Source organism: Microcoleus harperi Pol14_C6, from assembly GCF_036701295.1.
Lineage (GTDB): Bacteria > Cyanobacteriota > Cyanobacteriia > Cyanobacteriales > Microcoleaceae > Microcoleus.
Genome location: NZ_JAUBQN010000008.1, coordinates 1 through 115,343, shown reverse-complemented (window position 1 = coordinate 115,343; position 115,343 = coordinate 1). Strand labels below are relative to the sequence as shown.

The window sequence follows — 115,343 nt, the reverse complement described above, 5'->3', positions numbered from 1 at the left end:
GCTAGCAATGCAGCTAATAAGTTGGCAACAACTGTCAGCAATGTAAAAGATATTGTAGCTAGGGCGATCGCAAATATCAAAGCATCGCGCTTCTTGACACGCCCCGAAGGAATCGGCCGCCACCGGGTGCGCTCCATAATATAATCGATGTCGCTGTCGTAGACACAATTAATCGTATTCGCCGACGCAGAAGCTAAAGCACCTCCAGTAATAGTTGATACCAGTAATAGCGGATCTACCTCTCCTTTGGCGGCCATCCACATTCCTGCTGAGGTAGTGATTAGTAGCAGTAAAATAATTCTGGGTTTTGTTAGTTGATAGTAACTTTTCACAACTTGCGAAAAGTTTTCGTGGAGGCGGGGCCTGTCGTTGGTAAGGATTTCTTGCATCGGTTGTAAGCTGTTAGTAATTATTTGTGAATTCGTCATTAGTCATTAGGTTGTAGGGGCGAGTTTTACGAGAAATATTTGGTGTAGCTACAAGGATTAATAAACCCGCCGCTTCTTACTCTCAAGCTGATAAAACTCGATCGCGCCAAGCTAAAACACTAAAAGCTATCAGGGTTCCCAGCAAAGCAGCACCGACTGCTTGGTGGGCGACTGTCAGCGGTTCTACCTGAAGGTGCAGCCGGAAAGTTGCTAATCCTAAAACTAATTGAGCAATTAGGCAAACACTCGCCCAATGAGCCAGTTTTCGCAAGTTTGGACTCAGTGCAGGCTGCCGCCAAGCCATGACTGCTACGGCTAAAGTCGCTGCGGTAGCGGGTACGATACCGGCGATGTGGCTGTTCATTACCGAGCACAATTCTGAGGAATCCAAACATTGGTGCAGTGCCCATCTAGAGCCTACTAATGCTCCTAGCAAACTTTGCAGGTAAACTAATAATGCTGCGATCGAACTTACCCAAGCTAATTTGCCGACATTTCCTGTAGCTTCGTAGGGAGTCAGCATGAAACCGATGACTAGCAGGGCGCCAAAAAATAGTAAAGCTGTTCCCAAGTGAGCAGTAACGATGTCAAATCTCAGCAGTTGTGTTACTGTCAAGCCGCCCAATACGCCCTGAAAAACGATTAAAAATAGTGCTCCGGCGCTCGCCCAAGGCAGCCATTTTGGCAGGCGGCTGCGGTAAAACAAAGATAGTCCTAAAAGTGCGATCGCGCTTAAGCCAATTGCCGCTGCGTCCAACCGGTGGAACCACTCCAGAAATACCTGCAAATTCATTTGCGCTGCAGGTATTAATTGACCGTAGCACAGTGGCCAGTCGGGGCAAGCGAGCCCCGCATTCATGACTCGCGTGGCGCTGCCTACAGCCATTAACAGCCAGGTTGCGATCGCAATTTTCCACACTAGGCCGCGGATAATATCTTTTGGCTGCCACTGCACTCCTGCTGCTGCGTTTGGCTGATTTAAAACTGAGTTTGCCATGGAATTTACCTTAGCCTTTGTTATCGATCGAACTTAATTAAATATCGAGGTTTTGCTTTGACTGAGCTTAGCCTAGCTTAACACTCTTTTTCTCTGACCAACCGTCATTTTTACTACCTTAGCGACACTTTTATCCAATTAGTTTGTCTTTATAATTTTTTCAACTTTCTTCTTTATATTACAAAAGATGTCCTTTATTTTGTCAAACTTAAAAAAACTTTAATCTTTCCCCGCCCCTGGATAATTAAAAACTCCCCCGCTGTCGAGACTCCCCGGGAAAATAAAGATATAATTAAGAAAAATAATTTAGGTGATGATTGTGATAAGAGGGACTCAAAAATGTTTACAAAAAGCTAAACAACATAAAAAAACCTATAAAGTAGGATTCTCAGCAAACTATATTGAGCTGATTGTTCTACCCTAGTAGTGAAGTATGACTGCAGATAAAACTGCTGTCAACAAGTTAAGCAAGTTATAAGCCAGCGACTCTTTACTCCAGGCTTCGTAGCGGCGAGCAAGCTGTTCAAGGATGGAAAAAAACAAGAGAAATGCCAGATTCCCTGTTGGCCCTAGTTGGCTGCAAGCGATCGCATTCCACCGATCGCAGACTTAGGAGACGCGGTGCCTGAAACAGCACCAGAAATCACACCAGAAATGGCTCCCACCCCCAGCAGCGCCAAATACGGTAAAGGAGCCAAACCCTCAGAGACGGGACAATCCCCAGGTATCACAGTCAACCTCAGCGGGATCTAAGCTGCTACACAGCTAGATTCTATAATATCCAGATCAAATAAATTAACAACTGCTAAAATATAGGTATATGTCAGCCCACAATCATCTATCTCAAGTATGAGAATTAGCATAATTGCTACATAAATTATTAAATGAAAGAGAACTTGTTATTAAATGCTTTACATCCCATACATTGCTCGTTGCCGAACTTCCTAAGTCGTTGAATCTAAAACCTAAAATCTAAAATTCTGCAGCCATGTCCCAAAAAAATGAAACCGCTGTTCTGGTATTATCGCTCCTAATTACGATCGGGCTAGCCGGTGCAGGTATTTGGTGGCTGACAAGCCGAGGCAGCATCAATGTCGGGGGTTTATCACCCCAAAATCCGACTTTTCCCAACTCTGCGACGGGGAATTCGCCGCAATCAGAGCAGGCAATTGGGCAGCGTCTGAGTGCTGGCGAAAAACTGTTACTTCCAGAGCAAGCCACAACAACCAAACAAGCAGCAGTACAGGCGATCGCATCTGGCAACTATAACGCAGCTATTTCCAACTTACAAGCTTCGCTGAAAACCAATCGCAACGATCCCGAAGCACTAATTTACCTCAACAACGCCCGCATCGGATCTCAAAAATCCTACACAATTGCAGCAGCAGTTCCCATTGGCGGCGATATCAATGCTGCTCTAGAAATTCTGCGGGGGGTAGCTCAAGCTCAAAATGAAATCAACCAAAGTGGTGGCATTAGCGGTACTCCATTAAAAGTGCTAATTGCTAACGATGACAACAAGCCAGAAATGGCGGCACAAATTGCCAGTGCTTTAGCAAATAACTCGGAAATTTTAGGAGTAATCGGGCATTTTGGTTCAGATACGACCCTAGCAGCGAGCAAGATTTACCAGCAAAAACGATTAGTAGCAATTTCTCCCACAAGTACGTCTGTGCAGCTCTCAGGAGTTGGCAACAATATATTTCGGACTGTGCCGAGCGATCGGTTTGCGGCTAATGCTCTTTCCCGCTATATGGTGAGAAAATTGCAAAAGCAAAAAGCTGCCGTATTTTTCAATTCTGCCAGCAGTTACAGCAAATCTTTAAAAGATGAATTCACTACTGCTCTTTACGGAGATGAAGGACAAATCGTATCAGAATTTGACTTTGCTAAGGGCAATTTTAATGCTGCCGAGAGCGTTAAAAGTGCGATCGCCCAAGGAGCAGAAGTGATTATGTTAGCATCCAATTCAGCCACGCTCGACCAAGCTTTGCAAGTAGTGCAAGTAAACGCCAAACGGCTGCCGTTACTAGCAGGAGACGATGCTTATACTGCTAAAACACTGCAAATCGGTGGCGCAGCAGCAACAGATATGGTGCTAGCTGTTCCTTGGCACATTCTCGCAGATCCGCAGTCAAACTTTCCGCAAACATCCAAACAACTTTGGAATGCTGAAGTAAGTTGGCGCACAGCTTTAGCCTACGATGCGGCGATCGCGTTAATTGCCGGTTTGGGGCGCAATCCGACTCGTACAGGCATTCAACAAGCTTTATCAGCGTCAGATTTTTCCGCAAATGGAGCATCCGGCCCGATTCGGTTTTTACCTTCGGGTGATCGCAATCGAGCAGTTCAATTAGTAACTGTTAAACCGGGAAATCGTACCAGTTACGGTTACGATTTTGTGCCGATATCCGGTTTGTAAACTATTGGCGATCGCCCAACTTAGGTTATACTATTCATTGGTAAGTTCTAGGGCTGGTCAAGCAAAAATGCTTACAATATGAGTAGTTATATCAAATCCGCTTGCATCGGAATTAATATTACCCCCAATCAGGACACGGCAATGCCATTTGCCTACAATTAATCGGGTGAGAATTACATCTCTCATTAAGTGTTCTTGATTATTTGACCGTAGAGACACCGGGAGTGCCAATTGGTGTCAACTTAACGTTAAACAGGTAGCCCGACAGTCCGACAGGGAATGAATTCCCGGCCTCCAAGCTAATATTCCTGTCAAGAGGACTGAGAAGAAAATTTTTTAAACTCATGAGTCCTCTTCAGAGGACTTTAGCTATTAGACAGGGGTTTCAACCCCTGGCGGACTGCCGGGTAGGCGGGAGGACTGATAAACTAAAAGCTTAAGTTGACACGACGAAAGGCAGTGCCGTGTCCTCGGTATCATTCCCCAACTAAATTTTCCCATACTTACTTCTGTTTGATTACTACCAAAGTAATGTCATCAAATACTTTTTGCTCCCCAATGTATCGCCGCACGTCGTCAATAACAGCTTGCTTGATTTCTGCTGCTGACTGTCCCCTGTTAAGGGCAACAACTTCAATCAATGGCTCGATACCGTATTGAGCTTGATTCATATCAAAAGCTTCGGTAATTCCATCAGTATAGAGTACGACCACATCCCCCGAATTTAACTGTATTTCCGTAGTAGTAATGAAATCGGCAATATCTGGTTCCAAGGCGATGGGAAAGCCTAACTCCATGGTATCAATTCGCTCTACTTCGCCACAGTCACGCACGACAATCACCTCTTCGTGCTGTCCGCTCAAACGCAGGATGTTTTCCCCCCGATATTCCAACAAAGAAAGGCTCATACTTTTACCGCAATTGATGCGCTCTACGTTGTCAAAAAGCGTTTGGTTGACTGTCTGCAATAATTTAACTGGGTCGGTTTCATTGTGAACCAACAAAGTGCGAATTGCTGTTTGTGCCATAATCATTAACACACCGCTTTCTAAACCGTGTCCTGTCACGTCACCGATGCCAATTGTGGCTTTACCGCCGTAATTTAGTACGTCGTAGTAGTCGCCGCCAACTTCATCAGCCGGCTCCATAAATGCAGCAATTTCTAGTCCTTCAATTGACTCTAATTCCTGCTGTTGAGGCAAAATCATTTGTTGCAGGCGGCGGGTTACGTCTAGTTCGGCACTCATGCGAAGGTTTTCTACTTTTAGCCGATCGTTCAAAACCAATATTTCTGCATTAGCTTGGGCTAATTGTGCGGTTCTATCTTCTACTTTTTGCTCTAAAGTTCGGTTGTAATCTTCTAATTTTTCATAGAGACTTGCATTTTCAATCGAGATCGCAGCTTGAGCCGCAATGATTTTTAAAGTTTCCACTCTTTCCGAGGTAAATGCGCCGATCGCCAGATTATTTTCTAGATAGAGAATTCCACCTAGTTTGCCTTGATTGAGTAGGGGGGTGCAGAGGATCGATTTGGGCCCAGTAGCGGTAATGTAAGAATCCCCAGTAAATAGTCCTTCATCGGTGGCGTTATTTAATACTACATTTTCGTGGCTGCGAGCGACGTAGTTAACTATGGCGGTTGATAGCAGGGGAATTCCAGTTGCAGGATCTACAGAATCTACGGGAATGGATTGCATAATGGTAATGAGCTCGCATTCTACGGCTGCTTCGGCTTCAATTGCCCAATTCCCGCCTTTATCCAGAATCAGAAAACCTTTTTGAGCGCCTGCGTTTTCAATTACAGTTTTCATCACCTGGTTTAACAATTGTTCTAGAACGATTTCACCGGAAATAGCTTGGGATGCTTTCATTACTGCGGCAAAATCTAGCGCTTCGCCGGAATTGCTACCAGTTGTGGTAATCGGATTCTTGGTATTTTGAGTATCTGTTTTGGTTGAACCAAGCCACTGGAGATATTTTTCATCTAAATCTTCTACTTTGCGTTTTGCTCCCCAAATTTGATAACCTTGGTATGCTTTTTTTAAATAAATTTGGGCGAAGTCAGATTTTTCTTGGGCAAACCAAAACTTGGCGGCTAGTTCGTTGGCGAGTGCTTCATCCTGAATAAACTCATTTTCTTTAGCCAATTTAATTGCTCGATCGTATAAATCGATCGCTTCATACCACTTACCCGATATTCTGGTCATTTCTGCGGCGACTAAAAGATACTTATGCAGAAAATTTTCCGGGCAATTATTTGCCCAGTTTTTCATTTGCGCTTGATTAGCTTCGATTTGAGTACAATATTCTTGTTGCTCTTCTGGAGAGACAGAAGGATGGAGGGCAGCTAAAATCAGGGAATTGTAAAAGTTGTAAGTAGAAGCTTGGATAGTGCCGGAAATAAACCCTAACAGTTCCTGCGCCTTGGCTATGGATGCTAACGCTAGTTGCCACTCGCCATATAAATATAGAACTTGAGCCTTGAAAATGTAATAATAGCAGATTGCGTTTGGTGATCGGCTAACTTCCTCTTGATTTAGATACTCGGATTCCTGAATCTCATCGCAGCTAAAATCAAGCCGATCTTGCGTTTCTCCGAGCAGGTTTTGTAAGATTATTTTCTGTCCCAAGGTGGAATCAACAGACCATTGGTTTTGGGTCTTTTGACAGAAAGGGAGAATATCAGATGCCTCTTGAGGAAGTAAAGATAGATTTTTGCCTTGGTAAATTCCATTTAATAAAGTATGAGTCATGCTAAAGCCAGCATATTGAAGCATACCCGACTGTAAACCAGCTTCAATTGATTCTGCGTTAATATTTTCAGTTTGGTTGATATGCTTAACCCATGACAAAGAAAAATTGGCAAGTACGTTAGCTGTTTGGCTTATCGAGTATAAATCATCAAATTTCTTACTTAACTGATATCCTAGCAGGGTGAGTTCGTAACTTAACTGAGAGTTTCCTAATATTGTCTGCAATGCACCAAATATACTGTAGCTAATTGCCGATTTGGATGTATGGCCGTATTCAACGCTCAGATTGGCAGATTTACTCATTACGACACCGGAAAGTTCTGGAGCGCCTAAGTAGGCTGGGGGTTGCATTTTTATCAGTAGCTCTAAGGCCATCTGCTGGATGGGGTCTTCCATTTGTGGATTGTCAATCAGCGAAGCAACTTCTCGTTTTCCTAAAATTTCGCTAAACTTACCTAATTCAGCTTCAACAGCTTTGTTAAAGTCGCGATCGGGAAAGTCGATCCCCAATTGCCCTAAAGCTGTTCGACCAACCTCAATCGCTTCCAAGTATTTACCCTGCATGGTATATAATTCGATTAGCAAATAATAGAACTCTGCTCGCTCGATTGCTGAATTTGCTTTATCAATAGCGAATTCTATTAGCAATTCTGACTCTTGGAAGTTGCTGTTGAGATATTCAACTTGGGCTAGGTTTTTATATAAATCGATAGCATTTTTATAATTATTTTTCCGTTTCCACATATTTCCTGGGAAAATTTCATTAGCCGATCTGAAATATTCTCTAGCAGCCGTATATGCAGTAGATTCTTTGGCTTTTTTACCTGCCTTGAGATTCAATTGACTCAACTGCACTTTTTCTGCCTTGCTTTTGAGCAAGTTTTTTCCTTTATTCAGATTATCGACTATAGCAAAAATATTACCTTCTAATTTATCTGATAGCGTGTTTGCAAGTAACAGCCTGCCAATTTTAAGATGAACGCTTTGCTTGCGATCTTCATCGATCGAGGCATAGGCTGCTTGCTGGACGCGATCGTGTTGAAACTTATAATTCAGGATAATCAAAGAGGAATCGATGGGATTATTTGAGGTTGTTTCTAGCGATGAATTCGGTTGAATCAGCCCGGACTGGATAGCAGGTAGTAAATCTACAAATATATCTGTCAGGGATTTTTCCCAGACTATAGAGAGCGTTTTCAGATCGAACCTATTCCCGATACAAGCAGCCAGAAGCAACGCTTGCTGAGACGCATTCGGTAGTTTTTTTAATTTGTCTATCAGCAAATCCACCACATTTTCTGTGATACCTAAAGCATCGATTTGCGGGATATCCCAGATCCAACAACGCTGTTGCCAATCGAACTTTAATAAATTTTGTTGATATATAGTTTTGAGAAATTCATTGACGAAGAAAGGATTACCTGATGTTTTGCGATAAATTAACTCAGCTAGCGGCTCGACCAATTCTAGATTGCTGTGGAGAGTATCGGCAATCAATTGAGCGATGTGAGGAGCAGCTAAGGGGGCTAATGTTATCCTATTGAGAATTACTCCCTCTTTTTCTAAACGATTGAGGGTTAAGATTGAAGGGTGGGTGGGGCTAACTTCATTGTCTCGATAAGCACCAATCAGGAGCAAATATTTCATCTGCTCGTCAGTCAACATTAATTCGATAGACTTTAAACTAGCTGCGTCTGCCCACTGTAAGTCATCCAAAAAAATTACCAGTGGATGTGAGCTTTGGCAAAACACCCGAACAAATTTTTGAAACACCAAGTTAAACCGATTTTGCGCCTCCATCGGCTCCAGTTGTTGAATGGGAGGTTGAGGCCCAACTATTAGTTCTACTTCAGGAATCACGTCAACGATGGCTTTACCGTTAGAGCCAAATGCTGCCAGTAGTTTTTCACGCCATTCTAATAGCTGTGCTTCATCTTCCGCTAAAATTTGCTGTATGAGAGAGCGAAAAGCAGCAGCAATTGCCGAATAGGGTATATTGCGCTGGAACTGCTCGAACTTACCAGAAATAAAATAGCCTCGCCGAGCTGTAATGGGCTTGTAGAGCTCCTGTACCAGCACAGACTTACCGATGCCAGAATAGCCGGAAACGAGAAGCATCTCAACGCACTTTCGTGTCGGTTCTTCTGAGTTATTTTCTGAGGCAATCCGCGCAAAAAGTGATAATAATGTCTCAATTTCTAGATCTCTACCGTAAAGTTTCTGCGGTATAATTAACCTGTCAGAAAAATCTTGTTGTGCTAGCGGAAAATCTGCAATTTCTCCGCAACTCTGAAAGTGTCTGAGGCATTCTTCCAGATCAGCAGCGATGCCAAAGGCACTCTGGTAACGTTCCTCCGCTGTTTTGGCTAACAATTTCACAATCAGGTTAGAAACAACTTTGGGTATATTGGGATCGAGTTCGTGAGGCGGTAGAGGCTGTTTGGCAATGTGGCAGTGTACTAATTCCAAAGGATCGCTTGTATCAAAAGGTAAATAACCAGTTAGTATTCGATAAAATGTCGCGCCCAGAGAGTAAAAGTCTGTAGTGTAGTCGAGGGCGCGATTCATCCTGCCTGTTTGTTCGGGTGAGATATAAGCCAGTGTGCCTTCGAGAATATTTGGGTTTTTAATTATCGGATTTTCCCGTGTAAATAGTGTAGAAATGCCAAAATCAATAATTTTCAGGATATCTGTTTTAAAATTCCAAACAATATTGGCAGGATTGATATCTTTGTGGATAACATTAACAGCATGGATTTCACCTAAAGTCTTGGTTATTTTAATACCAATAGAAAGAAATTCAGGCAAGCTAAGTTTTCTATCTCTGAGGATAATGTCTAAAGATTCACCTCCAAAGTCTTCTAAAACTATTGCTAGTGTATTCTGATATTTTTGCAAATCATAAGCTCTAATCACTCCATCTATATTCAGATAACCAGTAATTTCATACTCTTGCTTATATCTGGTTAGCTCCGCAGGGGTAGGATAATCTTCCTTGAGAACCTTGAGAATAACAGGTTGATTGTCAGAGCGGCGGTTTGCTCGATAAACTAGCGAATTCGAGCTTTCAAAAATTTGGGCGGTAATTTCGTAATTAGAAAAAACTTTCATATTTTTTATGTCATAAAATGAATAAAGAACCCGAAGTTATGGTTTACTAGCACTAACTAGATGATAATAAGTATGAGTTGGTATTGACTGAAAATCAATAAACCCTACTGACAATAAGATTTCTTCTATTTCCTTTAAAGTATACTGCTTGCCTTTCTCATACATCAGTAATATGGCTGACAAACAGGCGACTGTGAGCGGCCCATCTTTTGTGTCATTTAAAGGCATTTCATGCAACAATACTTTGCCGCCAGATTGAAGTACATCGAATGCTCGTCGAGCTAACAAATAGCAATGTTCTAAATCCCAATCATGAAAAACATTGCCAAATAGAATACCATCAGGTTCTCCAGGCCACGCATCTTCAAACATATCTCGCCCAACGGTAGTAATCTGTTTTTCTAAGCCATATTTGGCAATGTTTTTTTGGGCAATCTCGCATACAGGCTCAAGATCCATAACCGTGCATTGAATCTGCGGATTAAATGCTGCGATCGCGATCGCCGGCGCTCCCGAACCACCTCCCACATCAAGAAGATGCGATATTTGACCGAAAACAGGTTGTTTGGCTAAGTTTCCTGCGGTTGGCAGTATCATCATGTGCATCCGCTCAATGAAGCTGTGCACCGTCTCAATTTTGTGCTGATTCATCGCCACCGCCATCGGCATTGGTGGTTGAGCGCCACCGATTAATTTCATGCGAAGCAGATCCAGATACCATTCATGGGGAGGGCAAAACCCCGTATAGTAAAATGGGCTATCTGGAATCATGTAGGTTTTTGCCACTTGTGTCAGGCAAAACCGTCCATCTTTCTGTCTTTCTAGTAATCCAAATGCAGCCAGAACTGCCATGAAAGCTTCAGAGATTATAGGTGTAATTTTGAGGTGTTTGGCAGCATCTTCAATTGTTTGTGGTGCTTCGTCTATCAGCTTGAATAGATTGATTTCTTGCGCTAATGTTATTACTGGCCCGATGATTCTAGAGCAACTTACATCGAACAGTAAACGCTCATCGACTTCTGGAACGGGAAACGGTTCGTTGAACATATTATAGCTAGGGGCTAGGGGAAGAATTGGGTCGAATCAAGGCTTTCAGGAATTAAGCAAAATTGTAGATGGGGTTTCGCTCAACCTAACCTACAATTGTGAGATCGAACAGTAAACGCTGATGTTTATCTCGGTGCCATTCAACTGACGCCGTAGAAACGAGCCGGATTTTCCCACAAAATTTTTTCTACAGTTCCCTGGGGCAGTTGCCCCTCAAGAGCAACTACTTGCTCGACAATATCCGATTCGTATTCTCCATGAGGATAATCAGAACCAAAGAGGATGTTATCGCAGCCGATATACTCAATAACTTGAGATAAGTGTGGCTCCGAAGGCTCCATAGAAACAAAACACTGACGGCGAAAATACTCCGAGGGCTTCATCTTCACATTATCGGCCACTTCCCAGCGCGAACTCTCGTATTCTCGATCGAGCCGCCACAACCAGTAGGGCAACCACCCGCACCCTGACTCCAAAAAGCCAACTTTGAGTTGGGGATGGCGTTCGAGTACGCCACCTTCAATCAATGTTAGCAGAGCCATCATTTGTTCCATCGGATGGGAACAGGCACGTAAGGCAAAGCGAGTATTAAAGCGATCGGCCCCGGCAGTAGGCAGACGGCTGGGAGTTCCCTCGTGAATGCCTACGGCGATCGCCAATTCCTCACACTTCGTCCAAAATGGCTCGTAGGCGCGATCGCTCAAAATTCGTCCCTTGACAGGGTTGGGACGCAAAAAGACTGCTTTCCAGCCAAAATTAACGATGCGGAGCAATTCTGGCACCATTTCTTCTGGATCGTGAAGATTAATGCTGCCGACACCTTTGAGTATTTGGGGATTAAAGCTACAAAAATCTCGCAGCCAATTATTATAAGCCCTCACAAAAGCACCCACCAATTGAGGTGCCATCGTATTCACCGCAGTGATAAATAAAAGAGATGTGGGATAAATAAATGCCACATCAACCCCCATCTCCATCATCGCTTGCACCTGAATTTGCGGGTCAGCACCAGCTAGGGGTTCGACTTCCAAAAACGGTTTTGCCCATTGACGTAGATATTGCTCGGAGAACTTATTAATAATCGGTTCTCCTTGAATTTTCAAGTCTGGCGAAGGAGCAAAGTGCTTGAAAGCTGGTTCGAGATATTCTTCCCAAATGCTATGGGGTTCGTAAACGTGAGCGTCGGCATCGATAATTTTATAGCCTTTGAACATTTTTTAAGGGGAAAAAAAGAGGGAAAATTATAACCACATAGGGATTGGATTGAAATTATCTTCTGACATCGACTCTTTTAACCACCCCATTTGTACGGGTACATCATAGAGTCGTCCTGCTCCTAAACGCTTCCAAAAGTGCCGCATTCCAGGCACAATAACCTTCACGACCTTCAAACCAATATCAGGACGAGTTTGGTCCAGGACTAACATTTCCATTCCCTTTTGTTCTACGATTTGTTGGCAGCGCTTGATGTCTTCTAGTAGGTCGTCACTCCAGTTTTGAGCGTAATCGGAATAAACTTTAGCGCTACTACTTTTGTCGGAAACTAAATAGGGCTGATTCTGTAGCGTTGCAGTTTGCCACCAGTTTAATACTGAGGGTTCCGCTGAGGAGGCGTACTGGGTTTTACCATCGGCGTTAGTGGGTAACACAACACCCAAAATTTGATTGATTTCTGTCAGGGCTCTACTAACAGCAAGTTTGGGATCGAAATGAGAACCAAATCCTAACAGAATATCTTCCGAGTCGCGATCGCCACATCGACTAACGGCAACAAAGGTGGGAATATTTAGATCGCTGGTAAGATCCAAAACCCACAGTTCCCGATGGATGGACTGGTAAGACTTTTGCAGAGAGCAAAAATAAGGTTCATCAAAACTCTCCAAATCCACCTCTGGCCTTTGAATTCGGTTGTACCACCACAGCGCCACGCTATCTCGTTCGACCAATTCCATAAAACCTTGTAATATCGCCTCTTCCAAGGTATTACCCGCTGCACACCCGTTAGTATCTGCCCAACAGTCAGGTTTTTCTGGTTTGGGATAGCCAAAGTAACAGTAAGCAGTGGGGAGATACTTGAATTCCTGCTGAGTCAAAGACCAAACAGGCGTCCACTCGATCGCGTTGGTTTCATCAAAAGGTTCTGGGACTTTTTGAGAAAGGCTTTGACAGCTAGCATTCCACTTTTGGCGCTCGCTATATTGGGATTGGCTGAAATTCATACAAGCGTTAGGATGAATTGCGCGATCGCCGAGTTGCTGATAAGTTTCTTTAATTCTGATTTCATCTCCCTGGAAGACGCCAGAATATCTCTCTATAGCTTCCCCAAAACCGCTAACTCGCGCCTGAATATCCGTTCTTCCCTTTCCTCCACTTCTACCGCCAATGTTTTGAGCCAATGCTCTCAAGTCCTCAAACATGGAGATAAAATGATGTTTGGCTACATAATTATGGAAACCATCTAGGCGATCGGGTAACTTTTGTAATTCTCGAATAACCCCCGTGATGGGACTAATGTGATGCTGGTATTTACTGAGGGTGGCTTCAGGGGAACTGCAACGGTGTCCGCCTTCAGCAGTAAATGTTTTCTTACGACTACCGAGAATTAATGGCAGTGGTTTTGCACTATTCTGGCTTTTGCTCAATCCACAAATTGGGCATTGAGGACGCTTGGTGAGAATATGGCTTTGAGTTTCTACAGTCAAAGTATCGTGAGTAATTAATACGCCTTCCAATCGTTTATTTTCCCGATTCTGAACGATCCATTTTAAGACTTCAATAGCTGTCATCCCCAAAGCCGTTTGCAAGACACCAGGTATTTTCGCTAGGGGTGGCGTCAGTGGTGCTGTATCGTTCGTGCGTCTCTTCAGATACCCTTCAATGGGTCGATTGCATCGCAAGCGTTGCGCCAAACACTCCCAACAGCCTGTTTTTCTGGGAGAGAACAGCGGGCCCAGCCAGATAATTGTGCCAATCGGTTTGACAAGTAACCAGGGACGCGATTTTTGTAAGGCAAGCTGATTGAGCGCGGGTAGATCGAGTTGCAGGTAATCATCGCACAGAACGACCTCCAAATCGGCATCCTCGCTGACCTGGATTTGGTGCGATTCTAGAGTTTCAATCAATTGAGCAGCAGAAATAGAACCGATCGCCCTCACTGCGACTTTGGTTGTCTGTAGGCGATCGCGTGTGGCTTCCACGCTAATATTCAGTTGGTCGCAAAAAATCTGTAACCATGGTGGCAGTAGCTCATCACCGTTGCTCAGATAACCCTGATTCTTTAGCTGACTTAGCCCATAGTAAATATAAGCTGCTGGAAGGCGCTCTTGCAATTGATTGACAATTTCATCAATGCTATGATTGCCATCCAACAGCGGAGCTAATTGGGCGTAGATAGGGTCGCTCTGTACAGCCCCATTCCTTTCAGACAAAAGGAAAACTCCTTCTGTTCTTTCAGTTTCGATGCGAAAGCAATCCTTAAATTTTGGCTTGTAATCGCGATACATTCTGTCAGCAAATTTATTGTATTAATTTAAGTATTTCTTTGTAGGTTGTTGCGCTTTAGCGCTAAAGCGCAACAACCTACCTAACCATTTACTCATCAACTGCTGCTGAGATTACGACCTTAGCACATACAGGTGGGAATATAGGGATTGCGAGGAGTGTAATCTGCATCACCCTTGTTCTGAATCCAGTTGTGTAGATCGGATGCTGACAAAACTGATGGACTGAGTGCGGGGCGCGGTGGATAAGCTATTACCATGACAAACTTATCCTTATCTTCATTGTAACCAGCCAACCAGCCATGATATCGATCAATACTTACTACCCACAAAAAAAGTTTAGTGAACTCTTCCGTAAAAGCATAGTCATCTCGATGGGTGAGATCCTTGTAAAGATTGGGTAAAGTTAGACCGTTCTTCGATAATTTTCCAGTCAGATAGTCAGATAGGCGATCGCTCTGTTCGACTATGTGTTGTTGATCTTCAAACATATTCGGACAGTAATGCTCCGCAATACATACACGAGCTAGCTCTTTGACTACACGGATAAACTCTTGCCGCAGGCTTTCCTGAGCATCATCGTCGCTGGTTTTTTTTCCCTCATAATCGCTAGGTTCAAGCCAAGACCAAGCTACCAATTGCGACCATTGAGCGGCGAATCGTTGCACTTTATCAGTGGCAGTTGTACCACCTCCTAATTTTTCTATCAGTTTCTTTTCAACCTCTGTTTGCTGGTAGGTACCCAGTAAGAGACGGATTGTATTTAACTCAGACATGGCTATTTTCTCCTTAAGATGGTTTAAGATTGTGGACTGTTCTACGATCCTCTTAAACCGAATAAAAAACTTAGCTTTGTATCGGATTAACGAGGGCTGGTACTTCTACCGACTTCTTCTAGCAGAAAACTAAAATCTGATAAAACCTCTTGAGAATTACCTCTAGAGTTTGGCAGTTTTGCATGGACATGGCAGCCAATACAGGAATCGCCGTGAATCTGGTTTTGCGAATAAGCCTCTAGAGATACATTAACGAGCGCTCCCGGTCTAATTTGCTCTTTTTGAATCAGTGATATCAACCTGTCTGAAAGAGATTGGCCTGGATTCTTTGAAGGTGGATTCTCCTGGAAAATACCAGGACTCTGCATCCATTGAGTCCCCACCAATTGATAATACTGCCATACAGAATTATCTGCAACATTTTTAAATTCTGTCTGCCACTTTTCATTCTGCTGTTTGAGCTGTTTTTTGATGTCATCAGCAAGGTAACTATTCCTGCACTTGGGCTGTTCGGCCAGTCGCACAACCTGGGTAGGAATTTGTGCTTTCGGTACGATCTTTCCATCTGGGGAGATCGTCTGTGTCACCGCATGGGGAGATTCATCGCGCCAAAGAAACGGCCATTCTACATAGGGATAGTTCGGTTTGCAATTTCCCGTCTTTGCATCGCAATCTGGATCGGATAGAGTTGGCTTCAACTCAACTCCTTTAGGTGGATTAATGACTTCCAAATTATCCACTTGTTCAAAAGTTGCCCAAACCCATCCGGGAGTTGAACCTTGCTGCTTAGGCATTTTATAGGCTATATGGAAGCCAATCAGACCCACTTCAATTTCTTGAAGCACGGTCTCGTCAGGAGAAGAAATATTTGGATTTCTAGCATCAGGACAACTCCCCTTAGAACAGAATCGTTGCTTAGGAATTTCTAATACCCGCTTCGTGGTATAGTACCGAGCTTTTTCTTCAGGTTTAGAGTCTTTGTCAAAAACCCGCCAAGCTGCCTTAATTTCTATAGGTGCATCTACACTGACAGCCGTCGAGTTAAATGCAAATCTCTTTTCGTCCTTGTACTCAGCCAATTTATTAGCCTTGTACCATTCGTTATCAACAATTTGCTTGAACTCATTGTGATTCAGATGAGTCTCGACGATCGCATAATTTCCTCGTCTATCCACAAGTGGGATATTATTGAAAAAGGCATCCTCACTTCCTTCCGGCGCAGAATCAACTTCTTCTCTAGGACACTTGCCACTAGCATTAACTCTTTCTACCCAAGCACGGCTCTTTCGTAGATTTTCTTCCATTTGGGAAGTTTCTAATAAACCCGATCCTTTGGCTTCGTTCAAATCTAGTTTTAAAGTTCTTGTTGCGAAAGGATTGAGCGTAGTTAGCTCCGGGTTTTCAGCATTAGGAAGAAACACCTCCGCAGGAGTTCGATAAAACTCCCATACTCGGGGAGCGAGCGGTGCTTCACCAAATTTCAACTCTAAGGGTTTGCCGTCGTAGTTAGCTGGCCAGTTTAAGGTTACAAATGTTTTCCAAGCAACATCGGCAAAACTAATTGCGTTAGGAGGATAAGGAGGTTTTGCAGGTAGCTCTTTGAAGTTTCCTAGGGTGAGAGGTAGCGGATAATACCTGCTATCTAATGCTTCCTGAGCGCGATAGGAAAGTACGAACCCCGAACCCAGAGAAATAATCGTTACTAGGAATGCTACACTCAGGAATCGAATAATTTTCATAGCTCTCTTTTGATTACCCTGACAACTTTTGAATCCGATCAACTGCTACTAAAGCGATCGCCAAAATACTGCCTAAACAAATCGCAACTTACCGTCGCCAGATTGCCTGGTAAATTTACCAACCCCATACTTTCCAACTTAAATGCCTCCAGTAAATACAACTCCACAGGTGTGCTGCTTTTGACAACTCCCACGAAGGCTGCCAGCAAATCTGGCTGCTGTTGTAAGTTCCACAGTTGTCGTTTTAGGCGATCGCCATAAATTCCGGCGCAGATGGGAGAGTTTTGCAATACTTGCTCTGGAGTGACATCCCCACGCCCGATACGATCAAGAGCTACCCGTACTAAATAGGTATTCCTGTTTACAAAACCCGTCAGTTGCTGGGCATCTTCCCCTGACCAATCCAGTCCTTGCCGTTTCGCCCAATCCTACACTTTGTCGCTGTTAAAGGGCCCTAGCCCCAGATTAAACGGCGACTTATTTACACTCAGCGGGATATACAGCTTAGGGGAGTCTACCACGACTAACCGGAGTTTTCGCCAAATTCCCCGATTTTTTGCTTCAGGAGTGCCAAGTTCGCAAAAGTCCGCAAAAGTCGATCGTCAAATTGGGATAGGCAAAACAAGCGATCGGTATCGCCTCAAGCTAACACTAAAAGTTTGGTTGTTGAGGGTAGCAAATACTGCTGGAAGTACATCTTGCTGCTAACCTGACTGCCAAATAGCTACTCCCAATATTCTGCTATTTGATTGCCCAGTTGCAAACCCAAATCGACCTTGGCGCAGAACCACCGCAAGAATCTATCCCAATCTGGAAAATTTTCTTTATTTGCTAACTGAAAATGTATAAATATTTTTGCACGATTACTTAAAAGATATGAGGTAAGGTAATCTAAAAATCTATCAACCTTCATCTGCTGATATCTGCGGTGAAAAATTCCCAACTAGGAGAAATTCCCTCTAAAGTTGCGAAACTCTGATCGGCCTAACGGCCCTATTCCTCTCAAAAACAGCCCTCGGTTTCAAAGCAATTCTCAACAACAGCCACAGCGATCGCCATTCTCCGGGAGTTTCCTGCCGCTGCCACTGGCCCGGCCGACAGTACAGCATTTCGATCAAACAGCGGTGCTGGCTAATACTCAGGCGATCGAACGCAATTCGCACAGTGGGAAATTCCACAAAACTGCACTCTGTTGCATCCCGAAAACTCGACTCCAACTGAGATTTATCGCTCACCAACTCAATCTTAGCCACAGGAATAAAACAGTTCTCTTCCATAATTTCCAGAGTCGCCGAATCGCAATCAATCAAACCTTTTGCCAAACGACGCTCAGTGCCGAACTCAACAACAGACGGCGCTACCGATATCCTCGCTTTGACTGCCACCCTGCGAGGGATCGCTTTTATTTTAGCCTGCGATACACTTGTTTCAACGGCATATTTTGGCAAAATCTCTGGTGCAGTAAAACTCTCTTTACTACCTTTACCTTGCACGGCAAAACTTGGCCACTGCGTCAGAGCAACTTCAGCGCCACTTTCCGAAATTACAGTTGTTATACCCCAAAAACGTTTACCGCCAATATTCAATTGTACAACCCTGCGTAAATTGAACCATTCGTAAATGTCCGGCTTAGGAATATCCACCAAAATCAGTAATGCAATCCCCAGCATCAGCAGGTTGTAAGCGCTCCAAATCCATCCCAAACTCATTCCTTTGGACAAATGTGCACTTGCTGATATTGACTGTACGCTGGCAACATTTTTAACTAAATTAATGTTTAAATTGTGCCACAAACTGAATGCTGTAGCTGCGAATAAGACAATCAAAGGCCATCCCAAATTCCAGTTAAAACTAAAGCGATCGCTCGCAATTCCTTTCGGTGTCACCTGAAACCCTTTCCCAAAGGGATTCAGCATGGAACTCACCACCGTCACCGCTAAAGGAATACACTGGACGAACGAATAAACATCGGAAAGCAAAGCCGAGCCCGATCTGCGGTTCAGCCAAGAAAACACAGTAAGTTGCACAAAATAGTAAGGCAGGAAAAAGTACAGCAATTCCCGCGCACTTGCCCGCAAAGGAATTATGGCTAGAAACGAATAAGCTAAAGGTATCAACAGATATAAAACCCTGGTTAAACTGGTAAACCAGTGCAGCAATCCTTCCAAATGAGACAGCCTTTGTACGAATCTGAGACCGCGAATTGTTAAAGGATTGGAATCAATAAAAAATGCCTGAAGCGTGCCTCGCGCCCAGCGTAGCCTTTGATTTAGATGAGCCTCTATATTTTCAGCAGCCAAACCAGCACTCAATTTTTCATCTAAATAAACTAAGCGATATCCGGTTGCTGACAGCCGAATTCCGGTAAAATAATCTTCGCAGATTGAATCTGTGACCAAGCCTCCCGCTGCTTCTAAAGCACTCCGCCTCACTACAAAAGATGTACCGCAACAAACCACGCTGTCGGCGCTGTCTTTGATGATTTCAATTTGCCTGTAAAATATTTCTTCTTCCGGCGCGAGCACATTTTCTAAACCTAAATTACGGGAGATGGGGTCGTGGTTGTAAAAGCTTTGCGGTGTTTGAACGAGGGCGATTTCGGGATTTTGAAAAAATCCAACTGTGCGAGTTAAAAAGTTTTTAGTGGGAATAAAATCTGCATCGAAAACTACAATTAGTTCTCCATTGGTTAGGGCTGTGGCATGATTAATGTTTCCAGCTTTGGCGTGAATATTATCGGGTCTGGTTATATACTCGCATCCCAGTTCTTTTGCCAGCAACTTGAGTTCATGGCGCTTGGTATCGTCAAGCAAATATACTTTTTTGTTGGCATAATCTAAAGCTTGACAGCCAATTACAGTGCGCCGTAAAATAAAAGTCGGTTCGTTGTAAGTTGGGATAAAAATATCTACTGCCGGGGTGAAGTTTCCAGCTTCAACTGCAACTGCCATGCGATCTGCTTCTCGACGCCGGTCTTTCATTCTCAGCATTAAATACAGTTGAATACTGGTGTTGAAAACCAGTAGCATTTCTAGGAAAAACAGTCCCAAACTAAAGATACCGTTGAGGGGATCGGTTAAATTTAGAGTAGCGAGCGATCGCCACAAAACGTAGCGAATGGTTAAAGCCAGAACTATTGCGACTACTACTGCGCGCGACCATTTCTGCGGTTGAGGCGAAATTTTAATTGCAGCTAAAGCAACGGAGACAAGCGCCACAGTCGGCACTAACAAATACATCTTGCTCGTAGCAGGCACTTGCAGCCACACAGGCGGGTTTTGCTGCCAAGTGTTGATTGTGGCAAAAATATCGCTGACAGTACCTTCACCTGAAAACCAGGCCCCGGCGATCGCACCTGCGAAAGCAACCGCCCCCAACACGACTAGCGTTGCCGCGGGCATCCGCGAAATCCGCCAAAAGCGGCGTTTCAAGTCTTGAAAATCAAATCTTGAAGTTGTCATAAAATAATTTTAAAGTCCCGATCGTGCCTGCAACAGTCAGAGTTTCCTGCTGTCCACTTTTTACTTCAGTTGAAAATTCTCACACACCCCAATTATTATATTTACATTTTTTAACATTCTGACCATTGTATGATACTTCATCTTGCTTGCTGTTGCCAAACTGCTTAGCGAGTCAAAACCTGGCAAAATATAGCACAAGGAAGAAGGAAAAAGACTTTAGTTACCTAGGAGAGAAGTCAATCGATTTTAGATTTTAGATTTTAGACTTCGGCGTGAGCGCTCAGTCGAACGGTTTTAGATTGAAGCATTGACCCCACGGATAAATTCGGGGACTTGTATCCTGGATGCTTTCGGTCAGAAGCAATCTTCGGCAAGGATTTCAGCAATTAAGAACCTCCTAACTTACATCTTGTAGCAATGTCTGCAACAGGCTTTCGGGCCTGTTCCACAATAAAAAATATTTCTTGTGGGCCGTTTCTGCGACGGCACCCATAAAAAGCTTATTGAAAATCCTGCCACATCTCAGTCCTAACTGTAGGGCGCGCTTGCTAGAGTTCAAAAAAAATTATCTTGTCTACAAATCAAATAGGATTGCTACATCAAACTATAGCAATCCATAGGATTTAACAATTAGACGAATTCGACATCTAACTAAAGGTAGATTAATTTTATATTAATTTAAAAAATTACCGCTATCGCAGCACAAAAACCCAGCCACTACATAACTAATCAGCAATTTCTAATTGCGAGATTGCATAGCGGGCGACAGCCAAACTAACTCTGGCTTGTTCTATTTCCGACAATTGGGCCCAAGGTCTTTTAGTAGCCATGACTAACTCCGCCCCTTCCGAATCAACATCTCGCATCGCATAAGCTAAAGGACGTGCCAACACCTGCAAATCTTCCTCAGCCCACTGAGGCAAAATATCTAAGACGCACTCTACCATTTGGTCAGCTAAAGATTGATATTTAACAGTTGCGTTTTGCACGCTTTGAGCGATGCGGGCCAGAAAATCTTGAGGAACGCGAGCAAATTTTTCGCGCAAAGACTTTTGCAGAGCAGTCGTCAGCCAAACTTGTTCTAATTGCGAGAATAAAACTTGCGATTTCAGGGCAATATCGCTGTCGCTGAAGGAATCAGATAGCGCAAATTCCTGCTCTAGGGCAGCCAAATAAGATTCTGATTCAAGCTGTGCAGGATTCCAGGGATAAGCAACATCAGTCTGAACTATTGTGGCGAGAAGTTCCATCTGGGCCTGAGTTTGTGAGTCGCGAAAATATTCAGAATCAGGAGATTGGGTAGCCATGATGTAATACCTCAGGGGGAAAAGGAAAATATAGAAGGGGGACTGTGCCAAGAGCTAGTTGGGAGCTATCAGTGGTAAGTAACTCTTTTAAATTCAGATTGGAGACTCAACGCCCAGAACTTTGCTGTGCCGATCGCCCATTGCCTTCATTAGCTACACCCGCACCTTAATTCGTTCCGCAATCAGTCTCACTGTACCCCGAAGTTTTAGGAACCTCAATAGTGAACTCAAAAATCTGACCTTGAGAACTGCCAAATTTTAGCTGAGTCCCGCTGCGTAGCAGCAATTCTTGGTGGTGAACTCTCTGCCATCCCTCAGATCCCAAAACTAGAGTCCCGTAGCGAGAAAAATCGCGCAGGAAGTAGCTAGGTTCTTCCCGGCTATCTCCGATACTGTTTCTGCAGAAAATCTCGGCGTGTTTTTGAGAAACCCACTGTTCTCGAATCACTACGTCGTTTTCTTCCCAGCGTCCGACTCGAACCATACCTGCGGGAATCGGCCAAACCTGATTGGTCGAGTCGGTGGATTTGGCATTTGGTCGATCGCGCCCCCGCAAATAAGCACAAGAGGGCAACCGTCCCAGCCAAGTAGAAGAATTTAAAGGCAACTCTGTTTTGAGGTCATCTACCGGCTCAGTTAGCTGACCGTCAAACTCTGGGTGCATATACAGCACAGGCAGCGTCCAAGCCGGTTGATTGAACTTGTAAAGCGTCAGTAGCTGCTGTCTGGCGACGGCGACGGCCCGATCGATCGACATCCGTCCGGCCAAAGCTTGGGCAAAAGTTTGGATAAAACTCAGGGCCTCGCGATCGGCGATCGAGTCCCGCATTCCCAACACCGCCGGCACCCCGTGATGGATCAGTACCTCAGCCAAACTGCTGCGGGCGATCGCCTGTTGCTGGCCGTTAGTTGAGTGCACCATCTCCACCGCCGGCTGAGCTCCCCAGCAGGCATTAAACACCGCCAGAGTCACGCGGCACCGAACTAATACCTGAGCCAATTCAGTACCGTTAATCGCCGTTTCCGGCCCCAAAAACAGCAAACCGCCGTCGGGGCCCGGTATCCCGTGGCCGGCGTAAAACAGAATGTTGTAAGCTTGCGTTTCCAGCCGAGAAATTAGTTCTGCCGGAGTAGGTTCGATCAGAGTATCGACGCGAGTCGGAACGCTGATGTCAAAATATTTGCCGCTGTCGTCGGTTTGAAAAGCACTTTCCAGAACGCCCGCTAAGGCGAGTGCTTCTTCTCCCAACTGCAAATGACCGTTATTACTGTTGGAAAATTGAGAATTAGCACCGCCGCCTGGTTCTGCTTGTCCCAACACTAGCAAAATGTTGAGCGACTCCGCAGGCTGCAGGGGTGGCAAAGGTTCAACATTGCTGGTAGTGCGGCTGAACAGCAGTTGCTGCGACAGAGAAATCGCCGGTTGACCGGCTTGAGGCTGCATAATTTCCCAAGGCAAAGCAATTAAATACGGTTCGCGCAAATCTATGCGTACTCGCAGGGGTAGATTTTGCCCGATCGCAATACCTTTACTTTCCTGGAGACTACCCTGAATCGGGCCTTCAAACAGCCACTGCCAAAGATTAATCCCCAAATGCTGCATCAGGCGGCTACTGTAGCTTGCCGGTGGCCGAGGCGGATGCTGATCCCCCTTGTCGCCCCACCCTTGCTGGCCTAGGTGGAGCGGCACAGAGGGCGTCGCTGGAGCGAGATCTAGCGACTGAGGACTTCGTTGTTCAGTTTCTGGCAGTATATTCTGGTTGTTTTCCGGCGAGACGAAACTGCCATCAGGATTTAGGGGCAATTCGTGAATTGTCCCGGAGGGCGAAAACATTTCCTGCCAAGCTTTCCAAGATTGGGAGAGGGTATCGGGCCACATACAGTCGTGGTGAACGTACCCGCTGGGATAGGGAGCTTGTAGAACCCAAGTGGCAAAATGGTTTGCCCCAGCGGTTCTCAGGCGAGCGATCGCTATACTGAGGCAAGGACTTTCAGGGCGCGCCATTCACAACTATCGACTCTGGATATAGGGTTGGATTGAGTTTATCTATTCGTAGTTTATCGGGTTTGGGGTGCGATCGAGTGCGTGAGATTGCTTTGGCAGTTTTTACTTTTACTTAGTGTCCAAAAATTTATCTATACTCGGTAAATCTACCCAAGTTCCCGTAACATTCGACTCTTGGGTCAAATCCATCAACAACTGCGAGTAAACCCCTTCTCTGAGGGACGGTATCAACGATTTACCTGCATCAATTGCTTCTACCCACCTATCTACTACTCGAATAAACGGTGCAATTCTCCCGTCTGGATAAACTTGAGGAAACTCCAATCTTTGAGGAATTTTGATTTCCGCTAAAGGTTCTCCACCTTGGGAACCCCACAAGCGAAATCCGTGGACGTAATCTTGCTGGTTGTCGCTTCCCAACACCAACGTACCCTTACTCCCGTATATTTCCACCCAGTGTCCCCGCCCTTGATAAGTAACAGAACTCAAACAAACTTGACAAGGAGTTCCCCCGGCTAATTCCAACATCAACGTGCACGAATCATCGGCATCAACTAATTTTAAATTTCCCCAATCATTCGGATCTGGCCGCCGCGAAATTCCTGTAATCAATTGCCCCGAAAGCCTCTGGGGCGGGCCGAACAGCCAGCTAACATAATCAAAAACGTGAGAACCTGTCGCGCCCAAAACTCCGCCGCCTCGCTCTTTTTGCGCGTACCAATTCCAAGGGCGATTAGCATCAGCGCGGCTCGACACCAGCCAATCAATCTTAATTAAACGCTTTTCTCCCACATATTCGGCTGCCAATAATTCTGCTAGCATTTGCCATGCGGGGATGAAGCGAAACTCAAAGTCCATTGTGGCAATTGCTCTCGAACCACCATTTTTAAAATCGGTTTGAGATTCGTTGTTTGCCAATCGGTAAAGTTCCCTAGCTTCATTTGCTGTCAGGGCTGTGGGTTTTTCTAATAATAAATGCTTGCCTGCTTCCAAGACGGTTTTTGCCATTTCATAATGCAAAAATGGCGGTGTGGAAATGCTGACGCCCGCTACTTCTGGGATGGCTACTATATCGGCGATCGAGTCGCAAGCGTAGGGGGTATTGTGGGTAGAGGCGAGATCCTTTGCTTTGTCTATATTCCGGTGGTAAACAGCCACAACCTCTGTCCGGTGATGGGCCTGGAATCCGGGAAGGTGTACTTTTTGACCGAAACCTGTACCGACTACTGCAACGCCAATTTTTGACATAATTTAATAATTGGGAATTGGGAATTGGGAATTGGGAATTGGGAACAACTAACAAATAACTAACGACTGTAAATCTGCTTGACGATCGATAATTAATCCGTGTATCCGTGTCCTAATCTGTCTCGTGCTTGGCTTTTTCCCTCATCCTTCTTCCTTCTTCCTTTTTCCTTCTTCCTTCTCCACCCATTCAATTACTTGTTTGCCCAAACTAACGCCGTCAAATAAGTCAATTTCTCTGATCCCTGTAGGGCTAGTGACATTAACTTCTGTGAGATAACCGCCAATAATATCAATGCCGACAAAGTACAGTCCGTCCCGTTGCAGCACTGGTTCTAACTGAGCACAAATTTGCAGTTCGCGATCGGTAATTTCTGTTTTTGCGACTCGGCCGCCGACGGCCATGTTGCCGCGAAATTCATTGCCCGTGGGAATGCGGTTGATAGCACCGATGGGCTTGCCGTCTAACAATATAATCCGTTTATCTCCCTCTTTGGCTTCCGGCAGATAAGTCTGAACCATCACTGGAATTTGCCCTTGTTGAGTGCTAATTTCGACCAGGGAGTTGAGATTGCGATCGTCCGCTTCCAAGAACAAAATCCCCTCGCCCGCTTTGCCACCCAAAGGTTTAAGAACTGCTGCTCCTTTTTTCTCAACAAATTGCCGAATTACCTGCTTGTTTTGAGAAACAATTGTCTCGGGGATCGCTCCCTCAAATTGCAAAGCATACATCTTTTCATTCGCCGCCCGCAATCCTTTGGGACTGTTAACTACCAAAGTTTTAGTGGGATCGATGCCATCTAAAAGGTAAGTAGCATAGAGGTAAGGAATGTTGACTGGGGGGTCTGTCCGCATAAATACTGCGTCCATTGCTTCCAGAGGCTGCAAAGTAGGCTGTCCCACCTCATACCAAGCCTCAGCAGCCTCCCAGCGTCCATCTACGACTTTTACTGGGGTGAGGGCTACCCGACTCAGCATTGCCCAGGTTTTGCCACCGATGACGCTTAGTTCGTTGGCTTGAGTTGCCCACACTTCGTGACCCAACTCTTGAGCGGCTTCCATCAGCGCTACGCTGGTATCGTGTCCTGGAATTAGTCGCGCGAGGGGATCGATGATGAATGCAAATTTCATTGTCAATTAAAATTAAGAATTGGTCGCAGGAAAATTAGGGCTAACTGAAAATTAGACAGGGAATGCCTCATTTTGCTGCTAGCAGCGGGTCTAGCTGGCCTAGAGCATCGAGTTTGTGAATTTCGTCGCAGCCACCTATGTGTTGGTCGTTAATGAATATTTGTGGCAAGGTGCGGCCTCCGTTGGCTCGATCGCTCATTTGAGCCCGTGCTGCTTCATCTCCGTCGATCGCGTACTCTGTAAAATCAATCCCTTTTCGCTTTAGCAGTGCTTTGGCACGAACGCAAAACGGGCAGGTTCTCCAAGTGTAAATTTCTACTTTAGGGGTCATGGACGCTCAAGCAATAACAATATTTTTTAATTGTAATCTTAACCTTAGTGCGGACTGTTTTTAGTTCCTAGGCTAAAACCCTTGATTTTTCTGTGGTAGCGAACTTGCCTTGGAGCCTTGAAACCCTTATTTTACGGTTCCTCTCAAAAACTATCGGAAGGATTGATATTAACCAATCTTATTTTAATTTTTATATTTTAATTTTTATTACATATAGCAACCTTCTCTGTTGCACCGGAGGTTATTCATTGCTGAAACCCTTGCCGGGAAGTGCATTTGCCTTCTTCCTTGTTTTTACCCTGACTGAAGTCGCTATAGTTTTCTTCCTTCAACATCCGGCTCTATTTGCAGCGCACAAGCTCGGTGTGAAGTTATTTTTTATACAACTTTTTATTATTTTATATATTAAGTAAACAAATACCCATGCTTAAATAAACGGAGACATTGGGAAGGCAAACAGGTTGGTACTCAGCCTGTCTAGCGCTGCGGACCAACCTGCTTGTTTCGCTTTCTGCACGACGAACAGATCATTCCTGCACCTGTCAGTAGGACTGCGATCGCAGTACCCGGTTCAGGAATAGAAGTTGAGCTTCTCGAAGGTGTGGTTGTGTATATTTGGGACAAACTCGACTGCGTGGCCAATTGCGGGCCGGGTCCCGTTGCTGTGGATGTCTGGCTGGAGGAACAGGCACTAGAATAATTTCCGGGACCGCAAACATCTACTGCTGAAGCCGGAGGGGCGGCAGCTAGATAGTAAAACGCTGTTGCCAGCGTGGCAGAGAGTCCAATTGCTAGTTTTGCCAGTGGCGTACACATAACTATTTAGTTAAACAGTGGTAAAATCGAAAAATAGAAATAGTCCTAGAGATTAGCGCTGTACGACGGGCAAGGATTTTAGAGTTCTTACAATAAATGGATGTATTCTCTCACGGACGTCTGTAAAGATAGTATAGCGCTTGAGGTGAGTGCCCAAACACTTTAATAATATTATTCTCTTTTACCGTGACATCCCGTACTGTGGTTTGCACAGGTAGTTTGCACAGAGTTAAGCAACATCATTATTTTTGCCACCTCTGAACCAACAGCCCTTACAGCCATTAACAAAGAGTCTTTTTACCTTGACCGCGACCTCCGGAAATTAATTATTTAACCGATCGCAAAATAGAGATGCTGTATTGTACTTTGCAATGCACAATCTGACTACTCTTTTATAATCTCATAGTTCGACTAGATCTGTCCTCAGTATATGTACGTATATTCCCCCATGTCAACTATTCAAAAGGAATATTTAAGTATTTACCGAGGGTAGAGGGCGTATTGAATGAGCTGAGCTAGTCTGTCGCGGAGAGTTTCCATCCCGAGACCTTTGGCAGCAGAAATAAATACTGCTTGAGGAAATTCTTCTCGGGCGAGGGCGAGAGTATCTCCATCTACGGCATCGATTTTGTTGAAAACTACAAGGGCGGGGCCGGGAGTTACGGGCATATCTGTCAAAATATTCATGACCGATCGAATTTGGCTCTGCCACGCGGGATGGGAGAGATCGACCAGATGCAGCAAAGCATCGGCGTCAGTGACTTCTTCGAGGGTAGCCCGGAAAGCGTCGATCAAGGCGGGGGGAAGTTCCCGAATAAAGCCCACTGTATCTGTGAGGACGATCGACAGGGGTTCCCTGGTGACAGTGCCGGGAATGGTCAACCGTCGAGTTGTGGGGTCGAGGGTGGCAAATAACTGGTCGGCGGCGTAGACCTCGGAATTTGTGAGCAGGTTAAGCAGAGTCGATTTACCGGCGTTGGTGTAGCCAACGATCGCCACTGAGGGTACATCGTGATGATGGCGGTTCTGCCGCAGCCGGAAGCGGTGCGCCAGCAGTTGATTTACTTCTTGCTGCAATCGAGAAATGCGTTTGGCGATCGTCCGCCGTTCGGTTTCTAGCTTGGTTTCCCCAGGGCCTCTGGTACCGATGCCGCCACCCTGTCTCGACATTGCCTGACCGCGACCTCTGAGCCGGGGCAGGGCGTACTCTAGCTGAGCGAGTTCGACTTGCAATTTACCCTCGCTCGTTCGAGCTCTTTGGGCAAAGATGTCGAGAATTACCTCTGTTCGATCGACCACACGAATACCTATCTGAGTTTCCAAGTTCCGTATTTGTGCGGGGGCCAGGTCGCGATCGAATACAACCAGGTTAGCGCTAATCGTCTGAGCGGTGAGGGAAATTTCCTGAACTTTGCCTTCGCCGACGACGGTTTGCGGATGGGGGCGCGATCGTTTTTGGCGCACTGTTTGCAGAACCTGACCCCCAGCGCTTTCAACCAGCCGCGTGATTTCTGCGAGCCCGTCCTCAAACTCCAACTGAGTCATGTGCTGAGTCATCACACCTACCAACAGCACTTTGTCTTGGTCTGCATCGACCTGCTTAGCGACAAACTCTGCTTGAAACTCTGCTTCGAGTCCTTCCACTAAATCCAGAAAGTCTTGGTCGGCGAGTTCGTCCAAATTCAGCGGTTCTGATATTTTCCACGGAAAGTGTGGAGTTTGAATTAGTGACTTTGGAATTGAAGGTTCTTCTATTTCATCAGTTGCATCTGGTTCTAACTGAGCGCTCAAAACAGAGAACTCAAAATTTGGCTGATCTCCTTGGGGTATCAGGTGAGCGAGATAAGTTTCTTGGATGTAACCAGTCGCACCGCCGCCGCGACGCTGAAATCCTCCGCCGGTCAGTGTCAGCCAAACGAGGGCGTCCAGGCGCTGAATTGCCATTGCTGTGAGGGCTGCTTCGCTTGGGGTTTCTGGCTTCAGGTGGGTGGCGATGCAGCGAATGCCGCTGAGGCGACCTCCCCCGTAGCGGGGCAATTCTAGGGGCGCAATCTGCGTTTGCCGGGGTGAACCCACGCCGACGCGAATGACTTGTCCGCGGCGGTTGATGTAGGTGCAGATTGGTTTGTCTATTTCCGTGCTGATGGCCGCGACGCGCTGGGCGAATTCTGCAGTTGTGATGCGATCGCCCGGTAGTCGCTGGTGGTACAACTTTTCGAGTTGCTTGAGCTGGCTGGACTTTAAACCTTGAAGATTGCCGTAGATGGTTTCGATAACTGTTTCTCCCGATCGCTCTGTTTATCTCTTATTTTAATTAACTTCCGCGCGATGTGTTCGGCTTTTGATTTGAAATTTACTAAATTTTTTTGCGTCTAGGAGTTCGCGGATTCAGTATTGTCGAGTCACCAGCGCAGTTGTTTGTCGCGAGGCTGCGATCGAGCCTTTCACAGCGGCCACCTCAACTTGCAGTTGTATTTAGTATTTACAGATACAGGCGATCGCTGAAAAATCGCGCGCAACAAAAGTTAACACTTTATTTTTTGTTTCAAAATCCTCCTTTAGACTTGTGTGTATCTTGAGCCTAGAGACAGATAGCAAAGCAGAAATTAGGTCGCTACCATGAGAAGCGAAACATTGTTAAGGAATGTAAAACCATGGAAACTCGTCCTACTAACTTGCCTCCTACAGCTAATGCTTACAACGGCAAAGATCGGAATGCCTTTCTGTTTGGCTTCAACCCGCAAGCAGAACTTTGGAACGGTCGCTTAGCGATGATCGGTTTCTTAGCTTATTTGCTCTGGGATGCTGCTGGATATAGCGTTCTGCGCGACATTCTCCACTTTCTGCCTACCTACATTGCTCAGTAATGAGTAGCTGTCTTTCCTGTCTGGCAGCGTGAGTAAATGCCGCCACTGCCAGACAGGCTAAAAGTTACAAATGGCAGCGAGTATGGTTGGGTCCCTTTGTATCTTTCGTTACTTTTGAATGGCATTAAAAGACTTCTTGCTGTAATTCGATGATTAGGGGTAGGGGCGCTGTCGCTGGCGCGGTGAAGATTGACAGCAACAGATATTTATTGCGTAAAGGCGATCGCCCCTGCTGTATTTTTGGCAAGAAATCTCATCGAGCATTTCTGATAATTTATGAAAAATAGGAGAATCAACGATGATTAACTCAAATTTACTGGCAGTAGTAGAATCGACTCTGGCTGACACAGCATCAGGAAATTGGCAAAAACCAATAGTGATGTTTGTTTGCAATATCTTAGCATTGCTAGTTCTCAGCCGCCGAATTTGGTATCCCCACGTCGGGCCGAAAATGCCTTTACCCTTCCCCTCTTTGTTCAACAATGTAAGCGTACCAGCATTTCTGGCTTGCATGAGCGCAGGTCATTTGCTCGGAACATTCATGATTTTGACCCTCAACCTCGACAAGTATTTTTAGGATAAATAGCCTTGTTTTTGTGGCGATTTAGTGCTACAAATTGTATTAAGCAGGTTCAAAACCACCCAAAAAATGAATGGCAGGGGTAAGTGAAAAGCACTCACCCCTAATTTTATTTGTATGTATGGAGTCGCGCAGAAATCGGTTTTTTTACCATTCACATTAGATCAGCTTACTATGCTTAAACCCTTCAAATTCGACTGCAAAGCCTTCACCTTGGGGAGCCGCACACATTAACCCAACTTGAACGATTGGTGACTCAGTTAGATATGCCAATCGCATCATTGAATAGTCTGACCCATTCAAAGAGTATTGCACTTCCACCGTTTCAGCTCGGCGCTTTACCCGCAGCCACAGGGAAACTGGTGGCACTTCAAGTGGAATAACAGACCAATCGGAATAGTCTCGCGTCACAACCGCACTCAGGTTTTGCACTCCCTCAACAAACTCAATGCCACACTTGAGCCAGATATTTTCGCTTTCTCGAATCATCAATCCTGCTTGATCGTAGAGTGATTGATAGCAACCAGTAATTTTGACTTCTGCTGTAAAGTCGCCTGAAACTTGACGGTAGTAAAAGTTGCCGTTATCACGAATGAATCCGTAATGAGTTTGCCGCCAAAAGTCAGTCTTTGCGCCGGCGGTAATATGAATAACATCGTTATCCTCATGCCATTGTAAAGGTTCGTTGTACCATTGCATTGTTTGCATATCCTGCTAACTTCCTCCAATTCCATGCAGTACCAAATCGGCCACAAAATGAGATAACATAGCGTATTCTAATCCCCAACGCCAGTAAAGAAAACCAAAGGGAATCCCTAAGAGGGCATTGAGCAAAATCGTTCGGAAAATGACGATTGGGGTTAGTCCCCAGAGATTGGCAGCGGCAGGCAAATGACCCACACCAAACAGAATCGCCGCCGCCACAATTGCCAGCCAAAAAATAAATGTAGAGGGTTGCGGTTTGTCTCGCTCAAAAATCTTCCAAAGTAGCCACGCAATCAATGTCATACCGAACAGTCGCAACAAGAGTTCTTCGGTGATGCCTCCGTAGAAGGAAGCTAATATGCGTTTCCAGAGGTCAATTTCGAGCGTTGTTGGAGTTACCGTGGGCGGCATCCAAGGTTGGAAAGCTAAACTCAATCCAATCAGGACGATTCCACCGATGCAGCCTACAATTAGCGCCGTGTTAAGAGCAGATTGAGATATTGGCCCGAAAGGCTGTCGATATACCAGCGCACGAATGAGGGGGGTATCGAGTCCGATCGACTTACCGAGGCGGAGCCCAATCCAACAAAAGAGAATTAGAAAAATTCCGGTTTGCAGGACGGAGGCGATCGCCAAAACAGGTAGTGGTGCAGGCAATTGACTTAGTGCCGGATTCAGAGACAGCGCATAAGGGAATACCGCCAAGCTTCCCAAACTACCCAGAAACGCCCAGAACAATGCCAATCGGAAGTAATGATTTTTTGCAGTGTTAGCAGACATATTTTTTGAGAAAAAAAACGCATCAATTACACTAAATCAGTCTTGAATATTTGAAAGATTAAAGCTCGATCGCATTTATGCAACTTGTCTCTGGCGGAATATAGCCTCGGCTAAGGTGCTACAAAAGCTGGGAATGACGCAGGAAGGTAGGCAAAAACAGCGTGTTTTTCACCGAGGGCAGTTTGAAGAGATCGAACTTTACGGTTTACTCAAGAAGCACAAATGTTGAGTTTTGTTATAACACTTTACTTCAGTGGAGATATTGATCCTACACCCGCTCAATTTACCCGGTAAAAATCAGTTTCTCTTTCCCAGTTTGAGGATAGTGCTTATCTAGAAGATTTTTCTGTTGGCGATGTATTATTTATTATTTTAGCATTTCATATTTACCAAAGTTGCTGTGCCAAGCTTCAAGACGCTTAACTTCTGCTGCTTGATGGAGCAAAGAAGTTTCAAGTTCTTGGGTGTTGGCATGATAGTAGGTGAGTGCGGGGTAAACTTCGGCGAGGGTGAGATCTCGGATGCGATCGCAAATCTCTTCAGCATTCAATCCTTGCTTGTATCAGGTTACGATCCGGGGAACGGTAACGCCTTTACCGACGATGTGAGGACATCCACCATGCAGTCCGGGAGTGCGTGTAATGAGCGTACCAATGTCAATAGATACTGCAGCGGTCATAAACTATCGAAGTTTGAATGAACTGATCTCTATTACAGCATAGCGCTCGCAGAATTATATCGCGGTGTGAGTTTGGGGCGATAAATGAAGTAAGCTATAGACAAAGATTTTAAACAATTTTAACCAATGCCAGCATCCGTTGCTTATCTGTTTGACAGAATCACAGTGAACCCAAGACAATGTGGCGGCCGTCCCTGCATCCGGGGAATGCGGATTCGAGTCATCGATATCCTAGAGTTGCTAGCTGCTGGTTTGAGTTTTGAACAAATTATCGAAGAATTGCCAGACTTGGAAGTTGACGATATTAAAGCTGCGATTCTGTATGCAGTCCGCAAACTCGATCGTCCTGTTTTGGCCGCATGACTATTTGGTTGAATGCTCATTTATCGCCGCCAGCCATTGCTGTGTGGATTACTGCTACTTTTGGTGAAATACATTAGCGATCGGCGGTATTTTTCTATTGTATTGGGTATTGTACCGCAACTGCGATACAATTATAAGTTGGGCCGTCGCGCGCAGCGTTTGAGTGTTCAAGAATGGCTCTTTGTGTAAAACTTATTTCAACATGGGCCTTGCAACAGATTTAATTCGATTTTTCCACGTTTCAAATGCCCCACTGAGAGACAATACCGTTCGTCCTTGGGCAATATCTGACTTTCTCCAGGAGCATCCGCAGTATCGTGGGGGTATTCTTCGATTGAGTATTGCCTGCAATCGTTTGAGTGCCGAAGGTCTTCTAAACCACGCTGGTAATACAGGCACTGCACCACCTTATGGGGATTGTTATTACTCGATGACGGCTAACCTCAACGAGGAAATAGCAGCGTATGGTATCTTCGAGTTTCTTGTATTCGGTTTTCCGCTCATTCGCAATCACTTCGAGAAATCAGTTCTACCTCTGATTGTGACTCTACAGGATAGAACAGACTCGATAGGGTCAGGTTTTCTGATTGATAGCAACCGCTTTGTAACAGCGGCCCACTGTGTAAAGGGAAAGGATATAAAAAAAATAAAAACCATTCAGATACCGGGATGGAATCCTGTCACGCATGGGCTGAACAGCATCTATATTCCTACAGATGAGAGAATTGATTTAGCAGTTCTGACTTTCGATGCTGACCCATTTCCCGACGCACCAAAATTCAAAATGCAATCGTTCAACGTATTAGATGAAGTTCTATCAATGGGCTACCCTCCCATTCCAGGCTTTCAAAACTTCCTCGTATCAGAAACAGGTCGTGTTGCTGCATACTTGAAATCCACTGTTGGGCAAGTCGTGACCCGAGCAGAATCTTACTTAGACCGCCAAGACTACATTTTGATTAGCGCACGAGTGAAAGGCGGAAATAGTGGTGGCCCCGTTGTCAGTAAAACTGGTGAAGTTATTGGAGTTGTAACTGCTGTTCCTGGAGACAATGCGGTGACAGATACTCTTGGTTACGGTATAGCGATTCCTCATCAAACTGTCATGTATTTTTTGGAGCAGGTGCAAAGTCAAACCAATGAAGTCCAACCCTTATTCTACGAAGTGATTGGAGATAAAATTACGATGCTAGAACGATAAGGACAACGGCCCAACAAGGCGCTGCACCCGACCGCCTACAATCTGCGCTCGTTCCCCGCTTCGGCTTCCGGCGGCGGGTGAGCTTAATCGTTAGACCGCTAAATCTGAGTTGGGTAGTGGCTTGAATGTATCTATCAAATTCCAACCCAAAGGTGAATGCCATGCAAGCCCAACTTCAAGAATAACTTTCTCCTGCTGATGCCGAAGTCATTTTGAGACGCTTTCCAGAACGAATTAAAGCGGCTCTAATTGCGCGTGCTGCGGAAATTGAATATCCGATCGCAACTGCGATCGAAATGGCGATTGCCAGTTTTATCGACACAGAAGCGTTAGGTTTTGTAGATTGCAAACCAGGACGCGGGCAGTAAAACCGAGAACAGGTGTCAAAGTTTACGGTATACTTCCTTAACGCACCCTACAAGAGCAGCCATCTATCTCTCTACCTCACGTTAAGCTAGAAACAGACAACAGAGAGCCAACCTACGCAAAAGGTTAATATCAATGGTTGCGATCGCCCAAAAAACCCTTTCCTTCGAGGAATTTCTCAACTGGGATGACGAGTCCGGCAGATCATTTGAGCTAGTCAATGGAGTTGCCATGCCCCTGAGTGAACCCACAGCCAAACATGAGGATGTCGTCGATGGTTTATGTCGTCTCTTGGTAGATCATTGCCAATCCTTGAACCTTCCCTACGTTCCTCGACAAAGTAAACAAGTCAGATTGAACGCTGCCCCGGGCGAAAGTGAATCGAGTCGTAAAGCGGACATTGTGGTATTTGCCAAGGAAGAATGGGTCAGAATGCGTCAAAATTCTGCCTCTGCTGCTGCCTATATTCCACCTCCGTTGGCGATCGAAGTTGTCAGTACGAATTGGCGCGATGATTACCGCATCAAATTGAATGAGTATGAAACTTTAGGAATCCTGGAGTATTGGATCGTTGATTATGCAGGGTTGGGAGGCGTTCAGTATATTGGTTCTCCAAAACAGCCTACAGTGACCATCAACCGCTTAATCGATGGTGAATATCAGGCACAGCGATATCAAGGAGAAGCCATTATTGTTTCTCCAACGTTTCCTCAGTTGGTATTAACCACCGCTCAAATCGTTGCGATGACACAAGTTTAGTGTTGGCAAATTATTAGACTTACAATCGTTAGTTGACGAACTGTACGAGCAATTGGCATACAATTATTTCATCGATTACGATAGCAATCCACCATCCCCTTGGTTAAAGTCAGAGATAACGGAGGTTTTGTCAATTGATGGGCGACCGCTATTATTTTAACTTGACTGAGATTCTCAGAAACCGGGTTTTTGACCCAATCTGCGGGCGGCAACGAAATATCTTCCTCAAAAACCCGGTTTCTGAACCCCCAAATTAATTCGACTGAATCTGCGAATTCAAAACCTTAGAAATACGATCGCGGGTTTCCTCCAAATGAGCCCGCGTATAAGCATCCGCATTCCGATCCAAATTCCGAATACTCTTACTCAAACCCTCCCGCAACTGCCGCAACTCATACCAAGCCAAACTCCGCGCATCCTCTGGAACACTGGTTTTTCGCAGCACCATTCCGATCAAAATTGCTAAATGTTCCCGCTGCAAAGAACGCCGAAAAGTGGAAATTTGCATCTTCTTTTCCGGCTGCAAAACTTCTTGCCAGATATCCTTTTGCACAGTATCCAACACTTCCGGCAACCTCAAAGCAGTTTCCGGCGCTGATTTCAACTCGGCATCCCGCAGCCTCGCCAGCCGCGTCGGAGATAGCAAAACCCGCAACACAAACCGCTGCAAAAAAGTAATTCGATCGCCGATCGGGTAATCTAGAGGAAACACCAAAGCCGGACTTCCCCAGTGCTCCCAGCGCGAAGGCGCCAATTTGTTGAGCAACTCCGGCGCAAAACTAAACGCATCCGGTGCAAAAACGTACTTTTCAAGGGTTGCTAAAGCTTCTCGCTGCTGAGAAAGTTCGATCGGCACAAACGGCAACTTCGCATTAGTATCTCCAGGGCGAATCCGATTAAACGACTGTCCCCCCACATATAAAGTAGCATTCATCACCTGCTGAACATAATACCCGAACACCGAATCAAACATGACCCGCAGTTCGTTATAACCATCTCCCCCAACCGGAATTCGCTTTTCTAAACGCTTCCACATCGCCCTAGCATTATCCAATTGCCATTGCGAGTACCTCAGCATATTAGCGCTGAGATCGAAAGTATTCGCAGCGGGATCGAGAATATCAACAGAATCCTCATCCGGCGCGTAAGCTAATTGCTGTTCCGCAGCGCGGCTGGCAATTTGTTGCAGCGCTGGTAAGTCGCTGTTCGGGTTTGGGCCGCCCATCACCTTGTAACCATACTCGATCGCCCAATCGTCATAAGGCCCTACAATCCTGGGAAAATAGTCGCCCTGCACAGTTCCCTGCGGTGCCAAATTAATCGGCACATAATCCATCACCGACGCCACCATACCTTGCGTGCGAGTTACCTGAGTATTGTTCAAATCCTCCGGTTGCAGCATCGTACTCCCGTGAAAATTGTGCCTCAAACCGAGAGTATGACCGACTTCGTGCGCCGTCAAAAATCGGATATATTCATTAACATAATTGTCAATCGTCCCACTGCTAGGCGCTGCATTTTCCAACAGTTCCATCGACATTGCCCCCATCGCAAACTGCCGGCTCGATTCCAACCCAAAACACATATCCGAACTCGAAACCAACCGCGATAAAGGCGATCGCTTTTGCTCTTGGTATCTTTCTACCAAAGTCGGCAAATCATCAGCAATTCCACCTCGATCATTTTCCCCGCTGCTTTTTCCTAAATCCCCATTTTCTAGCACATTCAAATATCTAGAATACATCCCAAACTGACAGGGATTGGTATTAGAACCGTTTCGCCCTTGAAAACTCTTAGATAGCGAGCGATTTTGTTCCACCAAAGACCGATAACCCTGTTTGATTTCCCGGACAACATTAGCATCCAACAGAATGTCAGCATCCAAAATTTCCCCCGTCAGCGGGTTAGTGCGAGACGGCCCGATGCCGGCAAACTGAGGCTCCAAAGAACTCGACCAGCGAATAGTATTGTAGCGAACGTCAGCCGGGTCCCATTTAGCATTGTCCGGCATTTGTTTGACCTGAATTGCCTCAGTAAAACCTGCCTTTTCAAAAGCTTTGTTCCACTCCAAAACGCCCTCGCGAATTGCGTTTCGGTATTCGGGAGGCACATTATTTTCAATCCAAAAGACGATCGGCTGTACCGGCGACGACATCGGCGCCGTCGGGATTTGCTTTTGCAAATGCCAGCGATTGATATAGCGCACAAAAGGCTCCCGGCTGCTCTTGTCAGAAAAGTCCTTATATGCTGTAAGAAAATAGCCCACTCGCTCGTCCGCAAGTCTGGGACGGTAGCCGTTATTTAGTGGAACTTCCGAGAAACTGTAGTGAATGCGGAGGTTAAAAGCCCGACTGTCAGGAACCGAAGGTAAATAGTTAACTTCACTGTCATTATCGCTAGAAAAACCATAGACAGAAGCAATCTCCACATTCAGCGGAAACGCTTTAACATCTTTAAAAGAAGACTTGTCTGCATCGATCGAGTAAGAAGAACCCAAAATCATCGGCAAAATCGCTTTTACCCCTGGTAAATCGCGTTTTTCGCTCATTAGCAAATCTCCTAAATCGATTAGTAGAGTTTGTCTTTGCGGATGAATGCTTTTGAGAGGCAAAGAATAGAGAATCGAGTCGCTAAATCCCCGTGCTACCGAACCTGCTTGCGGATCGCCCGGAGTTGTGCGAAAATTTACATTTGGTATCACAAACTGCACGTTATTTTGGACGCGCCGCAGTTGAAACAAGAAATCGCCGATCGGCATTCCGCTCAAAATGCCCGCTTCCCCCAAACCCGATGCCAATGTCACAAAGCACAGGAACTTTTTGTTGAGTTGTTCCGGTTTAATCTCCAGATATACTTTATCAGTTGCTTGATTGCGGTAAAGGGTAAATAATCCCTCTAACTTTTGCGCGTCTTTAACAACCTGTTCAAAGGGTGCCAGAGTTTGCTGCTCGCTACTTTGTTCGTTGCTGGGCGGCCCAGAGGATAAAGCAAAAGGCAACCAGAAACCTTTATAAAAACTGAAGCAGAAAAATGCTAAAGATAATATAAAAAATATCAAAGGCAGATTTTTTCTGCCACTTTTTATCTGTAGATTTTTGGGGTTTTCAGGAAATATCAATCTTTTCATTTTCAGTATCCAATGGCCGGAAAGAATAGTTTTGAGATACCCGCGCCACACTCGCAACGCTGGACTCCTTTAACTTCTAAAATAACTCACAACTCAAAAGTCAAAACTATTGTTTCGCCGGCCAGGGAATCATGGGATCTTGAGCCAACCGCTTAGAAACTGCAACAGCACCGTAACGGTTGAGGTGGCTGGGGTCGGAAAAAGATTCCCGCGCCTGCGGCCACAATAAACTCTTATCTAGGAAAATTAGTCCGCTTTGAGCTGCTAATTCTTGCATATATTGCCGGAATTCTTGTTCGTAACCAGTCCGCACCGGGTCTAAATAATCTTCAGTCAGAGGCATATTCACAAACACAAAATTGATGTTGCGAACCTTGGTAAATTCGATCAGATTTTTGAGTGCTAGAGCTTGTTCGCCTACCAATTTAAAATCTTGATAGTCGGAGTCGTAATAGCCAGATACTTTCGGGTGCTTCTGAAAGTAAGTATCGGGATTGAAGCGTATATCGATCGGCAAAAAGCCATTTGGTTGATACTCGCTGACTGGTTTACTCACAGCAGTGGGCTGGGCATTTTCAGTTGTTTGCTCACCCTGGGCTGCGGTTTGAGGGCTGTCGGTTGCCACAGGCGCTGAGGGATTAACGATCGATCGCAAAAACCCTTTGAGTCGATCGCGCTTTTTGTAAATTGCAGAACCCTCAACCAACTTTTGACTCACCAATTGCTGAACGTTAGCTTGAGTTTGTCCCAAATTGTTCACCAATTCAGTGGCAGTCGCCACCGGATTGTTGGCGCTTTCGTTCGATGTTTCGGATTCTAATTGATTGGTGCGGATCAGAAAACTACCCCGGCTCAATTGCCTGTAACCTTCCGAAGAAGCGATCGCACTAAAAGTCAAATCCGGCCGCCCGCTGTTGAGAGCCCTCGCCCCGTCCGCCAACACCAGCAATTTCGGCAGTTGTTGCGGCGGCAAAATCCGGCGGACGATCGAATCTACAACTTGGAGAGTAGCTCCATTAACCCCAAAATTGTAAGCCCTCAGCCCCGGGTAGCCCGAAGCTGCCAAAGCGGTTTCCAAAACCGCCGGATCGATTCCCCGCAGCGCCCTCGAACTACCGACAATTAAAATATCCGGCGGTTTTTTGTGCAGGTGAATGTACTCTTGATAGCGCGCTATCTGAGCGTCAAGCTGCTCGCTCCTCAAAGTTGGGAACACCGGAGGAGCAGAAACATCAACTACAGGAACGCTAGTATTTCCCGGTTTCGTAAACCCAGAACCATTGAAAGCCTCTTGCTGGTTCGCCGACGGCGACGGCTGCAACGGAATTTGAGGCAAATTCACCTCATCAGCAGGGGCAACGGGGTTCGGGGTTTCCTTCGGAAGTGAGGCTGTAACGTCGCCCACAGGCTTAGGAGAGGGATTTTGACAATTTTGATCCTTACAAACTTCGGAGACGCTAGGAGCTTGACTGACAGTCGCAGATTGTAGAAATAGACCGAGCAGCCAATCGGTATTGAAAGCCAGCAGACAGCCGGCGATCGCCCAAATCAAAGCCATTCCCGCCGCGCGATCGGCTCTCACGCCCCCCGGCGCAGCAGCATTCGTTGATAAACCATCGTTGGGAACAAACAAACCCGAAGCTACAAGCGGTTGCACCGCAGCTTGAACTAACTGCTCGCCCAGATTGTATCCGGGGAGTCTGATTTTGAAGCGGGGCCGCCAGGAGTTGGGCATCGGAGCATCGAACACCAAGTTGTCGCCCAAACCCGAAAAACTCCCATCCTCGGCCGGCGCAAACTCCGGCACCGGTTCCTTTTCCAACACAGCCACTTGGGAGGGAGCCGGTGCGGGTGCCGCTGATTCCTCGCCAACAGCCGTTCTGAGGTCGATTGCGTAGCGCCACAGGGGAAGTTTCTGGCCCGCGCGGCGTCCGTAGACTCGCACCCCTGCCACTCCCGGAATTTGTAAGTGTCGCAAAAATTTCGCCACCGGCGGGCCTACCTTCGACTGAGAAGGGCAAGTCAGAGCTTCAGTCATAACGTGCAGCACGTTGGCTTTTTGCAGCACGACAGCCCGAATCCCTCCTGTTTCCAGCTTGCGTCTGAGATTGGGGTTGAGCAACCTGTTCAATAAAAAAGTCAGAGCCAATTGGTCGCCCTCGACTGCCAGCGTTCTAGCGTTTGCAGCCAAGTCGGGGTGGTGGGCTGCAGGCAAGTCCACCCAGTCTATCCACACGGGGGACTCCGGCGCCGCCTGAGAGTCCTTGGCTGGTTCTACGCCGTAGATAGTAGCTGCGCGGATGCCTTGGGGCGCAAAGGAGGCTAACAAAGGGGCGATCGCGTCGGTGGTTTGCTGCTTGTCCGGGTATTCTTGCCGTTTAGGCTTTTGTCCTTTTTTGGCAGTTTTGCTGCAAAACAGGTGGAGGGTTGCTTCTTTGAGGGTAGCCCGCACTTCAACTCTCGATGCAGCCAAGTGTTGGTTGAGCAGTTTGGCGATCGACTGTACGTCTCCCCACCTGGCCCATTCCTTGAGAATTTTGTCCGGCGAAGTCAAATCCACCCGCAGCAGCCAGTCCGGCTTCGCTTCGCCGCTGACTTGGCTGGCGATCGCGGCTTCCCGGAAATCCTGTAGTTGCAGTTTCCGCAGCCTGCCGGCGATGGGTTCGGCCAGCAATGAGGGGTCGGGGCTGTAAGCTGACTCGCACAGCACCAGCAACCGCCGTTCTTTGGGCTTGATATTTTCCTGCCCGTTCAGCGGCAGGGTTTCTCGGTTGCTTTTGAGTTCTTTTTCGCGAATGCTGACTTTTACCGAAACTCCCATCGGGCCGAGGATTTCGCTGAGATAGCTGGCGATCGCATCTGGATAGCCCCGGCGCGCCAACGTTTCCGGCGAAACCGTCAATGTTCCATCGCGATCGCCCTCGCCTGAGTCAGCTTCGGGGGATTGAATCAAAGCCACCGCGCCACGGTTCGCTTTCTGCTGCGGGGGAACGGCGGAACCCAAAGCTTCCCGCGTCGCAGCAGCCGAAGTGTCGATCGTCACGGGGGAAGTTTCAAAAACTTCTGGGTATTGAATGCGGGAGGCTATCGGCAGACTTTCGGCGTCAAAATCCAGTTCTTCTCGTACTTGTGGCGGGTGGACCGCTGTTTCTACTGGTTTTGGTGTCTGTTTGAGTTTCTGGTTGTCATTCTTAAATTTGCCGAAAAATCCGCCTCTTTTAGGGATTCCTGGCGTTTCGTCGGGGGAGCTCGCTGGCGGCGGCGCTTCGGTAACTTTTGGTTCTGGTTGCTGTGGCTGTTGCTGTCGCTTGGGACTGCTGCAATCGAGCCGGACTGTCCAGTCATTTTGTCGGGAACCGATTTTGCGGCCGCACAGAAACAACTGGTAAATTTTAGGTCGATCGGGCAGCAGTCGCGTTAAATCAGTGTGTTCGAGGGCGTTGGTAAATCTCGCCGTCACCAATTCTTGAGACGGACACTGCGCTGATTCGCACAAAATGTGCAGGTGATTTCCCCGCAAACGCGCTTGTACTTGAACTTCGGGAAGCCCTAAAGCTTCTTGTGCCCACTGCGACGCGCTCGATCGATTGTCTGCCAATATGCTCCCGTTCGCATTCAACATGAAACTCTAAATTTTGCCAAAGCTGGTTTTGTTTTCTAGAAATAGCACAGTTACAGATTTTACAGACAATTATTTGATTTGCCGAGCCTAACCGTTTTGTCTGGTTTAAGCCATGCTGGACTTAGTGTCTTGCCTTGTATCCCGTCGGCTTTGAGCCGTTGGGGAATATTTTTTTGATAATACCTCGACATTTTGGCACAGATAGGTCCAACTTAAGCCAAGCAATAAGTTATTCGTCATTAGTCATATCGTTTCCGTTTGCATCCGAATAATAATTAGACCTCTATCATTATTCTTGTGGAACAGGCATCCTGCCTGTTCAAGACTGGCTTTTCGGGAAATGTCTATTATTTTCCGACTGTAGTGCTGTGGTTTCGTCGGGCTACGCGGAGAGAGTCGCACGATCATTCGGGGAGCATCCCGATTTTATACAAAGCGTTTTTTCCGAGTGCGAGCTTAAGATCTGGCGAGAAGATATTTATAGACTTGGCTGCGCGGGGACGATCGCTTGCAGGATATCATTCGGATGTCACCGGATTTGAGATCGGAAGTCATTAGTCAGAAAGCAGCAGTCAAGATGATTGTTTGCCTTGTAAACTGAGGATTACGGATTGACACAGGAGAAATTTATGTCGTCGGAAAACCAAGACTTGCTCAAAAATAAAACACCTAACAGTCCAAAGTTGCCAGTTCCCTCAGACATTTTATTGAGCTTGGTCGCCTTACCTATGCTAGGCGGGTTGGTGGTGGCTAAAGCTGCTGCTGAGTTTGTTGCGTCGATCGGCGTTGAAAGCGAAGAAGTCTTTCGGGGGTCGCGCCTCCCCGTGCTCAACTTTCCTCAATCACACGACTAGAAAGACCAAGGAAGGATGCTGCAGCTAGAAGTTTAATTTTTTGACCCCGCCTAAAAAGGGATACCAGCCCCCGACTCCTGTCGTGGAGAGATAAAAATTTTCGACCCTAGTTTAACTTCCCAGATTCATCTTTGGAGTAAATCTAAAATTGTTCGACTGAGCGCGACTCAACTGAGCGCTCGCCGAACGTCTCAGGCTGAGCGTCTAAAATCTAAAATCGCAAGTCAACTGATATGAAAGCTTGACAATAGGTACAATCTGTGGCCTAAGAATTAATCTTTCCTTATACTTTGTACATAAGTGCCTTCTACTTTCTACGTTGCAATAAGTTGTCTCAAATTTGACTGCAAACAAAAGTGTTTTAGGCGAAACTAAACCATACAATTTTCTTGACACCCGCAGCTATTGAGGAACAGCCCGATGAGTTCAGTCCTCCAGTCTTCAGAACAGGCTATTGATGCAACATCTATTTCCTATTCTCCCGCTTACTCAAAATCAGACCTGTTTCTGCGCAATCGCCTCAAAGTAGTAGAGGACTTGTGGGAATCGGTGCTGCGACAGGAGTGCGGGCAGGAATTGGTGGATTTGCTCCAACAAATGCGATCGGTCAATTCCGCCGAGGGACAGGCCACTCACTTTCACGAGTCGAATGTCGTACAGCTAATTGAAAAGCTCGACCTTAACGCCGCCATTCGCGCCGCTCGGGCTTTTGCACTGTATTTCCAGTTAATCAACATAGTCGAACAGCATTACGAACAGCGAGACCAACAGCTAGCTTACACTAGCAGCAATGATGCTGGTGGGCGGATTTTTTCTAAGCTGCCAGGACAAGCAACGGATGCCCCCGATCGCCCGCGGCACAGGGAAGGCCCAAGCCCCACCCAAACAGCTTTGAGCAATGCAGACAGCAGCGAGACGATCGCCCGAGATGCTGGCACTTTTCACCAACTGTTCCCGATGCTGCTGCGCTTGAACGTGCCGAGCCAGCAAATTCAGCGCTTGATCGATCAGTTAGACATCCGCTTGGTATTCACCGCTCACCCGACGGAAATTGTCCGCCACACGATCCGCACCAAGCAGCGGCGAATGGCGAAGATTCTCCAACAGCTAGACCAAGTTGACGAGAAATTTCAGGTGATCGGGGCCGACTCTCAAAGCCCCTACCCGGTGTCTTGCTGGGAAGCGGCGGCTCTCCAAGAGCAACTGATGGAAGAAATTCGCCTCTGGTGGCGCACTGACGAATTGCACCAGTTCAAGCCGACTGTGCTTGACGAGGTGGAGTACACTCTGCACTACTTTGATGAAGTGTTGTTTGATGCAATTCCAGAACTCTACCACCGACTCAAGCAAGCGCTGCACGCTTCTTATCCTTACCTGAAACCGCCGAGTTACAATTTTTGCAAATTCGGTTCTTGGGTAGGTTCCGACAGAGACGGCAATCCTTCTGTGACTCCGAAAGTTACTTGGCAAACCGCTTGCTATCAGCGCCATTTGGTGCTGTGTAAGTACATCAACGCCGTGAAGCGGCTGAACGAACTGTTGAGTTTGTCGCTGCACTGGAGCGACGTACTGCCGGAATTGCTCGAATCTCTCGATCGCGACAGATCCGAATTTCCGGAGGTTTACGAGCAGTGGGCGATCCGCTACCGCCAAGAACCTTATCGATTGAAGCTGGCTTACGTGCTGCAGCGGCTGGAAAATACCCGCGATCGCAATTGGCGGCTCTACAAAGGAGACGAGTTGCAGCGGGAACGCGAAGCTTTGTCAGAACATCCCGGAATGACGGGCCTTTATCGATCGGGCGCTGAGTTTTTAGCCGAGCTGCAGCTCATCGAGCACAATTTAGTGGAAACAGGTTTGAGCTGTCGGGACTTGGAAAATCTGCTCTGCCAAGTAGAAATTTACGGGTTTAATTTGGCTTACCTAGATATCCGCCAAGAATCAACAGTACACTCCGACGCTTTGAGCGAAATTGCTGAATACTTGCAAATTTTGCCCAAGTCTTACAATCAAATGTCGGAAGGCGATCGAATTATTTGGCTGGCAACGGAACTGCAAACTCGCCGCCCTTTAATTCCAGCAGAATTACCCTTTTCTCCCAAAACTTGCGAGACGATCAATACCTTCCGAATATTGAGGCAAATGCACCAGGAGTTTGGTCCGGAAATTTGCCAAACTTACGTGATCAGCATGAGTCACGATGTCAGCGATTTGCTGGCGGTTTTGTTGTTAGCAAAAGAAGCAGGACTTTACGACCCGGCGACTGGAATTAGCAGCTTTCAAGTAGTTCCTCTGTTTGAAACAGTGGAAGATTTGAAAAAAGCGCCGGGAGTAATGCAGCAGTTATTTGAATTACCGCTTTATATGGCTCTACTAACAGGAGGATACGCGCAGGAATTAGCGGAAAAAAACGCAGAAAATATCCAAGGTTCAATTGAAACTCTCAAATTGCAAGAGGTGATGCTGGGCTATTCGGACAGCAATAAAGATTCGGGTTTCCTCAGCAGCAATTGGGAAATCCACAAAGCTCAAAAGGCTTTGCAAATGGTTGCGGAAAAATACAATGTAGAGTTGCGGATTTTTCACGGCCGAGGCGGTTCTGTAGGGCGCGGTGGCGGTCCTGCTTACAAGGCTATTTTGGCTCAGCCTGGAAAGAGTATTAGCGGGCGAATTAAGATTACCGAACAAGGCGAGGTTTTGGCTTCTAAATATTCTTTGCCGGAGTTGGCGCTTTACAATTTGGAAACTGTAGCTGCGGCGGTAATTCAAGCTAGTTTGCTGCACACTGGTTTCGATGGCATCGACCCTTGGAATGAGATTATGGAAGAGTTGTCGGTGAGATCGCGATCGCACTACCGCCATTTAATTTACGAACAGCCGGATTTAGTCGATTTCTTCCACCAAGTTACCCCGATTCAAGAAATCAGCCAGTTACAGATTAGTTCTCGCCCGGCCCGGCGGGGTGGCAAAAAAGACATCAGCGGTTTGCGAGCAATTCCGTGGGTTTTTAGCTGGACTCAAAGCCGCTTTTTGCTGCCTTCTTGGTACGGTGTTGGCACAGCTTTGCAAGAGTTTTTGCTGGAGGAACCGGAAGAACACATGAAACTTTTGCAGTATTTCTACTTGAAGTGGCCATTTTTTAGAATGGTAATTTCTAAGGTGGAAATGACTTTATCTAAGGTGGATTTGCAAATTGCAGAACACTACGTGCGGGAGTTAGCTTTGCCGGATGAAAAGGAGCGTTTTAAGGCTTTATTCGATCAAATTGCTGCCGAATTTCACTTGATTCGCGATTTGGTTTTAACGATTACCGGACACCAACGTTTGTTGGATGGAGATCCGTCGCTGCAGCGTTCGGTGCAGTTGCGAAATGCGACGATTGTGCCTTTGGGTTTGTTGCAAGTTTCGCTGCTGAAACGCTTGCGCCAGCACGGAAGTGGCGGGGTTCCGGGGGTGATTCACTCGCGTTACAGCAAGGGTGAATTGTTGCGGGGAGCTCTGCTGACGATTAATGGTATTGCTGCAGGGATGCGGAATACCGGCTAGGGAAATAGTTTTGAGTTTTGAATTAGTGGTAAGGTGCGCCGCAGCGCACCTTGCTACTGGTAGTTTCAGAATTAGCGCGATCGCCCATTGTAGTCACAGCCATAGAAAACTGTTCGCTATCCTAGCTGAGATTTTTTTATGTCTAAACGCAAACAGTCTGAAGGTTGTCGCCCGATGCTGCGGCGCACTTTTTTATTTTTAACGGGCATAGCTTTGGCGCGGGTTGCGGCTGACTATTTTGCGATCGCCCAAAACCGAGAGAGTTTCTTGACTCTCGCAGGTCAACTGTGGCAAAAGTCACTCGCTTTTTTATCAAGTATACAATCAAATCAAACTCCTCAACATCTGCCCAGCAATCCCGTTGTAAAATCAGCAAAGACCAATCAACCTCTGCCGAGTAATCCTATTGTAAAATCTCCCGAAACTTCTCCTGCTGTGCAGCCGTCTCAACCTCAAATTATCAAACATTCTGCTAAGCAAGCAAAACCTGTACAAGTCAGCAGAAAAACTGTAGCTGGCGCAAGTTTTTATCTCACAACTATTGACCTCGCAGACCCGGAAATTTATCTCACAATTGGCTTAGCTAATGATGCAGCTTTTGCAAATACTTCTAAACTAACGCAGGGTGACGAACATTTTGAAAATATGGTAGCGCGTTACCGGGCTGCTGTTGTTGCTAACGGGACTTTTTTTGGTAAAGATGAGCAGAAATCTGTGCTGGGAAATATGGTGGCGGCCGGTAAGTTTCTGAAATACAGCCGCTGGGAAAATTACGGCACGACTTTGGGAATTAAAGCGGGAAATCAATTGGAAATGGTGACGGCTAGAACTGAAGGTAAGCCGGATTGGAGTCAACATTGGTTTTCTCTGACTTGCGGGCCGAGATTGGTTAAAGGGGGGAAAGTTTGGCTGTCTCCTTTATCGGAAGGTTTTAAAGATTCTCATGTTTTGGGCGTGGGTTCGAGAACGGCGATCGGCTTTCCGGCTTCCAGAGATAAGTTATTTTTGGTGACTTTTCTTGATAGTTTGTCTTTGGAAGAAGAAGCTAAAGTTATGCAAGCGATCGGCTGTTTGGAAGCGATGAATTTGGACGGGGGCGCTTCGGCGGGTTTGGCTCATCAGGGGCAGATTTTATTGCCGCCGGGCCGGAATTTGACGAATGTGCTGGTGGTTTACGATCGCGAAAATCCAGCGCCGGCTCAGTTAAAGGAGTCCTGGGAACGCTTTCAAAAGGGATCTCGACCTTCCGCCGATCCGTCCGTTTTTTTTGATTGATCTAGCAGAAGGAAGTTCGGCTTCCGTTGCACGCGATCGGGATGTAACGGATGGAAGAAAGAAGTTCGATGGAAGTCGGAATCGAGGGAGCATCTCGATTTTTGGTAGTGCTCCCGAAGGAAGGACGAGAGAATAACTCGTATTGCTGATGAAGCAAGGATTTGACTGGGAGACTAAAGTTTCCCGCGATCGCCCTTCCCTGGACTGAAGTCACAGGGTTTTCAGCTTATTTCCTATAACCAGTGCTGGGGATACGTCCTTTCTGCCGCTAAATTATTAAAGATGACGGCGCACAAGACCAAGATTATTGAGCCCTCAAAAGCAGGTGTTAGCAAAAATTGCCAGTCTGGTTTGGTCATCATGACGACTAAGGCCACTGCTCCCGAAGGCGGATGTAGAGTTCTGGTAATCTGCATAATTCCGATCGCACTAGAAACAGCCATTCCCATCGCCCAGGGAGAAGAACCGAGAAAATGCAGAATCATTAAACTGGTGAGAGCAGCTAAGAAATTGCCCCCAATGACATTCCGGGGTTGAGCCAAAGGGCTGTCAGGGACACCAAAGATGAGAACGCTTGTAGCGCCAAACGGAGCCATTAGTAAAGGAGAATTAGTTTTTACAGCAAGATAGGACGTTGCAGTAATTGCCAAAAAACTGCCAATCCAACTCCAAACAATATGCCGTGGATGAGGTCTGTCTACTGGGCAGGTCAATGCACACGAGCGCCATCTCCCAAAGGTTTTAAACCAATAACTTTCCCATTTCAGTCGAATTTTTTTACTGTCAATCATAAATTAGGTTACTTGATAACCAGGCTTCTTAAATTGTCGGAACTAGCCTCCGGTAAAGTTAAGATATCATAACAATTGCTCAAAAAGTAGTTAAAGGCACAGATTTTTTACTTCTATGCCACTCAAGCAGCAGCTAACCACTCGCTTGGAACCCACTAGCAAGTTTGGTCGGTTTGGCAACAGACGTTATCGGCAGTCGCACAGCTTCACCGTTAGCCGTCAGAGTTATTGATGAGAGTTATATCGTTTCCGGTTGCATCGGAATGATATAGAGAACACCGCGAGTGCCTAAGTCCCTACAATTAATCGGGGTAGGGACTTAGGCACTCGCGGTGTCCTGACTGTGAGTAAGATTAATTTTGATGCTACCGAAGTTGATATTATTTCTAAGGTGTGATGCCCAGTAAGCATGAATTGAAAGAGCGCACCCACACTTTGGATAAGTCTCTAGTTCAGAATGCGATCGCCGTTTTTTGGTTAGCGCGAGCGTCTCGCTCGCACTCGGATATAATTACGAACTTAATATTCGTTACGGAGAGTTTTGCCACTCGGCGGTAAGCTTGCGGAAATTGTATTGAGACGCGCCGGGGTGACAAGTAACGCAACTGCTGATATTTGCCGGTTGTGGAAGTTTTACTTTGGGGTGCAATGCTTTGAAATAGCGAGAACTGGCGACTCGGTAGGCGAGTTCTTCGTCTTTTGCTTGGGGACGAGAAAAAGTTTGCAGGTAGTTCCACACCAGGATGCGGGGCGGGTCTACTAGCAGTTTGATGGTTTGTCCGTAGTGTTGGGAATCTTGCAGCAATCTGCGCCAAGTTTCTGTAGGTAATACTTGGGGCGGTAAAGCAATGTGACAGGTGGCACAGTTTTCTAGGTACAGTTGCTGTCCGAGTTGGTAGCGTTCGGGGATACGATCGACCGTACCAGTATCCTCGATCGAAGAAACCTGAGCCAGTCGTGCGGGAGTGCCAGAATAAGCAGTCTGAGCTGCAACCCATCCGCCGCAGGTACAACAGAGTATTATCAATACTAAAAACGTTGAGTAAAGCCCCCGCAAGCCTACTCTGCGACGTTTGCGGGGTTTTTCGTGTTTCATAATTCAGAATTTATTTTTGGTTAAATCACTGGTATGCTCATGCCTTCGCGGGCTAAGCAGCTATTGGCGAAAACTGCCTGCACCTCTGCTTCTGTACGATCGAGAAAATTGTCGTCGTGACCCGGATCGTGGTGAAACATCACGATTTTTTTGACTCCAGCAGCTTTCGCTACTTCTACTCCTGCTTGCCAAGTCGAGTGTCCCCAGCCGACTTTAGGGGTTTTGAAGTCGTAATACTCTTCGTTGGTGTAGTTGGCGTCGTAAATCAGCACGTCGGCGTTGCGAGCTAGGTGTACCACATTGTCGTCTAGGCGATCGGGAAAATGTTCTGTATCCGTACAGTAGACGGCCGTGTGTCCCTCCCAGGTGACTCGATATCCGATCGCAGTGTTGGGATGGTTGAGCAATGCCGTTTCTATTTTCACATCGTCGAGTTCGAGAATATCCCCAGGCGTCAAATCGTTGAATTTGAGGTCTGACTGCATTACCTGGATGGGGACGGGAAAATTGGGGTGTAGCATTTGGTCGGCAAGACGGTGTTTGATGGTAGTGCCGTTGGGCGCGATCGCACCGTAAATGTGAAAGCAGTTCCCTGGGATAAAAGCGGGAGTAAAGAACGGAAACCCTTGAATGTGATCCCAGTGAGTATGACTAAAAAACATATGGGCTTCCACGGGCATTTGGCGCAGCAGGTTGAGGCCGAGAACTCGCAGGCCCGTACCACCGTCAAATATCAGGCGTTTTTTACCCAAGCGCATTTCTACACAGGAGGTGTTGCCTCCGTAGCGCAGTGTTTTGGTGCCGGGGGTGGCGATGCTGCCCCGCACGCCCCAAAACTGAACGACAAACTCGGTCAAAGGACTATTTTCCATTGTGGCTTTGCCATCGGAAGGCTGTGGATTGGGTAGAGAGGGTGCGGAATCTGGCATTTTTTTTAGTTTTGGCGGCAGGAATTTGGGAGTTGAAATCTTAGTTTTTACTTTTTAGTTTTTAGTTTTTAGCAATCCGTACTATAAAGCGCTTTATCGGGTAAACATCCGAGTGCCGAATAGTTGGGCTGTTAGAATTCTCAACCTTATCGGTTCGTGTAGGAGATGTCACGCTTGAGAGATTATTTTTTGCATCATGCGAACTGCCCGGCGTGTTCTTTGTTCTGAGATTAAGATAGCGCCGAACTCGAGTGTTCGGGTAAAATTTTATCAAACGTAAAACGTATTCCCCAGCGGTAGAATTGGCGCTTAATGTGACTCTAGGAGTAGTATTTTTTTCCAGATTGGGGCCAGGGCAAGGTTTTGAGGAATGCCGTTCCGGTGACTCGGCATTCACCACTGATTTGACCTTCTAGCTACCCGTTCCTCGACTGCATCCCTAGACGTGCAGCGATCGCCTTATGTTCGGCCCCCTGAGTTTTTAGTAGGCTTGCAGTCGAGGAGTGCGGGCTAAGGGCTTATTTGCGATCGGCTGCGATGCACTTTTCGACTAAGGGCATGACTTGATCGACATCTTGCCAACCCAGAATTTCCGTGACTTTTTTCTCCAAATTTTTGTAGGTTCTAAAAAATTCGGCTATTTCGTCCAAGCGGTGGGGGGCTACGTCTTTGAGGGACTTATAGTGAGCATAGCGGGGGTCTTTGTCGGGAACGCACAGGAGTTTTTCGTCCCTGTCACCTCCGTCGATCATTTCCAGCATTCCGATCGGACGGGCTGCGATTATGCACCCTGGAAATGTGGGCTCATCCATCATTACCATGCCGTCGAGGGGGTCGCCATCATCGGCTAAGGTATTGGGTATGAAGCCGTAGTCGCACGGATATTGGACTGAGGAAGAAAGCACCCGATCGAGAGCAAAGGCTTGCAAGTCTTTATCAAATTCGTACTTGTTTTTGCTACCGGCGGTAATTTCGATGAGGACGTTGAGCAGTCCTGGTTTCGGCTGTGCCGGAATTAGCGATAAGTCCACAACAATATCTCCAAGTTAACAGATGATTGGGATGAGCGCTACTTGCCAAATCCCTTTGATAGCATTTTACGGGCGATCGGGCCTTTCGGCATGAGATTGACCGAAAGCGGGGGAGTGCGATCGGGCTTACACAATTTGAGGATGAGGCTTGTGGGGTGTCCCACCTGCTGTGAAAATACACCGGAGGGGCGGAACGCCCATCCCACAGATTGAGAGGGTAATGCTTTGTTTGGGCGAGGGAGATATTTTCACATCGATATCTTCTTTTTACCGTCTGTCAAAGTTCTTTGAATTTTCAATCCCAACCACTGGCTTAGTTCTGTAGCTAACCACTCGATTTCTGATTCACTTAGTCTCTGCTTCACTCCTAGTTGATATTTTTGGTTGCCGGCTTGAATAATCATCTGAGAAACTCTGGATAATTTCTGTTTTGTGCCGCGCCTAGTATATTCAATTTGTTCAATTTCCAACTGCCAAATGTCTTGTCTGGGGGCTGGCTGGGAATTATTCCATCTTAACCCCAGCATATCGCTGCTATAGGATATTTGCTGCCTATCGATTCGGAGACGTACTTCCACAAATAGCATATCGAGAAACTTTACTACTCCTACAGCAGCCAATAAAATTCCTATTATTAAAAATACTAAATTTTCTTCGGGTTCGCTCAAAAAATTTACGAACAATGGAATATTCAGAGCAATCACAACCGAAAGCAGAGCAGTTAAACCAAAACCGACTCCTGATGGCGGAATTATAATTTCTACCAACTCGGAATTTTTTGTCAGTTTAATAGCGGTGCCTTGCTGCTGCAATAATGCCACAGGCATTTTGTCGCTCGTGCGGGGATTTTTGAGCGATAGCCATGCTTCTCCAGCCGAAGATAACCGTTTTTCCAAACTCGGTTCTGTCATCCACTCCAGCCAATCAATTAAACTAGGATTGATGTGCGAAACCCGATCGGCAAATTGAATTTTTAAATCCTGATGCGACAGTTCGGTGGGATGCAAACCCGTTACCAAATAAATTAAAGTTGCACCTAAACCGTACAAATCCGAAGCCGGAACGGATCGCCCGCCAAACTGTTCCGGTGCCATATATCCGTATGTTCCCACTACTGTAATTGTGCCGCCCAATTTGGCAGCTTGGTTCTGCACCGAACCGAAATCAACTAAATAAACTTGTCCGACGGAGTGGGCAGATCTGCTGTGCAGTAAAATATTGCTGGGTTTAATATCGCGGTGAATAACAGGCGGCTCTTGCTCCTCGTGCAAATAAATCAAAATTTCTAACAGCGATTTAGCTAATTCTTTAACCTCACTCTCGCTAAAAGTACGCCCAGAGCGCAAATGCTCTTCCAAAGTTTTTCCCTCTACATAGGTCTGTACTAGAGCAAATCTTTTACTGTCTGGCTCGTCAATTTCCAAGTAGTCGAGGTAGCGGGGAATGGCAGGGTAAGAAAGTGATTTTAAAGTTTCCGCTTCCCGTTCAAATAGCTTGAGGTCTTGCCATTCAAAATCGCCACCAAGGAATAGCTGTTTGATGACAACTAATTCTTGAGTTTGCAAATCGCTAGCTAAGAGTGTTTGCCGGCCGGTTTGTTGTCCCAATTGCTGCTGCACTTCGTAGCGTTCTGCTAATATTTTACCAATCATGTTTTTTACCTTATTTTTAGCTTGACATTAAACATTCTTTTTTTTATTCCCAACTTTACCAAGCAGCCGAATATCTGGAGCGAGATCTTATTACCTATGTGAGATTACTGTCTGCTTGCTTTTTGATACCATCGGGTAATAGAATCAGTAATTGGTCCCATTGAAAATCCTGTAATTAGTGACGGCGCCAGCACAAACATAATATTTAAACCATAATATTCCCTCATCTTCGGTGTCATGTCAAAGAAAAAGAAAAAGATGCTTGTTGAAGTACAGAGTACAATACTAATTGCAGTTAAAACCTGTCGGTAAAGTTGGGGATTAGTTAAGGGTAAAAACCACAAGCGCGTCACAACTCCTATCATTATTCCATTCCCCAAACCCAGACTAAAACCGAGACAAAATCCTTCGATAATTGTCTCCACATCTCGATACAGAAAGACTCTGTAAATTGCTGTACAAATTCCTACAGCTATAGTTCCTGCCGCAGTGCTACGCCCGATCGCATTCTTGAACAAGCTAAAGGTGTTCACGGTTTTTCCCTGTCTCAATGGCAGGGAATATTGGTTTATTTGCTGTGGTTTTTCTAAAACTTCTTTGGCTATTTGGACTGAGGCAGGACGGCGATCTAAACTCGGATGCGTCATCCACTTCAGCCAGTTGGTAAAAGTGGGACTTAGTTGGGTGAATTGCTCGAATTCGATCTGCAAATCTTTCTGCGGCAAGTCTGCAGGATGCTGCTTGGTAATTAAGGCGATTAATGTTGCTCCCAAGCCGTACAAGTCGGAAGCGGGAACCGCCCTGCCGCCAAATTGTTCTGGCGGCATATAGCCATAAGTTCCGACAACTGTGACTGTTTTTCCCTGTTGCGTGGCGAGAGTTTGAACTGCACCGAAATCGACTAGGTAGACTTCGCCGACGCTGTTGCCCGATCGATTTTGGAGTAAAATATTGCTGGGTTTAATGTCGCGGTGAATCACCGGGGGCTGTCGCTGGTTCAGGTATGCGAGGATGTCTAATAATGCTTTTGCTAATTGTTTGACTTCGCTTTCGCTGAAGGTGCGGCCGTCTGAAAGATATTCTTGTAGGGATTTGGCTTCGATGTAACTCTGAACTAGGGCGAATCCTTTGCGGTTGGGGGTGTCTATTTCAAAGGAGTCGAGATATCGGGGAATTGCGACATGGGATAGGGATTTTAAGGTTTCGACTTCTCGCTCGAACAGTTTTAAGTCTTCCCAGTTAAAGTCGCTGCTGAATGAGAGGAGTTTGACGACTACTTGCTGTTGGGTTTTTAAGTCGCGGGCGAGTAATGTTTGCCTTCCTGCTTGTTTGCCAAGCCGCCGATCGCACTGATAGCGATCAGCTAATATTTCTTTTGACAAATCGCCGATGTTTTGTCCGCTCATGTTCTCTTGCCCTAGAACCGATTAAACCTAGTGTAGTTGACAAAAGTCCAATAATCGGAAATGTTCGGGCTACAGCAAAAAAAATTTTCTGTCAAAGAGCAACCGCCTTTAAGAGCTAGCGATCGCACCATCAACACCCGCCTGAGTTAAGCTTAAATTTAATTTTGGATTTGCTTGTAAAGTGACTGCACTACGTCGAGCAGGCTCAAGACTTGCTGCCATTCGGGGGCATCGGGGTTGTAGCTTTTGGCGCGCTGAGTTTTCAAACTGTGGTGCAAGAGGGAAAGCAGCTCGTCTGGAGACTGTAAGGAATTTTCATCTTCATCTGCTGGGGTTTGGGCTGCATTTTCTTCGATATCTTCTTTAATTTTTTGTGCTCTATCGGCGAGGGCTAAAGATCTGCCTGCCAGGTTTTCCGGCATTTTTGGCTGTTCCGACAAAGACGCGCTGGTTACTTCTACCAATAGTTGACAGACTCGATCGACCCATTCGTGATCGTTTACTGAAAAGGAACCGGATTTGAACACTTGCCCGTCAGGTCTTTGCTGAATGCTTTGTACCTTCTGGATCAGAGGGATAGCCTTAACAGTGATGTTTTCCGGGATTTTGGGGATATGTGACAGGGAGCTCCGAGCAATCTCCAGCAATAGTTGGTAAACCTGATCTACCCACTCAACATCTCCCGATTGCGAATTCCAATTATTCATAACTGACGCTAGTGGTTTTCTATATCTAAGACTAGAACATTGATTATCTGCGAAGTCAGCTCTTTTTAGGAGCCACTAACGCTATTAAGACTTACGCGGGCGGGGTGAGAAACCCGGTTTTTGAGCGGATGTTTCGTCCCCTTTCTCCAAGATTTTTCTCAGAAACCGGGTAACGCTGCTGGCCGTCCTAACTATTTTTAAGCGCTTCAAATAATAGAAGTGCTAAGTTTGTTGCCGTAGGTAGTGCGAAGGAAACACGTAGGGCGAAACCCCGGCATCTCGCTTGCAAATTCAAATCCGGTTATATAACCATAATACCTGTTGGAGCTTATTTACGATTACCTCAATAGGATATTCAGGTTAATTGGTAGCCGGGTGGGAGGCGCACCCCCGATCGCGATCGCCCCCACCCGAAACCCTGGCGCCACCGCGAGGATTTGCTGTGGGCCACTGCTATTTTTCTGTGAGATTCCACACACCATCCCAGTTGAGTACATCTGAAAACCCATGCTGAAATAACATACAGCGATCGACGTGCAATTTAGCTGCCTTGTTTTTCGAGTCAACTTCCAGAACGGCCTTAAATTCGCGTTCAGCGTCTTTAAAGGCTTGCTTGGCTTTTGGTTCTAAGGCTTTCTTAAACTCGCTCAGCACTTTTTTCACCCGATCGAGTCCCAGGTTTTCAAATTCCTCATCTAACATTTCTGCAACTGTCTCGCTGGCCCGACTTTTAATTTTCGCCTGCAATAGCTGCCTGATATCTGCGGGTTTCAGCCTCTTGATTTGGGGATTTGATGGTTCTAAGATGTCTGCTTCCAACAGCTTTTTGACTTCCCCTTCTTGCAAGTATTTAATATCGTCTGCTGATAGTGGCTTGATTTTTGCTTGCAGCAGCATTTTGGCTTCATCTTCGGAGAGGTTTTTGATGCCTTCCAATTTCAGCAGTTGGATTTCAGGCTGCAACAGTACGATGAGTTTGTCTGCTTCGGACAGGTTTTTCGGGTCGTACTCAGACAGCTTTTTCAGTTGATATAAGAGCTGCCTTAGTTCGTGTTCCAACTGTTGCTCTAGATCGTAGGACAGTTTCTTAATCTCTGCCTCTGGCATTTCGGCGACATCCTTTAAGATGTTTTTTACCTCATTTTCTGAGAGTCTTTGGCTAACTGGAGTTTTGTAATGTTCGCGCCCCCTGGTGTAATGTTCTATCATTTGTTGCTGTGTTTCGGTTAGTGACTTGCCCACTGGCGAGTATCCCTCGCGGATGCCGACGAGTTCGTAAACGATTACGGGTTCGCTTTTGCCTTTGACAGTAATAAAGTCGAGCTCTCGCACGTACAGCCGATCGGCATAATCTCTGTAAGTATTGTCGCTGACGATCAAGTCGGTGCCGTACTGCTTGCTAGCGCCTTCTAAGCGAGAGGCGAGGTTTACGCCATCTCCGATCGAAGTCAATTCCATGCGTTTGCTACTACCGATGTTGCCGCTGACAACTTCATCGGAATGTACGCCCATACCGATGCCGATCGGCAATTCCCCATGTGCCATACGCTCTCGATTAAACTCAGCCAGTTTTTCCCGCATTTTCACTGCCGTTTGCATGGCGCACCAAGCATGATCCTCTAAGGGTGCTGGAGAGCCAAAAACTGCCATCAGAGCGTCACCGATGTATTTGTCGAGAGTCCCTCCGTACTCGAATACGACATCTACCATCACTTCAAAATATTTGTTGAGCATCACTACCACTTCTTCGGCTTGCAATTTTTCCGTAAGTGTGGTATAGCTGCGAATGTCTGAGAACAGCACCGAAACGTTTTTGCGCTTACCGCCCAATCCATGATCCCCTGAAGCTAACAGCGCTTCGGCTACTTCGGGGGTCATGTAACGGTACATCAAGTTCTTGACTTGCTTTGCCTCGCTAATATCTTCCATGACAACTAACGCGCCGTTGACCTTGTTGGGGTCGGTAGCGTCAGTCATTGAATTAATCGAGAGATTGATACTCTGCCCTTCTCCTTCCAAGGATAGTAAAACTTGATCGGGGTAATACTGCTGGCGGTCCTTATCGTCTTCGGGAGACAAAGACGCATCAAACCATTTGGCAAAATCGCCTTTTTCTAACTTAATTAACTCGCGCAAAGATTGACCTTCGGCTAATTCGGTATCGCTGTCACCCAGTAATAATTTTTTGGCACTAGGATTGGTCGCTACTATATTGCCTTTTTTATCTGTAGAAATCACGCCATTAGTCAGGGCGTGCAGCATATCTTTTTGTCTTTGTTCTTGCTGTTTGACTTCAGCAAACAGTTTGGCGTTTTGTAGGGCGACTCCTGCTTGGATGTTAAACACCTTCATAAATTCCATGTCGTTGCGATTGAAACTCGCTTTCCACTGATCGGGGGCGTGCGGCCAATCTTCCCGGTTGTAGGGGGGGTATTCTCCTTGTTGTCGTTTTTTATTAACTAATTGGGTGACGCCAATCAATTTTTGGTCTGCGTTAAACACTGGCATACAAAGCATACTGCAAGTGCGGTAGCCAGTTTGTTTGTCTATTTTTTTTGCATTTTCGGCGCGGGGGTCGTCGTATACATCAAAGGGAATCAACAGCGGTTCGCCGGATTGGGCGACGATGCCTGCAAAACCTGCTGTTCTGGGCATGCGAATTTCTTGAAGTTGACCTGTTGTAATCAGGATTTTCGTCCAGAGTTCGTCTTTATCTTCATCGATCAACCACAGAGTGCTGCGATCGGCGTTCATCAGTTCTTGGGCCTGATCCATCACGCTTTTTAGGGTATCTTCTAAGTCTAGACTGCTCTTAGAAAGGGCGGTGACGGCATTGATCAGCGCCGTGGCGGCCCGTTGTTTTTGACTTGCTGCGTAGAATGATTTAGAAGACTCTAGAATTAGGCGAATCGACGGGGCAAATTCTCGAAAAACTTGTTCGTCTTCTTGAGTAAATCCTGCCTTGTCAATCTGTTCCTCTAAAATACCGTAATGTTCGTGGTTGGGCTTGAGTTTATTAATCAGTTGAACGACTGCTACTAACTCTCCTGTTTCTTCGTTGATCAGGGGCATCGCCAGCATTGTATAAGTGCGATACCCTGTTTCTTTATCAGTTTTTTTTGCGTTAGTCGAGCGGGGGTCGTTATAAAAATCATAAGGAATGTTCACCACTTTTTTTTCCGTGGCTACTTCTCCCGCAATGCCCACATGGGCGGGAAATCGGAGCTCTAGACTTTTGCCATTTTCGTCTTTAGCGACGATCGCCCAGAGTTCATTCTTTTCTTCGTCTAATAAAAATATCGTGCTGCGAGCGGCATTCAGCAATTCCCCTGTTTTCAGGGTAATCGACTGCAACATTTCATTAAGGATGGCATCGAATCCCTGGCGGTCAAGGATATTGTCGAGCATTCCCAGGGTTTGATTGACAACCTTAAGTTTCTCTTCTACTTCCTTAACTACTACTGTGAAACTTTGCTTATTTAGGGGTGCCAGAACACTGGCGAAGCTTGGTTGGCTTTTGGCAAGTTGACTACTGTTAGAGGAATAGTGAGAAGGCTGTTCGTGATAAATTTTACCTACAACAGCGCCCTCTCTCTCGTTTTCCACTTCTGACACATTGGGAGATGCAGATTTCATAGACCTTTACAGAATCTTAAGCGTAAGGGTTTGTCTCTAAGCTAGGATAGCGGGCAAGTTCATTAGTTAGTCACTTGTCGCACAAAACTCAAGTATGTGTGAAAGTATTTCCCAGTTTACAGAACTCCGGCGACAGGGGAAGGTAAATTCAGTTTGCATGGCTTGCTGGTGAACTGTGGGTGCGACGATAACGCTGCTGTGGTATTGGTGCACTCTTTTTAGAGATCGCGAATCTTGTTTAAATTGTTTATTAACTGATTTTGACATTGTGCGTGCCTGGTTTAAGTAGGTTCTACCGATCTAAGATCCGATCGCCCGCAGGAACAGGAATGCGTACTGGCGGGAGGACTGCTGAAAGAGGGGTGGCCTTGTGGGACTAGCTGCAATTGTGACACTACCAGTTGCTAGTGATGTGTGCCCTTCTCTACACAATTGTGGTTTTTAACTCGAATTTCTCTCTATTTTGCTGCTCTTAGCTTTCATCCCACTAAATTCACGGGGTTTTCAGCTTTTTTTTGTAAAATTTGCGGTTGATATTTTTAGTGTAACCTCCGACTCTGAAAAAACTCCGCCTTTTAACCCCCCGATCGGCTTGAGGGTGCGATCAGGGTTGGGCCGACTGAGTTTGGCGCAATCCGGCGGCTTCGACAAGCAGGGATTCGGCGAAGGCGATGGCTTCTGTTGCTGAGCGGCCGCTGGCGAGTTGGGCGAGTTCTTCGCGCCGCTGCTCACTGTTGAGGGCGGCAACTCTGACTACTGTGCGTTCGACTGGTTCTGAGTCGGCTGCGGGTTCGCCGATACTTGGTTCTGCTTCGATCGTCTGTTTGTTAACGCGAAAATGAAAATCAGCCATCGCAGCAATCAGCGGCTGGTGGGTGACGCAGAGAACCTGGTGTTTGTCCGAGAGTTGGTAGAGTTTTTTGGCGATCGCCCCGGCGACTCTCCCGGAGACTCCGGCATCGATTTCGTCAAAAATCAGCGTACCGGCACTTTCTATTTGGGAAAAACAGGCTTTGATGGCGAGTAGAAAGCGGCTCATTTCTCCCCCAGAGGCGATCGCGCCCAGAGGTTGCAAAGGTTCGCCCGGATTGGGGCTGAAACAAAAGGCGATTTGGTCGGCACCGGTAGCGGTTGGGGTAGAAGGCGAGATCTCGACTTGAAACTGCACTTTTTCCATTGCTAAGGGCTTAAGTTCTCCTACCAGGTGCGTTTCTAGTTTCAGGGCTGCTTCGCGCCGCAGGGTAGTGAGGTGGCTGCAAGCGTCTTTTAATTGTTCTAAAGCGGTCTGATATGCGAGTTCTAAGGCTTCCATTGACTCGCCTCCTTCTAAAAGTTCATTTAGTTCGTTTTGAATGCTTTGGTAGTAGGCGATCGCTTCTTTGAGCGGCCCGTATTTGCGGCAAATTTGTTTGAGTTCCCGAATCCGATCTTCTACTTCTTCGAGTCTTTCGGGATCTGCTTCTAATTGTTCGCCGTAGCTGCTAATTTGCCGGCTGGCTTCTGTGGCTTGAGCTAAAGCATCGCTGACCATTTCTAGGATTGGTTGCAACTGCACATCGTAAACCGCCATGTCGCTTAAAATTACTTCGGCTTTGCTCAACAAGTCGGCGGCTGATGGGCTGTCGCCGTCGTTTTGGTACAGGGCTTGGTGGACTTGGTAACTCTGCTGCTGCAATTCGACGACGTGGCCCAGCCGGATTGATTCGTGTTCTAGCTGTTCGAGTTCGTCGGCGTCTTCGATATGGGCTTCGCCGAGTTCTCGGACTTGGTATTCTAACAAATCAAGTCTTTGCAGTCGCTGCTGTTCCGACTGACGCCTGCGTTTGAGGGCTGTCTTGGCGTTGTTGGCTCCCAGCCACGCGGAGGCGATGATCGATCGCGCTTCAGTGAGCTTTTTGCCGCCGTATAAATCGAGCCACTCTCGCTGGAGGGTTTCTTGTCCGAGGTGGACGGTTTGGCCTTGGGCGGTAATTTCGACAAGCCGATCGCGCAGTTGATCCATTAACTGGCGGTTGACGAGAATTCCATTCAAGCGCGATCTGGTGCGTAGAGCACCGCTTGATGCGTTAATTTCCCGGCTGCAAACGGCTAAATTTCCGTCTATGGGTTCGATTTCTTGCTCGCCCAGCCACAAAGCTGCGGCTTTGTCCAATTCAAAGGTAGCTTCCAATATTGCCCGCGCTGCTCCGGTGCGAATCGATCGGCGATCGACTTTCCCGCCCAAAACTGCATCGATCGCATCTAGGATAATTGATTTACCAGCGCCGGTTTCCCCTGTAAATACGTTCAAACTCGGGCCAAATTCTATATCCAGGCAGTCAATTAAGGCAAAGTTTTCTATTCTGAGAGATATTAACATGGAAGATGGGGGATTGGGAATTGGGAATCGGGCATCGGGCATTGGGAATCGGGCATCGGGCATCGGGCATTGGCTCCTCCACTATCGGGCGCGTCGAATTTCCCGAGTCCAATTTTCATTTTTAACTAGAATACTTTTGATTTTGCCATTATTGATGGAGTCTCAACCTTAATGCAAAATAAATTCCTGTTTCCCATTGCTCTATTAAGTGTTGTCTTGATTGGAGCTTTTGGGTGGAATCTGCACCAAGACAAGCAGCGAGTCCATGAATTAATCCTGGCGACTGGAACGAAAAGCGGGAATTATTATCCTTTCGGTCAGGCAATTGCTGAGGTAGTTAAGCAACAAAATCCGCGTCTGCGAATTCGAGTTATTGAGAGTCAAGGTGCTGAGGAAAATATGCGCCTGCTTCAGGCAAATGAGGTGCAGTTAGCGATCGTGCAGAACAATACGGAGGGAGGGCCGGCGGCGAGGGTAGTGGCTGCTTTGTTTAAGGAGGTTTTTCACTTAATTGTTTCGGAAAAGTCGGGCATTCAAAATGTTGGTGATTTGCAGGGAAAAAATATTGCGCTGATGGCTGAAGGCAGCGGTTCTTACACTTCTTTTTGGTTGGTTAGCAAACATTACGGTTTGAAAGAAAGCGATTTTAAGTTTACTGCTGGCTCTTGGGATGATGCTACTAACTTATTTGCTAGGGGCGAGGTTGATGCTATTTTTAGGGTGCTACCTCCGGGGAGCAATGTTGTTAGCGATTTGTTGCAAAATACCCGGGGCAAGTTGGTGCCGATTGACCAAGGAGCTGCGATGAGAATTAAATTACCTTATCTGGAAGCTGATATGATTCCTAAAGGTACTTACAAGGCAAATCCTCCGGTTCCCGATGCGGATTTACCCAGTGTTGGAGTGCAGGCTAATCTGCTGGCTGGGGAGGATCTAGATCCGATAATCGTCAAGGAAATTACGCGAATTTTGTTCGAGCACCGCCGCAACTTGGTAGCTGCTAATTCCCTGGGAGCTATGATTAGTCAGCCGGGAGGCAGCGGGAGTTTGTCTTTGCCCGTTCATGAGGGGACTCAGGCTTATTACGATCGCGAAAAGCCGGATTTTGTTGCTGCTAATTCTGATGCTATCGGTTTGTTTTTGTCCATCGCCACTCTTTTGGCTTCTTGGCTTTGGCAGTTGCGATCGCGCTTTTTGCAGAAACAAAAAAATCGAGCTGATAAATTTAATTTGGATATTTTAAGTTTGATCCAACAAATTCGCCAAGCGAAAGCTTTGGAAGAAATCGATCGGTTGCAGGCAGAGTTATTTAATATTTTTAATCAAGTAATTGTGGATTTGGATGAAGATCTAATTGATTCTGAATCTTTTCAATCTTTTACTTTTACGTGGGAAACTGCGATTAAGATTGCAGGGGAGCGAGAAAAAATGCTGCGGAATATGCAGTTTGTTTCCAATTGTGTAGAATCTGATGCCACTCTTATCAAAGAGCGGGAGATTTAATTTATATTCCTCGTTGGCACTTGCGCTCTTTGCACTTGGAGGTTCGTAGTTGAGCTCTTTGCGCCCCAAAGTTTGTAGTTGAACTCAATGTCCTAAAGCGCAACTACAAACGGAATGGCTGCGTAATTCAGCAATTTCTATTCCTTTGATTCGAGTAAACCTAAGTGTTTCCAAGCAGCCGCTGTGGCAATTCGACCGCGACTTGTCCGCTGCAAAAATCCGATTTGCATTAAGTAAGGTTCATATACATCTTCAATTGTTTGAGCGTCTTCTCCTGTGGAAGCTGCAAGAGTTTCTAAACCAACCGGGCCGCCGTTAAAGTTTTCGATCATTGCTGTCAAAAGGCATCGATCGGTCCAATCCAAACCTAGCGGATCGACGTTGAACAATTCGAGGGCGGTTGAGGCAATTTCGGCGTTAATTGGCTTTAATTGTTTGACTTCGCTGTAGTCTCTAACTCGGCGTAGCAAGCGGTTAGCGATCCGGGGCGTTCCGCGCGCTCGGCGGGCAATTTCTGCGGCTCCTTCTGGGGTAATTTGAGTGTCTAGAACTTGGGCGCTTCTTTGGATAATTAGACTGAGTTCGTCTATTTCGTAGTAGCGCAATCTTTGGATCAAGCCGAAGCGATCGCGCAATGGAGATGTCAGGGACCCGACTTTTGTGGTTGCTCCTACTAAGGTAAAGGGTTTCAGGGGAATGCTGCGAATTTTGGCGCTTTTGCCTTGACCGATCGTAATATCTAAGCGACAGTCTTCCATCGCCGGATACAGGATTTCTTCTGTAACTTTAGATAAACGGTGAATTTCGTCTATAAACAGCACGTCGCCTGCTTTGAGGTTGATCAGCAATCCGACAATATCTCGCGGTTTTTCTAAAGCTGGGGCGGTGGTGATTTTGCATTCAACTTCCATTTCTGCTGCTAGAATTAGCGACATTGTGGTTTTTCCTAACCCTGGAGGCCCGTAGAGTAACAGGTGATCCATAGGTTCCCCGCGAGATTTGGCGGCTGCAATTGCGATCGCCAAAACTTCTCTCAAGTCTTTTTGCCCGATGTATTCAGCTAAACGCTGGGGTCGGATTTTGTCGTCTTGTTTGCTGTTGATTTCGTCGGGTAGTTCTTGCGATTCTAGCAGCGATTCCGCCTGGGGTTTGGCGGCTTTTTTGCGACGGGCCGGGGCTATGTCTTCGGGTAGATTTTGGTCAGAGGGCTGTTGTTTGGAGGAGATAATAGCCATATTTATCTGCGATCGGGCAGCGGGAATTGTTTACAATTATTGGCAGAATCTTGACAAATATTGAGTTCGTTATGAGTATTCCATCTTCTTTGTTAGCATCGGAAAGCATAACTTTTGAGGGGGCGATCGAGCTGACTCAATCTTTACTGTCGTTCATTGAGGCCGATCGACTTTTACAAGCCGACATCCAGCAAGCTGTTACATCTCTGGTGAAAACACAGAACGGTGCTAGGGGGTTTTTTGTCACCTATCTAACGGACGATCGACAGGAGGCAGATCGCCCATCACCTGGAGTAGTCGAGGCGCTGCGATCGGCTCCTGAGATCGTAGCAGAACTGCTGGTGAAAAATTTGGCGATGTCGGCGGCAATGGTTGTACATCATTCGCGCCAGCAAAAGGAGGAAATGGCGGCCGATTCTGCTAGAGTGCAGGAGCGATCGCGCAATTTAATTCAAATGCTGCAAATCCCAGCCTGTCAAACTATAGCGTCGCAAATGCTAGAAAGTTTGCAGAATGCCAACGGCGAGTATGAAAAATTTTTCCAGCGGTGGGGCTACGACGACGAGCAAAAACTAGCGATCGATTCGGCAGTTCGATCGGCGATCGGCTAAAATAACCTCCGAAGGAAGGGGAAAGAACAAAGAAAGAAGAAGCCAAAGCCAGGGTGACAGATGCTTGATCAAAGCGGCGGGGCTGTGGAATAATTGCGGTTTAACAAAAGCTGCACAATTGTAGCTTGAGTTGATTTAGGTGTGAAGGTAGTGAACGAGGGCGAAAAAATTGCAGAGAACTGTGAAAGGAGTTGCCCAAAAGGCCCGAAAGCTGGGTGGCAAGCAGCCCAGAAGTACGCCCCGGCGCTGGGCGAAGCTGAATCTGCTGGCAACCTTGGTGCGCCGGGACTTGGAAGCTCAATACAAAGGCTCGATTCTGGGCAATTTGTGGCCGCTGCTGAATCAGCTATCGCAATTGGTGATTTACACATACGTATTTTCGATCGTCCTCAAGGTAAAGCTCAGCCTTGCAGGCTTCCCGGAAAACAGCGACATTACATTTGGAGTCTGGCTGTTTGCAGGTTTGCTGCCTTGGAGCGCCTTCACCAGCGGTTTGATCAAGTCGGGAGTATCGGTGGTCGGGCAGCCGAATTTAGTGAAAAAAGTGGTATTTCCTCTCGGTTTGCTGCCGCTAGTGCCGATTTTTACAGCTTTTATTGAAAGTTCTCTGGGTTTAGCAGCTTTGATTGTGATAGTAGTAGCGTCGTCGCAAAAGCTCAACGCTACTTTATGCTTGCTGCCGCTGGTGTGGGTGCCTCAGTTGCTAATCACAGCGGGTTTGGGATATTTGACAGCCGGCTTGACTGTATTTTTGCGAGACATTCCTCAGACATTAGGTGTTATTCTAAATTTTTGGTTTTATTTGACGCCGATCGTCTACCCAGCATCAGTAATCCCCCAAGAGTGGCGAGTGTGGATATTTTGGCTAAATCCAATGGCCGCCATCTCTGAGGTTTATCGAGACCTCATACTGCTTGGAGAAGTTAAGCATTGGGGCGAATGGGGTGTCGCAACGCTAATTTCTGCTGCTATATTTTGTGGAGGCTTGACGGTTTACCGGCGTTTGCGTCCCGCTTTTGCTGACGTGCTGTAAATTTGTTTGATATCTACAGTCAATCTAAAATCTAAAATCCCAATAAAGGTTTGTAGTGAGGGCTTTAGTCCTCATAAAAATCAGAGAACTAAAGTCCTCATTACAAATCTATTTTTAGTGAGAGCAGCCATAATATCAATCTAAAATCTAAAATCTAAAATCTAAAATCGGATGACAGAAAATGTAATTTCACTAAAAAATGTTTCCAAATGTTTTAAGCGGTACGATCGTCCAGGAGACCGCTTAAAGGAAATTATTTACCCCAGCAAAAAACTGGCTGACGAATTTTGGGCCCTGCATGACATCAATCTGGAAATTCCTCAAGGACAAACTCTGGGAATAGTCGGTCGCAACGGTTCGGGAAAAAGCACTCTACTGCAAATAATTGTAGGGACGCTGACTCCTACCACAGGAAGCGTGGATGTTAAAGGGCGAGTCTCCGCTTTGTTGGAACTCGGAAGCGGGTTTAACCCGGAATTTACCGGGCGACAAAATGTGTTTTTTAACGCTCAGTTACTGGGATTTAATCAAAAAGAAACTGAAGAAAAATTTGACGATATAGCTGCTTTTGCTGATATTGGCGATTTCATAGAACAGCCAGTCAAAACTTATTCTAGCGGTATGTTTGTCAGACTAGCTTTTGCCGTTGCGACTAGCGTCGAGCCAGATATTTTGGTGGTTGACGAGGCGCTTTCGGTGGGAGACGAAGCTTTTCAACGCAAGTGTTTTGCCCGCTTGCAAAGCATTCAGGAAGGTGGCGGAACAATTTTATTTGTTTCTCACGCTGCTACTTCTGTGGTGCAACTTTGTACCTCTGCGATTTTAATGGATAGCGGTGAATTGCTGCTCGCTCACACGCCGAAGGTGGTAATTTCTAAGTATCAAAAGCTGATTTATGCCGATCCGGATCAGGTTCTGGGGTTGAAGTCAGATATTCGAGCTCTGAACCAACTGACAAAACAGGAAAATCAAGACCAGCTTCAGGAGGCTAATTTAGAAAGCACAAAGAGGGAAGTTAAACCGGAGCAACATCTCTCTAAACCCAAGGAATATTATGATGAATTTTACGATCCGGGGATGATACCTTCGAATACGGTAAGGTATCCGTCTCGCGGAGCGGAAATTATCAACCCCCACATCGAGACGCTGAATGGAAATGTGGTAAATCACTTGATCGGTCGTCAAGATTATATTTATACTTACTCTGTCACGTTCTCCCGCTCAACTTCCAAAGTTAGGTTTGGAATGTTGATTAAAACAATTAGCGGTTTTGAGTTGGCGGGTGCTTCTTTGAAGTCTTCTACTCAGTCAGTTAGATATGTGGAAGCAGGAACGACAATTGTAGTAAAGTTTCAGTTTAAATGTTTGCTGAATCCCGGTGTTTATTTTCTGAATGCTGGGGTTGTGGGAACCGTTGATGGAGATTTAACTTATCTGGATCGCTGTGTTGATGTGGCGATGTTTAGAGTTCAGTCTTGTACTGAGTCCTGCGGTAACGGCATCGTTGACTTGCTGATCGAACCGTGTTTAACTGTTGTTAATGCTGATTTTCTAGTGAAAGAGCAGTCAACAGAGGTTATCTAAAATTCTGTAAAAACAATGAGCGATATCAATTTAGATTTAGTCGAAAATCCCGTAATCAAAGCATTTATTCAAGATCAAGCTAAGTTTCCCGAAATTTTTAAACTGAATATCTGCGAAGACGATGAAATGTATTTGTTCAGCTTGAACAACGTCAAAGACGATCGCGATCGGGCTTTGGTGCGCTATTATTCGATCGGGCGTCGCATCTTGGATACGGTTAAACAAGTTGTGGAATGGCATTTTGGCAGTTTTGAAAATGTTCCCTCTTTTCTAGATTTTGCCTGCGGTTACGGTCGATTTACCCGGTTCTTGATTCAGGAAATGCCACCGGAAAAAATTTGGGTTTCTGATATTTATGCTAACGCGGTTAAGTTTCAAACAGAATACTTGGGCGTCAACGGTATTGTCTCGACGGGACAACCAGAAAATTATTTAATTGACCGCAAGTTTGACTGCATTCTGGCTAATTCTTTTTTCAGCCATATGCCCGAAAGGACTTTTACAAGTTGGTTGCAAAATTTGTACGATTTGTTGACTCCTAACGGCATTTTGATGTTCAGCGTTCACGATGAGTGTTTGTGCCTAGCCAATATAGAAATGCCGGCAAATGGTATTTTGTTTAGTCCTCAAAGCGAAAGCCAGTCCTTAGATAAGGAGGAATACGGCACAACTTATGTAACTGAAAAGTTTGTGAGAGAATGTGTCGAGAAAGTTAGCGGAGGCAAAGCTTTTGTTCACCGCATCAAAAAAGGCATATGCAGGTTTCAGGATTTGTATGTTGTCACAAATGAGTTAGTTAGAGATTTTTCGGAGTTTAAATTCCACCATCATCCGGAAGGATATATTGATGTTGCTGCTTTTACGAATAAGGAGAATTTGTATCTGGAAGGATGGGTGGCTGATGTGAATTCCGGCGGTCTAGTTGAGGAGCTGCAAGTGCTGGTAAACGGCGAGGTTGTACAGAAGTGCGAGCCTTTTTACGATCGCCCTGATGTGGCTGGATATTTTGAAAATGATGGGGCTTTGCAGTCGGGGTGGAGGTGTTATTTACCAAAAAACACGGTGGCGCTGCAGGATGTGTTAATAGTCAAAGCAATCAATAACTACGGTTTGGAATGGATTCTGGAAACTTGCACTGTTAAATCGCTGCTTAACCAAAGGCAATCGCAGTCTTTGTTGGGGTCTACTCAGACAAAACTCAAATTACTCGAAACTCAGTTAGCTTCGGCTAAGATAGAATGGGAGCAAAGCCAAAGTAAGTTAATGATTACTGAAACAAAGTTGGAAGAAACTCAAACTGAATTAGTTTTAGCTCAAACGCAATTGGAGCAAACTCAAAATCAGTTAGTAGCTGTGCAAATGCAGTTGGAAAAAACTGAAAATCAACTAATTAATCTCAAGCAAGAACTAGAGCAAGCGAAGTGTCGAGTTTTAGCAATGGAAAGCAGCAAGTTCTGGAAGATCAGAAGCGCGTGGTTTCAAGTCAGGCGCTCCCTGGGATTAGCGGGAGAGTAGCGAGTAAATTTGGTGTGGGAATTAGGGCGAGGGAGAGAAATTGTGAGTACAAATGACAGCAAACCGTCGGTTTTTATTGTTACCGGAATGCACCGTTCCGGTACGTCTTTAACAGCTTCTTTGTTTCAGAAAGTCGGGGTTGATATTGGCAAAAAGTTAGTGGGCCCGGCCGACGGAAATGTGAAAGGTCATTTCGAGAATGTTGATTTTGTGGAGTTTCACAAAAGTGTTTTGCGATCGCACGGTATTGATGAACTCGGATGTACGTTAGAAAAAACGATTCCGGTAGCAGCAGAATACGTAGAAATCGCCAAAAGGGCGATCGACCAAAATCAACAAACTCACAAACATTGGGGTTGGAAAGACCCGCGAACAGCCCTTTTTTGGGATTTTTGGCTGACTTTGCTCCCCGAAGCTAATTTTATCTGTGTTTATCGATCGCCTTGGGAAGTAGTCGATTCCCTTTACCGCCGGGGAACCGATGTCAGCTTGCTGCAAAATCCCGAAATGGCAGTAAAAATGTGGATTCACTACAATCAAAAAGTTTTAGAACTTTACGAACGTTTCCCCGATCGCTGTCTCCTAGCCAATGTTTACCCGATCGGCCACACTCCCGAACTTTTTATCGAACGAGTAAACGAAAAATTTAATGTTAACTTAAGTGCAATACCGGGCGACAATTTTGAAGAATCTTTATTAGTCAACGATATTGTCAAAAGTCACAGACCGAGTTTAATAGAAAAATATTTTCCCGAAGCATTAGAACTCTATGAACTTTTGGAAACCAAAGCTGGTAATCTGAGCAGTGAGTCGAAAGGTGCGATCGATCAAGTTATTCATTTCCCAGCCACTCCAATCTGGCCATTTGAAGATTGGCTAAAAATCCGCTTGCTGGAAAAACAGCAAAAAACTAGCTCTTCCGAACTCAAACAGTGGCAAGAACAATTTCACCAGGCCCAGGCAAAAGTGTTGGGATTAGAGGCAGAATTAGGAGCAACTCAAGTACAGCTTGCAGGCAAAGAATCAAATTTTCAAGAAGCTTTAGCAAAACTCCTCGGATTAGAAACAGAATTAGGACAAACTCAGGTACAGCTTGCAGGCAAAGAATCACAATTTCAAGAAGCTTTAACAAAAGTCTTAAAATTAGAAGCAGAACTAGGGCAAACTCAGGTACAGCTTGCAGGCAAAGAATCGCAATTTCAAGAAGCGTTAGCGAAACTCCTCGGATTAGAAACAGAATTAGGACAAACTCAGGTACAGCTTGCAGGCAAAGAATCGCAATTTCAAACAGCTTTAGCGAAAGTATTAGAATTAGAAGCAGAATTAGGGCAAACTCAGGTACAATTTGAAGAGACTGAATTTATATTGCAGCAAAAGTTAGCTGAGTTAATTCAGCTAGAAACAGCACAAAGTCAAAATCAGGAAAGATTAAAGGATACTCTGGAAAAATTAGAACACTCCCGCCAGGAAAATGAAACTTTTCGGGCAGAACTTGCCATAATCAAGTCTTCAATATGGTGGCAAGTGAGAGAAAATTTGTGGGAAGTTCAGCGCAAAATCCGCGACTTTTTCCCTAAATTTATTTTGTCGTTAGATCAACCCACTACTTGGCAAGTTTGCGATTCCAACCTGCTAATTGTCGGCTGGGTTTTTCACCAAAAAAGAGAGACTACAGCAGTTCGCGCCAGAATTAAAGACCAGAGTTTTGCAGGCGTTTACGGCATAGATAGAAGTGATATAGCGCTAGCACACTATAATATTCCCGCTGCGAAGAAATCAGGTTTTACAATTCAATTGGAAGCGCCTGCCGGACGACACGAAGTGCTGCTGGAAGCGCAAGACGATCGAGGTAAATGGCATCTGTTGGCAGCTTATCCGTTGTTAGTTTCAACGATTCAAGCATCGTTAGATGTACCGGTGGTGTGGGAACAGCGTCAGGGTCAAATTTTGTTTGCAGGTTGGTGCTGCCACCACGATCGCAAAATTGCTAAATTAAACTTGTTGTGCGGCGATACTTCTGTAGAATGCGCCTACGGTTTGCGGCGAAAAGATGTCGGCGAAGTGTTTCCCGACTGGGTTAACAGTTCGGAAAGCGGTTTTGAGGCCCTTGCCGATTTGCCGCCAGGGGAATGGCACGTTTCTCTGCAAGCTGAGTTAGAAACTGGGGAAATTTTGTCTTTTCAAGCGCCTAAAAAATTGATTGTGCGGCGCTACCATATCTGGCAGCGAAGTGCAGATAAATTTGAGGAGTTATCAAGGTTTACAGCCGCAATTCAGCAGCGGGCGAAGGAGAGAAAACAGCGTCTAGGCAGAATTGTGCCCATGCCTTGGGAAATTGTGAAGGTGATTCGCCAGTTGGGAAAGATTTATCGGCAGCAAAAACAGTTTACTGCGCCGGGAGATTTGCTGCCACCTGCGGGTTTTGTGGTGCCTCAACCCATTGATAGATATGACGCATGGCTGGAGGTGAATCAGTGGAACGATCGCGCGCGCGATTACTTAATTTCTCGGTTAAAATCCTGCCGGGAACCCCTGCCAAAAATTTCGGTAGTAATGCCAGTTTACAACCCGCAGATAGATTTTTTAGAAAGCGCGATCGACAGCGTAATCAATCAAGTTTATGCCAACTGGGAACTCTGCATTGCCGATGATTGCAGCACCGAATTTACTGTTGCTGATACTTTGAAAAACTGGGTTCAAAAGGACGATCGTATCCGCATCACATTTCGTACAGAAAACGGCAACATCAGCGCAGCCACCAACAGCGCCGCCGCCCTCGCAACAGGCGAAATCATCCTGTTTTTAGACAACGACGACGAACTCACTCCCGACGCATTAGGCGAAGTCGCCTTATATTTTGCCTCGCATCCAGCCACCGATTTTCTCTATTCCGACGACGACAAAATCGACACTAAAGGTCGCCGCTTCGCCCCGCAATTCAAACCGGAATGGTCGCCGGAACTGCTGCTTTCCTATATGTATCTCGGTCATTTGTGCGCCGTGAGAAGACACATTTTTGAACAAATAGGCGGTTTGCGGATAGGTCTTGAAGGCTCGCAAGATTACGATTTTGCATTGAGAGCCACGGAAATTTCTCGCCATGTCGCGCACCTGCCGTTAGTGCTGTATCACTGGCGAACCGCACCGGGTTCTACAGCCATATCTGGGGCCGCAAAACCCGCCAGTTTTGCCGCAGGTCAACAAGCCATTCAAGAGGCACTAAACCGCCGAAAAATTAACGGCAATGTCGCTCAGCACGCATGGGCGATTAAAGAAAATTTGGGCATATTTGCCCAGGATTTCCAGGATAACGGCCCATCAGTAACGGTAATTATTCCTACTAAAAATCAGCTTAAATTGCTGAAAGCCTGTCTGGATTCTCTAGAAACTACAACCTATAAAAATTATCAAGTTGCCGTCATCGACAACGAAAGCGATGACCCTAAAACTCTGGAATATTTAAAGCAATTAACTTGCCAAGTTTTGCATATAAAAAATCCTGGTGGTAAGTTTAGTTTTGCAGCAATTAACAACCGCGCTGCCGAACAAGTTGATAGCGAATATGTGTTGTTTTTGAACAACGATACTGAAGTAATTAACCCGCGCTGGCTGAGTCAAATGGTGGGATACGCTCAAATCCCTGGCGTGGGTGCAGTCGGCGCGAGGCTGTTATATCCCGACGGCCGAATTCAGCACGCGGGCGTAATTCACGGGCTGCATCACGGTTTAGCGGGTCATGCTTTTAAGCTGATGAACAGCGAAAATCGAGGCTATCTTTCTCAAGCGATGGTAACACGAAATTACTCTGCGGTAACAGCCGCTTGCACGATTACTCCGCGTCAATTGTTCTTAGAATTGGGCGGTTTTGATGAGGAGAATTTTGCTGTTGCTTACAATGATGCAGATTACGGATATCGGCTGTTAGAAGGGGGTTATCGGTGTGTATATTGTCCCGATGCGGAGTTATTGCACAAAGAGGGAACTTCTAGGGGTTTTACCGACAATCCTCAAGAAGTGGCGGCTTTTAGGCGCAAGTATGCGGGGAAAAAGGACAGTTTTTACAGTCCTCACTTGTCTTTAGAAGATGAGTATTTTCATATTCAACCTAGACGGGTTTTTATGAAGGAAGAAGGAAGTGCGCCAACGGATTCTGTAACGGATGTAACGGATGCAGCGGAGAAGGAAGAACTAAAATTTGGTAATTGTGGTTCTTTGATATCAGTAAATAATTTTGTAAATCCTATCAAAGTTTTGATGTGCAGCAATTCGCTGGATTTCACTGGTGCGCCGCTGCATCAGTACGAAATCGCGGTGAAATTGGCGGCTGAGGGTGTGATTAAGCCGATCGTACTTTGCACAACAGAAGGGCCCCTGCGTCAAGCTTACGAACAGCAGGGAGTTGAAGTAATTGTGCGCGACAATCCTCTCGAACACATCTACCAGCGCGATGCTTACGATGAAGCCATCCGCAGTTTTAGCACAGAAATTGCCAGTTTAAAAGTAGATACAATTTATGCCAATACTTTAGAAAACTTTTTTGTAGTTGATGCGGCGCACCAAATCGGAATTCCTGTGGTGTGGAACGTACACGAAAGCGAACCTTGGCAAACTTATTTTAACAGGTTTGGTTCGGAGATTGCGGCGAGAGCTTTAGAGTGTTTTCGCTTTCCTTACAAGGTAATTTTTGTGGCGGATGCAACGCGGGACAGGTATTTGCCTCTCAACAGCCACCATAATTTTACGGTGATTCACAACGGCTTAGATTTGAGCAAACTGGAAAATTCGGATAATTCTGAATTGGCTAGAAAAAGTTTAGGTGTTGCAGCGGAAGATGTGGTAATTTTGCTGCTGGGAACGGTATGCGAACGCAAAGGACAGCAGGATTTAGTTAAGGCGCTTTCACTTTTACCTGAGAAATGGCACAATAAAATTAGGTGTTTTATTGTGGGCGATCGTCCGAGTATTTACAGCAATAAATTAGCCGATTTGGTGGGGGAATTGCCAGAAGAGTTGCGGCAAAGGGTGACAGTAGTCCCGGAAACTGGGGAGACGGGAAAATATTACAAATTGGCTGATATTTTTGTTTGCACTTCTCGCGTTGAAAGTTTTCCAAGAGTGATTTTGGAGGCAATGGCTTGCGACTTGCCAATTATTACAACGCCTGTTTTTGGAATTAGAGAACAAGTGAGACCTGGAATTAATGGTTTGTTTTATACGCCAGATCGCCCGGACGAATTAGTTGCAGCTTTGATTACTTTATTGGAGGATAAACTATTGCGGCAGCAGTTAGCTGAAAATGCTAAATATGTCTTGGATTCCCTTAATACTTTTGAGGAAATGACTCAAGCTTATGCAGAGATTTTCTGCGAAGCATATTTCAGCCGTCATTAGTCACGTTAAAGTGCCAGCCTCCGCCCCAATTAAGGGCACTAACTCACCTCGTAGACTTTTGGCAGGATTTAATATAATTTGCCAAGAATTGCGGAACATATTGAAAATTGAGCCATCAATACTATAAAATAATCAAAAATGAACGATGAAAAAATGACCGATCGCCCAAGAGTAGATTATGAAAGGGCCTGGGACAGTTACGCCCAACAGTGGCAAAAAACTAATGCCGAACTTGCCCATATTGGCGACGAATGGATAGGTAAAGCTGCCGGTGCAGCCAACTCCTTAGCCGAATACGAAGCCCTGATAGAACAGCAATTTATTGCACCCTACATCAAAAAAGAACATAGGGTTTTGGAAATTGGTATCGGCGGCGGAAAAACCGGTTCGCTGCTGCTGAAATATTGCGATCGACTAATTTGTGCCGACATTTCCAGTCAAATGCTGCAAGCGGCGCGATCGCGCTTAGGAGACGATCGCGTTTCTTACGTCAAACTCGACGGTTTAACATTAGACGGCATCGCCCCAGGTTCAGCCGATGTCTGCTTTTGTTACGATACAATGGTACACGTAGAGCCGGTAGATATATTCAACTATTTGACTCGAATTCCCAAACTGCTGCGAGGCGATCGAATTTGCGTGTTTCACCACACAAATATTTTTAGCGAATTAGGGTGGCAAAAATTCGCCAGCGAGTGGGACAAAAACTTGCTAGGGCACAGAGACGGCACAGCATTTTCAGTTATGACTGATACAATTATGGAAAAATTTCTCAACCATTTAAACTATCAAATCATCCTGAAAAATACATCTTCAGTACCGCGAGATTGCGTCTGGATCTGCAAAGCACCAACCCCCAATGAATAAAACCAAAGCTTTTTAGCAGAATCAAAATATTTTATTCCAACAGTCAACAGTCAACAGTCAACAGACAACTGACAATGAAAGCATTATTTCTCCATCCCAACTTCCCCGCCCAATACCGCCACATTATCACGGCTTTAGGCGCAGATTCCAAAAATCAAATTGTTTTCGGCACTAAAAACGAGCGCCCAGAGTGGAACATTCCCGGCGTTCGCAAAGCAGCATTTACACCCAGCCGCGAACCCCACGCGCAGACTCACCAATACGTCCGACCTTTAGAAAGTGCCGTCATCTACGGACAAGCCGTATTTAGAATGGCAGAACAACTCAAAGCAGATGGTTTTGTCCCCGATATTATCTGCGGACATTCCGGTTGGGGGCCGACATTGTTTGTCAAAGAAGCCTTTCCCAATACGCCGCTTTTGTGCTATTTCGAGTGGTTTTATCATGCTATTGGTTCAGACGCTGATTTCGACCCAGCGGAACCTTTAACAGTTGACGATATGGCCAGAATTAGAATCAAAAATGCACCGATTCTGATCGATTTATATTCTTGTGATTGGGGTTTGTCTCCCACTTATTGGCAGCGATCGCAATTCCCGCCCGAACTGCAACAAAAATTATCCACACTCCACGACGGCGTAGATACCGATTACTTCAAACCAGACCCCGGTGCTAAACTGGTTTTGCCTAACTTAGACTTGTCTGGCGTTGATGAAATTGTCACCTACGTATCGCGGGGAATGGAACCTTACCGGGGTTTTCCCGAATTCATTGAGTCGATCGCCTATGTGCAAGAACGCCGCCCCAACTGTCACGTCGTAATCGTTGGTTCCGAAAGAGTTTGTTATGGGCGTTCTTTACCCAACGGCGAGTCTTACAAAGACTATATGCTCAAAAAAGTACCCCTAGATTTGTCGCGAGTGCACTTTGTCGGGCCACTACCTTACGGACTGTATTTAAAAGTAATTCAAGCATCCGACGTACACGTTTATTTGACCAGACCTTTTGTGCTATCTTGGTCCATGATTGAATCTCTATCAACCGGATGTTTAGTAATCGGTTCCGACACAGGGCCAGTCAGAGAAGTTATCCGCGACGGAGAAAACGGTTTGCTAGTCGATTACTTCTCACCGAAACAAGTAGCCGATCGCATTGATGAAGTTTTAGACCATCCTACCCGCATGGCTGAAATTCGCATCAAAGCCCGTCAAACCGCCCTAGAACGCTACAGTTTAGCTAAAATGCTGCCGCAACATTTACAACTAATTGAGCAAGTAGCAAATCGTTCCATGCCGCCTACAGTTGGTATGGAACCAGAACGGGAATTAGCAGCATCTTTTGCAGTGAGAATTTAGCAATAAAGTTGTTCCGCACTAAACCTCTGGTCATCAGCTCTCCTGTGCGACTAAACCGCACAGGAGACTCCACCCAATAGACGATAAACATCGGAACATCTGGACGTTTTAGTTTCCCAATTAAATAATTTGACCGCTCTGAAGTTTTAGTTCAGTTGTACTTAATCGGGTAGCTGAAAAACCCTGATTACGGTCTTGAGTGATTATGATTGCCGTCTCCTAAATTTACGCACATTTACCCTCTGCTGGGTCAGCTTTGAGAATAGCTATATTTTATAGATTTGTGCACGGGCTGCAAGAAAAGATGGACGTATTTATTGCGTATCAAGCCCGTTTGGGACTTATTTGGGCTTAAAATTTGTTTAAGTCTTGTTAAGTTAAAATCAACTAAGAAATACCCAAAGCTGTTTCAGACATCGTAATTAAATTATTTTTAGCAAAATTTTTCTGGTGAATGGGAATATCAATAATAAAGATTGCCCCTTGATTAGGAGCTGAAATACAATTGAGCTGACCCCCGTGTTTATCCACTACAATCTGATGGGAAATTGACAGCCCAATACCAGTACCCTTCCCGATAGGCTTAGTAGTAAAAAATGGCTCAAATAGGTGTTGGCTAATTTCTTCTGTCATACCAGGTCCGTTATCCTTAAAATGAATTAACACTCGATTAGATTCCGTGACCTCAGTGCGAATGAAAATCTGAGAAGGATTAGCTTTCATTTCACTTAACGAGCGCGTCGCATTATAATCATCTATGGCATCAATAGCATTAGCAACAAGATTCATAAACACCTGGTTAAGCTGACCCCCATAACACTCTACCAAAGGCAGATTGCCGAATTCTTTGATCACCTCAATTGCAGGTCGATCGCCTCTTCCTTTAACACGGTTATGCAAAATTAACAGAGTGCTATCAATACCCTGGTGAATATCCACTGGTTTCATCTCAGATTCATCCAATCGCGAGAAGATTCGCAGCGACTGAACAATTTCGCGAATTCGGTCTACACCTACCTTCATTGAACTCAGCAATTTAGGTAAGTCTTCCACCAAAAAATCTAGTTCTATTTCGTCTATTTTCTGTTCAACTTTTGGACCTGCATCCGGGAATTCTTGGTGATAAAGATTGACTAGAGCAATCAAATTTTGGGTATAATCATGAGCGTAAGAAACATTACCAAAAATAAAATTAACGGGATTATTGATTTCATGGGCTACACCTGCAACAAGCTGACCTAGAGAAGACATTTTTTCGCTCTGCACAAGTTTAGTCTGCGTGATTTGTAATTCTCGAAAAGCCTTTTCTAGACATTTAGTTTGGCTTCGCAATTGAGCTTCCGATTGTTGCAATCCCGCCTCTGCTTGCAGACGCTCTTGAATCTCCTGTTTGAGCAATTGATTGGATTGCAAAAGTTCAGCCGTCCTTTCCTCCACTCGCCTTTCCAACTCCGATGCCAGCTTCAACAGCGAGGATTCCGCTTCGACACGCTGTTCGATTTCTGCTTGCAAGCACACATTTTTCTCTAGGAGTTTTTTCGACAGCTTGCGGAGCTTCATGTGGACATTAACACGAGCTAAAACTTCTTCATGCTGAAGAGGCTTAGTAATATAATCCACTGCACCCAGACTTAAACCTTTAACCTTATCCACCGTATCAGCAAGAGCCGTCATAAAAATCACGGGAATGTCTCTCGTTAAATCATTCGCTTTCAAACGGCGACAAGTTTCAAACCCATCTATTCCGGGCATGAGCACATCCAATAGGATCAGATCCGGGGGGGCATATTCTACCTTCTGGAGAGCACTTTGCCCATCTCTAGCTACCAATACCTTAAAGCCAAAATCTGCCAAAAAATCGAACAGGACACCTAGATTAGTCGGAGTGTCATCTACGATTAAAATTGTGCTTTGTTCGGGAAGTTCGTTATTCATTATTTGGCAATCCTATATTTCTTAATAAACTCCAAGATTTGTTGTTCTTCAAATCCTTTCACTAACTGGCGTAGATGCGTAGCAAAGGGCCCCCATTGCTCATTGAGTTCTTCTAACTTTTTAGCTTCCTCCCCAATGGCTCGAAGATCGCCCATCATCGCTAAATTGAATAAAACGGCGATTACCTCATCGGGTGGAGCCAAGATTTCAGAACTTAGAGATTTTTTTTCTCCTTCTGCTTTTCTAATCTCTTCCAGATTTTCTTCATAAATCCATTCTAACCCTAAATGAGTACGTAATTTTTCTAAAAGCTCCTCGATTCGTATGGGTTTCGGAATAAAATCATTGCAACCTACCTCGACACTTTGTTGTCGATCAAAATCAAAAACGCTGGCAGAAGTAGCAATCACCACTAACTTAGCCTGATCTAGTGATTTGCGAATCCGGCGCGTTGCTTCTAAGCCGCTCATTACGGGCATCATCAAGTCCATTAAAATACAGTCGGGTTTAAACTCGACCACCTTGTTTAAACAGTCCTGACCCTCCGTTGCTTCCAGAATTTCAAATCCTAACGGCTGAAGCATTCCCGCTATGATCGAGCGATTCTGCCACTTGTCATCAGCTATGAGAATTTTTCGCTTTCGGCCTTTGAAACCAACGATTGTGTGGGCATTGGCTTTGGCTGCATTAGTCGCCCATTCCGATACCTCTGGTAAATCTAAATCGAACCAAAAAACGCTCCCTTGTCCTAATGTACTATTCACCTTTATTTCACCGCCCATCATCTGGACTAATTGGCGGCTAATTGCCAGTCCCAACCCGGTTCCTTCAACCTTGTAGTGAGTATCTCCTACTTGATGAAAAGGCAAAAATATGTCTTGCAATTGCTCTGGTGCCATACCCACTCCGGTATCTTCCACTTGAAAGCGGATTTTGCCCTCCTGATATCCTACTTTGAATACCACCCCACCTTTTTCGGTAAACTTAATCGCATTGCCGAGTAAGTTGATTAAAACTTGCCGCAATCGTTTTTCATCACCCTGGACGCCAATAGGTAGTTGGGTAATGGGCTCGTAAATCAGGGAGATTCCTTTTTGTTCGGCCCGAATATTACAAATTTCAGCGATGCCTTCCAAAAATTGTGAGAAATGGAAATTACTCAAGTGGATTTCCATTTTTCGGGCTTCGATTTTGGACAGATCTAAAATATCGTTAATCAGGGTTAAGAGGTGATCGCCACACTGACTAATGACGTTCAGACCATCTTTTTGCTGGTCAACCAAGTTTTTTTGTCGTTTGAGGATTTGCGTGTAACCTAAAATGCCATTAAGTGGCGTTCGGAGTTCGTGGCTCATATTAGCAAGAAACTCACTCTTGGCAGAGTTGGCGGCTTTCGCTAATTCTTCTGCTTTTTGTAAATGGATATTTTTTTCTTGTAACTGTTGCGTTCTTTCTACCACCTTCGCTTCTAAAGTAGCGTTGGCTGCTGCCAAATCGTTATAAAGACGGGCATTTTCAATCGAAATAGCTGCTTGAGAAGATAAAACTTGTAAAACTTCTAAACGGTCGGGAGTAAAAGCACCAGTTGTGAGATTATTTTCTAAATACAGAATTCCAGTAAGTTTTCCTTGATGGACGATGGGAGTACATAATACTGACTTGGGTTTGTGGTTGACGATATAAGTATCCGCCGTGAAGGTTCCCTCACAATTCGCATCGTTTAATACAACATTTTCCTGAGTTCTGGCAACATAGTTAATCAAAGATATGGGTAGTTGCTGACTGTTCTCCACGGGTATTGTTTGCAGCACTTCTACATCGCTATCTACGGTTCCATAGGCTTCTATTAATAAACTTCCCGCTTTTTCTAAAATAAAAATGCCACTTTGAGCGCCCGCATTCTCGATCGCAATTTTCATCAATTTTGCCAACAGCTTACTCAGTACAATTTCACCAGAAAGAGCTTGGGATGCTTTGATCACAGTAGCTAAATCTAGAGATCCTGCACTTCCTCCACTCGTCGAGCTAGCGGTCATCGTGACCGGGCCGCCTTGACTTTCGGGCTTGGCTATCCGGGAAAATATTTGAGGATATCTGGCTTCCAAATCTTTGACTATAGCTTTAGCTCCCCAGCGAATATATGCGTAGCGAGCATCGGTTAAATAAATGCGAGCAATTTTATCTTTAGAACGGGAAAAATAAAAGTCTCCTGCTAATTCGTTGGCTAATGCTTCTTCTTGGATATATCCCTGTTCTTTGGCTCCGGCTATAGCGCGATCGTAATAATCGCTCGCTTCTAAAGGTTGTCCCAAAATCCGCGCTTTTTCTGCTTCTACTAAGTCATACTTGTGCTGGAAGTTACTTGGTGCATGGAACGCCCAAGTCTGCATTGTTTCTTGGTTTGCTGCTACTGCACTTAGATATTTTTCTTTCTCTTTTGGCGAGGCTTTTGGATACAGTGCTAGGAGGGCAAGAGAATGGTAGAACTTGTAGATACTCATGTGCATTAATCCTGCCCCTGTGTCGGCATATTTTAATGCTAAATGGGCACTCGACACTGTTTTATCGGGTTCTTTAAATAGATAAGAGAGGATCATTTTGCCGACATAGTAAGCATAGAGTAAAGTCCCATTGTTAGAGGCTTCCATTCCTGGCAGTTGTTCTTCTTCATTAAAAGTTTCACCTAGTAAACGGTATTTATCTGAGTTTTTGTCTAGTAAATTGTCAACTACTTGCTGGTAAGCTTTAACAAATAAAGTATCAAATTCTTGTTTAAGTTTAATTGTTAGAGAAACATATTTAGCCTGCTCCTGCTCAACTTTCTGTAGTTCTCTGCCGCTAAAAAATAACAAATTGCAATAATTGACTGTACTATGACAAGCAAACTCTAGATCTCCATTTTCTAGACCACTTTGAACAGCCTCAACCAAAGATCCGAGGGTAGTATTAAGCGGCTCTTTCCAAATTCGTATCAGAGAATTAAATACACAAAATATTTTCGATTTAAGGGTGATTGTGTTAAACCTGTCTAAGAGCAAAATAGCTAGTTTACCAAATTGATATCCCGAATCTATGTCTCCTAATCCTCCACATAGTAACACTCCATACCAAAGATAAGCAAAAGCCGATTCAGGCGAATTTCCATACTTAATAGACAAGGCTATTTTTGTATAAACAATTGGCGGAAACATCGCAGGGTTTACAATAAAAGCGGGTGTTATAATAAGAGTTAATATTCGCATAGCTGCGAGTTGATCGGGAGCTTTCATTGGCAGCAAGTTAGCTAAATCCTCAAAGATTAGTTCTTGAGGAGGTTCTTCCTCTAGGCGAACTCCCAACATTTCTAGAAAGGCGATCCCATTATCTATAGCTAATTGAATCCTATTTTGAGACATCTCTAATTGAATTCTCAGTTCGTAGACCTTAGCTTTTTCCAGAAGGGTTTTGGCTTGTTTCAGGATCGTCTCACAAAGCTGTTGCGAGCGCTCAAAGTTAGTGTTTATATATTCAGTTTCTGCTGCTTCCAGATGGAGGTTAAACGTCAGCTCATATTGACTCTCCCAGCTATCATGAGGGAGAAGTCCTAAACCCACATTCAAATATTTGACAGCCGACTCATAAGCTGTGGCAGATTTGGCTTTCTGTCCGGCGATCAGATTGAGTTGTGCCAACTCATATCTTTCCAACTCCAAAGTGATTAAATCGGTGCCGTAATTTAGTTGGTTAACCAGTCCAAAAATATTTTCTTTTCGTTCTTCAGGCGTTGTCGAATGCAGCAGTAGTTGACCAATTTTTAGGTGAGTTTCTTTTTTCTGATCGTCGGGTATCAGAGAATAAGACGCCTGTTGCACTCGATCGTGCAAAAACTTATAAATGACATCAAACTGCTCGGTTGACTTTTCTGTAGATATTTCCGAGTCAAAGAGCAGGGGGATTTTGTAGGAATTATTTAGCGGGATAACAAAACCAGCTTGTAGCGCTTCCCATAAATCTCTTGCCGTCTCTGACTGAGATTTTTTATTAGCAATTGCCAAAACTTCTAAACTGAATATATCTCCTATACAGGCCGCTAATTTTAAGACATTCGGCGTCTGGGACGACAGCTTTTGAATTTGGCTAACCATCAATTCGACTACATTATCGCTGATATCAATGCCTTGAAGCAGTTGGATATCCCACTGCCAGCAAACTTGATTGAAATCAAAGGATAGGAGTTTGTCTTGATAAAGGGATTTGAGCAGTTGAGTTAAGAAGAAGGGATTCCCCTGGGTTTTTTGAAAAACTAACTCAGCCAGAGTCAAAACTTGGGAAATTTGACTGCGAAGGGTTTCGCTCACTAATTGGTTGACATGAGATATATCCAAAGGTTGGAGGATAATATTATTTACTATCGCCCTGGTATTTTGAATTTGCTCTAAAGTATAAATTAAGGGATGAGTGGCACTGACTTCATTATCCCGATAAGCCCCAATTAATAGCAGATATTTACTATCTGGATCGGTCATTATTAGCTGGATAAGCTTAAGCGAAGCTGAATCTGCCCACTGCAAGTCATCCAAAAATATCACTAAGGGGTGTTCGGCTTTACTAAACACCTGTATAAATTTTTGAAACACTCGATTAAATCGGTTTTGAGATTCAGTGGGTCCCAAAGTCGGAACCGCAGGCTGTGGATCAATAATCTTTTCTACTTCGGGAATAACCTCAATAATAATTGACCCATTGCCACCAAGTGCTTCGAGAATTTTAGCTTTCCAACTTGCTATTTGAGCCGAATTTTCCGTAAGCAGTTGCCGCATCAATCCTTGAAATGCTTGAATTAGAGCAGCATAAGGAATATTGCGTTTAAATTGGTCAAATTTACCGCCAATAAAATACCCTCTCGCTGCCACTATTGGTTTATCAACTTCGTTAACTAAGGAAGATTTGCCGATACCTGAATAACCGGAAACTAGCATCATTTCCGTTGTCCCACCACTGACGCGAGCGAAGGCTTCTAACAAACTAGCAACTTCTATTTCCCGTCCATAGAGTTTTTGCGGAATCAGAAATTGGCTGTAGGAATCTAGTTGACCTATAATAAAGTTGGAAATCTCTCCTGAAGAAAGCATCTCCTGGCAGGTTTCTAGATCAGCTTTTAATCCGAAAGCACTTTGATATCTATCTTCAGCGGTTTTAGATAATAATTTCATTACAATTTCAGAAACTGCATCCGGGATTTTGGGATTCAGCTTTTGAGGTGGTATAGGTGCTTTAGCTATATGGCAATGAACGAATTCCAGGGGGTCTTTTGCGTAAAAAGGTAGCTTACCCGTCAGCATTTCATAAAATGTAATACCGAGGGAGTAAAAGTCGGTGCGGTAGTCAACTGAGCGGTTCATTCTGCCGGTTTGTTCCGGCGACATATAAGCAAGAGTTCCTTCTAATAAGTTGGGATTTGTGATCGTTTGATTTTCTCGCTCTAAAAGAGAAGCAATGCTAAAGTCAATAATTTTTACTTCTTTTGTCTCTGGCTCGATTAATATATTTTGGGGTTTAATGTCTTTATGGATAACCTTACTTTGATGGATATCTCCAAGAGTTGTTGCTAACAGAATTCCGATATTTATAAATGCGTTTATAGCCAATGGTTGATTATTAAGAAAATCTTTCAAAGATTGACCGCTAAAATTTTCTACTATCAGCGCTAAACCGTTATGATAGTTTTCTAACGCTATGGGCTTAACGATTCCTTCACTGTCTAAATGTCTGAGGATTTTATGTTCGTGTCTTAAGCGGGAAATTTCTTCGATTGTCGGATGCTCGGCTTTGAAGGTTTTGATAATTGCTGAGGTTCGATCAATATCTTTGGTGCCGCGATAAATAATAGTATTGACACTTTCGTAAATGGCTTCACTGAGGTTGTAACCGAAAAGAGTAATACTCATGTGCGTAATTTCACTAATAAAAAATTGAACAGCAGGTGGTATTTTAGTAAAGATACTGATATTTATGACAGAACCGAATTAAAAAACTATTTTCTATGCACTTTTAAAAAGTATAATCTAAGCTTTTTGAATAACATTTAAATTTTAACAAATCTCAATATGCTTGTTTGGTACTTAATATGCGAGAATCTTTAAACTTTATTAAGTATTTAAGTAAACTCCTGAAAAAATTAACCACAAAACTGCTGAATCTACCGGGTGTGATAGTATAGTATAGCTTGGACCCAAAAGAGACGATTATTTTATCGGTTAGAGTAAGAAAGAGAAAAGTAGTTAGCTCACTATATGTAGTCCAACGAATTATTGTCTTTATCAAAATAAGGTAGTCTTGCATAGTCAGCACTACCTTATTTTAACAGGAAGAAATGGCTGTACTTGCTTGAAAGTACGGATTTTTGTTATTTTGGTTAAAACTCAACTAAATTTTTATGAAATCAACTACTAGGGCGCTGAAAGAATGGAATGTAGCAGTTAATGCTTTGGAACAAGGTCAAACGATTGTGCTGTTGCGGAAGGGGGGAATTCGCGAGCAAGCAGGACAGTTCAATGTCACTGACAAACAGGTTTTGCTGTATCCAACTTTTGAACACCAACAGCCGGGTTTATTAAAGCCGGAGTTTGCACATCAAGTCAATACTGTCGAATCTGGTTGGCATCCTGAAGTTATTAAAATTGGCAGTTGGGCGGAGATTACTGATGTTTTTTTGGTAGCTTGGGAACCGGCAATTACTGCGCTTTTTCCGTACCATATTTGGAATGAAAGTTTTGTCAGCGATCGCCTGAAATGGAAACAAACTCAGCCAATTTATATTTTATTGCTGCGGGCTTATCGCCTTGCAGAAAGCCGCGAAATTCCCTACATTCCTGAATACGGCGGTTGTCGTTCTTGGATCGATTTGGCAGATCCTATTTTGCTGGAGGGGAGCCAAGCTGTTTTGAGCGATCGCGAGTACATTGAACGCTCAAATGAAATCCGCAATCTGATAGCGAATCCTGCGAATGCTTCTGGTTCGCAGAGAGTGACAACGCTGACGGAAGGTAGCCAGGATTTTAGTCCTCATTAATAGTTTTTAAGGTACTTTTCGAGAGGCGCGCTTCTACCAAACCCAGCCCGAAATCTGCAGCTAAGGCCATTAAAGCCGCCGGAATTGCCCCAGCCAAAAGTAACTGATTGTTGACGGTAGCAACGCCACGAAAAATAAACACCCCCAAGCCACCCGCGCCAATTGCAGCGGCGATTGTAGCAAGTCCGATCGCAATTACTGCGGCAACTCGCACGCCCGCGAGAATCACCCCCAGTGCCAGGGGAATTTCCACTTGCCATAACAGTTGCATATCAGTCATCCCCATGCCTCTTCCTGCTTCGGTAATCGCTGGATCGACGCCGACAATACCAGTATAAGTATTGCGGATAATTGGCAGTAAAGAATACAGAGTGAGGGCCATAATTGCCGTGCGATCGCCTATTCCCCCCAATACTGGCACCGGGATTAGCAAGCCAAACAAAGCTAAACTGGGAATTGTTTGCATAATATTAGCAAATCCCAAAATCGGCTTTTTCAGTTTTGGTTTTCTGGTGACTAAAATCCCGAGGGGAATCCCTACAATAATAGCGATAAAAATTGCCACAGTTACTAAATATAAGTGCTCGCTCGCGCGCTTAATTATCTCAGCGCCATACCGATTGATAAATTGCATCATGTGGAAATTAGTAATTAGGAATGCAGAATCGTAAATTTTACTATAATAGAATATCTCGTAGGAGTCGGTTCACCAATATCTTTAATTTCCCGCCATCAGCTTCAAAAACCGACCTATAGCCATAAACGAATGATGCGATCGCACATCATATTATTACCCAGTTCCGGGTAATTGCAAACATTCAAGAAATGCACGAGCTTCTGGATGGTGAGATTTCAGAAAATCATCGGGGGATGCCAATTCAATCAACCGTCCATCTTGCATCAAACCTATTCTAGAAGCTAACAAAAAAGCTTCTTGAATTCCGTGAGTCACAAAAATCACAGTCTTGCCGAGTTGCTGCTGCAATTGACCGAATTCTCGCTGCAATTCCAGACGAGTAATCGGGTCTAAAGCACCAAACGGTTCATCCATTAACAATATCGGAGGGTCAGCCGCCAGTGCTCTAGCGACGCCTACCCGCTGCCGCTGTCCGCCGGATAACTGATAGGGATAGCGTTTGGCGAAGTGCTGGGGGTCGAGGTTGACTAATTCTAACAGTTTGCGGACGCGAGATTGAATGCGATCGCCCTCCCAACCTTCTAATTTTGGCACTAAACCGACGTTTTGCTCGACGGTAAAATGGGGAAACAAACCAATTTCTTGAATCACATAGCCAATTTTTCGGCGTAGTTGAATTGGGTTCCACTGAGTTGTCGGTTTTCCCATGACAAGAACTTCGCCGCTGCTTGGCGTTAGTAAATTGTTAATCAATTTCATGGTAGTAGTTTTGCCACTCCCGCTGCGTCCCAGCAATACTAAAACTTCTCCTTGCAGCACTTTGAAATTGAGTTTGTCTACTAAATGCCGGCGGTTGAGGCGATATGTCACGTCGAGGCATTCGACAGCAACTTCATTATTGAGAGGCATGATTAGTCTGGGTGATTTTGGTTTTCAGCAACTTAAAAGTGGCGAGGATAGGAAAACAATTCCTCCTCTCAAATCTAAAGTCTACCATCAACTTGATTTTGCCATTCTAGCAGTAAGGCTCGACATTGGAGGCAAGTTAATTTTTTGAGCAAGTCGCGAATTCCGTCTGGGGTGAGAGGATATTCAGCACCGATCAGTTCTGGGTTTACTGTTGCTGTAGGGTGCAATTCTGCAACAAAACCGTAGAGTTTTTGATTGGAGAAGGAACTGTTTATTGCCCAGCCAATCGTGTTGATCGGTTCGATGCGGGCGATCGCACTTGCTGTCACGCCTAGCTCTTTTTTGAGTATAGCTGGAACTTCCGCTGCTGGTGTGGCTTCCGCTTCTACGCGACCGCCGGGAAAATCCAGGGTTGCTTCTGCCACGCCGGGGCGATACATCGGTGGCGGAAACAGCAATTTGTCAGCTTGAATGGTCAAGATTACAACTGAATCAGCTCTTTCTACTCGCCAATATTCTACTGTTTTTCCTTCGGTTGTTTCGAGATGTTCGGCGATTAGTTTTACCCAATGAGAGTTGATTTCTACAAAGCGGTCTAGAGTTTTCCACTGGGATTTGGCAGTTTGGTTCATGTCGGAATTGGTGAAATAAATCAGATGTTGTTTGCTATGGTAGGCGATTTTTGCCGAGCTGAACAATAGTGAGCGACCTTTTCAGCTTTGAGCCAGTTTTTTCCTCTCGATTGTAAATTTTTGCTACAACCTTACACATTCGCATAGATAATTCCGTAACATAGACTACATAATCAAAGTTTATCTGCGCCTTCGCTCTGCGTTGTTTCAACCCGGCCCTGGTGCAGACTCTTAGCTAGACAGGAGTAATTATGCAACTGCAAACAGATATTCGTACTTGGCAATCCCAATCAACGCCCGGAAGCTTCGCCAGTGTCCGCGACTGGGAAAAATTTGGCTGCGCCGTACCTGCACCAAAATTGGCTCCTTCTATGTGGGTTAAATTGTTCAATCCGCCAACCGCATTCAGCTTTGACGAAGCGTGGCTGTTGTGTGAATGTTCGGAAGAACAGTGGCTAGCTTGGATTCCTGATTATGGCGAAATTTTACTGAGTACACATGAATTTTGCGCTACTAAATCGTGAATTACGCAGACAAACTTTCATAAACCAGGTGTTAAAATCCATATCCATCGGGTTGCACGGGATTTTTTGGAAAAAATCTGGTTTCTGCGTAATTATGTCGTTTGCAGTGAGGAATGCAAGTCCTTAAACTTTGATAAGGACTTGCATTCCTCACTACAAACCTCTTATATGAGCTCGTTTCAGCCGATATCATAGAAGTCCTAATAGATATTAATTGAAATTTCGCCAACAAAAAGAGCAATAGGCTTTCTATTGCTCTTTTTGTTCAAAAACACTCTCTAGTTTTTATCTTTAAGATAGCGGAAGTTATATCAACTGGCCTCGATTGACCCCAATATCGCTGCGGTGACGGGTTTACTGTATCGATGCTTGCATGGGAGATATTGGTGAACCCGCCCTTACAGCAATTACGGCCAATTTAGCGGCCTTGATATTGCTGGCTTATTTGCAAACTGCACGGTTATTTGCGTTTCTGACAATCGTGCCTACTCTACCATTAATCTGAATCGGGTTCTTAGTGCTGGCTCGAATCAAGAGTGGTTGTTTGGCGAGACATTCTCTGATTGATGCTGCCCAGGCGGTGAGAGCTCCGGTGTATTCTGTACGACCCGCTGGCGCGCGAAACTGATCGGTAATTAGGAAATCCGAGGTGATGCTAGTGTCAGTACCAACATTGGTAATAATTGGAAAGTCAAAGGCTCTGGGCAAGGTTCTGTCCTGGATTTTGCCCGGTACCAACTGGTATTTCTTCGAGCCACCCTTGTAGTCAATACCTGCTTGAGGGCTGGTGGGAGGGCTTGTTTGAGCCAAGGCGGAAACAGGTAAGCTTGCTACCAAAACGGTGCAGCAACTCCAAAATAATTTCGATTTCATCTGATTCATCTCCTCAACTTTATGACAATTAGCACTAATTTAGGTATGCTCAAAAGACACTAGCTTTTATTGAGAAAGCGCCTGATGATATTGAGCTTTTGAGTTTGAGTTCAACTTACCTAATTTATTACCAAACATCTTCAAAAATGTTAAAACTGGTTTGCCTGACAAACTGTAGAAAAGTTTCAGTTGAGTTAGACATTTACACATCTGAAGTTGTTACAGCTTTGGGGAGTCGGTTTTACCAGAATGATTCATTTTTGAGCGATGTCACTGGAACTTTATCAAATTTTGTCTCAGATATCAAGTTTTGCCGATCGCGTATCACTTTTTAACACTGGTTTGCGGCTCGATCGAGGTTTGACTGTTGCGCGCTATACCAGGGCGAGAAAGATGCTACAGTGCATCGATGGGCGTTTGAGTATTTTCAGGCGACAATAGACAGAGAAGGGGCTTGAAAATAGGTGATTTTGGTGGAAGATAGTAAATTTATCGACGTATCGGACATTATGGGTGTTCCCGCAGCTCCGGCGGGTTACAAATCGGGCTTTGTGGGTATTGTCGGACGTCCGAATGTCGGAAAATCAACGCTGATGAATCAGTTGGTGGGGCAAAAAATTGCGATTACTTCGCCGGTGTCTCAGACGACACGTAACAGGCTGCGGGGCATCCTAACGACACCGGAAGCACAAATTATTTTTGTAGATACTCCCGGAATTCACAAGCCGCACCACCAATTGGGCAAGGTTTTGGTGCAGAATGCCCGCACCGCGATTCAGTCGGTGGATGTGGTGCTGTTTGTGGTGGATGGTTCGGTGGAATCGGGAGGGGGCGATCGATATATTGTCGAAATTCTCAGCAATTGCAAAGTTCCGGTGATTTTGGGGATGAATAAGTTGGACGAACAACCGGATGATTCCGTGTTGATCGATCGAACTTACGAGCAAATTGTCAATCCTGAGTGGCCTGTAGTGAAATTTTCCGCTCTCACGGGCGAGGGTGTCGAGCCGCTGCAACAATTGTTAATCGAACATTTGGAGGTTGGGCCTTATTATTATCCGCCAGATTTGGTGACTGACCAGCCGGAACGCTTTATTATGGGCGAATTGATTCGGGAACAGATTTTGTTGCTGACGCGGGAAGAAGTGCCGCATTCCGTAGCAATTGCGATCGACATCGTTCAAGAAGAAGCAAAAATTACCCGCATTCTGGCGACAATTCACGTCGAACGAGATTCCCAAAAAGGCATTTTAATCGGTAAAAGCGGCAGTATGCTCAAGTCGATCGGCAGTGCGGCCCGCGAACAGATTCAAAAGTTAATTGAAGGCAAGGTGTATTTGGAGTTATTTGTCAAGGTGCAGCCGAAATGGCGACAGTCGCGCACTCGTTTGGCGGAATTGGGCTATCGGGTAGAAGAATAAAACTTTATCTGTTGGCAGTTTCCCTCTCTTAATCCTGATGTGCTCAGAAGCAGATTAAAAACAAGATTGACAACCTTGCCAGATCCGCAGCCATAGCCTAAGATTTTGCAAAGGTCGAGAACACAATGACGATAATTCCAACTATCAACTACCGAAACCACATCACGATGAAGCAAATAAACGTGTTGGTAAGCCTTGTGTATGCGGCTTGCGAATTACGGTTTATGAAGTGCTTGAGTACCTGGCTTCCGAGATGACCTAAGCAGAAACTCAAGAGCGATTTCCCCGATCTGACGCGAGAAGATTTAAAAGCCTGCATTCCTTATGCTGCTGACCGCGAGCGTCGGTTTATGACCCATCCATTATCCGCATGAAATTACTTTTTGATGAAAACTTGTCGCCCGAGTTGCCGAACCGTTTGAGCGATCTTTTCCCAAATTCGCTTCACGTCCTTTGATGTGGGAATGAAAGCAACGATCGACCTAATAGTTTGGGATTATGCAAAAGATATGACTGCGCACTTCTTAGTGCAAACGCAGTCAGCCTGGGAACCCACGCAAAACGGGATATTTTGACAGAAATGTCTTAAGAATCCCCGTACCGACCGGGTGGCGAGTGTCAAAGGATTTCTACATACCCTTCTGTTCCATGTACACGAATTCGCTGCCCATCTTCGATCAGTTTCGTCGCATTTTCTACTCCGACAACGGCTGGTAAACCATATTCACGTGCGATAACTGCTCCATGGGTCATCAGTCCACCAACTTCGGTGACTAGACCTTTTATGGATACAAATAATGGTGTCCAGCTAGGGTCAGTAAACGAGGTGACTAATATATCTCCATCTTCTAAATCGGCGTCTTCCATGTTTAGGATGACACGTGCTCGTCCCTCTATAACTCCGGAAGAAACAGCTAGACCTACAATAGCTGCAGCTGGGAGATTTTCGCGTTTGTACTCACCTGCAATGATGTCACCATCAGACGTGATCACACGCGGCGGAGTGAGTTTTTCATAGAGCTTGTACTCGTCTTTTCGGCGGCTGACGATCTGATAATCCAGTTGATTTGTGCGTACAACTTCGCGAAGTTCTTCAAACGTGAGATAGTAGGCATCTTCTTTTTCCTGAATAACGGCTGCTTGTACGAGTTGTTCGACTTCTTTAAGTAATGCCTGCTTATAAACGAAGTAGTGACTCACGATGCCGTATTTGGGATATTCACGATAGCCGATGAAATTCCGGAGCAGGCGGATCATTCGTTTTGTTTCATTCACCTTTTGTTCGCCATCCGGTAGTTGCTGCAATCGTTCCAACAACTCTTGTTCTTTCTTTAAAGCTGACCGTTGCCCTTGCTCAAATTTGCGATCGCGTTCACCAGGCTCTAAGTTTTTGATGTTACTGAGAATCATCGGAACAAGTGTGGTTGGTTTTTCGCTCCAACGAGTTCTCGTAATATCGATTTCTCCAGCACATCGCATTCCGTATTTGTGAAGAAAAGTAGCGATCGCGTTCTGGGCTTCCTGTCCACCCTCAAGCTTCACCAATTCACCTAGAAAATTATCCTCTTTTACCTGTTGCAAATACTCAATGACTTCCGGGTAAGGACGAATCGCATCCGCAACATCCAATAGTGCCAGACCCATTTCCGAAGTAATATTGTTGGGTGCTGATTGAGAAAGCGTATCCGCTGCGTTTTTTTCGCCTAACCACTCCTTCATTTTTTCATTGATCCAGGAGGAAGCATTCATAGCAGTCATAAACACACCAAAACTCTGTGAATCAGAATTAGTCTGCTTTAATTGCTGGATATCTTCCAGGATAAAATCAAACAGATCCGATCCTGATTTCGTTTGGATGGTTTGTTTTAACGCTTCGATCGAGGTTTGACTCTGTTGAATCAAATCAGCAACAATCGCCCGATCGTAGTCGTTTAGGATTTGAAAATCCGCAGGCGATCGACCTTTACTGCTTTTGCCGGGACTTTGATCATCAGGTAACGATTTTATAAAATCTCCTCGCTCTATGATGGTTGTCAGTGCGTCTTTCATGAGCGGATCGGATTTTCCTAACGTGACGTTTAATATAGTTTCTCTGCCGACAGGTGAAGCCAGCGTCGCTGTAACATCAACAAACAACCTTCCACCAGCCGTGTGCATGGGTGCATGGGTCATTAACAGGAAAAAAGACAATCCCAATGGTTTCATGGCATCAGTCATCATTTGGTTGTGACCAACAGAAACAAACACGTGATTTTCTCGATCGTTCGTTTCAGGAATCGGGAATAAAGTAGTGATCGGACGACTCTGGACAATGTAAAACGTATCATCAACCAAGCACCACTCGATATCCTGGGGGCAGCCGAAATGTTCTTCGATCTTTCTGCCTATGCGCTCAAGCTGCAAAATCTGCTCGTCTGTCAGCGCTTGCCTATTCTGCCGCTCAGGTTCAATCTCCTGTGCTTTCGTACCGCCATCTTTTAAGGCATAAATAGCCAGCTTCTTGGTGGATATCTTCTTATCGATCACCTTGCCGTTACGCACTTTATAGATATCAGCATTCACCAGGCCGGAGACCAAGGCTTCACCAAGTCCGAAGCTGGCATCAATGGATAACACTTTCCGATTAGAAGTGACGGGATCTGCAGTAAACAAAATTCCTGCCACCTGCGGAAAGACCATCTTCTGAACAACCACAGACAGGTGGACTTTACGGTGGTCAAAGCCGTTTTGAAGACGGTAAGTTATTGCTCTCTCAGTAAATAGCGATGCCCAGCACTTGCTGATATGCTTGAGAATTGCCTCCTTTCCAATAATGTTTAAATACGTATCCTGCTGGCCTGCAAAAGAGGCCGTCGGTAAATCCTCTGCTGTTGCGCTGGATCGTACTGCATAGGCATTTTTTTCATCAAATCTGGAGAGGAGGCTGGCGATCTCTTCATTAATGTCTTGAGGAATGGCTATCCGTTCGATGACTCTGCGAATCTCACCGCTAAGTTCACCAATTTTATCCCGGTCTTGCACCAATAGATGCGATAACCGATCGAGTAATTCGTTAATCGACGACGTTTCCCCAATGATTCTTTTAAAGGCTTCAGTAGAAATACAGTAGCCATCCGGTACGCGGATTCCTTCAATCTTGGAAAGTTCCCCCAGGTTCGCGCCTTTACCCCCAATAACCATGATTTTTGTTTGGTCAATGTCCTGAAAACCAAGCACATAGGAACTCATATATTGACCTCCTGTGGCAATTCCTTCTTTGATAATTTTGATCGCATCCTTCGGGCTAAAACGATTTACCGGAGTATTGTACTTCAACTCTAATTTAGCCAATCAGAAAGAGGATGCGAGCAGTTGAATCAACTGTTCGCGTTGTGCATCAAGCAATAAAACCGGAGTGGGGTTGAGAACGTGTCGGAGAACCAGTCGTGATTGCCCCCTCGCCCAACAACAATAGAAGGCCCCAACAACAGTAAAGTAAACTGAGAGCAGCCCCATTCGCCCCAGTTGACCTATGCCGCGTTGGTTCAATACTGCTGGCCCATGCCAAGAAGACATTCATTACGCACTGTCGCCGACGGTACGCTTACCAAGCTTAGAACGGTTAATCGCTCAACGCAACTATTTCGTCATCCATGCACCCCGGCAAGTGGGGAAAACCACCGCTATGCTGGCGTTAGCCAAACAACTCACCGAAAGCGGACAATACACCGCCGTGATGCTGTCAGTTGAAGTGGGCGCACCCTTCAGTCAAGACATTGCTGGTGCAGAAGAGGCTATTTTGGGGGCTTGGCGAGATAACATTTCCGTCCGTCTCCCACTCGAACTGCAACCGCCTGACTGGACAGCGATGCAATCGGGACAGAAAATTCGGGCTGCTTTACAAGCTTGGGCACAAGTTTCATCTCGTCCTTTGGTCATTTTTATCGACGAAATTGACGCATTGCAAGACCAAGCTTTGATTTCTATTCTGCGCCAATTACGCGATGGTTATCCCAATCGCCCGAAAGCGTTTCCGCAATCGGTGGGCTTAATTGGTTTGCGGGATGTTCGCGATTACAAAGTGGCTGCGGGGGGAAGCGATCGACTCCATACATCCAGTCCGTTTAATATTAAAGTGCGATCGATTACTCTCAGAGATTTTAATGCCTCAGAAGTCGGGGAACTCTACGCGCAACATACCCAAGATACCGGACAAGTTTTTACTCCTGAAGCCGTAGCCTTAGCTTTTGAACTCACTCAGGGACAACCTTGGTTGGTGAATGCTTTAGCTAAGGAAATTGTAGAAGAATTAGTAACAGATGAATCTATAGAAATTACCACCGACCATATTTTAGAAGCCAAAGAAATTCTCATAAAACGACAAGATACGCATTTAGATAGTTTGGCAGAACGACTGCGAGAAAACCGAGTCAAAGCCATTATCGAGCCGATGCTAGCCGGACGAGAATTGCCAGAATCTTCTAATGACGATCGCCAATACCTCGTAGATTTGGGCTTGCTCAAACGAGATCCAGCCGGGGGTTTAGTCATCGCCAATCCGATTTATCGAGAAGTGTTGCCGCGAGTTTTGGCGCAAGGGCCGCAAGATAGTTTACCGATTATCCGTCCGAGTTGGTTGAACGATCGCGGCGAACTACTACCAGATGCACTCCTGCAAGCGTTTCTCGCGTTTTGGCTGCAGCATGGCGAACCGTTACTCAAAAGTGCATCTTACCCCGAAATTGCCCCTCATTTAGTGTTGATGGCGTTTCTGCATCGGGTGATTAATGGTGGGGGAACGTTGGAGCGGGAATATGCGATCGGGCGCGACAGAATGGATTTATGTTTGCGTTATGGTGACGTAACATTGGGAATTGAACTGAAGGTTTGGCGAACTCGGAAAGTAGATCCCTTGAGTAAAGGTTTGGAACAGTTAGATGGATATTTGGCTCGATTGGGACAAGATGAAGGGTGGTTGGTGATATTCGATCGTCGCGAGAATGCGCTCGAATTAGAAGAACGACTGAATACTGAAATTCATCTGACACCAATGGGGCGAACCGTTACAGTTATTCGTGCGTGAAGAAAATTGGTAGAATAAATAGATAGGCTAGATGTCGCTCGCTGCCGATGGGCGATCGCTTATAATCGGATGAAAGCGCGATCGATAAAACTCACCCCAAAAACACCTATGAAAAGCACGATCGAAATCGATAGCTCCCTCATCACCAATGCGCTCCAAGTCACCGGACTGACTGCACAACAAGAAGTCATCGAATTGGCCCTGAACCTGCTGATCCAAATGAAAAACCAAGAGAACCTACGTGCGCTACGGGGTAAACTCGCCTGGGACGGCGACCTCAATCGCATGAGAACGGATATGGAACAATAGTAAGCCCATGATTATTGTTGATTCCAGCGTCTGGATTGACTAATTTAACGGACAATCTACCCCACAAACCGATCTCCTTGACCAACTCCTCATCACCCAACCGATCGCGATCGGCAACCTTATCCTCACCGAAGTCCTCCAAGGGTTTCGCCAAGACTCCGACTACAACACCGCCAAACATCTCCTCACCAATCTCACCGTCTTCAATTTCCTCGAAGCCGACATCGCCATCAAAAGTGCTGACAACTTTCGCACCCTCAGAAAGCAAGGCATCACAGTTCGCAAAACAATCGATGTCATTATCGCTACCTTCTGCATCGAAAACAATCACGAACTCTTATTTGCCGATCGGGACTTTCTTCCATTCGTCGATCGTCTTGGACTGAAATCTGTTCTCTAAACTGGTCTGCTAAAAACCCCATATCAAACTATGAACTACCGAAACCACATTACGATCGAAGCAAATAAACGCGGTGGTAAGCCTTGTGTGCGAGGCTTGCGAATTACAGTTTATGAAGTGCTTGAGTACCTGGCTTCCGAGATGACAGAAGCTGAAATTCTCGACGATTTTCCCGATTTGACGCGAGAAGATTTAAAAGCCTGCATTGCTTATGCTGCTGACCGCGAGCGTCGGTTTATGACCGCCACCTTATCGGTATGAAATTACTTTTTGATGAAAACTTGTCGCCCAAGTTACCGAACCGTTTGAGCGATATTTTTCCAAATTCGCTTCACGTTCGAGATGTGGGAATGAAAGCAACGATCGACCCAATAGTTTGGGATTATGCAAAAGACAATAATTTGATGATTGTCTCGAAAGACGCGGATATGCACGACCTGAGCTTAGTATTTGGGAATCCACCGAAAGTTATTTGGCTTCGCCTGGGAAACTGTTCGACATTGCAAATTGAAAATTTGCTGCGTCGGGAGTTCAACGCGATCGAATTATTTTATGAAGACGAGAATTTATCGCTGCTTGCTTTATCATAATCTACCGATGGCTTTGGCCCTCTTTCCACGGTTTTTACAAATGGAGTAAACATAATGGCGATCGTCGCGAGAATGCACCGGAGTTAGAATAACGGTTGAATACTGAAATTCAGACGAATATGGGGCGAATAATTACAGTAATTCGATCGTGAAGAAGTTCTGATGAATGTCTCGATTTTCCCGATCGCCGAGGGTGGGAGATCGACTCTCTTTCACTCATCAAATGGGCTTTTCACACTCCGTCCACCTCGATTTAATACATGAGTATAATGGAAGCAGCGATTTTTATTCGATCAGGGATATAGGAAAGATAAGCACGAATCTCTTCAACTCCCATATCCTGGGGATGTTGCTCCCAAGTGAAAGTAAATGTAATCTAAAATATAATAAAGATAGCTTTTTTCCGTACGACGGCATAGCGTGTTTGAGCCGAATTGTGCGACGAACTCGATCTAAGAAAGCAGATTCTGATGGGCAGTAAGAAGGGGTTGACATACATCCTTGAGCTGCGGTATTATTCGATTATATGCAGTATGGAACCGCAACTGCGATACAATTATAAGTTATGCTCAATCGCGAAGTCCGTTGAAGTGACTGGTTTCTAGCCAAAATTGAGCAAGCAAATATCACCGACTTCGATGTTTAGTTCCGAGAGATTATTTGCGATCGCAAAGTCAAGCAATTGATAAGCGATCTATGGATAACAAATCATTAGAGCGGACAGAAGCGAAGTATATTTGCAAAAGCGAGAGACAACATCTGCCTCTCAACTCAGGGCGTTAGAACGCTCAGCCCTCAGTAGTGGCAGTGATTGAAACCTCGTTGTTAAACACCTCGCTTTCTGTTCCAGGGGTCGTTGTCATTTGATTACAATGTGAAAATTCTTTTATTTGGCAAGTTTCCATGGAATTCAGCCGAGACTTTTTAGAAAAAGCGATTCTACTGCTGCTCACTGCTGGATTGAGTGGTTTCTTAATACCTTACATTCTCAAGCAGATCGATGATAGAAAGTTGAGAGACCAAAAAATTATTGATGCGCGTAGGATTAAGGAACAGAAAGAGTTTGATGCCCTAAAACTCCAGGAACAGAAAGAGTTTGAGGCTAGTTTAATTCGAGAGAATAATATACTCGAAGCACAAATCAAGCTTTTAGAAAACTTGTCATCAGCATTATGGGAGCTACAACTTCTATCTCTAGCTGTTTCATATTACAAAGTTCATCCTAAGCAGGAGAGGTATGAACTAGCCCTTAAGAATTATGATGAGAAATCTTGGGGCTTATTCAAAGATGTTCGATGTGAAATCAGTCAGGCTGCACGTTTAGTCTCTAAAAGAAAGTACAACAATTTATTGAATTTTTTTAGTGTAAACCTTATACAAGAGGTGGATGAAGAGTTAATGCGTCTGGTCGATGATGATAATGCTTCATTAGAAAGGTGGAAGGAATATTATGATTGGGTACTCAAAACGTTCCCACAAGAAATTGACAACATCATTACTCCATTAGCAGAAGAACTAAGATTAGCGTCACCAAAAGCGCGGTCTAACAATTCGGGTGCAGCGGATTGATCGAAGGCAGTTGGATTGGATGCAGAAATTCCGGCAGCCGCTGACCCGAAACGTTATATCGCAAACGCTGCCTGACTTTGTAGATGGTTCGGAAGCTCGATCGAGAGCTTGACCTACAGAAAATTGGTAGAATAAATAGATACGCTTCGATCGCGCACCCATGCAACAAGCTAGTAGAGCCCAAAAAAAGATGTTTGTGTAAATCGTTAAAATAGTACCAAAACCAACCAAGGAGAAACCCATGTCAAATCTAAAAATGGCAATGTTAACCCTAAAATATGGCACCCAAAAATCCAACAATCCCCCCCCAGAAGAACTTAATATTTCAGTTCAATCATTGCCAGAAGCTAAACTAAAGATCAAAACGCTGAAGCTCAAGAAGAAAGAATATGCTTTGGTAAAAAGAGAACTAACCCAACAACAAAAAATGATTCGCGCAGAATACACCGACAAAGTTCGTCAACAAGGCTCTAAGGTTAGAGGTGGTGGTAGTCTTGGCAGCCTTGCGCGAACTCTTCAAACTGCGAAGCGTGATGCGGATCGCCGCGCTTTGGCTCAACAGCTTGCACCGCTAGAAGAACAGAAAAATGCTGTTGATGCAGTTATCACAGCGATCGATCAAGCAATTCTTCAACTTGAAAAATATATTGTTGAAAATTCCTAAACCAACATTTTTGTAACTCGCCTGCTGGGATTGAGAGGTATATAGACTTCATTAAACATTGCATCGTAAGGAACGGTCGAACAATCGCGTTGCACACCGACTGTACAGAGTCTCTTTGTTGAGTTCGCGAGGTTGTCTGCGGCGGGTGAACGGGGTCGTTATCTCGCAAACGTTGCCTAACTTTGGAGATAATTCGGAAGCTCGATCGATCATTAAGGATTCCGGTGGATAAATGTCGCCCTACATTACCACACTAATTGCTGCTTTATTCTACGATTTATCAACAGATAAAGAAATCAAAATCCCTTCAATCGGTGAAAAACGGAAACGGGAATTGCGGTCTCCTACAGCTAGGACTTGATATGACATCTACGAGCAAGCCAACTGTTGAGCCAACAATCCCCGTACCTTGATAGTCGGGGAGTGTCAACAACAACTATCAAGGCAACTCAACGGAACTCGGTTTAGCAATGTGAGGCAAGCCCCAGCCCAATTTTTCCCGCAAAATGTGGAAAAACTCAAAAGATTGCACCCGAATAAACCGGGCTGGGTACGGAGCTCGCTCGACTTGCACCCAATCTTCAGGCAGAACATAACATCCGCCGTTCCCGTCTACCACCATTACCAGGCGGTTGGGACTCGCCGGCAAAATCTTGATCGGCTCGGTGTTGGAAAACACCAAAGCCCGCGAAGCCATTGAATGCGGGCAAATAGGCAGCAACTGCAGCACTGGCACTCCGGGAATGATCACAGGGCCACCGGCAGAAAGGGCGTAAGCTGTCGATCCTGTGGGAGTCGCGATGATGACTCCATCTGCGGCAATGTCAATAGAGGCGTGCTGACCGATCGCCACTTCAAAATGACACATACAAGTCAGCGGTTCCCGGTGCAGCACCATTTCATTGAGACAAAGGGCTTCCCAGAGGCAGTCGTTTTCTCGAAACAGCCGCACCGCCAGCATGGATCTTTCTTCTATTTCGTATTCTCCGGCAATTACCTTTTCCAAAGCTTGCGGCAGCAAGTTCAGGTAAGTTTCTGTTAAAAAGCCCATGTGACCGGTATTGACAGTCAGCAGCGGTACTCCAATCGGAGCGACTTGGCGAAATGCCGACAGTACCGTACCGTCGCCGCCCAAAACCACTGCAAACTCCATGTCGCTGTCAAAACCGGGGGGGACGAGTTGTTCGATCGGATTGTGGCACATCGGGCGATCGGGGCTAGAATAGCCCAGAATTCCTCCGGAACCAGAAACCGAGCAAACCTCCCAGCCGCGGGCAGTCAGCTTGTCTTCCAACTCTGCGGCGATGCGACAAGCCACAGGTTTAACGTCGTTGTATATAATCCCAGCTTTCGGCACTTTAAAATGTAAAGGGCATTTTTTGTTTACTCCGTTTTTTAGTTTTAAGCTGCTCGTACTCTATTTCCTTGAGCTTCTTCATAATCAGATTAAAGTATTCTTCGAGATAAGACTCCAAAGTAGTAGTTTCTTTAGGGTCGATTCCGAAGACACTGTAAACGTCATCCATCGGAGCTTTCAAGGGTTTTCCGGCTGCCAAAACTTCTGAAAAAGCCAATCTGTCAGCTACGTTCCAACTCCACTGAAAGAAGGTAGCTAATTTACGAGTAGCCTGCAACAAGACATCTGGGGTGCGCGTAATTTTGGCTTCCTTCCCTGACAGCCGTTCGCACAACCGCACGATTTCGTCAGCATCCCAAGCACGATTTCCCACCACCGGAAAGCTTTTTTTCTCGGTTTCGGGAACCGAAAGGGCCCGGATAGCAAATTTAGCAACGTCCTGAGTGTTCATGTAGGCAAGGGCGGACGGCTTGTTGGGCAGCCAGACTGCCTGATTGTCCAAAATCGGCATTGCATACAGGCTCAGCAGTCCTTGCAAAAAGCCGCAAGGTCTCAAGATTGTGTAGTCTAAACCGGATTCTGCTAAGAACAATTCGGTACAGCGCTTGATTTCCAACAAAGGGACTTGGGGATATTTCTCCGCGTCGAGAAAGGAAAAGAATATGTAACGCTTGATGCCTGCTGCTGCTGCTGCTTGGATCAGCGATACTTTTCCGTCCCAGTCTACTCTTTTGATGCTGACAGAATCGCCTGCACTGGCTGTTGCTGCATCGATAATAGCACTGACGCCTTCTAGGGCCGGAGGCAGAGTGTCTGGCTGGCAAAGGTTTCCCGGTACGAGTTCAGCGCCCCATTCTTTCAAAAATGCAGCTTTTCTGTAACTTCTGACTAAACAGCGCACCTGGTAGCCCTCGTCTAGGGCGCGGCGGGCTATTTGGCGACCGAGAGTGCCGGTGGCACCTAAAATCAATAAAGTCATCTAGGGATTAATTATGAATCTTAAACTTTCTATAAGATGGTATCAGGTTTTTGTTAAGTTTTTTATAAAAACTTAACAAAAACCTGAAATTTTCTCATTTTAGGCTTGAGATATTCGGCACAAGGCTGACTTTCGGCAGCAAGTAGACTCTAGAAGGCAGAAGTTAGAAGGCTTGTGAAGGATTGGTTGAAAAAAAACTTATTCTTCGCCGCCTTGCAATTTGAGCAGCAGGAAGCCTCCACCTATACCCACGAAAACTAGGGAAAAGGCCAAAAAGGCTGCATTGAAAATTTCAGGATTCATGGTGTTATATGTCTAATTGGGCGATCGCATTAAATAAAGATAATATAATTTGGGGCAACCAGGTACATGAATGCTAAAATTTCAGTGCCGAAATTCCTGTATTTTGTTGGAGAAAACTGCCTTGAGTCTCGATCGGGAATCACAACTAGCTGTAACTCTGGGAGATCCGGCGGGAATTGGCCCGGAAGTCATTCTCAAGGCATTGGCAGATCCCGCTGCTGGTTTGAGGGTAACGGTTATAGGTTCTAGGATAGTTTTGCAGCAAACTTACGATAAGTTGCGATCGAGCAATCCTGCAGCAGAAGCGGCAAATCCCGAAACATTAAATATTATTGATATTGAACCAGACAGCAAGTGGGGCGAAATTGTCCCCGGTGTCGGGAGTGCAGCTAGCGGGGCGGCTAGCTTTGCTTACATGGAAAGTGCGATCGCCCGTACCATCGCCGGCGAATTCTCCGCCATCGTGACAGGCCCGATTTCTAAAACTTGCTGGCAGAGTGCCGGTTACAATTATCCCGGACAAACAGAACTCCTCGCAGAAAGAGCAAAATCGCAGCGATTCGGAATGCTGTTTGCCGCCACATCTCCACACAGTGGCTGGACGTTGGTAACTTTACTCGCTACCACACATATTTCCCTGCGTCAAGTCCCCGATGCGTTGAGTCCAGAATTACTCAGCGAAAAACTACAATTACTGATAGACTGTTTGCGGGAAGATTTTGGGCTAGAAAGACCGAAAATTGCGATTTCTGGCTTAAATCCTCACAGCGGCGAAAATGGCAAACTGGGAAATGAAGAGCAAGACTGGATGATACCTTGGTTGGAAACGCAGCGCGATCGCTTTCCTCAAGTGCAGTTAGACGGGCCAGTCCCCCCCGATACCCTGTGGGTAAAACCGGCTAAAGTTTGGTACGGTTTAGCCAAGGAAGCTCACGACGGTTACTTGGCAATGTACCACGACCAGGGGTTGATTCCAGTAAAATTGATGGCTTTTGATAAAGCAGTCAACACTACAATTGGCTTGCCTTTTGTCCGCACCTCTCCGGATCACGGCACAGCTTTTGATATTGTAGGTCAAGGGATTGCGGATGCCTCCAGCATGAAGGCAGCATTGCAGTTGGCGGCTCAGTTGGCTAGTCGCAGAACAGCAGTTAAAATAGGGCGATAGCTTTAGTACGCCTGACGCTGGGAAAAATTGTGTCATTCCTATTGATTTTCGCTGGGGTGAGGCGGGAAGCAAGCTGGTAATTTCCTTCGGTCGATTAAAATTACGTTTGGGTAGGGCAGTATGGCAGCATCAAATGACAATTCAGGGAAAATATATCAGTCAGAAAAAGAGGTTTCTGATGCAAATATAGCAAGTTCTAAAGCTGGAGAGCAACTTCAGGAATTGCTAACCATACTGACTGAATTCCAGTTATTGAAGAAATCCAAAAAAGAGCCAAGCGAGCTGAAGTTGCCCCTTTCAGAAAAGTCGGTTCAGCGATTAGAGGATGAGGAAAATCGGCGTCAACAATTGTCTTTCCTGATCGAATCACCGAGTATTGTACCGGAAGTATTAACTAATGATGAAGAAATCCCATCTCAAAGACGAGAAAAAAATAATAATGAGGAACCAGATTTATCTGTAACCGCGAAGGTAGCCAAAAATTATCCACCGTCGGAGGAAGAACTAGAACAAGCAGTAGAGGAGTTTAAGCGGTTGCAGCAACTGCTGTTTGAAAGGGATTTACCAGAATTTTACAGTAATGTTTTGAGCGTGGAACAAAGGTTAGAAAATTTTGAGAAGTTGATGTCTGAACCCCAAGAGTTGATGACTTTACTGAGACCGTTAATTCCTGAGTTAGTGAGAGATGAATTAGAGGGGTTGAAGTCGGAATTAAAAAATGCGATAGAACTTGCTAGCAGCGATCAAATTAATCAGCTCGAATTGCAGACCAAAATAGCTGATTTGGAAAATAAAATTGCTAACTTCAACCAGCAGCAACTGCCGAATTCAGAACAGTTAATGCAACGGGTGATGTTGGTGGTGGGCGAGCTGCTCAAGCGTAAGGTAGAGGAGTCTAAGTTAGAGGTAGCTTCGGCGATCGCACCAAAAGTCAATCAAGTAATTCACAATCAAAACGGGCTTGAAGAACAGGTAGTAAGAATTGAAGACAGAGTTGCGAATATTCAGCAGCGTTACCAGCAGCAACCGGAAGATTTAATCAAGCAGCTAGTACCAGTAGTTAGCGAATTGCTAAACCGCAAAATTAGTGAATTAAAATCAGAGATTGTAGAAGCTGTTACCCCCTCAGTACAGGTAAGAATAGCTTGGGTAGAAATAGAAGAAAAAGTATTGAGCATCATCGAACGCCGACTGGCTACACAGCAGTCGCCAATTCAGAAGCCAGAAGAGATAATGGCGATGCTAATGCCCGCAATAACTGATTTGCTGAATCAGAAAATCGATGAATCAAAATTACAAGTAGCAGCGACGATCGAACCTTTGATAGAATCAGCAATTCTTCAAAGAGAAGTTCAAGGAAAATTGAGCGATGTAGAAAGTAGACTAAATAATCTTCAGCGACAGCAAAAAACTCAACCGGAAGATATAATGGCAAGGCTAATGCCATTAATGATTGAGTCGCTGAACCGAAAAATAGAGGAAACCAAGTTAGAGGTGAGAGAGGCGATCGCGCCCGGTGTCAACACGGCTATTCAAAACAGCGGTATTGCAGCACAAATATTAAATAATGAAAGTAAGATTGTCGAAGTTCAGCAGCAAGTTTTAGCCGAGATAGAAGGGTTGATGGCAAGAATAATGCCAGTGATTGTAGAAATGCTGTCTCGAAACATCGGGGAAGCAAAGCTAGAGATAGAATCTGCGATCGCCCCCGCTGTCGATGCCATCATTCAGAATAAAAGGATCGATCAAAGACTCGCGAAGATCGAACAAAAGATTGTGGCGATCGAACACCGGATTTATGAATCGACAGACTTGTTTACCGATTTACTGAAACCTTTGATTGACGAGCTGATGGTTAGCCATCACGCCCAACTAGAAAAGTCGGTCATAGAATCTATTTTACCATTGTTAGATGAAGTTGTAAGTTATAATTACAGACTCAACGATAAAGTAGGGGAACTCGATCGCAAAATTACTGATGCTGAATGGGGAGGCAATCGGGAAGAATTACTTGCCAGAATTAAAATCATTTTTCCCGAAATGATGCTCCAAACAATTAATGAGTCTAGAAAATCATTTGTCGAAACCATAGCTCCGATAATTGATGAAATAATTAATACGAAAAGCCGAGAAAATAGACAATCTATGGGAGTAGCCATATCGCCGGCTCTGACTGTGGGAATTAGCCACAGAATAAGTGAATCCCCCGATGAAATTGCAATGGCGATCGCGCCGGAAATGGCCACCGCTATCAAACAGCAAATTCATCTCAAGCGAGAAGCAATGTCGGATGCACTTTATCCGATCATCGGCAGCACGATTTTAAAATACATCGCCGAGATGATGCGGGAGATTAATGAAAAACTCGAAGCATCTTTAAGTCCAGACGGAATTAGTCGTAAAATTAAAGCAAAATTACAGGGCATTTCTGAAGCAGAATTGCTTATCAAAGAAACAACACCTCTGAGTGTTAAAGCTGTTTTTTTAATTCAAACAGAATCGGGCATAGTAATTTCAGCAGTGCAGAAGTCTGAACGCGAACAGCTAGAATCAGACATGGTAGCGGGGATGCTGACTGCTATTCGGGCTTTTGTCAACGATTGCATATCTCAGTCTGGAAATATTGCAGAAATTGATGCTATCGAATACGGCACATCTACGATCGTATTGGAAGTAGCTGGTTCGTGTTATCTAGCTGTAGTGATGCAAGGAGAAACCCGCCAGTGGTTTAAATACAAAATGCGAGCGATATTCAACAATATAGTTCAAGAATACGGGGATCAAATTCGGTCCTTTAACGGCGATCCAGCAACTGTACCACCAGAAGTCAACTCGAAATTGCAAAAATTAATCGATACAGATGTAAAAGTTAAATCTTCTAAACTTCCCATTTTACCAATTATCGGTTTGGCAGCGTTAGGTTTAATTGGCGTACCTTGGGGAATTCATCAATACCGCAGCGGAGTTGAAGCGAGCTTAGAAGCAAATACGAATTTAGCATTACAATCTGCTCCGGAGTTATCGGTTTATCGTATCGCGGCAGATGTTAAAGATAAATTATTGCAGATTTCGGGACGAGTGCCGAATCAAAATCTGCGATTGAAAGCGGAAAAAATCGCTCAGCAAGTGGCTCCACAATCAAGAATTGAAAATAAAATTATAGCCGTTGAAGTACCTCCCGATCCAGTTTTAGTCGAAGCCGATGTCAAGCGGACGGCAGCTCTTTTGAATAAAGTAGAAAGCATTAATATCTCAGCTCGCTATGCAGAGGGAAAAGTCGCCGTTGCAGGCAGCGTAAGCAAAGTGCCAGATGCTCTGAAAATAACTCAAGCTTTTGAGAAAATTCCGGGGGTGAAGTCTGTAACAAATACAGTGATAATAGGAACTCCACCGCCGCCAAAGATAATAATGCCTGTTCGGGTGTATTTCGGTGCAGGCTCGGCAAGTTTGGAGGCGAAAGACGTAGCACAAAAGCTTAGCAAAGTCAAGGAATATATGGAGAAAAATCGCACGAAGAATTTAAGGATAGTGGGCTACAGCGATTTTAAAAGCACTCCGGTAGAAAGTCAAAAGTTGGCACTGGAAAGGGCGACAAATGTGAAAAATATTTTGGTTAGACAAGGGATAAATGGCAACAGAATACAAGTTGCTTCTACTAAGGGTCGTCCCGAAGGTGTGGAGGCCAATCAACCGCTGTGGCTGAGCAGATTGGTAGTATTTGAGGTGATAAATTAAAATGGGGAATTGGGAATTAGGGATAGGGAATCGGGCATCGGGCATTGTTAATTGGGAATTTTTCCCACTGACTAATGACTTCTTTCTCTTAATTTATAGTAACTGGCAAGAAGGTTAGGACATTTTTTATCGCTGAAAATATTGCTCTGACTGCATTTCCCTTCTTTGTTTTTCCTACTTCCATCGGACTGACATCCGTTACATCTTGTACAGTGCTCGTTGCCGAACTTCCTGACATCCGTTACATCCGTTACACAATCCCTTGCCGAACTTCCTTCTTCCTATTAAATTAATCGAACTCGCCCAGAGGTAAAGGCTTGTATTCGATCGCCCGCCAAGCATATTAACAAGCGGCCGCTTCCGTCAATGCCGGCGGCTTCTCCGCAGATGGTTTCCGAGGAAAGTTCGATCGCCACCGGGCAGCCAATCAACGCATCGCGGCGGCGCAATTCCGGCAAAAGTAGCGCTAAACCAGACTTGGAGGCTGGCTTGTCTGTGGTAGAAAACATATCGGCTAGTTCGAGTAAATAGTGCCGCAGTCGATCGACCAAACACAGTTCATCTGGTACTGTACTAGCAATAGAATGCAAGCTTACCGCATTGCCGATCGCGCTTTCATCCAATCCCGCAGCCGCGAAATCTACGCAGCGGTTGAGTCCAATTCCCACAACGGCGCGAGTTTTGCCAAAAACATTGCCGTTGGTAGCTTCGCAGAGAATTCCGGCTAATTTGTGGCGATCTATCCAGACATCGTTTGGCCATTTCAGGCGCAGCATATCGCGACAGTCGGGAACCAAATCTTCGATCGCGTAAATCACCGCTAAACCCGCTGCTAAACTGAGCCCTGGCAACAGAGTGGGGTTGAGGTTGTCGAGAACAAAACTAACAGTCAAGACACCGCTTGGGGCGTGCCAGGTGCGCCCGTGTTGGCCGCGCCCGCTGGTTTGTCGCTTGGTAAATACTGCATCTCCGTGGTGGAGTTGGGCCGCGCGGGCGATCGCCCAACTGTTGGTACTCGGACAGGTATCCAAGGAGTGTAGCCAGTGATGGAGGTTTGGGCGATCGGCTTCTGTGGTTGCGCGCACGCGAGTTAAGGGCAATTCAGACAAGGTTTGATTTGTAGTATTTGATATCTCAAAGCTGATTATCGCATTTTCCAGAAGTGCCACCTCGCGCGACGGCGAGAATTCAGAGAAATTAGAGTGTAGTACAGTTACAGCATCAGATTTACCTTGCGCCACACCACCTGTTTAGCAGCAAAACTCCTGATATATAAGGGTTTATGGGTAAGCAGAGGGGTGGTGGGAGCGATCCACAACCCTTTAAAAAACCCAATTTAAAAAAAAGTTGTATTACCCCCTTGACAGTCTTGTAATACGCGTTGTAGTATAAATGTATGGCGAAGGGGAAAGAGCTTCAAAGCCTTCCCCCACTAGCAATATGAACCTTGACAACTGAATAGGAAGTTAATCGTGTCACATAATTGTGGACATCGGCGGTGTAGACTCCGGCAACAATAGCCCGATCGGGTTGTAGTACGCGGAATCAACCGCCACCCCGTCCCAACTTGAGTAATTCAAGGACAGAATATTATTCATTTTCGCGGGGGTATAGCTCAATCGGTCAGAGCAATCGCCTGTCGAGCGAAAGGTTGCGAGTTCAAGTCTCGTTACTCCCGTCAAAGTCCCGTAGGCAAAAGTCAAGCCGTCTCCCCCTCAAGGAGAAGATTGCGAGTGCAAACCTCGTCGGGACTCCCAGGTTAGGTGGTCGAGTGGTTGAAGGCGTCGGTCTGCAAAACCGATTTTCGCGGGTTCAAATCCCGCCCTAACCTCTGTTCCCAATCAGAAATTAAAAATTAGAAATTAAAAGATTAAACTAACAGTCTTTTAATTGAATTTTTTAAATTTGAAAAGGAACGAACCAAAAGTGACATTGCAGCGTAGCTTAATCGTAAAGCGCCAAGTTCATACCTTGGTCAATGCGGGTACCGCTTCGCGGAAGCAAGCTACAAATCCCGCCGCTGTCACCACAAGCAGGGATGGTTTAACTGGCAACACTCTGGTCTCCAAAACCAGCATTCTGAGTTCAAATCTCAGTTCCTGTGCCAATTTATAGTGCTGTAGGCAAATGGTTTAAGCCGCTTGGTTTTCACCCAAGTGATTTGCGGGTTCAACTCCCGTCAGCACTTCCAATTTTTCTGGGTCGGCTCTCCTATTGGTGTAGGAAACTGTCTGTAAAACAGCAGCTTAAAGCGTTGCTGGTTCAATTCCAGCCCGACCCATTTGCAACTGTCTGTATTTAATCTGCAGTTGCAAAGCAAGAGAGCGTGGTGTTGTAGCTGGATAACATCTCAGTTAATAAAACTGAAGATTTAGGGTTCAAATCCCTCCCTTCTCGCTTCAGTTCCTGTGCCAATTTATAGTGCTGTAGGCAAATGGTTTAAGCCGCTTGGTTTTCACCCAAGTGATTTGCGGGTTCAACTCCCGTCAGCACTTCCAAACTGGGTCGGCCCTCCTACTGGCGTGGGTAGCTGTCTGTAAAACAGTAGCTTAAAGCGTTGCTGGTTCAATTCCAGCCCGACCCATTTGTAACTGCATTTAATCCGCAGTTGCAATTTTGAGAACGTGGTGTAACTGGATAACATCTCAGTCTACGAAACTGAAGATTTGGGGGTTCAAATCCCTCCGTTCTCGCTGTGGAGAGGTGGCCGAGTGGCTTAAGGCGCTTTCCTGCTAAGAAAGAGCGGTTTAACAGCCGTCGAGGGTTCAAATCCCTCCTTCTCCGTTTTCCCCCGATAGCTCAGTTGGTAGAGCGCTTGTCTGAAGAGCAGGAGGTCGTCAGTTCGATACTGACTTGGGGGATTGCGTTGCCTTATAGCTCAATGGTAGAGCAAGCGGTTGTTAACCGCTAGGTTGTAGGTTCGAGTCCTACTGGGGCAGCCATTTTTTTAATTGCCGGGTAGACAAATTGGTAAAGTCGCCTATCTCTGAAATAGGATTTTTTGTAGGTTCAAAGCCTACCCCGGCACCCAATTATTGGGAAGTCGCCTAATCGGTATGGCACCGCTCTTTGAAAGCGGAAAAATGCAGGTTCGATCCCTGCCTTCCCAGTTCTGCTTTTATAAGAGCAGTAATGATGATGCTCCTGTAGCCCAATTGGCAGAGGCCGCAATTTCAAAAATTGTGTTGTGTGAGTTCAAATCTCACCAGGAGTACCAAATTTTCAACTAAGTTTCTACTTGCTCCTGTGGCGGAATTGGCAGACGCGGCAGACTTAAAATCTGTTTTATTTTGAGTGTGAGTTCGAGTCTCACTAGGAGCATGAACGGGATGTAATTCAGCGGCCAGAAGCCATGCTTTGGGAGCATGGAGTCGTTGGTTCAAATCCAACCATCCCGACTTTACCCCTGTGATGTAATTGGAAAACATCGCTTACTCAGAATGAGCGTCTTACAGGTTCGAGGCCTGTCAGGGGTATGAGGTTTTATTCAATCTCAAATCTCAAATCTCAAATCTCAAATCGGTTTTGCCCCTGTAGCCCAATCGGTAGAGGCGCTAGATTTAGGATCTAGTTAGTGCTGGTTCGATGCCAGTCAGGGGTATTTGGTGACATCGCGGGTGAAGTAGCCTGGGTAGGCTTGGAGGTCTCATAAGCCTCTTAATAGCAGGTTCAACTCCTGCCCCCGCCACCAAAAATGCAGGTGTGATGTAATTGGCAACATGAGGTTCTTGTAAAGCTTTCTTGCGAGTTCAAATCTCGCTATCTGCTTGGCGTGCTGGTGTAGCTCAATTAGGCAGAGCAACTGATTTGTAATCAGTCGGTTGTAGGTTCAATTCCTATCACCAGCCCCACAATTGCGGATATGGTGTAACGGTAGCATTCGAGTCTTCCAAACTCTAGGCACGAGTTCGAGCCTCGTTATCCGCTTGGCGAAACAAGAATTTTGTTAAATCTCACATCTTGCACCATTCTCCAGAACAGGCAAGATGCCTGTTCCACAAAGAGTAGATTTTCTTGTGGAACAGGCATCTTGCCTCTTCATAAAAGGCTTATTGACAATGGTGCAACATCTCAGTTAAATCCAAAATCTCAAATTTTAAATCGGTTTGCGAATGTCATGTAGCGGCTAGCATCTGAGTATGCCATTCTCAGCGCATGGGTTCGAGTCCCATCATCCGCTTTTGTAGTCCTGTAGCTCAACGGTAGAGCGTTTGCCTTACAAGCAAGATGTTGCAGGTTCAAATCCTGTCAGGACTACCAATTTATGGGAGTGTAGCTCAATGGATAGAGCGCCGCGCTTCGGACGCGGATGTTGTGGGTTCGAGTCCTACCACTCTCGTTGTTTTTGCTTTAATTTAAGGAGGTTGATTCCATTGAATGGATAATTTTTTATAGTAAGAGCGATCGCCCTTTGCGTGTCCCAATCTTTGGAGCCTACATACTTTAGTACGAGAGGAAAGGTAACGCTGTCAAAATCAGCGGGCGTTTGAGAACGAGGAGTGCCATGAACCCGGCAGGTTGGCTTAAAGGTAGCCATCCTTTAAAGAATGTGTAATAACTCATCGGCGGAGTCCCTCTAGTAACTGAGAAAACGCAATGCTCTAATAACTTGCACGGAAAGTACGCGCGAGCGCAGCTATCCCGTAGGGAATCGCACATTAACAAAAAACATGGGAGCGTAACTCAACTGGATAGAGTGTCGAGCTTCTACCTCGAATGTTGTGGGTTCAAGTCCTACCGCTCCTGCTGTCTGGGGTTCGTAGCTTAATTGGTAAAGCATCTAACTGGCTGTTAGAAAGATATCGGTTCAAATCCGATCGCAATCCACCACACCAATTTTAGATTTTAGATTTTAGATTTTAGATTGACTCCACAGATGAATCTGGGAGCTTGAACATTCATCTAAAATTCTATTTCTCCACAACTTAAGTCGGAGGATTATATTCGTTTCGGGGTCATAGCTCAATTGGTAGAGCGCTTGCCTTGCACGCAAGAGGTTAGGAGTTCGATTCTCCTTGACTCCATCTGGTGCCTGAAGCCAAAGCGGTAGCGGCGCTGGTTTGTGGAACCAGTAATAGCGGGTTCAATTCCCGTCAGGCACCCCTCGGAAGATGCCGCTAAACGGTTGGCAACTGGCCTCGAAAACCAGGGTACAGGTAACTGTAAAGGTTCGATTCCTTCATCTTCCTTTTAATATCAAATCGGTGAATTATACCGATAATTGTAGGGACACAGCACTGCTGGGTCCTTGATATTTGTTTTAATGGAAGATGCCGCTAAATGGTTGGCAACTTGTCTTGAAAACAAGGGTACAGGTAACACCTGTAAAGGTTCGATTCCTTCATCTTCCTTTTTCCACCAGAAGTCGAAAAGCGAGACGCCGTGCTGATAACGCGGAAATAGGAGGGGCAGTACCTCCCTGGTGGATCGATTGGGCGATCGCAAGATATTATTTGAAGGTGAATTTATATGAATTTACAGCATTACAATTACTATCTAGTGGTTGACCTTGAAGCAACTTGCTGCGATCGCGGAAATATCAGAAAAGAGGAAATGGAAATTATCGAAATAGGAGCGGTTATGGTGCATTCAGAATCTCTAAGTATTGTTGATGAATTTCAAAGCTTCATCAAACCTATTCGCCATCCTATCCTGACTGAATTCTGCAAATCGCTAACATCTATTTCTCAAGCACAAGTCGATCGAGCTCCGACTTACCCGGAAGCGATCGCACTTGTGAAAAACTGGCTGTCTGGTTACTCAAAAGGTGTATTTGGTTCCTGGGGCGATTTCGATCGCCAACAATTTCAACAAGACAGCAACTTTCACAAAGTACCTTTTCCGATTGCTTATCCTCATGTAAATCTCAAACAATTGTTTTCGGACAAGCAAGGTTTGCGAAAACGTCATGGGATGGCAAAAGCTCTGACACTCGCGGGTTTACCGCTAGAAGGAACTCATCACCGGGGTATTGATGATGCGAGAAATATCGCCAAACTGTTGCCTTATATTCTGGAGCGAAAACAGTTGTCCTGATTTGCGATCGTACATACAGCGAGCAAAATTATGGGGAGGTCGCCTAAGTGGAATGGCACCGTAAAAACTTTGGAAAAGCGGCTCCCAAAAGGACGATCGCGTTTGTTGAGTAGGGTAAAAAGTTGCTTCGCGACGTTCCCTGAAAATGCAAACTGGCAGCGGGTTGCGGAGGCACTGAAAGGAATTAACAGTCCGAGATGGGGGCAGTTCCCGTCTGCTTGCGGGCAGTAAGGAAGCGCGTTTCCTGAAAGTTGCTGTCGATCGATGCGGGTTCGAGTCCCGTCCTCTCCATTCCAGGTTCAAGTCCAAATCGAAGAGTTTCAACCCGTGCCCTAACAGTTAAAGCATACATACTCGGCTGTTAACCGACTAAAACCAATGCTTTACGCACTTGCACGGGTTGAACCTCAGAACCTCAGTTGTTCTTGAGGTCTAAATCGCGATCGTAGCTGCCGATTGGCCGCAGTCTGGTCATCAACTGCTTCAGCAAGAAGCCGTTGCTGTTCCAAGCGCTATAAGGAGTAGCCCCTTGTCCCTTCAGGCACAAGGTTTGTCGGGCTTTGTTGTGGCAAATATTTGCCAGCAGGCTGACGACTGACACTAAGCCGAGTTCATCGACAAGGGCTTCGAGTTCATCTTGAGTCACAAGCACACCTCCAGGGTTGACTATTCCTGAAATATACCATATAGTACCTTTTAAGGGTACTCAGAGTATACTAATAGTTACTTTATCTCATTTTCGTCCACGAGGTTGTATTCCTTGATAGCCGCCATGACTAGCAGAGTGGACATAGGAACTCCTGTCTGCTGGGAGATGTTTCTCAGTTTTTCGTGCAAACGCTTGGGAACTGTGACTTTAATCACAGCAGTCTCTTCTTTGTCAGCCATTTCAAGCAGTCATGTTTAGTTGACACCAGCTTATCCTCTTTCCGAGTACCGAGCGCACCTTGCTGCGATGTCTGTAGGGATGCGGGCGCAGCGCGATAAAATGGCTGCTGCTGCGAAACTGTGCGCTAACAAATAAAAAGGTCGATCGCAAATCTCTAACCAAGGGAGCGATTGGATATATTAGTTACATTCAGAAGCAAGCAGTAACCAAACAACTTAATAAAAAAGGTGAAACATGAGAAAACTAAAATATTACGTTGCTTGCACCGTTGACGGGTTTATTGCTCGCGAAGATGGCTCATTTGATTGTTTTCCTATGTCAGGAGAGCATTTCGCTGATTTGTTCGCTTCCTTTCCTGAAACTTTTCCGGCTCACTTTCAGGAAGCACGAGGCATTCGGGCAGAGAACAAGCAGTTTGATGCGGTTTTGATGGGACGGAAAACCTATGAGGTAGGGCTAAATGTTGGTGTAACTAATCCTTATCCTACCTTGAAGCAGTATGTCTTTTCGCGCACTATGAAAGCCAGTCCGGATGATAATATTGAACTTGTTTCGGACAATCCTGTCGCATTGGTTCAGGAATTGAAAAAAGAAACTGGTAAAGACATCTGGCTCTGCGGTGGTGGCGCTTTAGCGACAACTCTTTTTTCGGAGATTGACGAGATGATTGTCAAGTTGAATCCGCTAGTTATCGGAGGGGGAATTCCTCTTTTTTCCGGTGCAATCGAGCCGACAAATTTGGAACTTGCCGATCGCAAAATCTATAGCAACGGTTTCATGTTACTTCATTATCGAGTGAAGCATTAGCAATCGGGACTTTATGCGTTGCAATTGCTGGGGGCAAAAAAAGACTGAAGTGTTTACTACACAATGATTTTTTAGGAATTACACAAACGCTGAATTTTTAAGGGTGGTTAGCAAAGCGGTTATGCACCCGGCTTTTAACCGGTACCAGATAGGTTCAACTCCTATACCACCCACTTTCTATCTATCAGCGTTAATCAGCGTTTATCTGCGGTTAAAAATCAAAAACTTGGAAAGTGCGGCTGTGTGGACGGCAACTGGTTTGGAATACCAGGGTGCAGCGAAAGCTGTAGAGGTTCGACTCCTCCACTTTCCTTTTTAATCATTAGTCATCAGTCCTTAGTCATTAATAACAGGCTAAGGACTCAAAACTCATGATTAGAAACCAAAAACAACTCTTAGAGGAGAATCAAATGTAATGTCACGCACCAAATTTGAACGGAACAAACCCCACGTCAATGTCGGTACGATCGGTCACGTTGACCACGGCAAAACAACCCTAACAGCGGCGATTACAATGACGCTGGCTGCACAGGGTCGTGCCAAGGCTAAAAAGTACGACGAAATCGATGCTGCACCGGAAGAAAAACAGCGGGGAATCACGATTAATACGGCTCACGTTGAGTATGAAACAGGCGATCGCCATTACGCTCACGTTGATTGTCCGGGTCACGCTGATTACGTGAAAAACATGATCGTGGGTGCCGCTCAAATGGATGGTGCAATCCTCGTCGTGTCCGCTGCGGATGGTTCAATGCCTCAAACTCGCGAACATATATTGTTAGCGCGGCAAGTGGGAGTGCCGAAGTTGGTTGTCTTTTTGAATAAGAAAGATATGGTGGACGATGCGGAAATTTTGGAGTTGGTCGAGTTAGAAATTCGCGAACTTCTCAGTTCTTACGGTTTCCCGGGCGATGATATTCCACAGGACTTACGCAACTGGCACAATCTGCGTCAAGCGATCGCCGAGGCAAGGTGGCCTTCTAGGAGGCACGATTGGTG

At 45.5% G+C, this 115,343-nt stretch carries 87 protein-coding genes, 30 tRNA genes and 2 pseudogenes (1 of these 119 running past the window's edge); 71 read left to right on the top strand and 48 right to left on the bottom strand.

Features of this window, described 5'->3' with window-relative positions:
- On the bottom strand, positions 1 to 389 hold the 5' portion of the coding sequence (locus tag QUA27_RS08905) for a heme o synthase (protein ID WP_333067572.1). It extends 589 nt beyond the left edge of the window; 389 of the gene's 978 nt are visible here — the first part of the coding sequence; it begins with the start codon at positions 387 to 389; its stop codon lies beyond the left edge, outside the window.
- Between the two features lie 121 nt (positions 390 to 510).
- A complete protein-coding gene (locus tag QUA27_RS08900) occupies positions 511 to 1,425 on the bottom strand; it encodes a COX15/CtaA family protein (RefSeq protein ID WP_333067498.1) in 915 nt (304 codons plus the stop codon).
- 573 nt (positions 1,426 to 1,998) lie between these two features.
- On the opposite strand from QUA27_RS08900, the gene QUA27_RS08895 reads away from it, so the two are divergent.
- Both QUA27_RS08895 and QUA27_RS08890 read left to right on the top strand, forming a co-directional pair.
- Positions 1,999 to 2,178 (top strand): hypothetical protein, encoded by a 180-nt coding sequence (locus QUA27_RS08895; protein ID WP_333067497.1) that lies wholly within the window; start codon positions 1,999 to 2,001, stop codon positions 2,176 to 2,178.
- A 235-nt stretch (positions 2,179 to 2,413) separates the two neighbouring features.
- Positions 2,414 to 3,847, top strand: coding sequence for an ABC transporter substrate-binding protein (locus QUA27_RS08890; protein ID WP_333067496.1), 1,434 nt, complete (start codon positions 2,414 to 2,416; stop codon positions 3,845 to 3,847).
- Positions 3,848 to 4,350: 503 nt separating this feature from the next.
- Here QUA27_RS08890 and QUA27_RS08885 read toward each other — a convergent pair.
- The 14 genes and pseudogenes from QUA27_RS08885 to grxC all read right to left on the bottom strand — a co-directional run bounded on the left by QUA27_RS08885 (position 4,351) and on the right by grxC (position 26,253).
- On the bottom strand, positions 4,351 to 9,711 hold the full coding sequence (locus tag QUA27_RS08885; protein ID WP_333067495.1) for an AAA family ATPase: 5,361 nt from the start codon (positions 9,709 to 9,711) through the stop codon (positions 4,351 to 4,353).
- A gap of 36 nt (positions 9,712 to 9,747) precedes the next feature.
- On the bottom strand, positions 9,748 to 10,758 hold the full coding sequence (locus QUA27_RS08880) for a methyltransferase (protein ID WP_333067494.1): 1,011 nt from the start codon (positions 10,756 to 10,758) through the stop codon (positions 9,748 to 9,750).
- A 140-nt stretch (positions 10,759 to 10,898) separates the two neighbouring features.
- The gene (locus tag QUA27_RS08875) at positions 10,899 to 11,972 is read right to left on the bottom strand and encodes an amidohydrolase family protein (protein ID WP_333067493.1); all 1,074 of its coding nucleotides are present in this window, start codon (positions 11,970 to 11,972) and stop codon (positions 10,899 to 10,901) included.
- Between the two features lie 27 nt (positions 11,973 to 11,999).
- Positions 12,000 to 14,261: a TOMM precursor leader peptide-binding protein gene (locus QUA27_RS08870; protein WP_333067492.1), complete on the bottom strand. Its 2,262-nt coding sequence runs from the start codon at positions 14,259 to 14,261 to the stop codon at positions 12,000 to 12,002.
- 119 nt (positions 14,262 to 14,380) lie between these two features.
- A complete protein-coding gene (locus QUA27_RS08865; protein ID WP_333067491.1) occupies positions 14,381 to 15,034 on the bottom strand; it encodes a hypothetical protein in 654 nt (217 codons plus the stop codon).
- Positions 15,035 to 15,120: 86 nt separating this feature from the next.
- A complete protein-coding gene (locus tag QUA27_RS08860; protein ID WP_333067489.1) occupies positions 15,121 to 16,773 on the bottom strand; it encodes a hypothetical protein in 1,653 nt (550 codons plus the stop codon).
- 38 nt (positions 16,774 to 16,811) lie between these two features.
- Positions 16,812 to 17,324 (bottom strand): annotated as a pseudogene (locus QUA27_RS08855) (AAA-like domain-containing protein); the annotation flags it as partial.
- A gap of 173 nt (positions 17,325 to 17,497) precedes the next feature.
- Positions 17,498 to 17,686 (bottom strand): AAA-like domain-containing protein, encoded by a 189-nt coding sequence (locus QUA27_RS27350; protein WP_445251480.1) that lies wholly within the window; start codon positions 17,684 to 17,686, stop codon positions 17,498 to 17,500.
- A 46-nt stretch (positions 17,687 to 17,732) separates the two neighbouring features.
- Positions 17,733 to 20,234, bottom strand: coding sequence for a glycosyltransferase family 2 protein (locus tag QUA27_RS08850; protein WP_333067487.1), 2,502 nt, complete (start codon positions 20,232 to 20,234; stop codon positions 17,733 to 17,735).
- A gap of 725 nt (positions 20,235 to 20,959) precedes the next feature.
- Positions 20,960 to 21,541, bottom strand: coding sequence for a hypothetical protein (locus QUA27_RS08845; protein ID WP_333067486.1), 582 nt, complete (start codon positions 21,539 to 21,541; stop codon positions 20,960 to 20,962).
- A gap of 166 nt (positions 21,542 to 21,707) precedes the next feature.
- Positions 21,708 to 23,546 carry a CHAT domain-containing protein gene (locus QUA27_RS08840; RefSeq protein WP_333067485.1) on the bottom strand — a complete coding sequence of 613 codons (1,839 nt, stop codon included), beginning with the start codon at positions 23,544 to 23,546 and terminating at the stop codon, positions 21,708 to 21,710.
- Between the two features lie 108 nt (positions 23,547 to 23,654).
- Positions 23,655 to 24,794, bottom strand: coding sequence for a Gfo/Idh/MocA family protein (locus QUA27_RS08835; protein WP_333067484.1), 1,140 nt, complete (start codon positions 24,792 to 24,794; stop codon positions 23,655 to 23,657).
- Between the two features lie 141 nt (positions 24,795 to 24,935).
- A complete protein-coding gene (gene gshB, locus QUA27_RS08830; protein ID WP_333067483.1) occupies positions 24,936 to 25,922 on the bottom strand; it encodes a glutathione synthase in 987 nt (328 codons plus the stop codon).
- A gap of 67 nt (positions 25,923 to 25,989) precedes the next feature.
- Complete coding sequence (grxC, locus tag QUA27_RS08825; RefSeq protein ID WP_333041860.1) at positions 25,990 to 26,253, bottom strand: glutaredoxin 3; 264 nt, start codon at positions 26,251 to 26,253, stop codon at positions 25,990 to 25,992.
- Positions 26,254 to 26,752: 499 nt separating this feature from the next.
- Between grxC and QUA27_RS08820 the strand changes: the two genes are divergently transcribed.
- Positions 26,753 to 26,953, top strand: coding sequence for a hypothetical protein (locus tag QUA27_RS08820; protein WP_333067482.1), 201 nt, complete (start codon positions 26,753 to 26,755; stop codon positions 26,951 to 26,953).
- A 596-nt stretch (positions 26,954 to 27,549) separates the two neighbouring features.
- Here QUA27_RS08820 and hflX read toward each other — a convergent pair.
- On the bottom strand, positions 27,550 to 29,280 hold the full coding sequence (hflX, locus tag QUA27_RS08815; RefSeq protein ID WP_510175256.1) for a GTPase HflX: 1,731 nt from the start codon (positions 29,278 to 29,280) through the stop codon (positions 27,550 to 27,552).
- A gap of 443 nt (positions 29,281 to 29,723) precedes the next feature.
- Here hflX and QUA27_RS08810 point away from each other — a divergent pair, with 443 nt between their 5' ends.
- Positions 29,724 to 29,936 carry a chlorophyll a/b-binding protein gene (locus QUA27_RS08810; protein ID WP_333041855.1) on the top strand — a complete coding sequence of 71 codons (213 nt, stop codon included), beginning with the start codon at positions 29,724 to 29,726 and terminating at the stop codon, positions 29,934 to 29,936.
- A gap of 298 nt (positions 29,937 to 30,234) precedes the next feature.
- Positions 30,235 to 30,513, top strand: a complete 279-nt coding sequence (locus tag QUA27_RS08805; protein WP_333067480.1) for a photosystem I reaction center subunit PsaK — start codon at positions 30,235 to 30,237, stop codon at positions 30,511 to 30,513.
- Positions 30,514 to 30,675: 162 nt separating this feature from the next.
- Here the strand turns inward: QUA27_RS08805 and QUA27_RS08800 are convergent, their stop codons facing one another.
- Complete coding sequence (locus QUA27_RS08800; protein WP_333067479.1) at positions 30,676 to 31,224, bottom strand: DUF1349 domain-containing protein; 549 nt, start codon at positions 31,222 to 31,224, stop codon at positions 30,676 to 30,678.
- Positions 31,225 to 31,230: 6 nt separating this feature from the next.
- Positions 31,231 to 32,001, bottom strand: a complete 771-nt coding sequence (locus QUA27_RS08795) for a CPBP family intramembrane glutamic endopeptidase (protein ID WP_333067478.1) — start codon at positions 31,999 to 32,001, stop codon at positions 31,231 to 31,233.
- Positions 32,002 to 32,047: 46 nt separating this feature from the next.
- Here QUA27_RS08795 and QUA27_RS27345 point away from each other — a divergent pair, with 46 nt between their 5' ends.
- The gene (locus QUA27_RS27345; RefSeq protein WP_445251486.1) at positions 32,048 to 32,230 is read left to right on the top strand and encodes a GNAT family N-acetyltransferase; all 183 of its coding nucleotides are present in this window, start codon (positions 32,048 to 32,050) and stop codon (positions 32,228 to 32,230) included.
- Positions 32,231 to 32,368: 138 nt separating this feature from the next.
- Here the strand turns inward: QUA27_RS27345 and QUA27_RS08790 are convergent, their stop codons facing one another.
- Positions 32,369 to 32,551: a DUF433 domain-containing protein gene (locus QUA27_RS08790; RefSeq protein WP_333067476.1), complete on the bottom strand. Its 183-nt coding sequence runs from the start codon at positions 32,549 to 32,551 to the stop codon at positions 32,369 to 32,371.
- 255 nt (positions 32,552 to 32,806) lie between these two features.
- Here QUA27_RS08790 and QUA27_RS08785 point away from each other — a divergent pair, with 255 nt between their 5' ends.
- The 6 genes and pseudogenes from QUA27_RS08785 to QUA27_RS27340 all read left to right on the top strand — a co-directional run.
- Positions 32,807 to 33,043 carry a DUF433 domain-containing protein gene (locus tag QUA27_RS08785; protein WP_333067475.1) on the top strand — a complete coding sequence of 79 codons (237 nt, stop codon included), beginning with the start codon at positions 32,807 to 32,809 and terminating at the stop codon, positions 33,041 to 33,043.
- Positions 33,044 to 33,055: 12 nt separating this feature from the next.
- Positions 33,056 to 33,232: a hypothetical protein gene (locus QUA27_RS08780; protein WP_333067474.1), complete on the top strand. Its 177-nt coding sequence runs from the start codon at positions 33,056 to 33,058 to the stop codon at positions 33,230 to 33,232.
- A 13-nt stretch (positions 33,233 to 33,245) separates the two neighbouring features.
- Positions 33,246 to 34,244 carry a S1 family peptidase gene (locus tag QUA27_RS08775; protein ID WP_333067473.1) on the top strand — a complete coding sequence of 333 codons (999 nt, stop codon included), beginning with the start codon at positions 33,246 to 33,248 and terminating at the stop codon, positions 34,242 to 34,244.
- Positions 34,245 to 34,456: 212 nt separating this feature from the next.
- The gene (locus tag QUA27_RS08770; protein ID WP_333067472.1) at positions 34,457 to 34,612 is read left to right on the top strand and encodes a hypothetical protein; all 156 of its coding nucleotides are present in this window, start codon (positions 34,457 to 34,459) and stop codon (positions 34,610 to 34,612) included.
- A 133-nt stretch (positions 34,613 to 34,745) separates the two neighbouring features.
- Entirely contained in the window at positions 34,746 to 35,369 is a 624-nt protein-coding gene (locus QUA27_RS08765; protein ID WP_333067471.1) for a Uma2 family endonuclease, read from the top strand.
- A gap of 22 nt (positions 35,370 to 35,391) precedes the next feature.
- A pseudogene (locus tag QUA27_RS27340) lies at positions 35,392 to 35,529 on the top strand (hypothetical protein); the annotation flags it as partial.
- Positions 35,530 to 35,622: 93 nt separating this feature from the next.
- Here the strand turns inward: QUA27_RS27340 and QUA27_RS08760 are convergent.
- Positions 35,623 to 38,496, bottom strand: coding sequence for a zinc-dependent metalloprotease (locus QUA27_RS08760; protein ID WP_333067470.1), 2,874 nt, complete (start codon positions 38,494 to 38,496; stop codon positions 35,623 to 35,625).
- Positions 38,497 to 38,602: 106 nt separating this feature from the next.
- Positions 38,603 to 42,118 (bottom strand): hypothetical protein, encoded by a 3,516-nt coding sequence (locus QUA27_RS08755; protein ID WP_333067469.1) that lies wholly within the window; start codon positions 42,116 to 42,118, stop codon positions 38,603 to 38,605.
- 629 nt (positions 42,119 to 42,747) lie between these two features.
- Here QUA27_RS08755 and QUA27_RS08750 point away from each other — a divergent pair.
- The 3 genes from QUA27_RS08750 (at position 42,748) to QUA27_RS08740 (ending at position 47,793) form a co-directional block, all read left to right on the top strand.
- On the top strand, positions 42,748 to 42,972 hold the full coding sequence (locus QUA27_RS08750; RefSeq protein WP_333067468.1) for a hypothetical protein: 225 nt from the start codon (positions 42,748 to 42,750) through the stop codon (positions 42,970 to 42,972).
- 420 nt (positions 42,973 to 43,392) lie between these two features.
- Positions 43,393 to 46,518 carry a phosphoenolpyruvate carboxylase gene (gene ppc / locus QUA27_RS08745; protein WP_333067467.1) on the top strand — a complete coding sequence of 1,042 codons (3,126 nt, stop codon included), beginning with the start codon at positions 43,393 to 43,395 and terminating at the stop codon, positions 46,516 to 46,518.
- A 138-nt stretch (positions 46,519 to 46,656) separates the two neighbouring features.
- Positions 46,657 to 47,793 carry a phosphodiester glycosidase family protein gene (locus tag QUA27_RS08740; RefSeq protein ID WP_333067466.1) on the top strand — a complete coding sequence of 379 codons (1,137 nt, stop codon included), beginning with the start codon at positions 46,657 to 46,659 and terminating at the stop codon, positions 47,791 to 47,793.
- Between the two features lies 1 nt (position 47,794).
- Here QUA27_RS08740 and QUA27_RS08735 read toward each other — a convergent pair whose 3' ends face one another.
- From QUA27_RS08735 to recN, 10 genes are all read right to left on the bottom strand, one after another.
- Positions 47,795 to 48,007: a hypothetical protein gene (locus QUA27_RS08735; protein WP_333067465.1), complete on the bottom strand. Its 213-nt coding sequence runs from the start codon at positions 48,005 to 48,007 to the stop codon at positions 47,795 to 47,797.
- A gap of 19 nt (positions 48,008 to 48,026) precedes the next feature.
- A complete protein-coding gene (locus tag QUA27_RS08730; RefSeq protein WP_333067464.1) occupies positions 48,027 to 48,584 on the bottom strand; it encodes an HPP family protein in 558 nt (185 codons plus the stop codon).
- A gap of 529 nt (positions 48,585 to 49,113) precedes the next feature.
- Entirely contained in the window at positions 49,114 to 49,680 is a 567-nt protein-coding gene (locus QUA27_RS08725; RefSeq protein ID WP_333067463.1) for a diheme cytochrome C, read from the bottom strand.
- Between the two features lie 20 nt (positions 49,681 to 49,700).
- Positions 49,701 to 50,609: an MBL fold metallo-hydrolase gene (locus QUA27_RS08720; RefSeq protein WP_333067462.1), complete on the bottom strand. Its 909-nt coding sequence runs from the start codon at positions 50,607 to 50,609 to the stop codon at positions 49,701 to 49,703.
- A gap of 518 nt (positions 50,610 to 51,127) precedes the next feature.
- Positions 51,128 to 51,640, bottom strand: coding sequence for an inorganic diphosphatase (locus tag QUA27_RS08715; protein WP_006634582.1), 513 nt, complete (start codon positions 51,638 to 51,640; stop codon positions 51,128 to 51,130).
- Positions 51,641 to 51,888: 248 nt separating this feature from the next.
- Positions 51,889 to 53,292, bottom strand: coding sequence for a serine/threonine protein kinase (locus QUA27_RS08710; RefSeq protein ID WP_333067461.1), 1,404 nt, complete (start codon positions 53,290 to 53,292; stop codon positions 51,889 to 51,891).
- A 104-nt stretch (positions 53,293 to 53,396) separates the two neighbouring features.
- On the bottom strand, positions 53,397 to 54,698 hold the full coding sequence (locus QUA27_RS08705; RefSeq protein WP_333067460.1) for a serine/threonine protein kinase: 1,302 nt from the start codon (positions 54,696 to 54,698) through the stop codon (positions 53,397 to 53,399).
- A gap of 158 nt (positions 54,699 to 54,856) precedes the next feature.
- Positions 54,857 to 55,405 (bottom strand): inorganic pyrophosphatase, encoded by a 549-nt coding sequence (locus QUA27_RS08700; RefSeq protein WP_333067459.1) that lies wholly within the window; start codon positions 55,403 to 55,405, stop codon positions 54,857 to 54,859.
- Between the two features lie 453 nt (positions 55,406 to 55,858).
- Entirely contained in the window at positions 55,859 to 59,041 is a 3,183-nt protein-coding gene (locus tag QUA27_RS08695; RefSeq protein WP_333067458.1) for a GAF domain-containing protein, read from the bottom strand.
- 604 nt (positions 59,042 to 59,645) lie between these two features.
- A complete protein-coding gene (gene recN, locus QUA27_RS08690; RefSeq protein WP_333067569.1) occupies positions 59,646 to 61,400 on the bottom strand; it encodes a DNA repair protein RecN in 1,755 nt (584 codons plus the stop codon).
- A gap of 171 nt (positions 61,401 to 61,571) precedes the next feature.
- Between recN and QUA27_RS08685 the strand changes: the two genes are divergently transcribed.
- Positions 61,572 to 62,903, top strand: a complete 1,332-nt coding sequence (locus QUA27_RS08685) for a TAXI family TRAP transporter solute-binding subunit (RefSeq protein ID WP_333067457.1) — start codon at positions 61,572 to 61,574, stop codon at positions 62,901 to 62,903.
- Positions 62,904 to 63,040: 137 nt separating this feature from the next.
- Here QUA27_RS08685 and ruvB read toward each other — a convergent pair whose 3' ends face one another.
- Positions 63,041 to 64,138, bottom strand: coding sequence for a Holliday junction branch migration DNA helicase RuvB (gene ruvB, locus QUA27_RS08680; protein WP_333067456.1), 1,098 nt, complete (start codon positions 64,136 to 64,138; stop codon positions 63,041 to 63,043).
- A 71-nt stretch (positions 64,139 to 64,209) separates the two neighbouring features.
- On the opposite strand from ruvB, the gene QUA27_RS08675 reads away from it, so the two are divergent.
- The 7 genes from QUA27_RS08675 to QUA27_RS08645 all read left to right on the top strand — a co-directional run bounded on the left by QUA27_RS08675 (position 64,210) and on the right by QUA27_RS08645 (position 76,494).
- The gene (locus tag QUA27_RS08675; protein WP_333067454.1) at positions 64,210 to 64,749 is read left to right on the top strand and encodes a sll1618 family protein; all 540 of its coding nucleotides are present in this window, start codon (positions 64,210 to 64,212) and stop codon (positions 64,747 to 64,749) included.
- Positions 64,750 to 64,930: 181 nt separating this feature from the next.
- Entirely contained in the window at positions 64,931 to 65,782 is an 852-nt protein-coding gene (locus QUA27_RS08670) for an ABC transporter permease (protein ID WP_445251485.1), read from the top strand.
- A 171-nt stretch (positions 65,783 to 65,953) separates the two neighbouring features.
- Positions 65,954 to 67,366 (top strand): ABC transporter ATP-binding protein, encoded by a 1,413-nt coding sequence (locus tag QUA27_RS08665; RefSeq protein ID WP_333067453.1) that lies wholly within the window; start codon positions 65,954 to 65,956, stop codon positions 67,364 to 67,366.
- Positions 67,367 to 67,381: 15 nt separating this feature from the next.
- Positions 67,382 to 68,881, top strand: a complete 1,500-nt coding sequence (locus QUA27_RS08660) for a methyltransferase (protein ID WP_333067452.1) — start codon at positions 67,382 to 67,384, stop codon at positions 68,879 to 68,881.
- A 42-nt stretch (positions 68,882 to 68,923) separates the two neighbouring features.
- Positions 68,924 to 74,272, top strand: coding sequence for a glycosyltransferase (locus QUA27_RS08655; RefSeq protein WP_333067451.1), 5,349 nt, complete (start codon positions 68,924 to 68,926; stop codon positions 74,270 to 74,272).
- 138 nt (positions 74,273 to 74,410) lie between these two features.
- Positions 74,411 to 75,139, top strand: a complete 729-nt coding sequence (locus tag QUA27_RS08650; protein WP_333067450.1) for a class I SAM-dependent methyltransferase — start codon at positions 74,411 to 74,413, stop codon at positions 75,137 to 75,139.
- A gap of 74 nt (positions 75,140 to 75,213) precedes the next feature.
- A complete protein-coding gene (locus QUA27_RS08645; protein ID WP_333067449.1) occupies positions 75,214 to 76,494 on the top strand; it encodes a glycosyltransferase family 4 protein in 1,281 nt (426 codons plus the stop codon).
- Positions 76,495 to 76,881: 387 nt separating this feature from the next.
- On the opposite strand, the gene QUA27_RS08640 is transcribed toward QUA27_RS08645, so the two are convergent.
- Both QUA27_RS08640 and QUA27_RS08635 read right to left on the bottom strand, forming a co-directional pair.
- Positions 76,882 to 78,429, bottom strand: a complete 1,548-nt coding sequence (locus QUA27_RS08640; RefSeq protein WP_333067448.1) for a hybrid sensor histidine kinase/response regulator — start codon at positions 78,427 to 78,429, stop codon at positions 76,882 to 76,884.
- On the bottom strand, positions 78,429 to 84,356 hold the full coding sequence (locus QUA27_RS08635; RefSeq protein WP_333067447.1) for a hybrid sensor histidine kinase/response regulator: 5,928 nt from the start codon (positions 84,354 to 84,356) through the stop codon (positions 78,429 to 78,431). Before QUA27_RS08635 ends, QUA27_RS08640 begins: the two co-directional genes overlap by 1 nt.
- 488 nt (positions 84,357 to 84,844) lie before the next feature.
- On the opposite strand from QUA27_RS08635, the gene QUA27_RS08630 reads away from it, so the two are divergent.
- A complete protein-coding gene (locus QUA27_RS08630) occupies positions 84,845 to 85,480 on the top strand; it encodes a DUF1802 family protein (RefSeq protein WP_333067446.1) in 636 nt (211 codons plus the stop codon).
- On the opposite strand, the gene QUA27_RS08625 is transcribed toward QUA27_RS08630, so the two are convergent.
- The 3 genes from QUA27_RS08625 to QUA27_RS08615 form a co-directional block, all read right to left on the bottom strand.
- Positions 85,467 to 86,045 carry an ABC transporter permease gene (locus QUA27_RS08625; protein ID WP_333067445.1) on the bottom strand — a complete coding sequence of 193 codons (579 nt, stop codon included), beginning with the start codon at positions 86,043 to 86,045 and terminating at the stop codon, positions 85,467 to 85,469. The two genes, QUA27_RS08630 and QUA27_RS08625, sit on opposite strands and share 14 nt — an antisense overlap.
- Before the next feature lie 225 nt (positions 86,046 to 86,270).
- Complete coding sequence (locus QUA27_RS08620) at positions 86,271 to 87,026, bottom strand: ATP-binding cassette domain-containing protein (RefSeq protein ID WP_333067444.1); 756 nt, start codon at positions 87,024 to 87,026, stop codon at positions 86,271 to 86,273.
- A gap of 74 nt (positions 87,027 to 87,100) precedes the next feature.
- Entirely contained in the window at positions 87,101 to 87,658 is a 558-nt protein-coding gene (locus QUA27_RS08615; RefSeq protein WP_333067443.1) for an NUDIX hydrolase, read from the bottom strand.
- A 251-nt stretch (positions 87,659 to 87,909) separates the two neighbouring features.
- Here QUA27_RS08615 and QUA27_RS08610 point away from each other — a divergent pair, with 251 nt between their 5' ends.
- Positions 87,910 to 88,182, top strand: coding sequence for a hypothetical protein (locus QUA27_RS08610; RefSeq protein ID WP_333067442.1), 273 nt, complete (start codon positions 87,910 to 87,912; stop codon positions 88,180 to 88,182).
- A 441-nt stretch (positions 88,183 to 88,623) separates the two neighbouring features.
- Here the strand turns inward: QUA27_RS08610 and QUA27_RS08605 are convergent, their stop codons facing one another.
- Complete coding sequence (locus QUA27_RS08605) at positions 88,624 to 89,055, bottom strand: hypothetical protein (RefSeq protein ID WP_333067441.1); 432 nt, start codon at positions 89,053 to 89,055, stop codon at positions 88,624 to 88,626.
- A gap of 267 nt (positions 89,056 to 89,322) precedes the next feature.
- Here QUA27_RS08605 and QUA27_RS08600 point away from each other — a divergent pair, with 267 nt between their 5' ends.
- The 4 genes from QUA27_RS08600 (at position 89,323) to QUA27_RS27330 (ending at position 90,933) form a co-directional block, all read left to right on the top strand.
- Complete coding sequence (locus QUA27_RS08600; RefSeq protein ID WP_333067440.1) at positions 89,323 to 89,496, top strand: hypothetical protein; 174 nt, start codon at positions 89,323 to 89,325, stop codon at positions 89,494 to 89,496.
- Positions 89,497 to 89,564: 68 nt separating this feature from the next.
- Entirely contained in the window at positions 89,565 to 90,476 is a 912-nt protein-coding gene (gene era, locus QUA27_RS08595) for a GTPase Era (protein WP_333067567.1), read from the top strand.
- Positions 90,477 to 90,684: 208 nt separating this feature from the next.
- Complete coding sequence (locus QUA27_RS27335) at positions 90,685 to 90,738, top strand: hypothetical protein (protein ID WP_445251484.1); 54 nt, start codon at positions 90,685 to 90,687, stop codon at positions 90,736 to 90,738.
- A gap of 108 nt (positions 90,739 to 90,846) precedes the next feature.
- Positions 90,847 to 90,933: a DUF5615 family PIN-like protein gene (locus QUA27_RS27330; protein ID WP_445251483.1), complete on the top strand. Its 87-nt coding sequence runs from the start codon at positions 90,847 to 90,849 to the stop codon at positions 90,931 to 90,933.
- 161 nt (positions 90,934 to 91,094) lie between these two features.
- Here the strand turns inward: QUA27_RS27330 and ppsA are convergent, their stop codons facing one another.
- Complete coding sequence (gene ppsA / locus QUA27_RS08585; protein ID WP_333067439.1) at positions 91,095 to 93,806, bottom strand: phosphoenolpyruvate synthase; 2,712 nt, start codon at positions 93,804 to 93,806, stop codon at positions 91,095 to 91,097.
- A 181-nt stretch (positions 93,807 to 93,987) separates the two neighbouring features.
- Here ppsA and QUA27_RS08580 point away from each other — a divergent pair, with 181 nt between their 5' ends.
- The 7 genes from QUA27_RS08580 (at position 93,988) to QUA27_RS08550 (ending at position 99,070) form a co-directional block, all read left to right on the top strand.
- Positions 93,988 to 95,538 carry an ATP-binding protein gene (locus tag QUA27_RS08580; RefSeq protein WP_333067438.1) on the top strand — a complete coding sequence of 517 codons (1,551 nt, stop codon included), beginning with the start codon at positions 93,988 to 93,990 and terminating at the stop codon, positions 95,536 to 95,538.
- Between the two features lie 108 nt (positions 95,539 to 95,646).
- Positions 95,647 to 95,847 (top strand): type II toxin-antitoxin system VapB family antitoxin, encoded by a 201-nt coding sequence (locus tag QUA27_RS08575; protein WP_333067437.1) that lies wholly within the window; start codon positions 95,647 to 95,649, stop codon positions 95,845 to 95,847.
- 91 nt (positions 95,848 to 95,938) lie between these two features.
- A complete protein-coding gene (vapC, locus tag QUA27_RS27325; RefSeq protein ID WP_445251482.1) occupies positions 95,939 to 96,247 on the top strand; it encodes a type II toxin-antitoxin system VapC family toxin in 309 nt (102 codons plus the stop codon).
- Positions 96,248 to 96,277: 30 nt separating this feature from the next.
- Positions 96,278 to 96,508, top strand: coding sequence for a DUF433 domain-containing protein (locus QUA27_RS08565; RefSeq protein WP_333067435.1), 231 nt, complete (start codon positions 96,278 to 96,280; stop codon positions 96,506 to 96,508).
- Entirely contained in the window at positions 96,505 to 96,837 is a 333-nt protein-coding gene (locus QUA27_RS08560; RefSeq protein WP_333067434.1) for a DUF5615 family PIN-like protein, read from the top strand. Before QUA27_RS08565 ends, QUA27_RS08560 begins: the two co-directional genes overlap by 4 nt.
- A gap of 903 nt (positions 96,838 to 97,740) precedes the next feature.
- Positions 97,741 to 98,406 (top strand): hypothetical protein, encoded by a 666-nt coding sequence (locus tag QUA27_RS08555; protein ID WP_333067433.1) that lies wholly within the window; start codon positions 97,741 to 97,743, stop codon positions 98,404 to 98,406.
- A 241-nt stretch (positions 98,407 to 98,647) separates the two neighbouring features.
- Positions 98,648 to 99,070 carry a hypothetical protein gene (locus tag QUA27_RS08550; protein ID WP_333067432.1) on the top strand — a complete coding sequence of 141 codons (423 nt, stop codon included), beginning with the start codon at positions 98,648 to 98,650 and terminating at the stop codon, positions 99,068 to 99,070.
- Between the two features lie 439 nt (positions 99,071 to 99,509).
- On the opposite strand, the gene QUA27_RS08545 is transcribed toward QUA27_RS08550, so the two are convergent.
- The 3 genes from QUA27_RS08545 to petM all read right to left on the bottom strand — a co-directional run bounded on the left by QUA27_RS08545 (position 99,510) and on the right by petM (position 101,709).
- Positions 99,510 to 100,427, bottom strand: a complete 918-nt coding sequence (locus tag QUA27_RS08545; RefSeq protein WP_333067431.1) for an NAD(+) kinase — start codon at positions 100,425 to 100,427, stop codon at positions 99,510 to 99,512.
- A gap of 1 nt (position 100,428) precedes the next feature.
- Entirely contained in the window at positions 100,429 to 101,406 is a 978-nt protein-coding gene (locus tag QUA27_RS08540) for an SDR family oxidoreductase (RefSeq protein ID WP_333067430.1), read from the bottom strand.
- 198 nt (positions 101,407 to 101,604) lie between these two features.
- A complete protein-coding gene (petM, locus tag QUA27_RS08535; protein ID WP_333067429.1) occupies positions 101,605 to 101,709 on the bottom strand; it encodes a cytochrome b6-f complex subunit PetM in 105 nt (34 codons plus the stop codon).
- A gap of 70 nt (positions 101,710 to 101,779) precedes the next feature.
- Here petM and pdxA point away from each other — a divergent pair, with 70 nt between their 5' ends.
- Together pdxA and QUA27_RS08525 are read left to right on the top strand one after the other, a co-directional pair.
- The gene (gene pdxA, locus QUA27_RS08530) at positions 101,780 to 102,877 is read left to right on the top strand and encodes a 4-hydroxythreonine-4-phosphate dehydrogenase PdxA (RefSeq protein ID WP_333067427.1); all 1,098 of its coding nucleotides are present in this window, start codon (positions 101,780 to 101,782) and stop codon (positions 102,875 to 102,877) included.
- 120 nt (positions 102,878 to 102,997) lie between these two features.
- The gene (locus tag QUA27_RS08525; protein ID WP_333067426.1) at positions 102,998 to 106,612 is read left to right on the top strand and encodes an OmpA family protein; all 3,615 of its coding nucleotides are present in this window, start codon (positions 102,998 to 103,000) and stop codon (positions 106,610 to 106,612) included.
- Positions 106,613 to 106,896: 284 nt separating this feature from the next.
- On the opposite strand, the gene QUA27_RS08520 is transcribed toward QUA27_RS08525, so the two are convergent.
- Both QUA27_RS08520 and QUA27_RS08515 read right to left on the bottom strand, forming a co-directional pair.
- Positions 106,897 to 107,721, bottom strand: coding sequence for a biotin--[acetyl-CoA-carboxylase] ligase (locus QUA27_RS08520; protein WP_333067424.1), 825 nt, complete (start codon positions 107,719 to 107,721; stop codon positions 106,897 to 106,899).
- 366 nt (positions 107,722 to 108,087) lie between these two features.
- A complete protein-coding gene (locus QUA27_RS08515) occupies positions 108,088 to 108,210 on the bottom strand; it encodes a hypothetical protein (RefSeq protein ID WP_278187183.1) in 123 nt (40 codons plus the stop codon).
- A gap of 6 nt (positions 108,211 to 108,216) precedes the next feature.
- On the opposite strand from QUA27_RS08515, the gene QUA27_RS08510 reads away from it, so the two are divergent.
- The 29 genes from QUA27_RS08510 to QUA27_RS08370 all read left to right on the top strand — a co-directional run bounded on the left by QUA27_RS08510 (position 108,217) and on the right by QUA27_RS08370 (position 112,648).
- Positions 108,217 to 108,290, top strand: a tRNA-Asp gene (locus QUA27_RS08510).
- Between the two features lie 4 nt (positions 108,291 to 108,294).
- Positions 108,295 to 108,369: transfer RNA gene (locus QUA27_RS08505), tRNA-Glu, on the top strand.
- Positions 108,370 to 108,443: transfer RNA gene (locus tag QUA27_RS08500), tRNA-Cys, on the top strand.
- 201 nt (positions 108,444 to 108,644) lie between these two features.
- A tRNA-Trp gene (locus QUA27_RS08495) sits at positions 108,645 to 108,719 on the top strand.
- Between the two features lie 6 nt (positions 108,720 to 108,725).
- Positions 108,726 to 108,803: transfer RNA gene (locus tag QUA27_RS08490), tRNA-Glu, on the top strand.
- Between the two features lie 8 nt (positions 108,804 to 108,811).
- A tRNA-Tyr gene (locus QUA27_RS08485) sits at positions 108,812 to 108,893 on the top strand.
- Positions 108,894 to 109,032: 139 nt separating this feature from the next.
- Positions 109,033 to 109,110 (top strand) — tRNA-Glu (locus tag QUA27_RS08480).
- 4 nt (positions 109,111 to 109,114) lie between these two features.
- Positions 109,115 to 109,196: transfer RNA gene (locus QUA27_RS08475), tRNA-Tyr, on the top strand.
- Between the two features lie 34 nt (positions 109,197 to 109,230).
- Positions 109,231 to 109,305 (top strand) — tRNA-Arg (locus tag QUA27_RS08470).
- Positions 109,306 to 109,309: 4 nt separating this feature from the next.
- A tRNA-Ser gene (locus QUA27_RS08465) sits at positions 109,310 to 109,396 on the top strand.
- Positions 109,397 to 109,400: 4 nt separating this feature from the next.
- Positions 109,401 to 109,473, top strand: a tRNA-Phe gene (locus QUA27_RS08460).
- A 6-nt stretch (positions 109,474 to 109,479) separates the two neighbouring features.
- Positions 109,480 to 109,554: transfer RNA gene (locus QUA27_RS08455), tRNA-Asn, on the top strand.
- A gap of 10 nt (positions 109,555 to 109,564) precedes the next feature.
- Positions 109,565 to 109,643 (top strand) — tRNA-Gln (locus tag QUA27_RS08450).
- 5 nt (positions 109,644 to 109,648) lie between these two features.
- A tRNA-Gln gene (locus QUA27_RS08445) sits at positions 109,649 to 109,722 on the top strand.
- A 30-nt stretch (positions 109,723 to 109,752) separates the two neighbouring features.
- Positions 109,753 to 109,829: transfer RNA gene (locus tag QUA27_RS08440), tRNA-Leu, on the top strand.
- Positions 109,830 to 109,852: 23 nt separating this feature from the next.
- Positions 109,853 to 109,933, top strand: a tRNA-Leu gene (locus QUA27_RS08435).
- Positions 109,934 to 109,937: 4 nt separating this feature from the next.
- Positions 109,938 to 110,010, top strand: a tRNA-Pro gene (locus QUA27_RS08430).
- A gap of 129 nt (positions 110,011 to 110,139) precedes the next feature.
- A tRNA-Leu gene (locus tag QUA27_RS08425) sits at positions 110,140 to 110,213 on the top strand.
- A 95-nt stretch (positions 110,214 to 110,308) separates the two neighbouring features.
- A tRNA-Thr gene (locus QUA27_RS08420) sits at positions 110,309 to 110,380 on the top strand.
- A gap of 6 nt (positions 110,381 to 110,386) precedes the next feature.
- Positions 110,387 to 110,463 (top strand) — tRNA-Thr (locus QUA27_RS08415).
- A gap of 5 nt (positions 110,464 to 110,468) precedes the next feature.
- Positions 110,469 to 110,539 (top strand) — tRNA-Gly (locus tag QUA27_RS08410).
- Between the two features lie 258 nt (positions 110,540 to 110,797).
- Positions 110,798 to 110,872, top strand: a tRNA-Val gene (locus tag QUA27_RS08405).
- A 6-nt stretch (positions 110,873 to 110,878) separates the two neighbouring features.
- Positions 110,879 to 110,951: transfer RNA gene (locus QUA27_RS08400), tRNA-Arg, on the top strand.
- 333 nt (positions 110,952 to 111,284) lie between these two features.
- Positions 111,285 to 111,358: transfer RNA gene (locus QUA27_RS08395), tRNA-Arg, on the top strand.
- Between the two features lie 7 nt (positions 111,359 to 111,365).
- Positions 111,366 to 111,442 (top strand) — tRNA-Ala (locus tag QUA27_RS08390).
- Positions 111,443 to 111,563: 121 nt separating this feature from the next.
- Positions 111,564 to 111,636: transfer RNA gene (locus QUA27_RS08385), tRNA-Ala, on the top strand.
- A 4-nt stretch (positions 111,637 to 111,640) separates the two neighbouring features.
- Positions 111,641 to 111,714 (top strand) — tRNA-His (locus QUA27_RS08380).
- 163 nt (positions 111,715 to 111,877) lie between these two features.
- Positions 111,878 to 111,963 (top strand) — tRNA-Ser (locus tag QUA27_RS08375).
- A gap of 118 nt (positions 111,964 to 112,081) precedes the next feature.
- Complete coding sequence (locus QUA27_RS08370; protein ID WP_333067423.1) at positions 112,082 to 112,648, top strand: 3'-5' exonuclease; 567 nt, start codon at positions 112,082 to 112,084, stop codon at positions 112,646 to 112,648.
- A gap of 184 nt (positions 112,649 to 112,832) precedes the next feature.
- Here the strand turns inward: QUA27_RS08370 and QUA27_RS08365 are convergent, their stop codons facing one another.
- The 3 genes from QUA27_RS08365 to QUA27_RS08355 form a co-directional block, all read right to left on the bottom strand.
- Complete coding sequence (locus QUA27_RS08365) at positions 112,833 to 113,000, bottom strand: hypothetical protein (protein ID WP_333067422.1); 168 nt, start codon at positions 112,998 to 113,000, stop codon at positions 112,833 to 112,835.
- Between the two features lie 63 nt (positions 113,001 to 113,063).
- The gene (locus QUA27_RS08360; protein WP_333067421.1) at positions 113,064 to 113,294 is read right to left on the bottom strand and encodes a hypothetical protein; all 231 of its coding nucleotides are present in this window, start codon (positions 113,292 to 113,294) and stop codon (positions 113,064 to 113,066) included.
- A gap of 77 nt (positions 113,295 to 113,371) precedes the next feature.
- On the bottom strand, positions 113,372 to 113,536 hold the full coding sequence (locus QUA27_RS08355; RefSeq protein WP_333067419.1) for a ribbon-helix-helix domain-containing protein: 165 nt from the start codon (positions 113,534 to 113,536) through the stop codon (positions 113,372 to 113,374).
- Positions 113,537 to 113,771: 235 nt separating this feature from the next.
- On the opposite strand from QUA27_RS08355, the gene QUA27_RS08350 reads away from it, so the two are divergent.
- The 4 genes from QUA27_RS08350 to QUA27_RS08335 all read left to right on the top strand — a co-directional run.
- Complete coding sequence (locus QUA27_RS08350) at positions 113,772 to 114,344, top strand: dihydrofolate reductase family protein (RefSeq protein ID WP_333067418.1); 573 nt, start codon at positions 113,772 to 113,774, stop codon at positions 114,342 to 114,344.
- A gap of 101 nt (positions 114,345 to 114,445) precedes the next feature.
- Positions 114,446 to 114,517 (top strand) — tRNA-Lys (locus QUA27_RS08345).
- Between the two features lie 55 nt (positions 114,518 to 114,572).
- Positions 114,573 to 114,657, top strand: a tRNA-Ser gene (locus tag QUA27_RS08340).
- A gap of 102 nt (positions 114,658 to 114,759) precedes the next feature.
- On the top strand, positions 114,760 to 115,343 hold a 584-nt coding region (locus QUA27_RS08335), incomplete at its 3' end, for a GTP-binding protein (protein WP_333067417.1).

Coding starts and splice junctions, on each gene's coding strand:
- QUA27_RS08710 (WP_333067461.1), bottom strand. CDS start 53,292: ATGATTGGTAAAATATTAGCAGAACGCTACGAAGTGCAGCAGCAATTG.
- QUA27_RS08555 (WP_333067433.1), top strand. CDS start 97,741: ATGGAATTCAGCCGAGACTTTTTAGAAAAAGCGATTCTACTGCTGCTC.
- QUA27_RS08740 (WP_333067466.1), top strand. CDS start 46,657: ATGTCTAAACGCAAACAGTCTGAAGGTTGTCGCCCGATGCTGCGGCGC.
- QUA27_RS08660 (WP_333067452.1), top strand. CDS start 67,382: ATGAGCGATATCAATTTAGATTTAGTCGAAAATCCCGTAATCAAAGCA.
- recN (WP_333067569.1), bottom strand. CDS start 61,400: ATGTTAATATCTCTCAGAATAGAAAACTTTGCCTTAATTGACTGCCTG.
- QUA27_RS08600 (WP_333067440.1), top strand. CDS start 89,323: ATGTCACTGGAACTTTATCAAATTTTGTCTCAGATATCAAGTTTTGCC.
- QUA27_RS08865 (WP_333067491.1), bottom strand. CDS start 15,034: ATGTCTGAGTTAAATACAATCCGTCTCTTACTGGGTACCTACCAGCAA.
- QUA27_RS08845 (WP_333067486.1), bottom strand. CDS start 21,541: ATGGCTACCCAATCTCCTGATTCTGAATATTTTCGCGACTCACAAACT.
- QUA27_RS08890 (WP_333067496.1), top strand. CDS start 2,414: ATGTCCCAAAAAAATGAAACCGCTGTTCTGGTATTATCGCTCCTAATT.
- QUA27_RS08525 (WP_333067426.1), top strand. CDS start 102,998: ATGGCAGCATCAAATGACAATTCAGGGAAAATATATCAGTCAGAAAAA.
- QUA27_RS08695 (WP_333067458.1), bottom strand. CDS start 59,041: ATGAAATCTGCATCTCCCAATGTGTCAGAAGTGGAAAACGAGAGAGAG.
- QUA27_RS08565 (WP_333067435.1), top strand. CDS start 96,278: ATGAACTACCGAAACCACATTACGATCGAAGCAAATAAACGCGGTGGT.
- QUA27_RS08870 (WP_333067492.1), bottom strand. CDS start 14,261: ATGTATCGCGATTACAAGCCAAAATTTAAGGATTGCTTTCGCATCGAA.
- QUA27_RS08775 (WP_333067473.1), top strand. CDS start 33,246: ATGGGCCTTGCAACAGATTTAATTCGATTTTTCCACGTTTCAAATGCC.
- QUA27_RS08365 (WP_333067422.1), bottom strand. CDS start 113,000: ATGTATGCTTTAACTGTTAGGGCACGGGTTGAAACTCTTCGATTTGGA.
- QUA27_RS27330 (WP_445251483.1), top strand. CDS start 90,847: ATGAAATTACTTTTTGATGAAAACTTGTCGCCCGAGTTGCCGAACCGT.
- QUA27_RS08630 (WP_333067446.1), top strand. CDS start 84,845: ATGAAATCAACTACTAGGGCGCTGAAAGAATGGAATGTAGCAGTTAAT.
- QUA27_RS08755 (WP_333067469.1), bottom strand. CDS start 42,118: ATGTTGAATGCGAACGGGAGCATATTGGCAGACAATCGATCGAGCGCG.
- QUA27_RS08635 (WP_333067447.1), bottom strand. CDS start 84,356: ATGAGTATTACTCTTTTCGGTTACAACCTCAGTGAAGCCATTTACGAA.
- QUA27_RS08550 (WP_333067432.1), top strand. CDS start 98,648: ATGTCAAATCTAAAAATGGCAATGTTAACCCTAAAATATGGCACCCAA.
- QUA27_RS08900 (WP_333067498.1), bottom strand. CDS start 1,425: ATGGCAAACTCAGTTTTAAATCAGCCAAACGCAGCAGCAGGAGTGCAG.
- QUA27_RS08575 (WP_333067437.1), top strand. CDS start 95,647: ATGAAAAGCACGATCGAAATCGATAGCTCCCTCATCACCAATGCGCTC.
- grxC (WP_333041860.1), bottom strand. CDS start 26,253: ATGACCCCTAAAGTAGAAATTTACACTTGGAGAACCTGCCCGTTTTGC.
- QUA27_RS08605 (WP_333067441.1), bottom strand. CDS start 89,055: ATGAAATCGAAATTATTTTGGAGTTGCTGCACCGTTTTGGTAGCAAGC.
- QUA27_RS08750 (WP_333067468.1), top strand. CDS start 42,748: ATGTCGTCGGAAAACCAAGACTTGCTCAAAAATAAAACACCTAACAGT.
- QUA27_RS08540 (WP_333067430.1), bottom strand. CDS start 101,406: ATGACTTTATTGATTTTAGGTGCCACCGGCACTCTCGGTCGCCAAATA.
- ppc (WP_333067467.1), top strand. CDS start 43,393: ATGAGTTCAGTCCTCCAGTCTTCAGAACAGGCTATTGATGCAACATCT.
- QUA27_RS08640 (WP_333067448.1), bottom strand. CDS start 78,429: ATGAATAACGAACTTCCCGAACAAAGCACAATTTTAATCGTAGATGAC.
- QUA27_RS08665 (WP_333067453.1), top strand. CDS start 65,954: ATGACAGAAAATGTAATTTCACTAAAAAATGTTTCCAAATGTTTTAAG.
- QUA27_RS08805 (WP_333067480.1), top strand. CDS start 30,235: ATGATTAACTCAAATTTACTGGCAGTAGTAGAATCGACTCTGGCTGAC.
- QUA27_RS08560 (WP_333067434.1), top strand. CDS start 96,505: ATGAAATTACTTTTTGATGAAAACTTGTCGCCCAAGTTACCGAACCGT.
- QUA27_RS08875 (WP_333067493.1), bottom strand. CDS start 11,972: ATGTTCAAAGGCTATAAAATTATCGATGCCGACGCTCACGTTTACGAA.
- QUA27_RS08850 (WP_333067487.1), bottom strand. CDS start 20,234: ATGACAACTTCAAGATTTGATTTTCAAGACTTGAAACGCCGCTTTTGG.
- QUA27_RS08785 (WP_333067475.1), top strand. CDS start 32,807: ATGCCAGCATCCGTTGCTTATCTGTTTGACAGAATCACAGTGAACCCA.
- QUA27_RS08780 (WP_333067474.1), top strand. CDS start 33,056: ATGCTCATTTATCGCCGCCAGCCATTGCTGTGTGGATTACTGCTACTT.
- ruvB (WP_333067456.1), bottom strand. CDS start 64,138: ATGGCTATTATCTCCTCCAAACAACAGCCCTCTGACCAAAATCTACCC.
- QUA27_RS08370 (WP_333067423.1), top strand. CDS start 112,082: ATGAATTTACAGCATTACAATTACTATCTAGTGGTTGACCTTGAAGCA.
- QUA27_RS08650 (WP_333067450.1), top strand. CDS start 74,411: ATGAACGATGAAAAAATGACCGATCGCCCAAGAGTAGATTATGAAAGG.
- QUA27_RS08730 (WP_333067464.1), bottom strand. CDS start 48,584: ATGATTGACAGTAAAAAAATTCGACTGAAATGGGAAAGTTATTGGTTT.
- QUA27_RS08840 (WP_333067485.1), bottom strand. CDS start 23,546: ATGGCGCGCCCTGAAAGTCCTTGCCTCAGTATAGCGATCGCTCGCCTG.
- QUA27_RS27350 (WP_445251480.1), bottom strand. CDS start 17,686: ATGAAGGTTGATAGATTTTTAGATTACCTTACCTCATATCTTTTAAGT.
- QUA27_RS08795 (WP_333067478.1), bottom strand. CDS start 32,001: ATGTCTGCTAACACTGCAAAAAATCATTACTTCCGATTGGCATTGTTC.
- petM (WP_333067429.1), bottom strand. CDS start 101,709: ATGAATCCTGAAATTTTCAATGCAGCCTTTTTGGCCTTTTCCCTAGTT.
- QUA27_RS08885 (WP_333067495.1), bottom strand. CDS start 9,711: ATGAAAGTTTTTTCTAATTACGAAATTACCGCCCAAATTTTTGAAAGC.
- QUA27_RS08705 (WP_333067460.1), bottom strand. CDS start 54,698: ATGAGCGGACAAAACATCGGCGATTTGTCAAAAGAAATATTAGCTGAT.
- QUA27_RS08620 (WP_333067444.1), bottom strand. CDS start 87,026: ATGCCTCTCAATAATGAAGTTGCTGTCGAATGCCTCGACGTGACATAT.
- gshB (WP_333067483.1), bottom strand. CDS start 25,922: ATGAAATTTGCATTCATCATCGATCCCCTCGCGCGACTAATTCCAGGA.
- QUA27_RS08675 (WP_333067454.1), top strand. CDS start 64,210: ATGAGTATTCCATCTTCTTTGTTAGCATCGGAAAGCATAACTTTTGAG.
- QUA27_RS08810 (WP_333041855.1), top strand. CDS start 29,724: ATGGAAACTCGTCCTACTAACTTGCCTCCTACAGCTAATGCTTACAAC.
- QUA27_RS08350 (WP_333067418.1), top strand. CDS start 113,772: ATGAGAAAACTAAAATATTACGTTGCTTGCACCGTTGACGGGTTTATT.
- QUA27_RS08760 (WP_333067470.1), bottom strand. CDS start 38,496: ATGAAAAGATTGATATTTCCTGAAAACCCCAAAAATCTACAGATAAAA.
- QUA27_RS08725 (WP_333067463.1), bottom strand. CDS start 49,680: ATGAAACACGAAAAACCCCGCAAACGTCGCAGAGTAGGCTTGCGGGGG.
- QUA27_RS08515 (WP_278187183.1), bottom strand. CDS start 108,210: ATGAATAATATTCTGTCCTTGAATTACTCAAGTTGGGACGGGGTGGCG.
- QUA27_RS08645 (WP_333067449.1), top strand. CDS start 75,214: ATGAAAGCATTATTTCTCCATCCCAACTTCCCCGCCCAATACCGCCAC.
- QUA27_RS08765 (WP_333067471.1), top strand. CDS start 34,746: ATGGTTGCGATCGCCCAAAAAACCCTTTCCTTCGAGGAATTTCTCAAC.
- QUA27_RS08800 (WP_333067479.1), bottom strand. CDS start 31,224: ATGCAAACAATGCAATGGTACAACGAACCTTTACAATGGCATGAGGAT.
- QUA27_RS08685 (WP_333067457.1), top strand. CDS start 61,572: ATGCAAAATAAATTCCTGTTTCCCATTGCTCTATTAAGTGTTGTCTTG.
- QUA27_RS08860 (WP_333067489.1), bottom strand. CDS start 16,773: ATGAAAATTATTCGATTCCTGAGTGTAGCATTCCTAGTAACGATTATT.
- QUA27_RS08720 (WP_333067462.1), bottom strand. CDS start 50,609: ATGCCAGATTCCGCACCCTCTCTACCCAATCCACAGCCTTCCGATGGC.
- QUA27_RS08355 (WP_333067419.1), bottom strand. CDS start 113,536: ATGGCTGACAAAGAAGAGACTGCTGTGATTAAAGTCACAGTTCCCAAG.
- QUA27_RS08580 (WP_333067438.1), top strand. CDS start 93,988: ATGCCGCGTTGGTTCAATACTGCTGGCCCATGCCAAGAAGACATTCAT.
- QUA27_RS08700 (WP_333067459.1), bottom strand. CDS start 55,405: ATGAATAATTGGAATTCGCAATCGGGAGATGTTGAGTGGGTAGATCAG.
- era (WP_333067567.1), top strand. CDS start 89,565: ATGGGTGTTCCCGCAGCTCCGGCGGGTTACAAATCGGGCTTTGTGGGT.
- QUA27_RS08615 (WP_333067443.1), bottom strand. CDS start 87,658: ATGAACCAAACTGCCAAATCCCAGTGGAAAACTCTAGACCGCTTTGTA.
- pdxA (WP_333067427.1), top strand. CDS start 101,780: ATGCTAAAATTTCAGTGCCGAAATTCCTGTATTTTGTTGGAGAAAACT.
- QUA27_RS08880 (WP_333067494.1), bottom strand. CDS start 10,758: ATGTTCAACGAACCGTTTCCCGTTCCAGAAGTCGATGAGCGTTTACTG.
- QUA27_RS08835 (WP_333067484.1), bottom strand. CDS start 24,794: ATGTCAAAAATTGGCGTTGCAGTAGTCGGTACAGGTTTCGGTCAAAAA.
- QUA27_RS08610 (WP_333067442.1), top strand. CDS start 87,910: ATGCAACTGCAAACAGATATTCGTACTTGGCAATCCCAATCAACGCCC.